The 115343-nt window shown below is 31.8% G+C and carries 107 protein-coding genes, 2 tRNA genes, 1 other RNA gene and 1 pseudogene (2 of these 111 cut by a window edge); 51 read left to right on the top strand and 60 right to left on the bottom strand.

What is annotated here, in order from left to right; all coding sequences use genetic code 11:
- Positions 1-562 carry the 3' portion of a MarC family NAAT transporter gene (locus RG22_RS15130; protein ID WP_034044776.1) on the top strand. 74 nt of this gene lie to the left of the window's left edge, so only the last 562 of its 636 coding nucleotides appear in the window; the start codon falls outside the window, past its left edge; the stop codon is at positions 560-562.
- A gap of 1 nt (position 563) precedes the next feature.
- Here RG22_RS15130 and RG22_RS15135 read toward each other — a convergent pair whose 3' ends face one another.
- From RG22_RS15135 to RG22_RS15180, 10 genes are all read right to left on the bottom strand, one after another.
- Entirely contained in the window at positions 564-2114 is a 1551-nt protein-coding gene (locus RG22_RS15135; RefSeq protein WP_034044779.1) for an acyl-CoA carboxylase subunit beta, read from the bottom strand.
- 71 nt (positions 2115-2185) lie between these two features.
- Positions 2186-3625, bottom strand: coding sequence for an acetyl-CoA carboxylase biotin carboxylase subunit (accC, locus tag RG22_RS15140; RefSeq protein ID WP_034044781.1), 1440 nt, complete (start codon positions 3623-3625; stop codon positions 2186-2188).
- A 100-nt stretch (positions 3626-3725) separates the two neighbouring features.
- Positions 3726-4211, bottom strand: a complete 486-nt coding sequence (locus RG22_RS15145; protein ID WP_034044783.1) for an acyl-CoA carboxylase biotin carboxyl carrier protein subunit — start codon at positions 4209-4211, stop codon at positions 3726-3728.
- 146 nt (positions 4212-4357) lie between these two features.
- Positions 4358-5032, bottom strand: coding sequence for a PrsW family intramembrane metalloprotease (locus RG22_RS15150; RefSeq protein ID WP_034044785.1), 675 nt, complete (start codon positions 5030-5032; stop codon positions 4358-4360).
- A gap of 23 nt (positions 5033-5055) precedes the next feature.
- On the bottom strand, positions 5056-5610 hold the full coding sequence (locus RG22_RS15155; protein WP_034044788.1) for an NUDIX hydrolase: 555 nt from the start codon (positions 5608-5610) through the stop codon (positions 5056-5058).
- Positions 5611-5619: 9 nt separating this feature from the next.
- Positions 5620-6771, bottom strand: coding sequence for an aminotransferase class V-fold PLP-dependent enzyme (locus RG22_RS15160; protein WP_034044791.1), 1152 nt, complete (start codon positions 6769-6771; stop codon positions 5620-5622).
- Positions 6772-6844: 73 nt separating this feature from the next.
- Positions 6845-7933 carry a M42 family metallopeptidase gene (locus tag RG22_RS15165; RefSeq protein ID WP_034044793.1) on the bottom strand — a complete coding sequence of 363 codons (1089 nt, stop codon included), beginning with the start codon at positions 7931-7933 and terminating at the stop codon, positions 6845-6847.
- Positions 7934-8428: 495 nt separating this feature from the next.
- Positions 8429-8977 carry a porin family protein gene (locus tag RG22_RS15170; protein ID WP_081997746.1) on the bottom strand — a complete coding sequence of 183 codons (549 nt, stop codon included), beginning with the start codon at positions 8975-8977 and terminating at the stop codon, positions 8429-8431.
- Between the two features lie 44 nt (positions 8978-9021).
- Positions 9022-10026, bottom strand: coding sequence for an NAD(P)-dependent alcohol dehydrogenase (locus tag RG22_RS15175; RefSeq protein ID WP_052143771.1), 1005 nt, complete (start codon positions 10024-10026; stop codon positions 9022-9024).
- 62 nt (positions 10027-10088) lie between these two features.
- A complete protein-coding gene (locus RG22_RS15180) occupies positions 10089-10934 on the bottom strand; it encodes a helix-turn-helix domain-containing protein (RefSeq protein ID WP_081997747.1) in 846 nt (281 codons plus the stop codon).
- 272 nt (positions 10935-11206) lie between these two features.
- Between RG22_RS15180 and RG22_RS15185 the strand changes: the two genes are divergently transcribed.
- The 3 genes from RG22_RS15185 to RG22_RS15195 are packed head-to-tail and all read left to right on the top strand — an operon-like array spanning position 11207 to position 13058.
- Complete coding sequence (locus tag RG22_RS15185) at positions 11207-11911, top strand: DUF4294 domain-containing protein (protein ID WP_034044799.1); 705 nt, start codon at positions 11207-11209, stop codon at positions 11909-11911.
- 3 nt (positions 11912-11914) lie between these two features.
- Positions 11915-12541, top strand: coding sequence for a PAQR family membrane homeostasis protein TrhA (gene trhA / locus RG22_RS15190; RefSeq protein ID WP_034044802.1), 627 nt, complete (start codon positions 11915-11917; stop codon positions 12539-12541).
- Positions 12542-12545: 4 nt separating this feature from the next.
- The gene (locus RG22_RS15195) at positions 12546-13058 is read left to right on the top strand and encodes a GNAT family N-acetyltransferase (RefSeq protein ID WP_081997748.1); all 513 of its coding nucleotides are present in this window, start codon (positions 12546-12548) and stop codon (positions 13056-13058) included.
- A 102-nt stretch (positions 13059-13160) separates the two neighbouring features.
- On the opposite strand, the gene RG22_RS15200 is transcribed toward RG22_RS15195, so the two are convergent.
- From RG22_RS15200 to RG22_RS15210, 3 genes are all read right to left on the bottom strand, one after another.
- Positions 13161-13589 (bottom strand): DUF4268 domain-containing protein, encoded by a 429-nt coding sequence (locus RG22_RS15200; protein ID WP_034044803.1) that lies wholly within the window; start codon positions 13587-13589, stop codon positions 13161-13163.
- Between the two features lie 85 nt (positions 13590-13674).
- The gene (locus RG22_RS15205) at positions 13675-14349 is read right to left on the bottom strand and encodes a ZIP family metal transporter (RefSeq protein WP_034044806.1); all 675 of its coding nucleotides are present in this window, start codon (positions 14347-14349) and stop codon (positions 13675-13677) included.
- Between the two features lie 97 nt (positions 14350-14446).
- Positions 14447-15178: a class I SAM-dependent methyltransferase gene (locus RG22_RS15210; RefSeq protein WP_034044808.1), complete on the bottom strand. Its 732-nt coding sequence runs from the start codon at positions 15176-15178 to the stop codon at positions 14447-14449.
- Positions 15179-15410: 232 nt separating this feature from the next.
- Between RG22_RS15210 and RG22_RS15215 the strand changes: the two genes are divergently transcribed.
- Positions 15411-16568, top strand: coding sequence for a THUMP domain-containing class I SAM-dependent RNA methyltransferase (locus RG22_RS15215; RefSeq protein ID WP_034044810.1), 1158 nt, complete (start codon positions 15411-15413; stop codon positions 16566-16568).
- Positions 16569-16816: 248 nt separating this feature from the next.
- Here the strand turns inward: RG22_RS15215 and RG22_RS15220 are convergent, their stop codons facing one another.
- From RG22_RS15220 to rlmD, 3 genes are read right to left on the bottom strand one after another with little or no spacing between them, the layout of a single operon-like run.
- Positions 16817-17545: a DUF6048 family protein gene (locus RG22_RS15220; protein ID WP_034044812.1), complete on the bottom strand. Its 729-nt coding sequence runs from the start codon at positions 17543-17545 to the stop codon at positions 16817-16819.
- Entirely contained in the window at positions 17511-18056 is a 546-nt protein-coding gene (locus RG22_RS15225) for a DUF6452 family protein (protein WP_156113398.1), read from the bottom strand. Before RG22_RS15225 ends, RG22_RS15220 begins: the two co-directional genes overlap by 35 nt.
- A 48-nt stretch (positions 18057-18104) precedes the next feature.
- Positions 18105-19517 (bottom strand): 23S rRNA (uracil(1939)-C(5))-methyltransferase RlmD, encoded by a 1413-nt coding sequence (gene rlmD / locus RG22_RS15230; RefSeq protein ID WP_034044815.1) that lies wholly within the window; start codon positions 19515-19517, stop codon positions 18105-18107.
- Positions 19518-19634: 117 nt separating this feature from the next.
- On the opposite strand from rlmD, the gene RG22_RS15235 reads away from it, so the two are divergent.
- The 5 genes from RG22_RS15235 (at position 19635) to RG22_RS15255 (ending at position 23008) form a co-directional block, all read left to right on the top strand.
- The gene (locus RG22_RS15235; protein WP_034044817.1) at positions 19635-20153 is read left to right on the top strand and encodes a hypothetical protein; all 519 of its coding nucleotides are present in this window, start codon (positions 19635-19637) and stop codon (positions 20151-20153) included.
- Entirely contained in the window at positions 20143-20694 is a 552-nt protein-coding gene (locus tag RG22_RS15240) for an RNA polymerase sigma factor (protein ID WP_034044819.1), read from the top strand. Before RG22_RS15235 ends, RG22_RS15240 begins: the two co-directional genes overlap by 11 nt.
- 63 nt (positions 20695-20757) lie before the next feature.
- A complete protein-coding gene (locus tag RG22_RS15245) occupies positions 20758-21141 on the top strand; it encodes a DUF6768 family protein (RefSeq protein ID WP_034044821.1) in 384 nt (127 codons plus the stop codon).
- Positions 21142-21299: 158 nt separating this feature from the next.
- The gene (rocD, locus tag RG22_RS15250; RefSeq protein WP_034044823.1) at positions 21300-22544 is read left to right on the top strand and encodes an ornithine--oxo-acid transaminase; all 1245 of its coding nucleotides are present in this window, start codon (positions 21300-21302) and stop codon (positions 22542-22544) included.
- A gap of 164 nt (positions 22545-22708) precedes the next feature.
- On the top strand, positions 22709-23008 hold the full coding sequence (locus RG22_RS15255; protein ID WP_162183657.1) for a DUF5362 family protein: 300 nt from the start codon (positions 22709-22711) through the stop codon (positions 23006-23008).
- Between the two features lie 90 nt (positions 23009-23098).
- Here RG22_RS15255 and RG22_RS15260 read toward each other — a convergent pair whose 3' ends face one another.
- The 3 genes from RG22_RS15260 to RG22_RS15270 form a co-directional block, all read right to left on the bottom strand.
- Positions 23099-23431: a CCC motif membrane protein gene (locus tag RG22_RS15260; RefSeq protein ID WP_034044825.1), complete on the bottom strand. Its 333-nt coding sequence runs from the start codon at positions 23429-23431 to the stop codon at positions 23099-23101.
- 9 nt (positions 23432-23440) lie between these two features.
- A complete protein-coding gene (locus tag RG22_RS15265; protein ID WP_034044827.1) occupies positions 23441-23731 on the bottom strand; it encodes a DUF2752 domain-containing protein in 291 nt (96 codons plus the stop codon).
- A gap of 73 nt (positions 23732-23804) precedes the next feature.
- The gene (locus RG22_RS15270; RefSeq protein WP_034044828.1) at positions 23805-25676 is read right to left on the bottom strand and encodes a T9SS type A sorting domain-containing protein; all 1872 of its coding nucleotides are present in this window, start codon (positions 25674-25676) and stop codon (positions 23805-23807) included.
- 166 nt (positions 25677-25842) lie between these two features.
- Between RG22_RS15270 and RG22_RS15275 the strand changes: the two genes are divergently transcribed.
- Both RG22_RS15275 and RG22_RS15280 read left to right on the top strand, forming a co-directional pair.
- Positions 25843-26043, top strand: coding sequence for a hypothetical protein (locus RG22_RS15275; protein WP_034044830.1), 201 nt, complete (start codon positions 25843-25845; stop codon positions 26041-26043).
- Positions 26040-26603: a Smr/MutS family protein gene (locus tag RG22_RS15280; RefSeq protein ID WP_034044832.1), complete on the top strand. Its 564-nt coding sequence runs from the start codon at positions 26040-26042 to the stop codon at positions 26601-26603. Before RG22_RS15275 ends, RG22_RS15280 begins: the two co-directional genes overlap by 4 nt.
- Here RG22_RS15280 and RG22_RS15285 read toward each other — a convergent pair.
- Entirely contained in the window at positions 26596-27501 is a 906-nt protein-coding gene (locus RG22_RS15285) for a hypothetical protein (RefSeq protein ID WP_034044834.1), read from the bottom strand. The two genes, RG22_RS15280 and RG22_RS15285, sit on opposite strands and share 8 nt — an antisense overlap.
- 249 nt (positions 27502-27750) lie before the next feature.
- Here RG22_RS15285 and RG22_RS15290 point away from each other — a divergent pair, with 249 nt between their 5' ends.
- Together RG22_RS15290 and RG22_RS15295 are read left to right on the top strand one after the other, a co-directional pair.
- Positions 27751-28890 (top strand): cysteine desulfurase family protein, encoded by a 1140-nt coding sequence (locus RG22_RS15290; RefSeq protein ID WP_034044836.1) that lies wholly within the window; start codon positions 27751-27753, stop codon positions 28888-28890.
- Between the two features lie 127 nt (positions 28891-29017).
- The gene (locus tag RG22_RS15295; RefSeq protein ID WP_034044838.1) at positions 29018-30457 is read left to right on the top strand and encodes a hypothetical protein; all 1440 of its coding nucleotides are present in this window, start codon (positions 29018-29020) and stop codon (positions 30455-30457) included.
- A 5-nt stretch (positions 30458-30462) separates the two neighbouring features.
- On the opposite strand, the gene RG22_RS15300 is transcribed toward RG22_RS15295, so the two are convergent.
- Genes RG22_RS15300 through RG22_RS15315 form a run of 4 tightly spaced genes read right to left on the bottom strand, consistent with a single transcriptional unit; the run spans position 30463 to position 35228 of the window.
- The gene (locus RG22_RS15300; RefSeq protein ID WP_034044840.1) at positions 30463-30783 is read right to left on the bottom strand and encodes a PH domain-containing protein; all 321 of its coding nucleotides are present in this window, start codon (positions 30781-30783) and stop codon (positions 30463-30465) included.
- Positions 30776-31003, bottom strand: a complete 228-nt coding sequence (locus RG22_RS15305) for a hypothetical protein (protein ID WP_034044842.1) — start codon at positions 31001-31003, stop codon at positions 30776-30778. Before RG22_RS15305 ends, RG22_RS15300 begins: the two co-directional genes overlap by 8 nt.
- 46 nt (positions 31004-31049) lie before the next feature.
- Positions 31050-33530 carry a TonB-dependent receptor gene (locus tag RG22_RS15310; RefSeq protein WP_052143773.1) on the bottom strand — a complete coding sequence of 827 codons (2481 nt, stop codon included), beginning with the start codon at positions 33528-33530 and terminating at the stop codon, positions 31050-31052.
- A 12-nt stretch (positions 33531-33542) separates the two neighbouring features.
- Positions 33543-35228, bottom strand: coding sequence for a M23 family metallopeptidase (locus RG22_RS15315; RefSeq protein WP_034044844.1), 1686 nt, complete (start codon positions 35226-35228; stop codon positions 33543-33545).
- Between the two features lie 232 nt (positions 35229-35460).
- Between RG22_RS15315 and RG22_RS15320 the strand changes: the two genes are divergently transcribed.
- The 4 genes from RG22_RS15320 to rny all read left to right on the top strand — a co-directional run bounded on the left by RG22_RS15320 (position 35461) and on the right by rny (position 37858).
- Positions 35461-35751: a hypothetical protein gene (locus RG22_RS15320; protein WP_034044846.1), complete on the top strand. Its 291-nt coding sequence runs from the start codon at positions 35461-35463 to the stop codon at positions 35749-35751.
- A 15-nt stretch (positions 35752-35766) separates the two neighbouring features.
- A complete protein-coding gene (locus RG22_RS15325; RefSeq protein WP_034044849.1) occupies positions 35767-36060 on the top strand; it encodes a cell division protein ZapA in 294 nt (97 codons plus the stop codon).
- Positions 36061-36116: 56 nt separating this feature from the next.
- Positions 36117-36225, top strand: a non-coding RNA gene (ssrS, locus tag RG22_RS17715) — 6S RNA.
- A 55-nt stretch (positions 36226-36280) separates the two neighbouring features.
- A complete protein-coding gene (gene rny / locus RG22_RS15330) occupies positions 36281-37858 on the top strand; it encodes a ribonuclease Y (RefSeq protein WP_034044852.1) in 1578 nt (525 codons plus the stop codon).
- 75 nt (positions 37859-37933) lie between these two features.
- On the opposite strand, the gene xerD is transcribed toward rny, so the two are convergent.
- Entirely contained in the window at positions 37934-38830 is an 897-nt protein-coding gene (gene xerD / locus RG22_RS15335; protein WP_034044855.1) for a site-specific tyrosine recombinase XerD, read from the bottom strand.
- Between the two features lie 175 nt (positions 38831-39005).
- Between xerD and RG22_RS15340 the strand changes: the two genes are divergently transcribed.
- Complete coding sequence (locus RG22_RS15340; protein ID WP_034044858.1) at positions 39006-39506, top strand: DUF3575 domain-containing protein; 501 nt, start codon at positions 39006-39008, stop codon at positions 39504-39506.
- 75 nt (positions 39507-39581) lie between these two features.
- Positions 39582-39995: a type II 3-dehydroquinate dehydratase gene (gene aroQ, locus RG22_RS15345; protein ID WP_034044860.1), complete on the top strand. Its 414-nt coding sequence runs from the start codon at positions 39582-39584 to the stop codon at positions 39993-39995.
- 150 nt (positions 39996-40145) lie between these two features.
- On the opposite strand, the gene lpdA is transcribed toward aroQ, so the two are convergent.
- Positions 40146-41522, bottom strand: coding sequence for a dihydrolipoyl dehydrogenase (gene lpdA, locus RG22_RS15350; protein WP_034044862.1), 1377 nt, complete (start codon positions 41520-41522; stop codon positions 40146-40148).
- A 121-nt stretch (positions 41523-41643) separates the two neighbouring features.
- On the opposite strand from lpdA, the gene RG22_RS15355 reads away from it, so the two are divergent.
- The gene (locus RG22_RS15355) at positions 41644-42921 is read left to right on the top strand and encodes an NAD(P)/FAD-dependent oxidoreductase (RefSeq protein ID WP_034044864.1); all 1278 of its coding nucleotides are present in this window, start codon (positions 41644-41646) and stop codon (positions 42919-42921) included.
- 106 nt (positions 42922-43027) lie between these two features.
- On the top strand, positions 43028-43969 hold the full coding sequence (locus RG22_RS15360) for a nuclear transport factor 2 family protein (protein ID WP_034044866.1): 942 nt from the start codon (positions 43028-43030) through the stop codon (positions 43967-43969).
- Between the two features lie 66 nt (positions 43970-44035).
- On the opposite strand, the gene RG22_RS15365 is transcribed toward RG22_RS15360, so the two are convergent.
- Together RG22_RS15365 and msrB are read right to left on the bottom strand one after the other, a co-directional pair.
- Positions 44036-44590: a DUF1572 family protein gene (locus RG22_RS15365; protein ID WP_034044868.1), complete on the bottom strand. Its 555-nt coding sequence runs from the start codon at positions 44588-44590 to the stop codon at positions 44036-44038.
- A gap of 108 nt (positions 44591-44698) precedes the next feature.
- The gene (gene msrB / locus RG22_RS15370) at positions 44699-45181 is read right to left on the bottom strand and encodes a peptide-methionine (R)-S-oxide reductase MsrB (protein WP_034046178.1); all 483 of its coding nucleotides are present in this window, start codon (positions 45179-45181) and stop codon (positions 44699-44701) included.
- Positions 45182-45408: 227 nt separating this feature from the next.
- Here msrB and RG22_RS15375 point away from each other — a divergent pair, with 227 nt between their 5' ends.
- Positions 45409-46224 (top strand): M48 family metallopeptidase, encoded by an 816-nt coding sequence (locus RG22_RS15375; protein WP_034044870.1) that lies wholly within the window; start codon positions 45409-45411, stop codon positions 46222-46224.
- 65 nt (positions 46225-46289) lie between these two features.
- Positions 46290-47648, top strand: a complete 1359-nt coding sequence (locus RG22_RS15380) for an MFS transporter (protein WP_034046180.1) — start codon at positions 46290-46292, stop codon at positions 47646-47648.
- A 52-nt stretch (positions 47649-47700) separates the two neighbouring features.
- Here RG22_RS15380 and RG22_RS15385 read toward each other — a convergent pair whose 3' ends face one another.
- From RG22_RS15385 to RG22_RS15405, 5 genes are all read right to left on the bottom strand, one after another.
- Positions 47701-48432 carry a head GIN domain-containing protein gene (locus RG22_RS15385; RefSeq protein WP_052143774.1) on the bottom strand — a complete coding sequence of 244 codons (732 nt, stop codon included), beginning with the start codon at positions 48430-48432 and terminating at the stop codon, positions 47701-47703.
- 18 nt (positions 48433-48450) lie between these two features.
- Positions 48451-49539, bottom strand: a complete 1089-nt coding sequence (locus tag RG22_RS15390; protein ID WP_034044873.1) for a DUF4097 family beta strand repeat-containing protein — start codon at positions 49537-49539, stop codon at positions 48451-48453.
- Positions 49517-50083: a hypothetical protein gene (locus RG22_RS15395; protein WP_034044876.1), complete on the bottom strand. Its 567-nt coding sequence runs from the start codon at positions 50081-50083 to the stop codon at positions 49517-49519. Before RG22_RS15395 ends, RG22_RS15390 begins: the two co-directional genes overlap by 23 nt.
- A 16-nt stretch (positions 50084-50099) precedes the next feature.
- Positions 50100-50657 (bottom strand): RNA polymerase sigma factor, encoded by a 558-nt coding sequence (locus RG22_RS15400; RefSeq protein WP_034044879.1) that lies wholly within the window; start codon positions 50655-50657, stop codon positions 50100-50102.
- A 116-nt stretch (positions 50658-50773) separates the two neighbouring features.
- Positions 50774-53323 (bottom strand): ATP-dependent Clp protease ATP-binding subunit, encoded by a 2550-nt coding sequence (locus RG22_RS15405; protein WP_034044881.1) that lies wholly within the window; start codon positions 53321-53323, stop codon positions 50774-50776.
- 250 nt (positions 53324-53573) lie between these two features.
- Between RG22_RS15405 and gyrA the strand changes: the two genes are divergently transcribed.
- Positions 53574-56114: a DNA gyrase subunit A gene (gyrA, locus tag RG22_RS15410; RefSeq protein WP_034044883.1), complete on the top strand. Its 2541-nt coding sequence runs from the start codon at positions 53574-53576 to the stop codon at positions 56112-56114.
- Positions 56115-56129: 15 nt separating this feature from the next.
- Positions 56130-57380, top strand: coding sequence for a tetratricopeptide repeat protein (locus tag RG22_RS15415; RefSeq protein ID WP_034044884.1), 1251 nt, complete (start codon positions 56130-56132; stop codon positions 57378-57380).
- Positions 57381-57426: 46 nt separating this feature from the next.
- On the opposite strand, the gene RG22_RS15420 is transcribed toward RG22_RS15415, so the two are convergent.
- Both RG22_RS15420 and RG22_RS15425 read right to left on the bottom strand, forming a co-directional pair.
- On the bottom strand, positions 57427-58176 hold the full coding sequence (locus RG22_RS15420; protein WP_034044885.1) for a C40 family peptidase: 750 nt from the start codon (positions 58174-58176) through the stop codon (positions 57427-57429).
- Between the two features lie 6 nt (positions 58177-58182).
- Positions 58183-59361 carry an acetyl-CoA C-acyltransferase gene (locus RG22_RS15425; RefSeq protein WP_034044886.1) on the bottom strand — a complete coding sequence of 393 codons (1179 nt, stop codon included), beginning with the start codon at positions 59359-59361 and terminating at the stop codon, positions 58183-58185.
- Positions 59362-59491: 130 nt separating this feature from the next.
- On the opposite strand from RG22_RS15425, the gene RG22_RS15430 reads away from it, so the two are divergent.
- From RG22_RS15430 to RG22_RS15445, 4 genes are all read left to right on the top strand, one after another.
- Positions 59492-61540 carry an HD family phosphohydrolase gene (locus tag RG22_RS15430; protein WP_034044888.1) on the top strand — a complete coding sequence of 683 codons (2049 nt, stop codon included), beginning with the start codon at positions 59492-59494 and terminating at the stop codon, positions 61538-61540.
- Between the two features lie 90 nt (positions 61541-61630).
- Positions 61631-61718: transfer RNA gene (locus tag RG22_RS15435), tRNA-Ser, on the top strand.
- A gap of 19 nt (positions 61719-61737) precedes the next feature.
- Positions 61738-61812: transfer RNA gene (locus RG22_RS15440), tRNA-Pro, on the top strand.
- 225 nt (positions 61813-62037) lie between these two features.
- Positions 62038-63282: a site-specific integrase gene (locus RG22_RS15445; protein WP_034044890.1), complete on the top strand. Its 1245-nt coding sequence runs from the start codon at positions 62038-62040 to the stop codon at positions 63280-63282.
- 236 nt (positions 63283-63518) lie between these two features.
- Here RG22_RS15445 and RG22_RS15450 read toward each other — a convergent pair whose 3' ends face one another.
- Complete coding sequence (locus tag RG22_RS15450; protein ID WP_034044892.1) at positions 63519-64616, bottom strand: hypothetical protein; 1098 nt, start codon at positions 64614-64616, stop codon at positions 63519-63521.
- A 1-nt stretch (position 64617) separates the two neighbouring features.
- A complete protein-coding gene (locus RG22_RS15455) occupies positions 64618-65403 on the bottom strand; it encodes an RNA polymerase sigma factor (RefSeq protein WP_034044895.1) in 786 nt (261 codons plus the stop codon).
- A 403-nt stretch (positions 65404-65806) separates the two neighbouring features.
- On the opposite strand from RG22_RS15455, the gene RG22_RS15460 reads away from it, so the two are divergent.
- From RG22_RS15460 to RG22_RS18025, 3 genes are all read left to right on the top strand, one after another.
- On the top strand, positions 65807-66076 hold the full coding sequence (locus RG22_RS15460; RefSeq protein ID WP_034044898.1) for a helix-turn-helix domain-containing protein: 270 nt from the start codon (positions 65807-65809) through the stop codon (positions 66074-66076).
- A 479-nt stretch (positions 66077-66555) separates the two neighbouring features.
- Positions 66556-66954: a hypothetical protein gene (locus tag RG22_RS15465; RefSeq protein WP_034044901.1), complete on the top strand. Its 399-nt coding sequence runs from the start codon at positions 66556-66558 to the stop codon at positions 66952-66954.
- Between the two features lie 573 nt (positions 66955-67527).
- Positions 67528-68082 (top strand): BfmA/BtgA family mobilization protein, encoded by a 555-nt coding sequence (locus RG22_RS18025; RefSeq protein WP_204244193.1) that lies wholly within the window; start codon positions 67528-67530, stop codon positions 68080-68082.
- Positions 68083-68373: 291 nt separating this feature from the next.
- On the opposite strand, the gene RG22_RS15475 is transcribed toward RG22_RS18025, so the two are convergent.
- Positions 68374-68583, bottom strand: a complete 210-nt coding sequence (locus RG22_RS15475) for a heavy-metal-associated domain-containing protein (RefSeq protein ID WP_034044903.1) — start codon at positions 68581-68583, stop codon at positions 68374-68376.
- Between the two features lie 113 nt (positions 68584-68696).
- Between RG22_RS15475 and RG22_RS15480 the strand changes: the two genes are divergently transcribed.
- Positions 68697-69575 (top strand): IS982 family transposase, encoded by an 879-nt coding sequence (locus RG22_RS15480; RefSeq protein WP_034044905.1) that lies wholly within the window; start codon positions 68697-68699, stop codon positions 69573-69575.
- A gap of 24 nt (positions 69576-69599) precedes the next feature.
- Here RG22_RS15480 and RG22_RS15485 read toward each other — a convergent pair whose 3' ends face one another.
- The 19 genes and pseudogenes from RG22_RS15485 to RG22_RS15575 form a co-directional block, all read right to left on the bottom strand.
- Entirely contained in the window at positions 69600-69980 is a 381-nt protein-coding gene (locus RG22_RS15485) for a hypothetical protein (RefSeq protein ID WP_052143775.1), read from the bottom strand.
- A 94-nt stretch (positions 69981-70074) separates the two neighbouring features.
- On the bottom strand, positions 70075-72312 hold the full coding sequence (locus tag RG22_RS15490; RefSeq protein WP_034044908.1) for a heavy metal translocating P-type ATPase: 2238 nt from the start codon (positions 72310-72312) through the stop codon (positions 70075-70077).
- Positions 72313-72404: 92 nt separating this feature from the next.
- Positions 72405-72974 carry a helix-turn-helix domain-containing protein gene (locus RG22_RS15495; RefSeq protein WP_034044911.1) on the bottom strand — a complete coding sequence of 190 codons (570 nt, stop codon included), beginning with the start codon at positions 72972-72974 and terminating at the stop codon, positions 72405-72407.
- A gap of 637 nt (positions 72975-73611) precedes the next feature.
- The gene (locus RG22_RS15500) at positions 73612-74103 is read right to left on the bottom strand and encodes a hypothetical protein (protein WP_052143776.1); all 492 of its coding nucleotides are present in this window, start codon (positions 74101-74103) and stop codon (positions 73612-73614) included.
- 59 nt (positions 74104-74162) lie between these two features.
- Complete coding sequence (locus RG22_RS15505; protein ID WP_034044914.1) at positions 74163-75077, bottom strand: leucine-rich repeat domain-containing protein; 915 nt, start codon at positions 75075-75077, stop codon at positions 74163-74165.
- A 218-nt stretch (positions 75078-75295) separates the two neighbouring features.
- Positions 75296-75520 (bottom strand): hypothetical protein, encoded by a 225-nt coding sequence (locus tag RG22_RS15510; RefSeq protein ID WP_156113400.1) that lies wholly within the window; start codon positions 75518-75520, stop codon positions 75296-75298.
- Positions 75521-75750: 230 nt separating this feature from the next.
- A pseudogene (locus RG22_RS18300) lies at positions 75751-75807 on the bottom strand (hypothetical protein); the annotation flags it as partial.
- Between the two features lie 386 nt (positions 75808-76193).
- Positions 76194-76937 carry a GNAT family N-acetyltransferase gene (locus RG22_RS15515; RefSeq protein WP_034044917.1) on the bottom strand — a complete coding sequence of 248 codons (744 nt, stop codon included), beginning with the start codon at positions 76935-76937 and terminating at the stop codon, positions 76194-76196.
- The gene (locus tag RG22_RS15520; RefSeq protein WP_034044918.1) at positions 76934-77383 is read right to left on the bottom strand and encodes a DMT family transporter; all 450 of its coding nucleotides are present in this window, start codon (positions 77381-77383) and stop codon (positions 76934-76936) included. Before RG22_RS15520 ends, RG22_RS15515 begins: the two co-directional genes overlap by 4 nt.
- Positions 77384-77397: 14 nt before the next feature.
- Positions 77398-77862, bottom strand: coding sequence for a DUF1097 domain-containing protein (locus RG22_RS15525; RefSeq protein WP_034044920.1), 465 nt, complete (start codon positions 77860-77862; stop codon positions 77398-77400).
- The gene (locus RG22_RS15530) at positions 77862-78485 is read right to left on the bottom strand and encodes an NAD(P)H-dependent oxidoreductase (RefSeq protein ID WP_034044923.1); all 624 of its coding nucleotides are present in this window, start codon (positions 78483-78485) and stop codon (positions 77862-77864) included. The genes RG22_RS15525 and RG22_RS15530 overlap by 1 nt, the downstream gene beginning before the upstream one ends.
- 73 nt (positions 78486-78558) lie before the next feature.
- Positions 78559-79158, bottom strand: a complete 600-nt coding sequence (locus RG22_RS15535) for a Crp/Fnr family transcriptional regulator (protein ID WP_034044925.1) — start codon at positions 79156-79158, stop codon at positions 78559-78561.
- Positions 79159-79495: 337 nt separating this feature from the next.
- Positions 79496-80971: a serine hydrolase domain-containing protein gene (locus tag RG22_RS15540; protein ID WP_052143777.1), complete on the bottom strand. Its 1476-nt coding sequence runs from the start codon at positions 80969-80971 to the stop codon at positions 79496-79498.
- Between the two features lie 96 nt (positions 80972-81067).
- Entirely contained in the window at positions 81068-82054 is a 987-nt protein-coding gene (locus RG22_RS15545) for an NAD(P)-dependent alcohol dehydrogenase (RefSeq protein WP_034044927.1), read from the bottom strand.
- 132 nt (positions 82055-82186) lie between these two features.
- Complete coding sequence (locus RG22_RS15550) at positions 82187-82828, bottom strand: hypothetical protein (RefSeq protein ID WP_156113401.1); 642 nt, start codon at positions 82826-82828, stop codon at positions 82187-82189.
- 276 nt (positions 82829-83104) lie between these two features.
- Positions 83105-83605 carry a VOC family protein gene (locus RG22_RS15555; RefSeq protein ID WP_034044929.1) on the bottom strand — a complete coding sequence of 167 codons (501 nt, stop codon included), beginning with the start codon at positions 83603-83605 and terminating at the stop codon, positions 83105-83107.
- An 11-nt stretch (positions 83606-83616) separates the two neighbouring features.
- Positions 83617-84213: a hypothetical protein gene (locus RG22_RS15560; RefSeq protein WP_034044932.1), complete on the bottom strand. Its 597-nt coding sequence runs from the start codon at positions 84211-84213 to the stop codon at positions 83617-83619.
- A 54-nt stretch (positions 84214-84267) separates the two neighbouring features.
- On the bottom strand, positions 84268-84696 hold the full coding sequence (locus tag RG22_RS15565) for an RrF2 family transcriptional regulator (protein ID WP_034044935.1): 429 nt from the start codon (positions 84694-84696) through the stop codon (positions 84268-84270).
- 209 nt (positions 84697-84905) lie between these two features.
- Positions 84906-86351, bottom strand: coding sequence for a serine hydrolase (locus RG22_RS15575; protein WP_052143778.1), 1446 nt, complete (start codon positions 86349-86351; stop codon positions 84906-84908).
- 266 nt (positions 86352-86617) lie between these two features.
- On the opposite strand from RG22_RS15575, the gene RG22_RS15580 reads away from it, so the two are divergent.
- Both RG22_RS15580 and RG22_RS15585 read left to right on the top strand, forming a co-directional pair.
- Positions 86618-87577 (top strand): sensor histidine kinase, encoded by a 960-nt coding sequence (locus RG22_RS15580; protein ID WP_081997750.1) that lies wholly within the window; start codon positions 86618-86620, stop codon positions 87575-87577.
- Positions 87570-88271 carry a LytR/AlgR family response regulator transcription factor gene (locus RG22_RS15585; protein ID WP_034044941.1) on the top strand — a complete coding sequence of 234 codons (702 nt, stop codon included), beginning with the start codon at positions 87570-87572 and terminating at the stop codon, positions 88269-88271. Before RG22_RS15580 ends, RG22_RS15585 begins: the two co-directional genes overlap by 8 nt.
- Positions 88272-88487: 216 nt before the next feature.
- Here the strand turns inward: RG22_RS15585 and RG22_RS15590 are convergent, their stop codons facing one another.
- Positions 88488-89426 (bottom strand): NAD-dependent epimerase/dehydratase family protein, encoded by a 939-nt coding sequence (locus RG22_RS15590; protein ID WP_034044943.1) that lies wholly within the window; start codon positions 89424-89426, stop codon positions 88488-88490.
- Between the two features lie 994 nt (positions 89427-90420).
- Here RG22_RS15590 and RG22_RS18305 point away from each other — a divergent pair.
- Complete coding sequence (locus RG22_RS18305) at positions 90421-90663, top strand: CBU_0592 family membrane protein (protein ID WP_052143779.1); 243 nt, start codon at positions 90421-90423, stop codon at positions 90661-90663.
- Between the two features lie 5 nt (positions 90664-90668).
- Here RG22_RS18305 and RG22_RS15600 read toward each other — a convergent pair whose 3' ends face one another.
- Positions 90669-91265 (bottom strand): TetR family transcriptional regulator, encoded by a 597-nt coding sequence (locus RG22_RS15600; RefSeq protein ID WP_034044946.1) that lies wholly within the window; start codon positions 91263-91265, stop codon positions 90669-90671.
- A gap of 136 nt (positions 91266-91401) precedes the next feature.
- On the opposite strand from RG22_RS15600, the gene RG22_RS15605 reads away from it, so the two are divergent.
- The 12 genes from RG22_RS15605 (at position 91402) to RG22_RS15655 (ending at position 110512) form a co-directional block, all read left to right on the top strand.
- Entirely contained in the window at positions 91402-94686 is a 3285-nt protein-coding gene (locus RG22_RS15605; RefSeq protein WP_081997751.1) for a SusC/RagA family TonB-linked outer membrane protein, read from the top strand.
- 18 nt (positions 94687-94704) lie between these two features.
- Entirely contained in the window at positions 94705-96492 is a 1788-nt protein-coding gene (locus RG22_RS15610) for a RagB/SusD family nutrient uptake outer membrane protein (protein WP_034044949.1), read from the top strand.
- A 44-nt stretch (positions 96493-96536) separates the two neighbouring features.
- Complete coding sequence (locus tag RG22_RS15615) at positions 96537-97367, top strand: Calx-beta domain-containing protein (RefSeq protein ID WP_034044952.1); 831 nt, start codon at positions 96537-96539, stop codon at positions 97365-97367.
- Between the two features lie 86 nt (positions 97368-97453).
- Positions 97454-98527, top strand: coding sequence for an endonuclease/exonuclease/phosphatase family protein (locus RG22_RS15620; RefSeq protein ID WP_034044955.1), 1074 nt, complete (start codon positions 97454-97456; stop codon positions 98525-98527).
- Between the two features lie 2 nt (positions 98528-98529).
- Positions 98530-99762, top strand: a complete 1233-nt coding sequence (locus RG22_RS15625) for an alkaline phosphatase family protein (RefSeq protein WP_034044957.1) — start codon at positions 98530-98532, stop codon at positions 99760-99762.
- Between the two features lie 41 nt (positions 99763-99803).
- Positions 99804-100733: a metallophosphoesterase family protein gene (locus RG22_RS15630; protein ID WP_034044959.1), complete on the top strand. Its 930-nt coding sequence runs from the start codon at positions 99804-99806 to the stop codon at positions 100731-100733.
- A gap of 59 nt (positions 100734-100792) precedes the next feature.
- Positions 100793-101602, top strand: a complete 810-nt coding sequence (locus RG22_RS15635) for a 5'-nucleotidase, lipoprotein e(P4) family (protein ID WP_034046205.1) — start codon at positions 100793-100795, stop codon at positions 101600-101602.
- Between the two features lie 92 nt (positions 101603-101694).
- Positions 101695-102621 (top strand): endonuclease/exonuclease/phosphatase family protein, encoded by a 927-nt coding sequence (locus RG22_RS15640; protein WP_034044962.1) that lies wholly within the window; start codon positions 101695-101697, stop codon positions 102619-102621.
- Between the two features lie 457 nt (positions 102622-103078).
- Positions 103079-104509 (top strand): helix-turn-helix domain-containing protein, encoded by a 1431-nt coding sequence (locus tag RG22_RS15645; RefSeq protein ID WP_034044965.1) that lies wholly within the window; start codon positions 103079-103081, stop codon positions 104507-104509.
- Positions 104510-104705: 196 nt separating this feature from the next.
- On the top strand, positions 104706-107555 hold the full coding sequence (locus RG22_RS17375; RefSeq protein WP_052143780.1) for a GH116 family glycosyl-hydrolase: 2850 nt from the start codon (positions 104706-104708) through the stop codon (positions 107553-107555).
- A 130-nt stretch (positions 107556-107685) separates the two neighbouring features.
- Positions 107686-107850 (top strand): GH116 family glycosyl-hydrolase, encoded by a 165-nt coding sequence (locus RG22_RS17905; RefSeq protein ID WP_156113403.1) that lies wholly within the window; start codon positions 107686-107688, stop codon positions 107848-107850.
- 34 nt (positions 107851-107884) lie between these two features.
- Positions 107885-110512: a GH116 family glycosyl-hydrolase gene (locus RG22_RS15655; RefSeq protein ID WP_081997752.1), complete on the top strand. Its 2628-nt coding sequence runs from the start codon at positions 107885-107887 to the stop codon at positions 110510-110512.
- 442 nt (positions 110513-110954) lie between these two features.
- On the opposite strand, the gene RG22_RS15660 is transcribed toward RG22_RS15655, so the two are convergent.
- The gene (locus RG22_RS15660; protein ID WP_034044969.1) at positions 110955-111551 is read right to left on the bottom strand and encodes an RNA polymerase sigma factor; all 597 of its coding nucleotides are present in this window, start codon (positions 111549-111551) and stop codon (positions 110955-110957) included.
- 105 nt (positions 111552-111656) lie between these two features.
- Between RG22_RS15660 and RG22_RS15665 the strand changes: the two genes are divergently transcribed.
- Together RG22_RS15665 and RG22_RS15670 are read left to right on the top strand one after the other, a co-directional pair.
- Positions 111657-112829 carry a FecR family protein gene (locus tag RG22_RS15665; RefSeq protein ID WP_034044971.1) on the top strand — a complete coding sequence of 391 codons (1173 nt, stop codon included), beginning with the start codon at positions 111657-111659 and terminating at the stop codon, positions 112827-112829.
- Positions 112830-113105: 276 nt separating this feature from the next.
- Positions 113106-115343: the 5' portion of a SusC/RagA family TonB-linked outer membrane protein gene (locus RG22_RS15670; RefSeq protein WP_052143781.1), read on the top strand. The gene runs 1041 nt beyond the window's last position; only the first 2238 of its 3279 coding nucleotides appear in the window; it begins with the start codon at positions 113106-113108; the stop codon falls past the right edge of the window.

The raw sequence follows: 115343 nt of genomic DNA on the forward strand, positions 1-115343 counted from the left end.
GGGGTTAACAAAGTATAACACAAAAAAAGAACGTGCAATAACTGCTTTTTGGACAGCTATTGATGTTCTTGCCATTCTACTATTATCTTTTCATGCGGGAAAATATATTCTATCTTTTTTTGGAATAAGTTTAAATGCCTTAAAAATAGCAGGGGGTCTAATTATTGCTTCTTCAGGTTTTGCTTTACTAACAGGTAAATTTAGCGAGCATAAAGGAATGAAACGAGATAGGGTGCAGAAAGATATTCATAGCAGGGAATCTATTTCGTTAACACCATTAGCTATTCCAATGCTTGCTGGCCCAGGTACTATTTCATTATTAATAGCTTACAATCAAGAGTTTCAACTTATAAACGAAATTACTATTATAGTTGCTGCTATGGTATCAGTATCAGTAGTTATCTATTTTATTTTGAAAAGTTCACATTTTATTGTTCGAGTTTTAGGGGCATCTGGTATTAATGCACTTTCAAGAATTATTGGATTCATCATTATAGCTATAGGTATAGAATATATTATATCATCACTAGTAGATATCATCTCAAAATTAAATATAAATTAAGCTATAAAGGGATATTTCCATGTTTACGTTTCGGTGTTTCTACTTTTTTATCCTCTAACATACTAAAAGCTTTAATTAATTTCCGTCTGGTATCTTTTGGTAATATAACTTCATCAATAAAACCGCGTTGAGCAGCTCTATAGGGGTTAGCAAATTTTTCAGCATATTCGGCTTCTTTTTCTGCAAGTTTTTCAATGGGATTATCAGCATGAGCAATTTCTTTTTTAAAGATGATTTCACTGGCACCTTTAGCACCCATAACTGCTATTTCTGCTCCTGGCCATGCAAAATTTAAATCTGCGCCTATATGTTTAGAATTCATTACATCATATGCACCACCATAGGCTTTTCTGGTAATTACTGTTACTCGTGGCACGGTAGCTTCACTTAAAGCATATAACAATTTTGCTCCATGTACAATTATGCCATTCCACTCTTGGTCGGTTCCTGGTAAAAACCCTGGTACATCTACCAAAACAAGTAGTGGAATATTGAAACAGTCACAAAATCGCGTAAAACGTGCTGCTTTCTTTGAGCTTTTAACACCTAAAACACCGGCTAAAAATTGAGGTTGATTAGCTATTATTCCTATGCTTCGTCCAGCTAAACGTGCAAAACCAACAATAATGTTTTCAGCATAATCCTTATGAATTTCATAAAAAGAGTCATTATCAATAATACCAGAAATCACGGCATGCATATCGTAAGGCTTATTTGGATTGTCTGGGACGATATCTGATAATACATCTCTAATCTCATCATTAAATTTAAACTCTAGCTTAGCAGCTGTTTCCGTATTATTTTGAGGTAAATAACTTAACAGCGTTTTTAAATCTTCTAAACATTCAATATCGTTAGCTGAGGTTTTATGAGCTACTCCAGATTTCGATGCATGTGTGTAAGCACCGCCTAACTCTTCACTAGTTACCTCTTCATTAGTTACCGTTTTTACAACATTTGGTCCCGTAACAAACATGTAGCTGGTATTTTCAACCATAATTGTAAAATCTGTCATGGCTGGGGAATACACTGCACCTCCAGCACATGGTCCCATAATAGCAGAGATCTGTGGAATAACGCCTGAGGCTTGTACATTTCTATAAAAAATATCGGCATAACCACCTAAAGAACGCACACCTTCTTGAATACGCGCACCACCAGAATCGTTAAGTCCAATAATAGGCGCGCCAACTTTAACGGCTAAATCCATGATTTTACAAATCTTTTCTGCGTGTGTTTCAGATAAAGCGCCACCAAACACCGTGAAATCTTGGGCATAAACATATACTAATCGCTCATTAACAGTTCCGTAACCTGTAATTACACCATCACCATAATAGATTTCGTTTTCCATCCCAAAATCGGTAGTTCTATGCGTTACTAAAGCTCCGATTTCTTCAAAAGAGCCTTCGTCCATTAAGTAATTCACACGTTCTCTAGCGGTTAGTTTCTTCTTAGCGTGTTGTTTGTCAATACGTTTTTGTCCGCCACCTAAGTGTGCTAACGCGATACGTTCGTTTAACTTATCTATTTTGTTTTGTTTTGAATCCATATTTTATCTTTTGTTGTTGAGTCGTTTGTTGTTGAGCGCGTAGCTCTGAAAACTGCGACTGAAAACTGTGACTAATTTGGCAATCGTAATTGTTTTTGGTCTTTCAAATATTGCTTTAAAGCTATTAGTGCAGCAATTTTTGCTTCATTTTCTGTTTCTTTATGTAAAGCTTCTGGGGAGTAATAATCTTTTACAAAATGCGTATCAAAATTTCCAGAACGAAATGCTTCGTGTTCACAAACATATTTACCAAAAGGTAAGGTGGTTTCTACACCTTCAACATGATAATTCTCAATGGCTTTTATCATGAGTTGAATGGCTTCATCCCTAGTGTTTCCATAGGTAATTAATTTTGAAAGCATCGGGTCGTAATAAATAGGAATATCCATGCCTTCTTCAAAACCATTATCTACTCGAATATTGTCGCCAATTGGGAGTTTGTATACATCTAAATGTCCAACACTTGGTAAGAAATTATTTAAAGGGTCTTCGGCATATACTCGTAATTCTAAAGCATGTCCGCTAATTTTTAAATCGTCTTGTTTTATTTGAAGTGCTTCCCCGCGAGCAACACGAATTTGAAGTTCAACCAAATCAACACCAGAAATTAATTCGGTTACAGGATGTTCTACTTGCAATCTGGTATTCATTTCTAAAAAATAGAAATTGTGGTCTGCATCTAATAAAAATTCAACAGTTCCAGCACCTAAATAATCACAAGATTTTGCTACTTTAATAGCAGCTTCTCCCATTTCATTTCTCAATTTTTGACTTAAAACTGATGATGGTGCTTCTTCAACCACTTTTTGATGGCGACGTTGAATACTGCATTCACGCTCAAAAAAATGTAAAATATTACCATGGCTATCAGCCATAATTTGTATTTCGATATGACGTGGCGAAGTCACATATTTTTCGATAAAAACAGAACCATCACCAAAAGCTGAAGTGGCTTCACTAATAGCACGATTCATTTGCGATTCTAAATCATTTTCTTTTTCAACCACACGCATCCCTTTTCCACCGCCGCCGGCAGATGCTTTTATTAATATTGGGAACCCTATGTCTTTTGCAATAATTTTAGCTTTTTTAATATCCGTAATGGCTTCGTCAATCCCAGGAACCATAGGAATGTTATAGCGTTTTACGGCTTCTTTGGCGGCTAATTTATCGCCCATCATTTGTATGGCTTTTGAACGTGGACCAATAAAAATAATATTGTTTATCTCGCATAATTCAGCAAATTCAGCATTTTCACTTAAAAAACCATACCCAGGGTGAATAGCGTCAACGTTGAGTTGTTTTGCAACTTTAATAATTTTATCGCCTCTTAAATAGGATTTGCTAGATTGAGGCTCGCCAATACAAACCGCTTCGTCTGCAAATTTTACATGTGGTGCATTTCTATCTGCAGTAGAAAAAACGGCAACTGTTTTTATGCCCATTTTTTGAGCCGTTTTCATAACTCGAATGGCTATTTCGCCTCTGTTTGCAATTAGTATTTTTTTCATTCCTCTCCCTAACCCTCTCCAAAGGAGAGGGGATTTTTATTATAATAATTTTAATGCGTAAATAAGTCTTTACTCTTTATTCTATTTTCTTTCATCTTGCTTATTGGAATTCGATTAATAACTGATTTTTTTCTACAGCGTCACCTTTGTTTACCGAAATAGATTTGATAACACCATCTCTAGGAGACGTAATTATGTTTTCCATTTTCATGGCTTCAAGAATAAGCAAGGTGTCATTTTCTTTTACTTCTTGATTTATTTCAACATGTATTTCTAAAATTAAACCAGGCATTGGTGCTTTAACAAAATTCACATGTTTTGTTGAACCTATGGTAAACCCCATGTCTTTTATTAAAATATCTAAATCATTAGAAATAATTATGTTATATGAATTATTGTTAACTTTTACTTGATATGATTTTGAGTTAAAATCTGTTTCAACAATTTCAGAGTTATAAGATTTATTATGCTGAAGAATATGAAATTTAGATTCAGAAACTGGCAAAACATCAAGACTTAAAATATCTTCTTCTTTAATTTCAAAATTAAAAGTATTATTTACATTGGTTTTGAAAATCTTATTCATGAGTATGGAAATTGGTTCATTGTAAATATAATTATAATGAGCTAGAAATCATTTTTTAAAAGTATGAGTTTAGCATATTTTGGCTATGTAAATATATATTATCATAATATATAAATATATGATTTACATCATGTTTGTAATACCAATTACGTTTTGAAATTTGAGTTTATTTGATGACGTTTTATTGCTTTTCTAGATAAAATAATACCAATGAAAAGCGATATAAATGCACTAACCCAAATACCTGGAACAAAATCTATAAATAAGAAGAAATCGTATGCACCATGAAAAATTATAGCCAATAATAAACCTGATAAGTTTAGTATTATTCTATTATTTGAAAATTTGGCTTTTCCCATACAATACCCCATTAAAATACCAAATGTAGCATGAGCAGGTACAGCAGTAAGCGCTCTAAGTAACGCTGTTTGGTAACCTCCTTCTAGTACATAAAAAATATTTTCTGTTGCTGCAAAACCCATAGATACCATAACGGCGTAAATAATGCCATCAAAAGGTTCATTAAATTTCTTATTAGTTTGTGAATAATAGCGAATTATAATGTATTTACTAAACTCTTCAGTAAAACCAACTACAAAAAAAGCTTTTACAAATTGTTCAAACACACTTGTATTATCTGTTAACGGTAATATATAGTCGAACAGATAGTAAATAATAGTAGTAATAAAAACACTTATAATAGCTCCTAATAAAAAATTATAAAAAAGGAAGCGTTTTGGCTCTTTTTCATATTTATCTTTAAAATAGATGTATAGAATGATAATAAAAATGGGAGCAACAGCTAAGAGTAATAAATTCATTTATGAAAGATAATTAAAAGAATTTAGGTAATAGTTTTAATTATATGATGAAAAACAGTTTCGTAGTATGATTTATTTGATGGGACTAAGTGATTGTTATTAGCGTCAATGTTATCAATAAGTTCGTCAAAATCATAAGCTGAAACTAATTTTAAAGCTTCAACTTCTTCTATTTGAGGTGTTAATTCGGAAAGTGAAACTTTTAATTCTGAGATGAATGTGTGATGAAATTCGTTATCAATAATACCACTTTCATAAGTTTGAAAGCACTCAAAAACACCAATTCTATTTAGGTCCTTTTCAGAGACGGACAACCCGATTTCTTCTTTAGTTTCTCTAATAGCAGCTTGTTCTATGGACTCACCAGCATCAATATGCCCAGCTACAGAAACATCCCAAAGTAACGGACAAATTAGCTTTTTTGCTGAACGTTGCGACAGCAAAATTTCACCATTTTTTGTGTAAAACCAAATATGTGCTGTATTATGGTAATAGCCTTTTTGATGGATGATTGATTTTAGTGCAGATTTTCCTGTTGGTTTGCCTTGCTTAGTAACTATATCAATAAATTCATCCATATTAAGCTTTTATAAATGCGAAGCTATACATGCAATTAGTGGTTTGAAATCTTCTGATGTATTGAATAAATGACAAGAAATTCTAATATAATTCCCTCTAAAAGAAACAAAAATATTTTTGTTAAAAAAGTCCTTTTTTAAGGCTTCAATATCTAATTGACTTGGTAATTTAATGCCAAATAAATGATGAGACCTGTAGTTGTCATCTTCAATTTGACAACCTAAAGCTTTTAATGCTTTTACAGCTTCCGCAGAAATATTTTTACAATAATTTTGTATGGATTTTGGCGTCCATTCTAAAACTTGTTTTAAGGCTTCAATTTGCATTTTTACATAAATAAAATTTCCGCTTTCGCCAACCGAATAGCGATTCGCTAAAGGTTTGTATTCTGGTTGATAATTGGTAAGTTCAGTAAAATTTTCACTATGTAATCTGTTAGACCAATTTTCTTCAATAGGGTTTCCGTTATCAAAGTATTCTCCAAAATAGCCATAAGCACAACCATAAGGACCAAAAAGCCATTTGTAACCAGCACAGATAAGCGCATCTGGTTGGATGTCTTTTACAGAAAAGGGTAGGGCACCAACCGATTGCGATCCATCAATAATTAAAAGTGCATGGTGTTGCTTTGCTTTTTTACTAATCGCTTTTAAATCAAATAAACTTCCATTAGACCAATGGATATTTCCCATAGCAATTACAGCAGTATTTTCTGTTATAGCTTCGAGTATATTTTGATTCCAATTTTTTACTCGATCCATTTCATAATTAGGAGCACTTATAGTATTAATTTTAGCATTGTATTTTTTGGCTAACTTTTGCCATGAATAGACATTGCTAGGAAATTGCTCATCAATAATTAAAATTTCATCATTTTCTTTTAAAACAATATTATTTGTAACAGTTGCTATTCCATAAGATACCGAAGGCATCGTTGCAATGCGATTAAAATCATCTGCATCAATTAATTGTGCAAATAATTTTTTAAGCTCAATAACGGGTTCAAAATAATCTGAAATCTTAATTTTATAAGGGTGATTTTTTTGTTTTAAACCTTCTAATCCAGCCTCATAAATAGATTTAAAAGCAGGCGATTGACTCGCAATATTCAAATAAGTTACAGCCTCTGGAATATCAAATAAATGTTTCTGATTTTGCATCAAATAGAGTTTATGTCATATTGAGTGCAGTCGAAACGTTTTTGTAGTTCTCGACTGCTCTCGAACAGACAAATTATTCAAAATAACTAAAAGTCTCGCCGTCTTTTATGTTAAGAAGCGTTTCATAAATTAATTTAATTACGTTTTCAACATCATCTCTATGTACCATTTCTACAGTGGTATGCATGTAGCGTAGTGGTAAAGAAATTAAAGCAGAAGCTACGCCACCATTACTGTAAGCAAAGGCATCAGTATCGGTTCCTGTCGCTCTTGATAATGCAGAACGCTGGAAAGGTATCTTTTTAGCTTCGGCAGTTTCTGTAATTAAATCGCGTAACTTTTGTTGTACAGCAGGCGCATAAGCTACAACAGGTCCTTTACCCAATTCTAAATGACCTTCTTTTTTCTTTTCAATCATTGGTGTTGTGGTATCGTGCGTTACATCGGTAACAATGGCAACGTTCGGTTTAATGGTGTGGGTAATCATTTCTGCACCACGTAAGCCAATTTCTTCTTGAACAGAATTGGTTATATATAAGCCAAAAGGTAAAGTTTTTTTATTTTCCTTAAGTAATCGTGCTACTTCGGCAATCATAAAACCCCCCATGCGATTATCTAAAGCGCGACAAACAAAATTGTCCTTGTTTAGAATATGAAACTCGTCTGGATACGTAATTACACAACCAACATGAATGCCTAGTTTCTCAATTTCTTCTTTTGTTTTACAACCACAATCAATAAAAATGTTATCTGGTTTTGGAGCTTCTTCTTTAGCTTTACTTCTTGTGTGTATTGCAGGCCAGCCAAAAACACCTTTTACAATGCCCTTTTTGGTGTGAATATTTACAATTTTACTCGGTGCTATTTGGTGATCGCTACCACCATTTCTAATCACATAAATTAATCCGTTATCAGAAATATAATTAACATACCACGAAATTTCATCGGCATGCCCTTCAATAACCACCTTGTATTTTGCTTTTGGGTTAATTACACCAACTGCTGTACCGTAAGTATCGGTAATAAATTCATCAACATAAGGTTTTAGGTAATCCATCCAAAGTTTTTGTCCGATCCATTCGTAACCTGTCGGAGCTGCATTGTTTAAATATTTTTCTAAAAAGTCTATCGATTTTTTGTTAAGAATGCTCTTTTTTGCCATGTTTAAAAGTTTTGCACTAAAATAATAATATAAAATGTAAATGATTGATTAAAACTAACTCTTATTATGAAAAGTTTTTGGGCGTTACCCCGAAAAGGAGTTGGGTTTTCCACTATATCTTTTTTCGTCATAGTGAGGAGTTAACGACGTGGCTATCTGTTAAATTTTAGTTATAAAGAAAGTTGTGTTTGTTCTTTTCAAAAAAAGTATGCCGTTGCAATGTCTAACGCACTTATTTGCTAGCTTATGTTTTAAACTAATTACGTTGTTTTGTTTTTGGAATGGTTCGTTTAACGGTTTGCATAAGAACAGTGTGGGATTTGGAAGTTAGTAACTTTCGAATCATGGACTGAGCTTAAACTTATTTATGTTTTGTTTCTTGTCGATTACAAAATAAGAAATAAGTTTGAGCGGATACGGTAAATAAGAAAAACCTTTGGAGTTAAACACAAAGCCCATATTGTTTTATGTGGTGTTGTATGCAGTTATTTTTGTTTAAAATTTATAACCAACACCAATACTTATTCTGTTATCCCGAAAGTTGTTAATAGATCTTTGTCCCTCAAATCCGTGTCTAAAGCGTACGTCAAAAAATATTTTTTTTATTGTTTTATATTCTATACCAATAATTCCATTCCCTTTCTTAATACCAAAAATATCATTTCTTAAAGAAGTTGATAAAACTTGTGTACCAGTATATATTTTAAACTTTTTGTTAAGGTGAAATTTTAACAATACCGGACCTGTTAAATAAAGCTCATTAATAGATTCTCTAAAACCATTATTAAAAAATCTTTCTCTTTTTTCAGACCTTAAGTTTAATTCTAACTGTAAACTCCAATTATCACTAAACTTAAAATCTGACCAAATACCTATATAAGGTAAATTAAGTTTGTAATTTAAACTACTATTGTTAGCTTGAAATTCATAACCAGTACGTAAACCTAATGTCACTTTTTTATCTTTTAATTGTTCAGCATCTGTTTGTGCTTGTAAAGAAAGCATACAAATGAGACATGTAAATAGTAAAATAGTTTTTCTCATAATTTGTTGATTAATTTAATTTTGATTCAAAAATGGGCAAAGACTTACTTATTTATATCAACCACTATTTTACCAACTACAGTACGCTGCTCGAGACTATGAAGAGCTTCTGGTACGTCTTTTAGTGAAATAACTTTTTGTATAGAGGGCTTTATCTTTTTATCAGCAATCATTTCAAGTACTTTTTTTATATTTGTTGTAACCTCAACCTTTTGAGTTAAAGCCATAAATTTCTGACTACCACGACCAAATCGGCCAAGAAATTTTACTTTGAGCATATTGTAAAAATCACCGCCGACTAATACATATTTACCATCTTTCTTTAAAACCTGTTTGTATCGACCTGGACATTCAAAAGATGCAGTATCAAATACCGCATCAAACTCTTTTCCAATTAAGGCTTTGATTGAATCCTTTTTTATATAGTCAATAATCTCATCTGCTCCCCAACTTTTTACTGCCTCAATTTTTTTGGTAGAACAGATAGCTGCTACATATGCGCCCTGAGCTTTTGCTATCTGAATGCCAAAAGATCCCACACCACCTGAAGCACCGTTCACCAGAACTTTATCACCTGGATTGATTGAACAAAGAATCATTCCCATCATTGCAGCTTGGCCAGATATAGGCACTGTACAGGCTTGTTCAAAAGATGCTTCCTCAGGCTTTTTTACCAAGTATTTTGTATTTACAGTGGCATATTCTGCATAGCCTCCTCCAAAGGATTTTCGAATATCGGCTACCACTGCATCATTTACTTGAAAACCCTTAACATTTTGCCCAATGCTTTGAATAGTTCCTGCTATATCCATTCCTAAGATTCTCTTGTTCTTGGAAGGTCTGAACAATCCAAAAACCAACCGAATAATAAAGTAATTAGCTCGCACAATATATCTATCAGCCGCATTAACTGAGGCACATTCAACTTTCACTAAAACTTCATTCTTATTGGGTATAGGGATTTTACAATCTTTTACAAGTTTCACTACTTCTTGAGGGTTGCCATAGTCTCGAAAAATGATAGCACGCATCAATTTTGAATGTTTCATATTCTTTTTGATGCAAACATATTAGCTAATTATGATTCGGTCTTTGCCAGTGGGTTCAATTATCATTCATTGAGGTTCTTTCTGAACTCAGTAGGAGAACAGCCATATTCATTTTTGAACATTCGAGAAAAACTGGATGAATTAATGAATCCACAATCATAGCATATCTCTTGTATAGAGTTCTGAGAAAAAGCTAAATTACTACATGCCTTTTCCAACTTTTTTTGAGTGATGTATTTAGCTGGTGTGCTGTCGTACATTTTGTTGAATTTTCTTTTAAAAGAAGCCATACTATTGTTTGTCGTAGCTGCCAAACGTTGAAGGTTCAATGGTTCATACAAATTAGCCTCAATTACTTTCCTAAATGAAAAAGTTTTATCAGAAAATAGGCGTCTTATAATTAAATTCAAGTGCGAAGACTCTTTAGTTTGCAGGAGGAGCAGAATAATTTCTTTTAACTTGATCGCCAAAATTTCCTCGCTTAGTGCTGTTTTATGTTCAAAAAACTTGGCAACACTCATAAAATAGGCTTTTACTAAGGCCGAAGCGTCTTCTTGAAAACTGTCTTTTTTTAAAGGATAATCCAATTCCTTCCAAAACTTTGGCTTTTCACCATCAAAAACTTTTTGCAGTACGTCTTGATTAAAATGAACAACAATAGTACTTATGTATCCAGTTTCAATTGTTGAGAAACTACGTCCAACTGTTTTACCGCATAACGAAAGAATAATTGTTCCTTTAGTAGCTGAAAATCCTGATCTTGTTACATCTTGATTATCACCTTCTAAAATATAAGCAAAACAAGATTCGGAAGGTAAACTTAATTCTTTCTCAGTGGGAGTAGATAATTCATACCAAGAGAATAGTGGTTTTTCATACAACGTGATTTGATTAAGTTTTTGAGCCATAAAGTTTACGCCTTGTTCTCTGTGATTTTTTTATTTTCTTTCTGTATTATAATGATATAGATTGGCCTATTTCAGTAAAGTCTTGGATTCATCGTTTTAATGTGTGGTAATGTTTTTAAGTATATGAATTCGTTTTAATAATTTATATACTACGTTAAACGAAGTTATCATTTTTTTCTCACAAAATCAAGCGCTTATATAATTTCAAATCTAAGTATTCAGTTTTCAGAAATTCAGTATTTTTGGCATAATAAATGCCCCATTTTTTATAGATGAATTATTTAAAATACATATTCACACTTTTTCCGATTTTGGCTATGGCTCAAATAAGTGATACTGAGCAAGATTCTACTGCTGTGGAGTATATTATTATTGAGGGCGATTCCATACCTCGGACAGCTATAGATTTGGATGAAGTGATGCTTTTGCACAAACTTAAATTTGACAGTAAAAAAGACCGCATTCGATATTTAATTTTACGACGAAAAACCATAAAAGTGTACCCGTATGCAAAAATGGCTGCCGAACGTTTAGATTCTATGAATAAACGTTTGGCAAGTATAGAAAAGAAACGGCATAAAAAAAAGTATGCAAAACGCGTTCAGAAATATATTGAAGGTGAGTTTTCAGACGAATTAAAAAAGCTAACACGCACCGAAGGACAAATATTAGTCAAATTAATCCACCGACAAACCGGTGAAACTGCTTTTAATTTGGTTAAAGAATTACGCAACGGATGGCGGGCATTTTGGTATAATACCACCGCAAGTATGTTCGATATTTCTTTAAAGCGGGAGTTCGATCCGCTTAACGAAAAAGAGGATTATTTAATTGAAGATATTTTACAACGCAACTTTCAAAGTGGTCGTTTAGAAAGGCAAAAATCAAAAATTGAATTCGATTTTTACGATTTAACCAATAAATGGCTAAAACCAACCAAGGCTCAAATTCCTCCACCAGCACAAAACAAGCAATAGTTTATGCGCATCCAAACGCCTTTTGAGGAAAAATTAAACACCATTACGCATGCTATTGGTGCTTTATTTGGCATTGCAGCATTGGTGTTGCTTATTGCTTTTAATACCGAAAAAACGACCTGGAGTTTATTTAGTGTTATTGTTTACGGTATTTCTATTATTGTTTTATTTATGGCGTCAACATTTTATCATGCCGTAAAAGGGGAGAAGCGCAAGCATTATTTTAGAATTGTAGATCATATTAGTATTTATATTTTAATTGCAGGAACCTATACACCTGTTTGTTTAATTGCGTTAGCTGAAACTTTAGGATGGACACTATTTTGGATAGTTTGGGGCATTGCTGCTTTTGGTGTTATTATAAAACTGTTTTTCACAGGACGTTTTGAGGTGTTTTCAACATTACTGTATTTGGTAATGGGCTGGCTTATTGTGTTTGATTTTACAAACCTATCCAACACTATTGGTAGCGATGGTATTTTATTTCTCTTTGCTGGCGGATTATCGTATACGGTTGGTATTGTTTTTTATGCGATTCAAAAAATACCGTACAATCATGTTATTTGGCATTTGTTTGTTTTAGCCGGAGCCATTTGTCATTTTTTTATGATTTTCTTTTATGTAATTTAAAAAGATGCTTAATTTAGATTCTATGATAGAAATTACTCCAGCCAATAAAGCATCCGATTATATTTTAATTGAAGACTTAGCCGATACAATTTGGCGCGAACATTACATACCTATTGTTGGAAAACCACAGATTGATTATATGCTTGACAAATTTCAATCTGCCAAAGCCATCAGCGAACAAATTGAAGAAGAAGGATTTGAATACTTTATATTATTTTTTGATAAAATACCAGCTGGTTACATAGCGGTTAAAAAAGAAAAAGAGCACTTATTTTTAAGTAAAATATATGTACTAAGTTCTTATAGAGGTAAAAAAATTGGGAAAGCCGCCATGTTAAAAACTGAAGAAATGGCTAAAGCCTATCATTTAAAAACCATAAGACTTGGTGTAAATATTAACAATACAAATTCTATTAAAGCTTATGAGAAATTAGGTTTTAAGAAAGTAAAAACGTTTATAACCGATATTGGTAATGGCTTTGTTATGGATGATTTTATTATGGAGAAAAAGGTTTAAATCGAAACCGTCATTACGAGAGGCAAAGCGACATGGTAATTTTTTTAAAATGAAATAGAAATAAAAACTAAATAAATTGCTTCACTACGTTCGCAATGACGATTACCCATCAATAACATCTTTATATTCCTCAAAAAAAGCTTCAAATAAATTCATTTTTTCATTAAAGAATTCCATAACATCACGCCATGTGTTTTTATTATGAATAGAAACTTTTTCATTTAAAGGCACATAAATTCTTGAAATTTCTTTTTGATTTTCTAACAAGTACTCCTCTTCAAAAATAGCATCTGACAAATATTCATCTAATAAAATCGATTTTAAAGCTTGGAGTTTTTCCCAGTATTTAATGCGGTTTTCTAAATCATCTTCAAGATCTAAAGCCACCAAAGCGAATTTAGTATCAAAATGAAATTTAAAAGAGAATCCTTTCAATTTGGTATCATACAAAACCCATTTCCGTGGAAACGATTTCCCGAAACTTGTCCAGAACTCTTGTCGTAATAATCGCGATTCTTCTTTTGAAAACACTACTTCAGTTAAAAGTTAAATTCTTCACTTTGTTCAGAATGACATATTATAATATATTTTTTTTCCAATAGCTAATAGCCAATAGCTAAATTAAGTAAGCCACAACAATACCCAAAATAATGGCAATAAATTTCGATAAATTAAACTTATGCCCTTCGCCACTTTCAAACAAAATGGTAGTAGAAATATGAAAAAATATTCCAATTACAATCGCATTAATTATGTGTGCATAATCTGCAATGGCTTCCCAAGTATTCGAAATAAAAGTTCCCAACGGAGTCATAGCTGCAAAAACGACTAAAAAGCCAGTAATTTGTAATTTGCTAAAATTCGACTGAAATAAAAACATACTAATTAAAGCAGCAATAGGGATTTTATGCACTAAAACGCCATAAAGCATGTCGTTGTGCTCGTGTATAGGGAAACCTTCTAAAAAGCTGTGAATACACAAACTCACAAATAACAACCACGGAAAATTGGTTTCGTCTTTATGAATATGCACATGCCCATGTTCGGCACCTTTAGAGAAGAGTTCTAAAACAATTTGCAACACAATACCACACATAATATACAAACCAGTAAGTTTGGTATCTAAATGGTTGTAAACTTCTGGGAGCAATTCAAAAAGGGTTAGCGCTAATAAAAAAGCACCACTAAAAGAGAGTAGGAGCTTGGTATTCCATGTTTTTTTATACTTGCTAAGACTAGCAATAAGCACCCCTAAAACAACAGCTAATACAGGAAATAAAAATTTATTCATTCTAAAAAATAATAACCCACAACAGTGAGCATAATTAAATATCGATTATTAACAAAAAATCAGCAACAGTGATAATAATTAAATGTCGATTATCGACCTATTTGAAAATCATTATTAAACGCTCCGATGCTTTGGTATTAAATTTATGCAATTTATAATCACCAAAAACATCCAATAAATGTACATTGGCAGCCTCAAACATCACTTCAAAATCATTTAAAGAAAAGGCTTTAACACGCTCCTGAAAATTATAATCGTTGCCATCTGCAATAAACGAAATATCTTTTATAACATATCCGTCTTCCACATAACGCTTTAAATTAAAGGTAATCCCATCAACCGTTTTAACCTCTTCGGGCACTAAATTATCAATAACAAATTCGCTATTCATAAAATCAATTACCCCAAAACCAAAGTCGTTTAAATTGGCAACAATAGCTTTAATCGTGTTTAAATTATCTTCATCTTTTTCAAAATACCCAAAACTAGTAAACAAATTAAAAACCGCATCAAACTGTTTATGGTAAGGTTTACACATGTTGTGTACCTCAAAACGGAGACTATTATTTTCAAACTGTTTCGCAAAATTAATGCTGTTTTCACTCAAATCAACACCCGTAACATCGTAACCAATTTTGTTTAAATACCGTGCGTGTCTGCCTTTGCCGCAAGCCAAATCTAAAATAGTACCACGTTCGGGGATATTCAAATAATTCGTCAACGTATCCATAAACGCATGCGCCTCGGTATCATCCCTATCCTTATATAAAATGTGGTAAAATGGCGTATCAAACCATGACGTAAACCATTTTGTAGTGTTATTATTCATCTGTTTTTTTTGGGGTTACCGCGCTTTGGCGCGGTCAGGCTTTCCGCTATATCTTTTTAAAACGTCATTGCGAGGACGAAGGACGTGGCAATCTGCCAAATTTTAGTTCTCAACAAAATTACTCCAAGTCCGTATTAAAAAGGATGCCGCATCAATCCTTAACCCATTATCTGCAATTGCTAGTTAATTTGTGCAAAATTACGTTATTTTTGCAATCTATTCGACGTAAAAAATGGAAGAAAATTTCAACATGGTTGCCAAAACCTTATTTGGTTTTGAAGAACTACTATCAAAAGAACTCACACAACTCGGTGCACGAGATGTGAAAATAGGGGTGCGTAATGTGGCTTTTTCCGGTGATAAAGGCTTTATGTACAAAGCTAATTTAGCATTGCGTACCGCTGTTAAAATTTTAAAGCCTATACATTCGTTTACCGTAAATAGCGAAAAAGATTTATACGATAAAATCTATGCGATAGATTGGTCGCAATACCTTAAACCTACAGGAACATTGGCAGTCGATGCTACTATACATTCCGATTTGTTTTCGCATTCATTGTACATTGCGCAAAAAACAAAAGATGCGATAGTCGATAAATTTAGAGATACTACTGGCGAGCGACCAAACGTCGATTTAAAATTTCCAGACCTAAAAATAAATGTGCATATCGATAGACGACAATGCACCATTTCGTTAGATTCTTCTGGAGATTCTCTGCATAAACGTGGTTATAAAATGGCGACTAATATCGCACCCATAAACGAGGTTTTAGCAGCAGGATTAATTATGTTATCTGGTTGGGACGGGCAATCCGATTTCATGGACCCTATGTGTGGTTCGGGCACTATGCTTATTGAAGCGGCGATGATAGCCTGTAATATTCCACCAAACCTCATGCGAAAAGAATTTGCCTTTGAGCGTTGGCAAGATTGGGATGTTGAATTATTTGAGAAAATTGAAGAATCATTATTGGGTAAAACACGCGATTTTCATCATAAAATAATAGGTTATGATAAAGCACCAAGTGCGGTAAGTAAAGCTAAAGACAATGTTAAAAACGCTCAATTAGAAGATTTTATAGAAGTTAAGCACGAAGACTTTTTTAAAACCCAAAAAGCTGGCGACGACAAATTACACATGGTATTTAACCCACCGTACGGCGAGCGTTTAAATTTGGATATGGAATCTTTTTATGCAAATATTGGCGATACCCTAAAACAAAATTACCCAGGCACCGATGCTTGGTTTATTACCTCAAACCTTGATGCACTTAAATATGTAGGTTTACGACCATCACGTAAAATACACTTGTTTAACGCCAAACTCGAAGCGCGTTTAGTTAAATATGTGATGTATGAAGGTAGTAAAAAGGGGAAGTATATGAAGTAACACGTCATTGTGAAGGAGGAACGACGTGGCAATTTTTTATATTGAACCGTCATTGCGAACGAAGTGAAGCAATCTCTTAAATTGAAACCTTTAACATTTAAAATAGTTTTGCATTGTGTATTATAGTCAATTATTGGCAGATTGCCACGTCGTGCCTACTCGAAATGACGAACATAATTAGCAAATCACTATACTTCGCCTTCGCTCAGTGCAAGCTAGGAACTCCTTATCAATGACGTAAAAAAAAACTATTTATCCTTTTTATAAAGCGGAATACGATAAGAAATGGTATAACTATAACCCACACCAATACGACTGCTATCGTACGTTTTATTAAATCCAGGGATGTAGATGTTTTGAAAGTTTTCTGGTTCTGTTTCGCTAACTAAACCTTTGAGTTGTACGTTTAAACCCATGTACAAATTATTAAAAATTTCGGCTTTTATACCAAGTATTAGTTCTATCCAAATAGCGGTTAAACCATCAAATTCTTTTGGTGTTGTTGATGCGAATTGTTCGCCCCAATATTGGTTAGTATTATAAACATTAAAACTATTTAATGTTTGAGTAAACGAACTGGCACCAACGCGAAACCCAGTGTAAATCATATTATCCATATCTAACCAATTTTGATATAGATTATAGTCAATTCCACCTTTTAAATAACTTCCTTTAGTTGTTATATTTAAATAATCGGTTACATTGGTTTTTTCTTCAATACCAATTTCACCTGCGATGTATAATTTTTTTTTGATTCTGTAATCGGCTATAATTTCAAAACCTGTATAATCGTCTTCAAGAGCCGTTCTAGCAAGTTTACCAATATCGCCACCTATACGAAGTCCGTACTTTTCTTTAACTTTTAGTGAGTCGTTTAAAGTACTAGGAATGCTATCGTTTTGCGCATTTACAGACACACAAAAAAGTAGCGTAAATATACTACTAATGAAATAAGTTAAAATGTGTTTCTGTTTCATCTTCTACAGATTGAGGGTTATTTACAGGTTGTATTAATTGTATCCAGTTATCGGTATCATTATCAATAGAAACGGTAACATCTTTAAAAATGGTTTTATAACCACAAGCACGCGATACGTAAACTTCTTCTCTGGTGTAGTTTATGGTTATTATATCTTGGTTGCCTTCAGCAAAATCGTCTGAAGTATCATCCGGTGTTCCATTATCGTTTATTGAATAGTCTTGTATAAGTTGATATTGTGTAGTGTCTTCAGTTGTTTTTAAAGGCAAAATAATATTATTGGTTGTAACTACTGCATATCCCGGTAAAACATTTTCATTTTCAACACCAGCAATTAGTAAGCCAAATACATTTTTACTATCATCTTGATTAGTAATATCAAAAGCATCAATAATCAAACTTGGTGTAGTTGGTGTGCTTTCGGGACACAAATCGTCGCGTTCGCAACTTACTGTAATTCCAATTACTAATGCAATAATTGGTAAAAAAAGATATTTAAGATATTTCATTTTCATTTTTTACAAATAAACGAATTAACAAATAAACGTATAAACACGTTAACGTTTTTCAAGCAACACTACATTTTCAACATGAAACGTTTGCGGAAACATATCTACTGCTTGTGTTTTTGTAACTTTATATATATCATCCATTAACGCTAAATCTCTAGCTTGTGTTGCACTATTACAGCTTACATAAACAATTTTTTTAGGCGCGATATTTAATATTTGTTGCACCACGTCTTTATGCATGCCGTCTCGTGGCGGATCGGTGATTATAACATCTGGTTGTCCGTGTGCATTGATAAACTCGGTATTAAAAACGCGTTTCATATCGCCAACAAAGAAATCAACGTTATTAATGTTATTTAATTGTGCATTCTCTTTGGCTGCTGTAATAGCATCTGGTACAGACTCAACACCAATTACTTTGCTCGCTTTTTTGGCGACAAATTGAGCAATGGTTCCTGTACCTGTATATAAATCGTAAACCAGTTCATTTCCTGTTAATCCAGCAAAATTGCGTGTTATTTTGTATAATTCGTATGCTTGGGCGGAATTGGTTTGGTAAAACGATTTGGCATTTATTTTAAAACGCAAACTTTCCATTTCTTCAAAAATATGGTCAGTTCCTCTATAACAAATAACGTCTTGATCGTAAATAGTATCGTTTGCTTTTTCGTTTATAACATACTGTAACGAAGTTATTTGCGGAAAGGTTTCTACAAGAAAATCCAATAATAATTCACGTTTAGTTTTATCTTCTTTAAAAAACTGAATCATAACCATAATATCTCCAGTACTTGAGGTACGAATCATCATTGTTCGCAATAATCCCGTTTGATTTCGGGTGTTGAAAAATTCTAATTTATTATCAATAGCAAATTGCTTTACAGCATTACGAATTGCATTTGATGGATCAGCTTGTAAGTGACATTTTTTAATATCTAAAATTTTATCCCACATGCCTGGGATATGAAATCCTAAAGCATTTTTATCGCCTAAATCTGCATCCGATTGTACTTCTTCAATAGTTAACCAACGCGAATCGCTAAACGAAAACTCCATTTTATTTCTGTAGAAATACTGATTTTTAGTACCTAAAATTGGTGTAACTTCTGGCAACTCAATATGTCCAATACGTGTTAAGTTATTAGTAACTTCTTTTTGTTTATAAAACAGTTGGTGTTCGTAGCCCATATCTTGCCATTTACAGCCGCCACAGGTTCCAAAATGCTCGCAAGCAGGTTCGGTTCTTTTATCAGATAATTTATGAAAAACCGTTGCTTTGCCCTCGTAATAGGCTTTTCGCTTTTTAAAGGTTTGCACATCAACCACATCGCCAGGTACGGCGTTTGGTAAAAAAACCACTTTCCCATCGGGTGCTTTGGCTATGGTTTTTCCTTTTGCACCAGCATCTATTACTTCTACGTTTTCAAAAACTTGTTTTCTTGCTTTTCTTCTAGACATGCTGCAAAAATAATAATAGCAATAAATAAATATGGCTTTATTTCGATTAACTTTAACCGGTTATTAAAATAAGTTGAAAATAAATGAACCTTTTGTAATGTTTACTGTCTTTATAGTATGCAGGTTACAAATGTTCACAAACGAAAAATTAATCAGTCTAAAGTAGAAGTGATTAAGTTATTAAACACATTGTCAACTAAATACGATAAAATTTGGCCTTATGAAAAATGGCCAGCTATTCGTTTTAAAAACGGATTAAAAGTAGGTTCAGAAGGAGGTCATGGCCCAATAAAATATACGGTTGCTAGTATTGATTATAATGGTTGTATCGTCTTCAGTTTTACTAATACAGGGTTTAATGGAAATCATACACTTAAAGTTGAAGAGCTTAGTAATTCTGAAGTTGAGATATCGCATACTATTAAAATGAAAACTTCTGGGGCTGTTATTTTTTATTGGTTATTTATAGTTAAATGGTTACACGATGCCTTAATTGAAGATGCTTTTGATAAATTAGAAAATCAGTTTTCATTAGAAAAAAAAGAAACAAAATATAATTTTTGGGTAAAATTCCTTAGGATGATTAAAAGCAAAAAAAGTAAAACGCATTATAAATTAAATGTGATTGAAAAATGATAAAACCATAGATGCGATGTTGGTAACCCAATACCTTTCTGGAGATGCTAATGCACTTACAGAGTTGGTTAAACGCTGGCACAAACTGTTTTGCGAAAAGGCGTATTGGTTGGTTAAAGATGCCGATGTTGCCAAAGATATTGCTCAGGAAAGTTGGAAAACCATTATAGTCAAGATTGATAAATTGCAAGACCCTAAAAGCTTCGGCGCTTGGGCGTTACGAATTGTTTACACTAAGGCTCTAGATCATATAAATTCGAATAAAAGAACACATAATAATTTAGAACATTACAAATACGAACAAGATATTATGGTTGTTGAAAATGAGACTGATGAATCTTTAAAAAAAGCACTTTTAAAAGCGATTAAAAACTTGGTTGAACACCAACAAACCGTCATTAAATTGTTTTATGTTGAGGACTATTCATTAAAAGAAATTAGCGATATTTTAAATATATCTGTCGGAACTGCTAAATCAAGATTATTTCATGCCAGAGAAAAATTGAAAGACACATTACAAGAAAAACGAAACGATTATTAACATATTTTTGCTAAAGTTTACGTTAAGCGTAGTCTAAATGCGAAAATAAAAAATAAATTAATTATGAAAAATAATATGGAAGACATCGATAAATTAATAAAAGAAACATTAACCCAAGAGGAAGCTAAGTTTTATGACGATTTAGATGAGCAAAATGCACTGCAAATGGTAGGCGGATTATTTAAAGGAAAAAACAAATGGTTGCTAGTTATGATGAATATTATGACTTTAGTTTTTTTTGGATTATTTATTTACTGTTTAATACAATTTTTTAATGTAGAAGAAACTAAAGATTTATTAAAATGGGGGTTAGGAAGCCTTGTATTCTTGCTTGGTGTAAGCATGTTAAAGGTGTTTGCATGGATGCAAATGGACAAGAATGCTATTTTAAGAGAAATGAAACGATTAGAACTACAAGTATCATCTTTATATCATAAAATCAGATAGAATTTTAAAACGCCATAAATATTTATTAATATTGCAATTCCTAGGGATGATTTCTCTCCCACGCTGCTTTTTCGGATTCTTCGAAAGAATAAAGGTACAGAAGGAATGGTTATTTTAGATATCCATTTGTTTGGGTATTAACTTTAAAATTTATTAAAATGGCTGTTTTAGACCACATTTCGTCGCAAGAAGCGATGGCATTAGAAAACAAGTATGGCGCTCAAAATTATCATCCACTTCCTGTAGTATTAAGTAGAGGAGAAGGTGTTTATGTTTGGGACGTAGAAGGTAAGCAATACTACGATTTTTTGTCGGCTTATTCATCTGTAAATCAAGGGCATTGTCACCCAAAAATTGTTGAGGCTTTAACAAAGCAATCGCAAACACTTACATTAACTTCGCGCGCATTTTACAACGATATGCTTGGGAAATACGAAAAGTATGTGACTGAGTATTTTGGTTTCGATAAAGTATTACCAATAAATACAGGAGCAGAAGCTGTTGAAACCGCATTAAAAGTATGCCGAAAATGGGCTTACGAGGTTAAAGGCATTGATACAAATAAAGCAAAAATTATTGTTTGTAAAAACAACTTTCATGGGCGAACAACGACTATTATTTCGTTTTCTAACGATCCTGTAGCTCGTAAAAATTTTGGACCGTTTACTGATGGATTTATTAAAATTGAATACGATAATCTTCAAGCTCTAGAAGATACTTTAGAAAGTAGTTCTGATATTGCTGGATTTTTAGTTGAACCCATTCAAGGTGAAGCGGGAGTTTATGTTCCAAGCGAAGGTTATTTAGCAAAGGCAAAGGCTTTATGCGAAAAATATAACGTGTTATTTATCGCAGACGAAGTACAAACTGGTATTGCCAGAACAGGAAGAATGCTTGCTGTTGATCATGAAAATGTTAAACCAGACATTTTAGTTTTAGGTAAGGCGTTAAGCGGTGGCATTTATCCTGTATCTGCGGTGTTAGCCAATAATGAGATTATGAGTGTTATCAGACCTGGAAATCACGGTAGTACTTATGGCGGAAATCCTGTTGCAGCAGCAGTTGCAATGGCGGCATTAGATGTAGTAAAAGATGAACAACTTACTGAAAATGCTGAACGTTTAGGAATACTATTTAGAGCTGAAATAAATAAATATATCGAGGAAAGTAATATTGTTAATTTAGTTAGAGGAAAAGGGCTTTTAAATGCCATTGTAATTAATGATGATGAAGACAGTGATACCGCTTGGAATATTTGTTTAGCATTACGCGATAACGGTTTGCTTGCAAAACCAACACACGGAAACATTATCCGTTTTGCACCACCTTTAGTAATGACTGAAGCCCAATTATTAGATTGCGTAAGCATCATTACAGAGACCTTAAAAAAGTTTGAAAACTAAATAATATGGAACAAAAATCGGCTTTTGAAAGTTTTGAGCTAGAAGTAAATGATGAGATTAAAGGCTTGTTAAAATAAACATCATCATGGACTTATTTCCTGTCTATACTCGGTTTTATAGGTATAGGACTTATGGTTATTTTTGGAATATTTTTTGGTGCCATAATGAGTTCAAGTGCATTGGGAGATAATAATCCGTATGCAGCTATGGGCTTTTCAATGGGTTATTTTGGACTTATATATGTAGTTATGGCACTCATTTATTTTTTTCCAATTTATTATTTATTCAATTTTTCGAGAAAGATGAAAAGCGCTTTAAGCACCGCTAATAAAGATGATTTTAAATCGGCTTTCACTAATTTAAAATCGCATTATAAATACATGGGTATTTTTACTATTGTAATTATTAGTATTTATGTTTTAATAATTGTTGGCAGTATGTTGTTTGCAGCATCTTCATTTTAAAAAAAATAATATTTATTGTATAAAAAAAGCGACCAAGGTTGTTGAGGAAACTCAAAACATGGTCGCTTTTTTTTTGTTATAGTGAAAATTTTATTGTCCCATCATTTCTTGTATTCTTTCTTGTAAAAGCTCTTGGTCTTGCATAGTGTCCCAACCAAAAGTTGTTACAGCCCATAAAACAAAAAGTAAATATAATGCGCTTAATACAATTCCTATAATAGCTAAAATTTTACCAGTTTTTACATTCTGAAATCCAGTATAGCCTTCTGGATTTTCAGCATAAACTTTAGTGGCTTTGTTTGCTAATACTATAGCTACAATACCAAGTATTAAGCCTATTATACCGTAGCAACAGCATGTTACAATTGATAAGATTCCGAATACTAAAATAAGCGTTGCATTTGGTAGTTTTTGTTGTTCCATGTTTTTGATTTATTTGATTATAAAAGTTTTAATTATAAAATTCCCAATGATAATTGTAACATTAAGAATAGCCAAAATAATAATAATTTTATTAGCGTACTTAAAATTTTTAAATGTATTTATGGCAACTATCACAAAAAGCAGTATTAACGTATATATTGCTGGATACATATAAAAGGCATCAACAAAATTTCCATGACCTATTAAAGATATTGAGCGTTGCATACCGCAACCCATACAATCCACCCCAAAAAGTTTTTTGTTTAAACAGGGCAGCATATAGTCTTCTAAAGCTTGCATTAAAAGTTTAAGTTTTTTCCAAATTTAGACAAAAGTGTGAGTAAATAACAGTTTTTAAAAACTAAATTGATGTTTAATTTTTATTAGAAATTATTACTTTTTTAGTGAAATTTTGATTGTTAGACGAGCTAATTCTAGCGATATAAACACCATCACTCAAAGATTTTGTAGAAAATGTATAGCTGTTTTTTGTTTCTAAAATGTTTTGATTCAATACTTGCTTTCCAGAAACATCAAATAAGTTAAACGATTTTATATTTAAAGCGTTAGGGTTTATAATTTTTAATTCTGAAATGGTATTGTTTTGAAAGATGTTGAAATCATTAAAAATAGTAGTATCAACAGTTAATGATTGACTATTAAAAGTAATCTCAAAACGATTGTTGTATGTGCCTTTTTCTAAAATAATTTCAAAAGCTCCATTTTTAACATCTGTGTAGGTATTATTAACGTTATCATAAACATAAATGTCTACATCTGTTGGTACATCTTTTAATTGGTTAACTTTAATGCTAAAAGGTGTATTGTCATTCTCAGCTTTTAAGCCAAAGGGAATTCTTGTTGTTTCATCATAATTAATAGACTTAATAGTCAGTTCTTGATTTTCTGAAATTAAATAAGCATCAGAATTTAACGAATGAATATTTATACCGTCATAAAATCGATTGTAGGTTATATTATTTGGTGTAGAATTTCGAAAAGCAATTACATTTTCTTTATAAAAAGTATTGTTTACTTTGGTGTGTATCCTAATTTCTGGAATAACTGTTGGGTTTTCTAAAACAGATTTGTAGTCTACTTTATTATGAGACATAATAATAGTTTCTTTTTTTGAATCCTTTTTTTCTTTATTAGATTTTGCAAAGATAGAGCCATCACCTCCAGTAGTAGAATCTTCAATTCTATAAATGCGCATACTGTTTGTAAACTCGAAATTCCCTCCAGAACCATTACTACTTACAACAAAACCTTGACCTACTGCAGCAAAACGCCTTGAGTTGTTAGCGCTATAATCGGTAGTGTTGCCGGTAGTTGTTGTGTTTGTACTACCATCTCCATTATAGCTTTCAAAAGCAGCAGTAGCATAAGTTCCATTATCTGCTAAATTACCAGGTGCACCAGGTGTGTAAATACTATATCCTCCTTCATAACTAGCCAATGTATGAGAATTTTTAGGTTTTTGTTCCCAAAAAAATATTTCTCCACTTAAAACTGTTTGATTTGTGGCGTTAATTAAAAATAATTTTAAGTCTAATGCTGAAGGGTATGGGTTTCCTGTTAAGGTTTCTGCTCTATTTGGTATTCCAGAATTTGGTTCATCGTCGGTACCATCATAAGCACAACTAACCGTAATAGTACCGTTATTTGGTCTGCCTCTAAAATCTAAAACATTATTAGAGTTTGGGCTTCCTTTTAGTGTAAACCCATAGCCAGTAGTAATTGGATTGTTATCGAAAACTTGATTCCAACCAAAATAACCTTCACCATCTATTAGAGTGTATATCCAATAATTTGAAAGTTGAGTAGCTGTACCATTATAAGAAGATGTAAATAAATATGCTGATGATGCAACGTTGGTTAAATCTGTATAATCTGCTGGATCATGCAAACTATTATCACCCTGAAAAGACACGTTTGCTTGCGTTGTACCATCTACACTTATGCCAACTGGAGAACACCAAAAATTATATTCATAAATGCCAGTGGTTTGATTTTGATAAATAGATAACTCACCAGCATCAGAATTTTTAGTATCTGCATTCTGTAAAAGTTGAGCATTACCTCTAAAATAAAGGTTAGATGTAGGAGTTTCAAGTCTAATATCATCATTTACAAATACAACTACGTCTCTTGAGTACAAATAAGTGTCATTTGCAACATATAAATCTTGAGCAAAAGATAGATTTGCAGTTAATAATAATATAATAGTAAATCTTAGGGGCATAAAAATATACTTAGTGTTTAAATAACAAATATAGTTTTTTTTAGTTAAATAGCAATATATCGTCTAAAAGTGTATTTAAACGATATATTGCTATTTAACCAAGAATTATTTATACAAAATCTATTTTTTAGCGTAATTTGGTTGTTTAATTTTAAGTGATTTATTAATGAAATATTTTAATTATATATTGATAGTTTTAGGTGCTATTATAGCTATATATTCAAAAACAGGAACTGATCAAAATCAGTATATTTTAATTGGAGGTATTGTGGTGCTAATGATTGGAATTTATAGAATTTCTAGAAATATTCCCAGTAAAAATATAAATGATGATTCTGTTGATACTAATAAAGAAGATATAATATGATTTTTAAAACTGGAGATGCCGTATTAGTTTTAGATGAAGATTTATCTGGTGTTATAAAAAAAATAAGCGGCGATTCTATTTCAATTGAAACTGAAGATGGTTTTTTGTTAGATTTTAAAGCAGATGAATTGGTTAAAAGTAAGTCTGATAAAGGCATGAAAGATGAATTGTTTTCGCATTCAAGTATTAATGCCGTTATTTCTGAAAAAGAACAACCAAAAAGGAAAGTCACAAAAAAAGTAAAAGCGAAAGATCGTTACGAGCCTACTATGGAGGTAGATTTGCATATTAATCAATTAGTAAGATCTCCAAAAGGGATGAGTAATCATGATATGCTAACCTTACAATTAGATACAGCTAGAAGACAGTTAGAATTCGCCATAAAAAACCGCATTCAAAAAATGGTATTTATCCATGGTGTTGGAGAAGGTGTTTTAAAAATAGAATTAGATTATCTTTTTGGGCGTTACAACAATGTAAAATTCTACGATGCCAATTACCAAAAATATGGTTTAGGAGCTACCGAAGTTTATATTTATCAAAATGTAGCTACTAATTAAAAGCTGGAGTTACAGTTCTTGTTCCTTTTGTTTTGCTATTAGATAACTCACCAAAATCAAGTTCGTCTTGAGATAAAATTTCTATATCAATTCCTTTTAAGTTTAAAATAACAATGTATGTTTGGCTTATCGTATGTTTTCTGTAAACAGTTGCAGGTGGTGTATCTGTATTTGCAACGTCTTTATTTAAATAATCTGCTCCAATATCGTTATTTGTAACATCGTTTATTGGGTTTTGGTCTTGTGTATTTGTTTCTTCATCTCTAGTATCAATACCATCACCATCATCATCTTTATCTAAATAATTTGGTACTCCATCACCATCAGTATCATCATTAGTAAAATCTCCATCCTTATTTAAATCTTCATCTTTAGTAGGCACATTATCACCATCGTCGTCTTCATCAATATAGTTTGGTAAACCATCACCATCTGTATCATCATTCTCTAAATTATCATCACCATTAACATCTTCTAATGCAGCAGGAACGCCATCATTATCATCTTCAGTTAAAGTTGTATTAATTACAGCTTCACAACTGCTATCATAATCATTTATAATATTAATATCTGAAGAGGGAATATCTTTACAAAATAAGTCGGTACCCGTAATTTTAGTATTACTATAAGTTCTGTAATTAAGTGTTCCTGTTTTTGCGGTGGTAAATGTGTTATCATCACCAACTGCTAAAAGATCATCAATTGTTAATGAAGTAATAATAACTGAAAGGGATTCAGATGGGTCACTTTTTGTTTTGTACAGCACTAAACCTTTAACACCTTGGCATGCACTATAATTACCTTCAAAATCTAATTCCACATCGATAATATCACCATCACTACAAGAAGAAAGACAAACAAAACTAAAAGTTAATAAAGTGAAAAATAATTTACGCATGTGTTTGGGTTTTAAAGCAAAAATATAGAATTGTTATTTATAACGTATCATATTGATAATAATTTTATTTCAAGTATTTTTGGCACTTAAAAGTGCATTGAATTATTTTATGCCGTTTTAAGTTGAAAAATAGATTAAACATCCATGACTAAATAATATAGTCACACAGTTAAATTATTATTATGGATGTTACATTCATGCACTTAGCAAAGCCGAAGTGTGACCATAGAGAAATAATAAATATAACACATGAAACCCATATATTTTGATAATGCTGCAACTACCCAAATTCGTGACGAAGTTATTGATAAAATGATTGAAGTAATGAGGGGGAATTACGGAAATGCTTCATCTTCACATAGTTTTGGTAGGTCTTCTAAATCATTAATTGAGAAATCAAGAAAAACAATTGCGAGTTATTTGAATGTATCTGCAGGAGAAATCGTGTTTACTTCTGGAGGAACAGAAGCCGATAATTTGGTACTACAAAGCGCTGTAAGAGACTTAAAAGTGGAGCATATTATTACCTCTAAGATTGAGCATCATGCCATTTTACATACCATTGAACAACTTGAAAAAGAGTACGATTTAACTGTTAGCTATGTAAATATAGATACTAACGGCACCGTAGATTATAACAATTTAGAAATATTGCTTAGCGCTTCAAAAAAAACTTTAGTTAGTTTAATGCATGTTAATAATGAAATAGGAAATATTTTAGATATTAAAAAAGTTGCCGATTTATGTAAAGTTAAAAACGCTTTATTTCATAGCGATACTGTACAATCTGTTGGACATTATAAATTGGATTTACAAGAGATTCAAGTCGATTTTTTAGCTGCAGCAGCACATAAATTCCATGGGCCAAAAGGTGTTGGTTTTGCTTTTATTAGAAGAAACTCAGGTTTAAAACCTTTAATTTTTGGTGGTGAGCAGGAGCGTGGTTTTCGTGCCGGAACCGAAAGTGTTCATAATATTGTTGGTATAGAAGAAGCTTTAAAATTAGCTTATGATAAATTAGATGAAGAATCGGAATATGTAAAATCTTTAAAAACATATTTTATTAAACGGCTAAAATTAAAAATACCTTTAGCAAAATTTAATGGTTATTCTGGTGATATGGAAAAGGGAACTTATACATTGGTAAATGTATGTTTGCCTGTATCTCTAGAAAAAGCAAGTATGTTGTTATTTCAGTTAGATTTAAAAGGAATTGCTTGTTCTAAGGGTAGTGCTTGCCAAAGCGGAAGCACCAAAGGGTCTCATGTGTTATCAGAAATTTTAAATGATGAGGCTATGCAAAAACCATCTATTCGGTTTTCTTTTAGCATTTATAATACTAAACAAGAAATTGATTATGTGGTTGACGTTTTAAGTGAGTTTATTTAAGTGTAAACAAGATAAAATACAATTTTTATAGACCAAAAGTGTTTTTTGTAGGATTAAGTTTTGTTTTGTGGGTATTATTTGTTATTTTGTAAAAAAAACAGCCCGCTAAGCTAAATAATCTACAGTTATGAAAAATAGAATTCTCTTTATTTTAACATCATTATTTTTTCTTATATCCATAGTTTCATTTTCTCAAGTTGGCATTGGAACAACATCTCCAGATGCTTCTTCAGTTTTAGATATTGCATCAACTACGCAAGGTATATTGACACCAAGAATGACAACAGTTCAACGTACTGCAATAACTACTCCAGCTGATGGTTTGTTGGTTTATGATACAGATGAAGGTGCTTTTTATTATTATGAAAGTAGTACATGGAACAAGCTAAAGAAGGAACGAAATAATTATAAACTTATAAAAAATGTTACAGATTTAGCCTCAGAGCTTGCCGCAGGTGGAGGTAGTTCATATTTATTAGATACAGATACCTATTACGAAATTAACGGCACCATAACTCTAGCGGCACCAATAGATTTAAATGACGCTTATATCTCTGGCTTAGATGCAAACGAGGATATTTTAGTTCGTGTAGGGGGTGTTATGTTTTCTGGCAGTAATGGTGGAAGCATAAGAAGCTTAACCTTAACAGCACCTGGAGGAAGTATATTTGCATTAACAGGAAGCGGCACAGAGACACTGGTGTTTCAAAATTGTATTGTGGCTAATTCTGGAAGCGTTGGGTCTATTTCAACCTTTGGTGTAGTTTTTAAGAGTATTATTCAATTGGTTAATAATACAACTGGTGTTACCTACACCAGTATAGGTAATGTATTACTGAGCAATGTGGCTTGGTTTGATACTAATGCTGGTACTTTCGAAACTTATGTGGGTACATTTGATTTAATTGAAAAGGTAACAGGTTTTTGTAAAGTGCCAGCAGGGGCTACTGGTATTGATGTTAGTGCAAACCCTACTGTGGCTCAAGGGTCTTTATTAAACACGCCGTTTTCTGGAGCAGGAATTTATATTGATGGTTATACGGTTGGATCTTACACAGGGTTTAGCTTTAACAACAATTGGTTTGTAAATTGCCCAGGACTCCCGTTAGAAGCCGATTGGAATACTACAGGGTATTATTATATGACCGGAAATACCACGGTTACAAATTTTGTAACTGCAAATACTCCTGTTAAAATTGCAGGAACAACTACTGCAAGTGATTTGTTTAGGACAACATCACCAATTGATAATAGATTGGTATATGATGGTAAAGAAACTCGTGAGTTTGAAGTAATTTGTACAGGGACTGTAGATAATGACGCAAATGCTCCAAATGCAAGAATCTATGAGTTTTCTCTAAGAAAAATACCAAGCGTAGGTGCACCTGTTATCTTGCCTGGGATATCTTCAGAAAGACGATTTTCTAATAATGATATTGGTAATTTTACCTTAATTGGTATTGTGAGTTTAGGTCCTGGAGACGCTATAGAAGTATATGCGTCTGTTAATAATGTTGGAGGTACTCTTAATACTATTGTTACACGATTAAGCGTGGTTTTAAAATAATTTATTTAATTTTTATTTTGAATTTTTATTTCATTCAATAAATCTCTTATTTCCTCTAATAAAACATTTGTTTTTTCATTTGAAGAAATAGATTGAGAGTTGTTTTTTGTGTTACATTGAATGGCTTCGCGTTGCTTTAACACCTGCTCTTTAAAGCCTGAAGAATCAATAATACCAATAAGTTTCATGTCGCTACCTTTGGGATTGCTTTGTCCTGAAGTTTCAATTTTAAGAATACGTAGATCGAGATATTTTAATAACGGATTTTCTATAAACGTTAAATCTTGAATATTTTCTAAAGGAATTGTTTTTTCAACCTTAAACAAGTACACCTTTTTTAAATTCTAAGTGTCGGTTTGTTAATTGGCATTCTAAATTCTCATAAAAACGTCTGCTCATATATTGACCAAGACCCAGAAACCAAACAATTAAAATAGGGATTCCAGCAATAGAAATTAATAAGAAAAAAGAAACGACAAAAAGGATGTACGATTTAATTTTTGGATTAAATTCTGCTTTTTTTATAATATTAGTTTCTGCAGTCATTTTGCTTTAAGATTTTAAATTATAAAAATTAAAGCCCGCTAATGGCTTAAAATTTCATCGTAGTTCGCACATTAAAAACGCGTGGCGTTAAATAATTAGGAATAGCATATTGGCGTTTGCTATATACATCTCTCACCCAAGTATTTGTAATGGAGTTTTGCACATCAAAAATATTAAAAATCTCGACTCCAAAAGATAGTTCTTTAAAAGGTTTTTTCCAACCGCTGTTAAATTGCTTTTTGTCGTCAACGATAACAAATTGAAAACCAACATCTGCACGTTTGTAAGATGGTAATCTGTTTTGGTACTCGTAGGGATTGGCATAACTTGGTGAGCCACCAGGTAAACCTGTATTAAATACCAAATTCAAATACATTTTCATACTCGGAATGTTGGGTACATAATCTTGAAATAAGGCTGCAAACTTTAAACGTTGGTCTGTAGGTCGTGCTATATAACCTCTATTATTTATGTTTTCTTCTGTTTTTAAATACCCAAAGCTAAACCACGATTCGGTTCCAGGAACAAACTCGCCATTCAATCGCATATCCAACCCATAAGCATACGCTTTCGCGGAATTATTGGCGCGATAACGTATACGAACATTCTCTAAAGTATATGGGTTTACATCACTCAAATTTTTATAATAGGCTTCTGTAGTTAACTTAAAAGGTCTATTCCACATTTTAAAACTGTAATCATTACCTAAAACTAAATGAAACGATTTTTGCGCTTTAACGTTGGGTTGAACAACACCATTAGCATTCCGTAATTCTCTGTAAAATGGAGGTTGATAATATAAACCTCCAGCAATTCTAAAGAGCATATCTTTTTCCCAATACGGTTTTATAGCGAATTGCACACGCGGACTAAATACCGTTTGATTTGACTTCTCGACTGTGCTCGAAATGACAGTATTATTATCACTAACCGACCAATTATGAACGCGAATTCCAGCATTATACCAAACATCGCTTGTACCTAAAACGGAACGTTTGCTCCATTGCGCATAAGCTTGCAATCTACTTATTTTGGTGTTATTTGTAGTACGAACATTTTGAAATGGTTCAATAGGATCTTCAAATGGTGTGTAAGGTTGCTCGTTAAAGGCATCAACATGTGGTGGACGAATTGAAAATCCAGCAGAATCGATAACTTCCCATTCTACCAAACGATCACGAATATCTTCATTAGTATATTTTACAGACCATTCAATTCGATTGTCATCAATTTTTAAATCACCTTTATGTTCAATCGTTGTAATTAAAGCGTCTAAATCGTTTCGTCCATGATTTAATTGCCCGCCAATGCCTTCACTAAATTCTACTTCACCCAAATTTTCATCCCCAATATTTGTATTTACTTCACCCAATCGGTATTGCGCTAAAATATCGAAATACTCTTCTTCGGTGGTGTGATAAGTTGATGCAATGGCATGAAGTGTTAAATCATCGTTCGCAAAATATGTGCCTTTAAAAGCGCCAAAAACTGTTTGATACTGGTCTTTTTCTTGGCCTTCGTAAAACACCAATAAAGCTAAAGGATCTGCTAGTGTACCAAAATTGGTTTGTCGCGTTTGCGGTTGGTAACTGTATTTATTTAGTGATGCATTTCCTAGAAAACTTAACTGAAATTTATCAGTAAATTTATAAGTTAAATAGGCTTGTGCATCGGCAAAAGCTGCATCGTAATTAGTTTCAGTTTCTTTAGCGTTTACTAATAAGCCGTTATCTCGATAGCGTAAACCAATAATACTTGAGAATTTGGAATCTTTACTGATATTTTCAACAGAGATACTACCACCTAATAAACTTAAATCGGCATTAATTTCGAATTGATATGGATTTTTATAAGTAATATCTAAAACCGAAGAAAGCTTATCGCCATATTTAGCTTGAAAACCACCAGAAGAAAAATCGATATTCTGAACCAAATCGGTATTTACAAAACTTAAACCTTCCTGTTGCCCCGAGCGAATTAAAAAAGGGCGATAAACTTCTATACCGTTAACATACACTAAGTTTTCATCGTAATTACCGCCACGAACAGAATATTGTGTACTTAATTCATTGTTATTACTAACTCCAGGGAGTGTTAATAGTAAGTTTTCTACACCAGCATTGGCTCCTGGTATTTTTCTAATAGTTTCTGGTTTTAAGGTCGTTATGCCTTCAACGTCTTTTCTGCGTTTTCCAGAAACTACAACAGTAGCAATTTGCTCAATAGTCGTATTCATTACCGGGTTAAACTCATGAGTTTCCCCGTTTTTAAGATTGAAAGTGATGGTGATTTTTTTATATACAAGATGAGAGAACTCTAAGGGAATATCTTGATTTGCAGGAATTTTTAAAGAATAAAATCCGTTTTCATTTGTTTCTGTGCCAACTGAACCAGCCTTAATGTTTACTTTAGAAATAGGTGTATTTTCATCATTTAAAATAACACCTTTTATAGTTGCCGTTTGCGAATACCCTAAAGAAATAAGTAATAAGAATAGAATGCCTGTAAGTGAAAATTTTGAATTCAAAAGCGAGAAAATTTATTTTCTATAAAAGACTGTTTCAAAAGTAGAATTATTTCCAACATTATCGGTAACAATTAGCTTTAAATTATTTTTTGTTTCTGTAATTAATCCGTCATTAAAATCGTGAATTAGCGTTTTTGTTTTATAATCATACTCCATTAAAATCCATATTCCATTTACAGTAGCTCTATAATTTGAAATTCCAGAACCTTTATCATCAATTTTAATTTTTAAATATCTAAAATTACTTAACCACTGTCCTTTTTTAAAATTAATGGGTGTAATGGTTGGTTTGATAGTGTCTGTTGCTAGAGCGAATTCACCTAATGTTCTTGTATAAGTTGTTAATAGATTGCCTTTTCTTTTTGTTGAAGAATACGCAGGGAATTTTTTGTAACCTAATAATCTAGCTATATATAATTTGCTTTTATCTTTATCTGAATAGGCGCTAACATCATAACTAATCGTGAAGCTTTTTTTAGTTGGAATAATGTCTTTGTGCAATAATAAAGTGTCGTTTTTTACATCAAAATCTATGTAAAAATTATCATAAAAGGTGTCTTTGTAAAAATCAACCGAAACTTTTCCTTTTTTTAAATTGGTCGTTTCATTGGTATTAATAAAATAAGGTGTCGTTTTTTTTGGTTCACTTTTAATGGAGTCTATTTTACTTCCTTTAATAGTTACAGTTGCCCAAGTATTATTGTTTTCAAAATCACCAACTTTTATTTTGTAAACCGAATACGTGCTATCTTTTATATGTAAAATACCATCATTTAAAACATCTTTATATAAGCTCAAAGGGTTGTTTTGGTTGAATAGTTTTTGAATACGAGATTTTTTAGTTTTATAATGCTCGTAATCTATAAGTCTATTTAGGTGTTTGGTTTCACTAAAGGAAAAACGCCTAAAATCAAGTTCGAAATTTTTATTACCATTAACAAAGGTTTGAATATTATAAACTCCATTTTTATTGGCTGTTAAATTTTGTCTATCGATGGTTTCAATGCCGAAACCAATTTTACCGAAGGCTTCTATGTTTTCAACAGCATAATCGCCATTTTTTAAAGGGATTAATCGTAGTTCCCTTTTTGAATTTGATTTGTTTATAAAAGAGTTTTCATTTATTGGATAGGCATAAATAGATGATATTATTGGGTTTACAGAATCTTTTATATCAATACCGAACAGCATAGGATTTATGGGGCGTTCAGCTTTATCACGAATTTCAAAATGTAAATGTGGTCCGCCAGAGCCACCAGTGTTTCCGCTTAAAGCAACAATAGCACCTTTTTTAATTTTTAAATCTCCAGCATTAGGAAATAATTCAATTTCGAAAGATTCTTTTTCGTATTGATGCTTTTTTACATAAGCCTCAATATCTGGAGAAAATTTATTCAAATGTGCGTAAACAGTAGTATAACCATTTGGGTGTGTAATGTATAATGCTTTTCCGTAACCGAAATGCGATATTTTAATTCTGCTCACAAAACCACTAGCCGATGCATATACATTTAAGCCCACACGTTGCTGCGTTTTTATATCCAATCCAGAATGAAAATGATTTGAACGTAACTCTGCAAATGTACCAGAGAGCATTAATGTAATATCTAACGGACTTCTAAAATAATCTTGCGGATAGTTATTTTGAGCAATAGAAAAGGATGAGATGAATAAAAAAAGAATGGGGATTAATCGCATAATTTATATGTTACCAATTAAATTTTAAAAATTAGATTTAAGGGTTGTTCTCAATTGTGATTGGTATTAGGCTAAAATATCAATTTGATGTGAATAAGCAAAGCTTTAAACAAAAATCAAGCCAATTGGTCTTGTTACAAGCAATAAGGAAGAATTTGAAATTTTATGAAAAAACAATTGTAATTTAACCTTAGGTATGTTAACTTTGTGAGGTAAGTATTGAAATTTGTAAATGAGTAATATTGAAGATATTGTAGATTCTTTAGAAAACAAAATTAGCAAAGTATTACACAAAGTAGAGCTTTTAAAGCAAGCTAATTTGAAATTGAATGAAGAATTAGAAGCTTCAAAGCAAGAACTTCAAAACCAAAAATTGCATATAGCAACCTGGGAAGAAAAGTACGAAGCTCTTAAAATGGCAAACTCAATACTTGGTAGTGACGATAATAAAAGAGAAACAAAGCTTAAAATAAACGCATTAATTAGAGATATTGACCATTGTATTGCTCAACTTTCAGATTAGTGTAACATAGATTAAATGTCAGAAAAGCTTAAAATAAAGCTCTCAATAGCTAATCGAGTATACCCTTTAACTATTGAAGCTAATCAAGAAGAAGGGTTGCGCAAAGCCGCTAAAAATATTGAGGCTATGATTAAGCAATTTGAACAAAGCTATTCTGTAAGAGATAAGCAAGATGTATTAGCCATGTGTGCTTTACAGTTTGCCTCTCAAGTAGAACAAAAATCTATTGATAAAGCAAATGTAAGTGAACATGTAGAGGAGAAGCTAAAGGCTTTAAATGATTTGCTACAATCGCATTTAATCTCTTAAACGTTCTTTAAAATAAACTAAAAGTTACTGCCTACATTGGTTATTTTTTTTGATAAACTCAACGTTAATTCTTTAAAAAGGGTGAGTTTAAGTTGTAAAAGCATGCTGCCTTAGTCGCAGATCCTTGATCAGCTTGTTAGCCCTAAACTTGTTTTTAAGGAGTTTATACAAAACTTTATACCGGTGTAGGCTTTTTTATATATACTAACCAACAAATACAATGGAAATTAATTCGATAATATTAACAGCAGGAGGCATACTATTAGGGCTTATATTAGGGTTTATTATAGCAAAAATGCTTGAAAAAAACAAAGCCTCTAAGCTAATAAGAGATGCTAAGCGAAGCGCATCTAACATATTAAAAGAAGCCAATACAGAAGGAGAGTCTATTAAAAAAGATAAAATCCTTCAAGCTAAAGAAAAGTTTATAGAACTTAAATCTGAACACGAAAAAGTCATTTTATCTCGTGATAAAAAAATGGCCGAAACCGAAAAACGTATTCGTGATAAAGAGTCTCAAATATCTAGCGAACTTTCAAAAAACAAAAAGCTTAACGAGAATGTTGAAGCTAAACAAAAAGATTACAATCATAGACTTGATGTTTTAGAAAAGAAACAAGTAGAGTTAGATAAACTTCATAAAAGCCAGGTGCAGCAATTAGAAGTTATTTCTAGTTTATCGGCTGAAGAAGCTAAGGAGCAATTAGTAGAATCTTTAAAAGGGGAAGCTAAAAATGATGCTATGGCATACATTCAAAGCTCACTTGAAGAAGCTAAATTAACTGCTGAACAAGATGCTAAGAAAATTATTATAAATACAATACAGCGTATTGGAACTGAAGAGGCTGTAGATAACTGTGTATCCGTATTTAATATAGAGTCAGACGATGTTAAAGGGCGCATCATTGGACGTGAAGGGCGAAATATTCGTGCTATTGAAGCAGCAACAGGTGTAGAAATTATTGTTGATGATACGCCAGAAGCCATCATTTTATCATGTTTCGATTCTGTTCGTAGAGAAATTGCAAGATTATCGCTTCATAAATTAGTAACCGACGGTAGAATTCACCCAGCAAGAATTGAAGAGGTTGTTAAGAAAACACAAAAGCAAATTGAGCAAGAAATTATTGAAGTGGGTAAACGTACGGTTATCGATTTAGGTATTCACAATCTACATCCAGAACTCATAAAAATGGTTGGTAGAATGAAATATCGTTCTTCTTATGGACAAAATCTTTTACAGCACTCGCGAGAAGTGGCTAAACTTTGTGGTGTAATGGCTGCAGAATTAGGTTTAAATCCTAAGTTAGCAAAACGTGCAGGATTGTTACACGATATTGGTAAAGTGCCAGATGCCGAAGCAGATATGGAAACGCCACATGCTATACTTGGTATGCAATGGGCAGAAAAATATGGCGAGAAAGATGAGGTTTGTAATGCTATTGGTGCTCACCATGATGAGGTAGAAATGAAATCATTAATATCTCCCATTATTCAAGTGTGTGATGCTATTTCTGGTGCACGTCCAGGAGCACGTCGTCAAGTTTTAGATAGTTATATACAACGTTTAAAAGATTTGGAAGATATCGCCTTTGGTTTTACGGGTGTTAAAAAAGCTTACGCAATACAAGCAGGTAGAGAACTACGTGTAATTGTTGAAAGTGAAAAAGTAGATGACCAAAAAGCGGCAGATTTATCGTTTAGTATTTCTCAAAAAGTACAGACCGACATGACGTATCCAGGTCAGGTTAAAGTAACCGTTATTAGAGAAACTAGAGCGGTTAATATTGCTAAGTAGCTAATTCCTGTGAAAAACATAGTATTAAAAAGTCCAGCAATAGCTGGATTTTTTAGTTTTACCAACAATCAACGGTTATTTTCGTGGATGATATTTTTCTACAACTTTAGTTAAATGACTTTTATCTAAATGGACATAGATCTCGGTAGTTGTAATGCTTTCGTGACCTAGCATTAATTGAATTGAACGTAAATCGGCGTTATTTTGTAATAAATGTGTCGCAAAAGAATGTCTAAATGTATGTGGAGAAACACTTTTTTTTAATCCAATTTTTTCAGCTAATTGCTTTATGATGGTAAAAATCATAGCTCGTGTTAATTGTTTTCCTCGTCTATTTAAAAACAAGGTGTCTTCAAAACCTGCTTGAATATTAATATGATTACGAACCTCTTTTCTATATAGATTAATATATTTTTGAGTTATAGGAACAATAGGGACAAACCTTTGTTTATCGCCTTTACCAGTGACTTTAATAAAACCTTCATCAAAAAACAAATCAGATAATTTAAGGTTAACCAACTCACTAACGCGCAAACCGCAACCGTATAAAGTTTCTAAAATCGCTCGATTACGTTCGCCTTGTGGTTTGCTTAAATCGATAGCATTTATAAGTTTGTCTATCTCCTCTTCAGATAAAGTATCGGGTAGTTTTCTTCCAATTTTTGGAGATTCAATAAGTTCTAAAGGATTTGTTTCTCTATAATCCTCAAAAATCAAATAGTTAAAAAAACTGCGTAATCCTGAAATTATACGCGATTGAGATCTAGCATTAACAAGTTTTGCTGTTTCATAAATAAACTGCTGAACAACTTCTGAAGTGACAGAAATAGGGGAGAAGCTTATATTGTTTTCTTCTAAAAAACTAATCAACTTTTGGATATCAAGTGAATAGCTATTTATTGAATTTTGAGATAACCCGCGTTCAATCTTTAAATATAGTTGGTAATCTTTAAGTGCGTGTTGCCATTTCATTTGAGGTAAAAATAAGTATAAATATTTATGATAACTTTAAATTAATATTTTTTAATCATTTAATAATCATATCCCTATATGATTATTCTGTTGTTTTTGTAGTTTTTTTCTTGTTTAAAAGATATAGTTATAATATGTTTGTTGATTATTAATCAATTTAAAACTTAAATCTATTATGAAAAAATTATTATTATGTGCTGCTATTATAGTTTTTGGATTTTCCAAAATTAATGCTCAAGAAAATGTTGTAAAGTTTAATCCACTTGCTTTAATTGTTGGCTCGTTTGAAGTCGGTTATGAGAGAGTTTTAAGTGACAATCAGTCTATTCAATTGGATTTAGCTTATGCATCTTTTGATTCTGGTGCTTTTGACTATACAGGTTTTGGAGCTGGCGTACAATATAGGTTTTATCTTCAAAAAGCAAAAGAAGCACCAGTAGGTTGGTTTGCGGGTCCTGTAGCTAGTTATACATCTACTAGTGCTGATAATGATTTTAAAACATCTGTATTTTCAGCTGGAGGAGTAGTTGGGTATCAATGGAATTGGAATCCAATAACATTAGATATTTATGGAGGGCCAGCTTATTATAGTGTTAATGCCGATGATCCAACATTTGATTTTGGATTTGACGGCATAGGAGCAAGAATAGGGCTTTCTCTAGGTTTTGCTTTCTAAAAATAAAATATTGTAAAAAGAACCGAAGTGAAAAGCTTCGGTTTTTTTATGTCTAATTTTTAATATATTTACCTTATGAAAAAACTAATCATCATTAACGGCCCAAACCTTAATCTTTTAGGAAAAAGAGAACCTAATATTTATGGAAGTTTATCTTTTACTGAATTTTTAGATGAGGTTAAAACAAAATACACTAACGTTGAAATTGATTACTTTCAATCGAATATTGAAGGTGAAATAATTGATAAGTTGCACGAAGTAGGTTTTAGTTATAATGGTATTATTTTAAATGCTGCTGCTTATACACATACCTCTGTAGGTATTGGTGATGCTGTTAAAGCTATTGAAACAGCGGTAGTAGAGGTTCATATTTCTAATACATTTAATAGAGAAGAATTTAGGCATCAATCGTTTATATCACCAAATGCTAGAGGTGTAATTCTTGGGTTTGGTTTGCAAAGTTATGAATTGGCTATTCAGAGTTTTTAGAGCTCCGCCTAGCCTCCCCAAATGGGAGAAATGCTTACTTGAATAAATAAAAAATGCGATTCTTAAATATTTAAGAATCGCATTTTTTATAAGAATACTTTTTCAACAGAGTGAAAGTTCCTCCCCTTTGGGGAGGCTAGAAGGTGCTTTTTACAAATGTATCACTTCATCATAGGCATCAGCAACAGCTTCCATAACCGCCTCACTCATTGTTGGATGCGGGTGTACTGTTTTTAATACTTCATGTCCTGTAGTTTCAAGTTTTCTACCTAAAACAGCTTCGGCAATCATATCAGTAACACCAGCGCCAATCATATGGCAACCTAACCATTCGCCATATTTAGCATCAAAAATAACTTTTACAAAACCATCTTTTGCCCCAGAAGCACTTGCTTTTCCAGATGCCGAGAAAGGAAATTTACCAACTTTAATATCTAAGCCTTTGTCTTTAGCTTGCTTTTCGGTTAAACCAACCGATGCAATTTCTGGAGAGCAATAGGTACAACCTGGAATATTTCCGTAATCTAAAGCTTCAACATGTTGCCCTGCAAGTTTTTCAACACATAAAATCCCTTCCGCAGAAGCGACATGTGCTAATGCTTGACCTGGAGTAACATCGCCAATAGCATAATACCCTGGAATGTTAGTTTGGTAAAAATCATTCACTAAAATTTTATCTCTATCAACTACAATACCAACATCTTCTAATCCTATATTTTCAATATTCGATTTAATTCCTACAGCAGAAAGAATAATATCTGCTTCCAGGATGATTTCTTCTCCTTTTTTAGTTTTTACTGTAGCTTTAACGCCATTACCAGATGTGTCTACTTTTGTAACTTCAGATGAAGTCATAATTTTTATACCGCTCTTTTTAAATGAACGCTCTAATTGTTTCGATACATCTTCGTCTTCAACAGGTACTATGTTTGGTAAATATTCAACAATAATTACCTCGGTTCCCATAGAGTTGTAGAAATAAGCAAACTCAACGCCAATAGCACCAGATCCTACTACAATCATTTTTTTAGGTTGCTTAGCTAAGGTCATCGCTTCTCTATATCCAATTACTTTTTTACCATCTTGAGGCAAACTAGGTAATTCGCGAGAGCGTGCTCCAGTAGCTATAATAATATTATCTGCGCTATATTCTTTTCCATCAACATCAATCTTTTTTCCAGGTTTTAATTTTCCAAAACCTTCAATAACATCAATTTTATTTTTCTTCATTAAAAACTGTACGCCTTTACTCATGCCATCTGCTACACCACGGCTTCGTTTTACTACAGCGTCAAAATCTTTATCGTAATCCTTAACAGATAATCCGTAATCGCCAGCATGTTTAAGATATTCAAATACCTGAGCAGATTTTAGTAAGGCTTTAGTAGGGATACAACCCCAATTTAAGCATACACCACCTAAATTTTCTTTTTCAACAATAGCAGTTTTAAAACCCAATTGAGAGGCTCTAATGGCAGTAACATAACCACCAGGACCACTTCCAAGTACAATAATATCGTATTTCATCTGTAAAATTTTAAGTCGTTTTTTTGAAGCTACGAATTTACGAAATCGAATTTGAATAAAGAATTTAGAATCCTATAAATTTACATCTTTAATAGTACCTTTACGCTGCAAGTTTTATTATATGAATATACCTAGAACAAGTTTTCCGAGAATTATTATAATTGGTGGAGGTTTTGCAGGCATTGCATTAGCTAAAAAATTATCAAAACAAGAGGTTCAAGTGGTGTTATTAGATAAGAATAATTATCACAATTTTCAGCCTTTATTATATCAAGTTTCTACTGGTGGATTAGAGCCAGATTCTATTGCATACCCCATTAGAAAGGTGTTAAAGGACTTTCCTAATTTTCATTTTAGATTAGCTAATGTTGACGAGATTGATGCTAAAAATAACACAGTTATTACGAATATTGGTAACTTAAAATTTGATTATTTAGTGGTGGCATCAGGTTCTAAAACTAATTATTTTGGAAATGCCGAAGTTGAAAAGCATAGTATGGCAATGAAAACCATACCACAATCTTTAAACTTAAGAAGTTTAATACTTGAAAATTTTGAAGATGCTCTGTTAACCTCTAATCTTCACGAACGAAATGCGCTAATGAATTTTGTAATTGTTGGTGGTGGACCAACCGGTGTTGAGCTAGCTGGAGCTTTGGCTGAAATAAAAAAAGGCATTCTGCCAAAAGATTACCCAGATTTAGATACGCGTTCGGTGCAAATAAATATCATTCAATCAAGTGATTGTATTTTAAAAGGTATGAGCGATAAAGCGTCTCAAAAGGCTGAAGATTTCTTAGAAAAATTAGGCGTTAATGTATGGAAAAATATAAGAGTTACTAATTATGATGGAAAAACAGTAACTACAAATACCGATTTAATTTTTGAAACGGCAACTGTTATTTGGGCAGCAGGAGTAAAAGGTGCACTTATAAAAGGGTTGGATGCTGCGGATTTTATAACTAGAAGCAACCGACTTTTAGTAAACGAATTTAACCAAGTAAAAGACTATAATCACATTTTTGCAATCGGAGATATTGCCTGTATGGTAACTAATGATTTTCCTGACGGATTACCAATGATGGCACAACCAGCTATTCAACAAGGTAAACAATTGGGTGATAATATGTTGCAATTACTTGAGGGTAAACCCATGAAATCTTTTGTATATAAAGACAAGGGTGTTATGGCAACAATTGGTAGAAATAAAGCGGTTGTAGATTTAAAACGATTTAAATTTCAAGGTATTTTTGCATGGTATGTTTGGATGTTTGTGCATTTGTTTTTTCTTATAGGTTTTAGAAACCGAATGGTTGTATTTATAAATTGGGTATATAATTATGTGCGTTTTGATAGAGAAGCACGTTTAATTATAAGACCTTTTAAAAGAAAGAATTAATTGTATGTAATTAATTTATTAATTTAAATACTATGAAGTAAAGCATTAATTTTCAGTAATTTTAGTTAACTTGTTGAGGTATTAACCAACTAAAATTTTATTAAAAATGAAAAAACATGCGATTATCTTCGTGATGATGTTCTCTGTCATCATGTACTCTCAAAAGAAAAAAAACGGAAAAATTTACAATGAACATCCAGCAATTCAAACCGTAGAAGCAATGCAACAAGCTTTTATAAAAGGTGATACTATTGGTCTTAAAAGTTATTTACATGATGATTTTAAGGCTTTTAATGGGATGAATTCAAACCCTGATGCTAAAGGTACTTCTAAGTCAGTTTTATTGAGGCAATCCATTTTTTGGGTGAATAACGCATCTTATTTGAGTATTGAACGAACAAATGGTGCTTATCCTGATGCTTTGGAGTATGAGGATAATGATAACAAAGATATAATGTGGGTTCAAACATGGGATCAATTAAAAGGGGTACACAACGAAACAGGTGTTAAGTTAAATATGCCTATTCACAGATTGTTTCGAGTTGATAAGGACAACAAAATTTTAACCATGATAACTTATGATGATGGAACTGTTTTTGATGAATTGAGAAGTAGTTTTGTTACCAGAAGTAATGGAACTATATACAATCATCATGACAATATTAACAAGGTAAGGAGGATGATGGCAGCGTTAGAACATAGTGATGTTGATAAGGCTTTTAGTTATTTTACCGAAAAGGCTAGATTTACGAATTTAGACATGAAAGATGATGAATTTAATACTTTAGAACAAGAAATTGAAGGATTTAAGAAGATGCTTGAAAATTGGACTATTGAAAGTATTGATGTAAATGGATATCCTGATTACTTAGAGTATGAATTAGGAGGAGGAAAGCTTGTGCAATCATGGTGGACAGCTAGAATGACTAGAAAATCTGATGGTAAAAAAATTAAACTGCCCCTTATGTTTATTCATGATTTTAATGATGAAGGTGAAATAATAAGCGAAGCTGGATATTATACATTGCAAGCGTTGTCTGCAAAATAAATTTTTAAGTTTAATAAAACTAACTCTTCAAATTAAATTTTGGAGGGTTTTTACTTTTATAAGAATTTATAAATCATCAGTAAAATGACGTTTTCCTTTTTCTTTAGCAAATTTATCTTCATTATATTTTAAAGAATTTCCTTTTGGAATAGATAAAGATTGCCAATCATCACCTTTAATGAGTTTACCTAAAAACACCATTTGCCCAATGTGATAGGAGTAGTGTGCCAATTGTCTATTAATAGCTTCAGTAATGGTGTGTCCTTGGTTTCTAATATAAATAATGCGTTCCAAGTCATCATTTTTTAAAGGGCTAATTGCGTTAAATAAACAAGCCCAACCACTTTCCCATGCAGCTATTAAATCTTCACTGGTTTTAAAAGAATCGATAAATTCTTTATCCCGTTGTCGCCATTCTTTTTCACCATCTTCACTTAAAAAATTGGTCCATCTGCTCAACATATTGCCTGCAACATGCTTTACAATTATAGCAATACTGTTAGAACCTTCGTTACTCTGCCATTGTATATCTTCAAACGTAAGTTGATTTAAAGTTTTATCACCAAGACTTTTATAATATTCAAATTGTTTGATGATGCTTGCTAAATAAGAAGTTTCCATATTGTAAATGTAAATTAGAAAAGAAGAAATTCCAAAACAGCAAATCCTAAATTCAAAAAAACTCGAATAACTTTGGAATTTAGTTTTTTGAATAATGATTTTTAAAGCTTAATTATCAGCAACAAACTTTAAAGCAACTCCATTAATACAGTGTCTTTTTCCAGTTGTGTTTTTTGGGCCATCATTAAAAACATGCCCTAAATGTCCGCCGCAAGTCGCACAATGTGCTTCGGTTCGTGTGTATCCTAAATCATTATCAGTAGAAAAAGCAACATTACCTTTTATTTCTCTATCAAAACTAGGCCAACCTGTACCGGAATCGAATTTATGTTTACTTTTAAATAAAGGCGTATTACATGCTGCGCAATGGTATGTACCTTCTGAATAATTTTTATTTAAATGACTTGAAAATGCACGCTCGGTACCCGCTTCTCGTAAAACATAATATTCCATTTCAGATAATTCAGCTTTCCATTCGCTTTCAGTTTTAGAGACTTTATAAATTTTGGATGCTTCTTCTTTTTGCTTTTGAGCAGAAGAATTACAATTGAAAAATAATATTAAAGTAAATAATGGTATTAATTTATTAATGATCATAGTAAAAAATTTATATGATATGTGTCGGTATCAAACGTTAAACATAACAAATAAAAATAGATTAAAAAGTATAGTATTTAAGGTAAACTTAAAATCAAATGCGTTAATTTTAAATTTCATTATAATTTACTTTTACAATAATGTGACATATAATTAAATTCTGTGTCAAAAATTAAAGGTACAATTTTTGTATTTTTATAGAATATTAAAACCCTATTAAAATGAAACTAAAAAATACTATTATAATATTTGGGATGGCGCTACTAAGTTTTTCATGTGCAGAAAACCCATTTACAGGAAAAAAGACCATGGCTTTAGTGCCAAATTCTCAATTATTCCCAACAGCTTTTGCACAATACGACCAGTTTTTAACAGAAAATAAAGTTGTTACAGGAACAAAAGATGCAGAAATGATAACTCGTGTAGGGCAGCGTATTGCCGTGGCTGCCGAACGTTGGTTAAATGCAAATGGACATCAAGGTTATTTAAAAGATTATAAATGGGAATATAATTTAGTTGATGATAAAACAGTAAATGCTTGGTGTATGCCTGGTGGTAAGATTGTGTTTTATACAGGAATATTACCAATTGCTAAAGGTGAAACAGGAGTCGCTGCTATTATGGGTCATGAAGTTGCACATGCATTAGCAAACCACGGACAACAACGTATGAGTGCTGCTTATTTACAGCAAGGTGTTGCATTAGCCGGAAATATAGCGATTAAAGACGAACAATCTAGAAATGCTTTTAATCAATACTATGGTATTGGTTCTCAGGTTGGTGTTATGCTTCCTTTTAGTAGAGCACATGAAACTGAAGCTGATAAAATCGGATTATATTTAATGGCAGTTGCTGGTTATAATCCAGATGAAGCTGCTGAATTATGGAAACGTATGAAAGCTAATAGTGGCGGACAAGCACCACCAGAGATTTTAAGTACGCACCCATCAAACGATTCTCGTATTGCAAATTTAAAAGCATTAGCACCACAAGCTAAAGCGGAAGCTAAAAAGTTTGGTGTTACCTCGTTTAGATAAAAAATTTATCTTTTTTAAAATATTTGACTATTTTAGGAGCTGCTCATAAAAGGGCAGCTTTTTTTATGAATCAACTAAAAAAAGGAAGTAAAAAACTTCTTAACGCTTGGGCATTTTACGATTGGGCAAATTCTGTCTATACACTTACAATAGCATCATCCATATTTCCTATTTTTTATTCGGCATTATTTCTTTCCGAAATAAAGAATGTGCAAGCTTTCGGGATGGAGTTTAAAAGCACAGCATTAATAACTTTTGTTACAGCATTTACTTTTTTAGTGGTAGCTTTTATGTCTCCGATACTATCTGGTATTGCTGATTATGTAGGGAATAAAAAGAGTTTTTTAAAGTTTTTTTGCTACGTAGGAAGTGCTGGTTGTATAGGTTTATATTGGTTTGATATTTCTCCAGATAGGATTCATTTAAGCTTACTATTCTATTTTATGGGACTTATAGGGTACTGGGGAAGTTTGGTGTTTTATAATTCGTATTTGCCAGATATTGCTTTTGAAGAGCAGCAAGATGCTATCAGTGCGAAAGGATTTTCAATGGGATATATTGGTAGTGTGTTATTACTAATTTTAAATTTAGCTATGACTATGTATCCTGATGTTTTTTCATTAAAGGATAGGCTTGCTGAAAATGGAGAAGTTATAGAGACAGCGGCTCAAGTAGCTATGAGATATTCATTTGTAACTGTTGGTATTTGGTGGGCTTTATTTAGTCAATATTCATTTTATTATTTACCTAAAGGCACTTCTTCTGGTCATAAAGTAACGCGAGCTGTTATTTTTAATGGATTGAAAGAATTGAGATTAGTTTGGAAACAGCTTAAACAAGACTTAAGGTTAAAACGTTATTTGTATGCTTTTTTTGTATTTAGCATGGCTGTACAAACAATCATGTTAATTGCTGTGTATTTTGGCGAAGAGGAAATAGCATGGGGAGGCGATAGTGAAAAAACAATGGGATTAATTGTAAGCATTTTGGTCATACAAATTGTTGCGGTTTTTGGGGCGATATTAACCTCAAGAGCTTCAAAGAAATATGGAAATATTAAAACGCTTATAGCTGTAAATGGTATTTGGATGTGCCTATGTTTTTATGCTTATTTTATGAAAACACCTATACAGTTTTATATAGCAGCCTCAGTAGTTGGTTTGGTAATGGGAGGTATTCAAGCATTAGCAAGATCAACCTATTCTAAGTTTTTGCCAGAAACCGACGATACAACTTCATATTTTAGTTTTTATGATGTTGCTGAAAAAATTGGAATTGTTATTGGTATGATTATTTTCGCAACTATTGACCAGATTACAGGTAGCATGCGAAATGCTATTTTGTTTCTATTTATTTTCTTTTTATTTGGAATCGTTTTATTGTTTAGAGTTCCAAAAGAAGAAACTACTAAAACTGAATCATAACAAAAAAACCACTCATTGAGTGGCTTTTTTGTTTTAAATAAATTACTGAACATTAATTAGTAATACTTCCAGAACCAGCAACCTTAGTATCATTTTTTTCTGGGTTTCCTTTATAGACAATACCACCAGAACCAGCAACTCTAGCTTTTATGCTTTGGTTACTAACTACTTCAGCATCTCCAGAACCAGCTATAGAAACTTCTGTATTGTTTGCTTGTAAATCAAATCCATGAAAATCTCCAGAGCCAGCAACTTTGGCTTCTAAATTATTGGTACTGCCTTTTAATGTAAAATCTCCAGAACCTGCTACAGATCCTTCAATGGATGAAGTTTTAACATTTAACACGATATCACCAGAACCAGCTAAAGCCACATTTAAGTTAGTTGCATTTATTACATCTTTATTCCATAAATCACCAGAACCAGAAAGCGAAACTTTATTAATATCTTCAAACGGAATCGTGATTTTTATGGTTTTGTTTTTACTAAATTTTAAGTTTTTTCCTTTTTTTACCCTTACTTTTAAAACGTTATCTTTTACTTCGGTAACAATATATTCAAGTAAATTTTCTTCACCTTCAATGGTAATGTTTCCTTCGGTGCCGCTTACTAAAATAAAATCCATAGAGCCAGCGCATTTTATAGCGTCGTAACTATCTGTGGCTCTTATAATGGTGGTCATGTTACCATTACCTTTAACGGCCTTCCATTGTCCGTAAGACGTTGTTGCGAAAAGTAAGCTTACAAAAACTAGTAGAGTTTGCTTTTTAATTAATGTTTTCATCTGTTTGATTTTTGATTGTTAATTTTCAGATAATGATACGCTTCCGTAGTCAGATTTAATTTTAATAGTGTTGCCAGAATTGGTACTTCCGTAATGTCCACTATAATATTTACTTGTGCTATTTTCTTTTTTTGTTGAAAATTCTAAACCTTCACTACTTTTTAAAGACGCATAGTCTAAATCAATATCAAAATTAAAATTGTAAGTGGGAGCAAATCCAATTTTAATCCCGGTATAATCTGAATCAATACTTACATTTCCAGCATTTTGAGTCACGTTATTTATTTTGATAGCTCCGTAATCTGCTTTAAGTGTTACGTTTTTAAAGACATCTCCAATTATGGTGGTTAAATAGTCACCGTTTCCAGTAATGTTATTTGCTTTATCTATTTTCATGTTACCGTAATCGCAGTTATAATTTACATCTTCAGCAGTTTCAATTTTTGAATTTGTATAGTCTGCATTTATATTTATGCTATTGGTTTTTGATACTGTAAATTCGCTATAATCCGCATTTATTTTTCCGCTCTTTATGTATTCAAAATAGCAGCCTTTACTGTAGTCAAAATTTATAGAATTGTTATCTGCAAGTAATTCTTTGGTTGTTATTTTACCATAATCACAGTTTAATTTTGCGTGACCTTTAAGTTTATCAACATTAATATTTCCGTAGTCATTATTTAATGAAACACTATTAGTAATAGGAATTTTTATAATGTAATTTATTTTCATGCTTACGTTGTTTTTTCCATTCCAATTCCACCACGATTTAGATTTATTTTTACTGAATTTAGTTTTTGCCGAAACATTTGTTGATGATGCTTCAAAATCTACAGTTATACCATCAAGTTTTTCTTGTACTTTTTCTTCGTTGTTACCAGTGGTAGTAATTGTTATTTCGAATACTACTCTGTTTTCATTCCATGTAATAACATCAATGTTTCCATAGCTGTTATCTACACTTAACAATGCATTTGATGAAACGGAGTATTTTTTATTAATTGTTTTTTTCTTGGTGTATTTACCATCTTTTTCTGTTGCTGCGGTTATAAAAAGTGGCAACATGAATAACACAATTAGTGTTTTAAATTGTAGTACTAGTTTCATTATTTAAGTTTTTAAATTGTTTAATTGTATTAATTTGTTGTAATGCGTTCTGTAATAAATCTATTCTATTTTGAAAATTAGAAATCATAGCGTATATAACACGATTATCATCACCGCTTTCTGCCAAATCAATTTTTAACGATTTATATTCGGTTTCTAAAGCTTTCATTCTTTGCATAGTATCTTCAATTAATGCCCGAGTTTCAGGTGAAGATTCTTTTTCTATTTTGCTTAATTCTTCTGCTATCGTTGTGGCAAAGAAATCTTGAGTTTCTGCCATTTTTGGTGATACACTGGCTAAATCATTAGACATCTCATTTTGTTGATAACCAATAAAAAGCGTGATTAATAAAGCAAAAGAAGCGGCTACACCAATTAGCGGTTTTAATAAACGACGCCTTTGTTTACTATCTTTAGTCAGTTGTAGCGCGCCATTTTTATTCAATTTATTAAGAAACTGTTGCTTGTGATTTGCTGAAGGTTCTTCAACATCAAAATTGTTTTCTAGTCTTTTAAATAATTGATCTAAGCTATCTTTATTCATCTTATTTATTTTAGTCCTAAATCGCTACTTGCAATTTTTGTCTTAAACTTGCTTTAGCTCTCGATATAGTTGTGCGACAGTTGGTATTAGAGATACTCATAATTTCACTTATTTCCTCATAATCATAACCTTCAATAAGGTTTAAGGTTAAAGCAATTCTGTAATTATCTTTTAATGTTTTCATGGTATTTAAAATATCTTGTGCTTTTATGGTTGTAAACTCATAATTACTATCAATACCATCATTACTATCTTCAACTTTATACAAAATATCATCTAAAGGAACTTCGTGTACTTTGTTATTCTTTTTATAATGATAAATGCTATTATTTATTACAATTCGTTTTAACCACGATCCAAATATTTTCACATCTTTAAGACTCTCTAATTTTGTAAACGCCAACAAAAAAGAGTCTTGCATAATATCTTCTGCTTCAAAATTGTTTTTTACAATTCGTAGTGCTGTGTTATACATAGCTTTGTAGTAGCGGTTATAAATTTCCAATTGTGCGGATTGGTTTTTAGCTATACAAAGCTTTACAAGCTGTTCAGTATTTAAATTAGTTGGCGTCAAAAAAACAAATTGTTATAGTATAGATATAATTGTTTTTAGTTTGTTACAGTTTTTATCAAAAAAAATCCCACACTCATAAGATTGTAGGATTTAATTATGTTAATTCTATTTTGAAACTACGATTCTGTAGGCTTTTCAGCCTTATCAATAGTAATTTTAAGTTCTTGTGATTTTTTATCTAAATCGATACTAATTTTATCGCCTTCTTGAACTTGAGAGGATATAATTTCTTCTGCTAAAGCATCTTCAATATATTTTTGAATGGCTCTTTTTAAAGGTCTAGCACCATATTGCTTATCGAAACCTTTATCTGCTATATAATCTTTAGCGCTTTTACTAAGTTTTAAGATATATCCTAAATCTTTAATTCTTAATAGCAGTTTATCTAATTCAATATCAATGATTTTATTGATATCTTCTTTTTCTAAGGCGTTAAAAACTACTACATCGTCAATTCTATTTAAAAATTCAGGAGCGAATGATTTTTTAAGCGCATTTTCAATAATTTTAACTGCATTAGCATCTTCTTGTGCTTTTTGCGAAGCGGTTCCAAAGCCAATACCAGTACCAAAATCTTTAAGTTTACGAGCTCCAATATTAGAAGTCATTATAATAATGGTGTTTCTAAAATCAATTTTTCTGCCTAAGCTATCGGTTAAATAACCATCGTCAAGTACTTGAAGTAGCATGTTAAATACATCTGGATGCGCCTTTTCAATTTCATCTAAAAGAATAACAGCATACGGCTTGCGTCTTACTTTTTCAGTTAATTGTCCACCTTCTTCGTAACCAACGTATCCTGGAGGCGCTCCAATTAATCTCGAAATAGCAAATTTTTCCATGTATTCACTCATGTCTATTCTAACAAGTGAATCTTCACTATCGAATAACTCACGCGACAACACTTTGGCTAACTGTGTTTTACCAACACCAGTTTGACCTAAAAATATAAATGAACCAATTGGTTTATTAGGGTCTTTAAGTCCAGCACGATTACGCTGTATGGCTTTAACCACTTTGGCAACCGCTTCATCTTGACCGATAACCTTACCTTTTATTAGGTTAGGTAGTTCGGCAAGTTTATTAATTTCGGTTTGCGCAATTCTATTTACTGGAATGCCTGTCATCATTGAAACCACATCGGCTACATTGTCTTCTGTAACAATTTCACGGTTTTGCTTGGTTTCTTCTTCCCACTTTTCTTGCGCAACAGCCAATTCTTTTTCTATGCGTTTTTCGTCATCCCTAAGTTTAGCTGCTTCCTCATATTTTTGTTTTTTAACAACAGAATTTTTAGTCTCTTTAACAGTCTCAAGTTGTTTTTCTAGCTCTATGATTTGTTTGGGAACATCAATATTAGTAATATGTACACGCGATCCAGCTTCGTCAAGGGCATCAATAGCTTTGTCTGGTAAGAAACGTTCTGTCATATACCTGTTAGTTAATTTCACACAAGCTTCTATAGCTTCTGGAGTATAATCAACATTATGGTGTTCTTCGTATTTTCCTTTAATATTATTTAAAATTTCTATAGTTTCTTCAACCGTAGTTGGCTCCACTATAACCTTTTGAAAACGACGTTCTAAAGCACCATCTTTTTCGATATACTGTCTGTATTCATCTAAAGTTGTTGCACCAATACACTGAATTTCGCCACGTGCCAACGCTGGTTTAAACATGTTTGAAGCATCTAAGCTACCCGTGGCGCCACCTGCACCAACAATGGTATGAATTTCGTCAATAAAAAGAATGACATCGTCATTTTTTTCAAGCTCGTTCATTACGGCTTTCATACGCTCTTCAAACTGTCCACGATATTTTGTGCCAGCAACCAAGCTTGCTAAATCTAAAGTAACGACGCGTTTATTAAATAAAATACGCGATACTTTTCGTTTTACAATTCTAAGAGCTAGACCTTCTGCAATAGCCGATTTACCAACTCCAGGTTCACCAATTAAAAGCGGATTGTTTTTCTTTCTTCTACTTAATACTTGAGATACGCGTTGTATTTCTTTTTCACGTCCAACAACTGGGTCTAATTTACCCTCGTCTGCCATGGCTGTTAAATCGCGACCAAAATTATCTAGAACAGGTGTTTTAGATTTTTTGTTTGCTTTTCCAGATGGTGCATTAAAAATATTATCCTTTGATGTGTCCTCTGGTGAACCTGTATCATCATCTTGAAAAGATTCAGATTTTGGTTCTATATAATCATTATCGTTAGTAATCATAAGTTTAAATTGTTCTTTAACATTATCGTAATCGACTTTAAGCTTATTTAAAAGCTTAGTAGTAGGGTCGTTCTCATTTCTTAAGATACATAAAAGTAAATGAGCAGTATTTATTGAGGTGCTTTGAAATAGTTTAGCTTCTAAAAACGTGGTCTTTAAAGCACGTTCTGCTTGCCTTGTAAGGTGTAAGTTCTTTTTTTGATTAGAAGCAATATTAATATTGGGGTTTGCAGGACTTAAAATTTCTACTTTACGCCTCAAATGATTCAAATCAACTTCTAAGGCATTTAAAATGTTGATGGCTTTACCATCTCCATCACGCAAAAGCCCAAGCATTAAGTGTTCGGTACCAATAAAATCGTGCCCTAACCTTAGCGCTTCTTCTTTGCTATATGCAATTACATCTTTTACTCTTGGTGAAAAATTATCATCCATAAATAGTTTCCTTTCTGCATTAAAAATACTAAAACATTTTACTTAAGGCAAAAACTGTACCTTAAAATGCTAATTGACGAAAAAAACTTTATAAAATCAAAATTTTAACCCGCATAGTTATTAACTAAAAAAGGATGTGAAATTGTTAATAAAAAACACGAAAAAACATGATTGAAAGCCCTACTATGACTATTGAAAGTTTTATATTAGCATGTTTTGAAAAACTCATAAAAACTTAATTAAAATATTTATGGCAGAAGGAGAAAAGTTGATCCCTATTAATATTGAAGATGAGATGAAATCGGCTTACATTGATTATTCAATGTCGGTCATTGTGTCACGTGCTTTACCAGATGTAAGAGATGGTTTAAAGCCAGTTCACAGACGTGTACTTTATGGTATGCATGAACTAGGTGTTAGAGCAAATACAGCGCATAAAAAATCAGCAAGAATAGTTGGAGAAGTTTTAGGTAAATATCATCCGCATGGAGATACATCTGTTTATGATGCCATGGTACGTATGGCTCAAGAATGGAGTTTGCGTTACATGCTTGTAGATGGACAGGGTAACTTTGGTTCAATTGATGGGGACAGTCCTGCAGCAATGCGTTATACAGAAGCACGTATGCGTAAAATATCTGAGGATATGTTGGCAGATATTGACAAGGAAACTGTAGACCATAAATTGAATTTTGATGATACTCTTCAAGAACCAACAGTTTTACCAACACGTATTCCAGGGCTTTTGGTAAACGGAGCTTCGGGTATTGCAGTAGGAATGGCAACTAATATGCCGCCACATAATTTAACTGAAGTTGTAAACGGAACGATTGCTTATATTGAAAATACCGATATTGAGATTGACGAATTAATACAACATGTTAAAGCTCCAGATTTTCCAACAGGTGGAACTATTTATGGTTACGACGGTGTAAAAGAAGCATTTCATACAGGTCGCGGACGTATTGTAATGCGTGCAAAAGCCATTATTGAAGAAGTACAGGGTAGAGAATGTATCATTGTAACTGAGATTCCGTACCAAGTAAATAAGGCAGACATGATTAAAAAAACTGCCGATTTAGTTAACGAAAAGAAAATGGATGGCATAGCAACCATTCGTGACGAATCTGATAGAAACGGCATGCGCATTGTTTACGTTTTAAAACGTGATGCAATTCCAAATATCGTTCTAAATAAATTATATAAATACACCGCATTACAATCATCTTTTAGTGTCAATAATATTGCATTAGTAAATGGTCGTCCACAATTATTAAACTTAAAAGAACTAATTCATTATTTCGTTGAACATAGACACGAAGTAGTGGTGCGTCGTACAACTTATGAATTACGCAAAGCGGAAGAACGTGCACATATTTTAGAAGGATTAATTATTGCCTCGGATAATATAGACGAAGTTATTGCAATTATTAGAGCATCTTCGAATGCCGATGAAGCTCGCGAAAACTTAATAAAACGTTTCAAACTTTCTGAAATTCAAGCCAAAGCCATAGTTGAAATGCGTTTGCGTCAATTAACAGGTTTAGAGCAAGATAAATTACGTTCTGAGTATGAAGAAATAATGAAAACCATTATCGACTTAAAAGATATTTTAGACAAGAAAGAGCGTCGTATGAATATCATTAAAGGCGAATTGGAAGTGGTTCGAGATAAATATGGTGATGAGCGTCGTTCAATTATTGAATATGCTGGTGGTGATTTAAGTATAGAAGATATGATTCCTAATGAAAAAGTAGTTATTACTATTTCTCATGCAGGATATATTAAACGTACGTCTTTAACAGAATATAAAACACAAAATAGAGGCGGTGTTGGTCAAAAAGCATCAACCACTCGTAACGAAGATTTCTTAGAGCATTTATTTGTTGGTACAAACCACCAATACATGTTATTCTTTACTCAAAAAGGAAAATGTTTCTGGATGCGTGTGTACGAAATACCAGAAGGTAGTAAAACTTCGAAAGGTAGAGCCATTCAAAATCTAATAAATATTGAGCAAGATGATAAAGTGATGGCTTTTATTTGTACTCAAGATTTAAAAGATGAAGATTATATAAATAGTCACTACGTGATTATGGCTACTAAAAAAGGGCAAGTTAAAAAAACGGCTTTAGAGCAATACTCTCGTCCTAGAACAAACGGAATTAATGCTATTACCATTAAAGAAGATGATGTTTTACTAGAAGCCAAGTTAACTACAGGCGAAAGTCAAGTTATGTTGGCATTAAAATCTGGTAAAGCTATCCGTTTTGAAGAAGCTAAAACAAGACCAATGGGTCGTGGAGCATCTGGTGTTCGTGGCATTCGTTTACAAGATGAAAAAACTGATGAAGTTATTGGTATGATAGCAGTTGATGATATGGAAAGCGATATCCTTGTAGTTTCAGAAAATGGTTATGGTAAACGCTCAAGTTTAGAAGATTACAGAATTACCAACAGAGGAGGGAAAGGTGTAAAAACAATTTCTATTACAGAAAAAACTGGTAACTTAGTATCTATAAAAAATGTAACGGATGAAGACGATTTAATGATTATTAACAAATCTGGAATAGCTATTCGTATGGCAGTTCAAGATTTAAGAGTTATGGGAAGAGCTACTCAAGGTGTTAAGTTAATTAACCTAAAAGGAAGTGATTCTATTGCTGCTGTAGCAAAAGTGATGCATGATGATGAAGAGGTAGAAGATGTTGAAACTATTGAAAACATTGGTGATTCTGAAGATGGCACAACTCTTGATAATAATCTAAACGAAAACAATATTGACAATTAACTAAATATTATTAAAATGAAAAAACAATTAATTATAGCTTTGGCTTTTTCAATAAGTGCATTTTCATTTGCACAAAAGAAAGAATTGAAATCTGCAGAGAAAGCTATTAAAGGAAACAACTTTGCAGAAGCAAAAGCGTCTCTAAATCAAGCTAAAGCTTTAATGGCTTCTATGGATGAAAAAAACAAAGCCAAATATTATTATTTATTAGGTCAAGCATTATATGCAAATGGTGCTGGAACTAATCAAGATATTGATAAGGCTTTAGAAAGCTTAGAGAATGTTAAAGGAGCTTATGGGGCAGAAGTTACAGAGTTAAAGCAAACCATGACTAATGATATTTTAACCAAGGGAAATAAAGCCTATGAGGATAAAGATTATTCTTCAGCTTCAAAATATTTTGAACATGCTTACAGAACTTCTACTCAAGACACGTTATTCCTTTATTATGCAGCTGCTACAGCTGTAAATGTTCAAGAATTTGATAGAGCTTTAAAATTATATGAAGAGCTTAAGCAATTAGGGTATACAGGAATACAAAAAGAGTATTTTGCTACTAATGTGGAAACTGGAGAAGAAGAGGTTTTAGACGAAAGTACACGTAATTTATATGTAAAAGCTAAAAGCCATATTAAACCAGGAGAACGATTAACAGAATCTAAGAAAGCTGAAATTGTTAAAAATGTAGCACTTATTTATGTAAGTAATGGTGATAATGAAAAAGCACTAGCCGCTATGAAAGATGCCAGAGCAGAAAGTCCAGACGATATTAATTTATTGCTTTCTGAGGCTAATGTGCATTTTAAAATGGGTAATAAAGATGAGTTTAAAAGGCTATTAGAATTGGCAACTCAAAAGGATCCAAATAATGCTGAATTACAATATAACTTAGGAGTAATTGCTTCTGAATCTGATGATATTGAAGCAGCAAAAAAATATTATGATAAAGCTATAGAATTAGATCCTAGTTATATAAATGCATACATAAATATGGCAGCTTTAATCTTAAACGGAGAACAAGCACTTATTGAAGAAATGAATGGTTTAGGAAGTTCTAAAAAAGATGATTTGCGTTATGATGAATTAAGAGAGCAACGTCAAAATATTTATAGAAGTGCGATACCGTATTTAGATAAAGCACTTGATATTAACTCGAAAAATATTAATGCAGCCAAAACATTAATGAATATTTATAGTGTTTTAGGTGAAACAGATAAATTTAAAGCTATAAAAGAAAAAGTTGACGCTATTGAAGCAGGAAACTAAATTCTATTAGTTAAGAGTATAAAAAAGTCGCTTATAGCGGCTTTTTTTATATCACTTTTTTAATAACTCTTAGTTTATGCGTATGCACTTTTTTATCTACATTATAAATGCCAGAATGATCTAATCTATCAATTCGTACTTTACCATACGCATGTATTATATAATTATCTTTCATTATAATTCCAACATGAGTAATTATACCTTCATTATTATCAAAAAATGCTAAATCTCCTGGTTCACTTTCTTCAATAAAACTTAAAGCTTCACCTTGTGTGGCTTGTTGCGATGCTTCTCTTAATAATTTATAACCATTTAATTTATAAACCATTTGCGTAAATCCAGAGCAATCAATTCCAAATGGTGTTTTTCCTCCCCATAAAAATGGAGCATTTAAATATAAAAATGCGATTTTTATAATGTTGCTTTTTGATAAAATATCTGTAATGAAGTTGCCATCAAACCGATGATTCAAAATTGATAAGCCATTGAGTGAAGACCCTAATGAAATTGAATGTAATTGCTCGTCTTTATCTTGAATAAATTCAACTAAATCTACTAAAAATTTTGGAGTTTCTTGGTTTAAAACTTTGTATTGTTCTTCTGTAATTTCAATGTATTGTTTATTATCTAACCAACCTTCATAATTATCAAATGCAAGTCGAATTTTACTCCAAGATTTGCGCTGTTCTATAATCTTAAAATAATCGCCATATAAAACTTGAGAAGTAAGTTCACTTTTATCAGACGGTTCAAACCTTAAGGAGACAATGCTTAAATTACAAATTCCGTATTGCATTCAAAATTAATTACGTTCAATAACAACAGCAGATGCGCCACCACCACCATTACATATAGCTGCAGCACCAATTTTAGCATTATTTTGTTCTAATACGTTTAATAATGTAATAAGGATTCTAACGCCAGAACAACCAAGCGGATGACCAAGAGAAACTGCGCCACCATTAACATTTACATTGCTATCGTTTAGTCCGAGAATTTTCATATTAGCTAGACCAACAACCGAAAAAGCTTCGTTAAATTCAAAATAATCTACATCATCAATTGTAATTCCAGCTTTATTTAATGCCTTAGGTAAAGCTTTGGCAGGAGCAGTTGTAAACCACTCAGGTTCGTGTGCTGCATCAGCATAACCTGTTATAGTAGCTAAAGGTTTTAATCCTAATTCTTCAGCTTTTTCTTTACTCATTAAAACCATCGCACCAGCACCATCATTTATGGTTGAAGCATTGGCAGCGGTTACTGTGCCTTCTTTTGTAAAAGCAGGTCGTAGCTGTGGTATTTTTTCCATTTTTACATTAGTAAATTCTTCATCTTTACTAACTATTATAGGTTCACCTCTGCGCTGTGGCACTTCAACAGGTATAATTTCATTATCAAACTTCCCAGCTTCCCAAGCTGCTGCAGATCTTGTGTAAGATTGTATGGCAAAAGCATCTTGGTCTTCTCTAGTAAATTTATATTCATTAGCACAAGCATCTGCACAAACACCCATGGCATTTTGGTCGTAAGCATCAACTAATCCATCTTTTTGCATACCATCTATTAGAGAGGTTGGTCCAAATTTTGTACCCGTCCTTGCATATAAATAATGAGGAATTAAACTCATGTTTTCCATTCCGCCAGCAACAATAATATTAGCATCACCAAGGGCAATAGATTGAGCAGCTTGTATAACGGTTTTCATACCAGAAGCACATACTTTATTTATGGTTGTACATGGTACGGTATTAGGTATGCCTGCGTGAATTGCAGCTTGTCTAGCCGGTGCTTGTCCTGTCCCAGCTTGAATCACGTTACCCATTAAAACTTCTTCTACTAGCTCAGGTTTAAGGTTTATTTTGTTTAACGCACCTTTAATGGCAATAGCTCCTAGTTTGGTTGCAGGAATTGTAGATAAAGAACCTAAAAAACTGCCTATTGGTGTTCTAGCAGCCGATACAATAACAACTTCTTTACTCATTTTTTTTATGCTTAAATTTTAATGCAACGAAAATAATCAATTTTTAGTAGAACTTAACAATGATTACTATATTATAAAAAGCAGAAAAAGGCATATAATTTTGTTACATTTGAAAATATTAAAGTGCTAAATGAAAGATTTTATAAATAAGTTTTACCGAAACCATTCTTTAATTTACAAAGGACTATTGTTTATATGCACTACGGTTTTAATCGTGTATTTATTCCCAAAAAGCGGAAAATTTAAATATAATTTTGAAAAAGGGAAACCCTGGCAATCCGAAAATTTATATGCGCCTTTTAATTTTGCCATTAAAAAAACTGATGAAGAAATTGCTACTGAAAAGAAATTAGTTAGAGACAATTCGATATTATATTTTAACCTAGATAATGCTATTGAATCTGAAGTTAAGGATCAATTTGAAACTCAATTTAAAAACTCTTTTTCTGATTCTATTCCAGAATTTGATTTAGATAACTTGTTTAAAACTGGAAATTTAATCATCAAAGAATTATATCGATTTGGTATTTTGAATGAAGATTATAATTTTTCTGATAATAAGGTTATAGCTTTGCTTGATGACCGTGTAGAGAAAGAAAAGGTGTTATTCTCTAATTTAATTAAGCAAGATGAGGTTGTATTGGTTATTGAAAAAGTGCTTTCAAATCAAAATTTGTCTAACTATAAAAACAGCTTCATATCACTTTTTTTCGATTTAGTTGAGCCAAATCTTGTTTTCGATAAATCTACAACCGATAAGGTTTTACAAGAGGAATTTGATAAAATAGCCTATGTAAGAGGTAGTGTTGAAAAAGGAACTTTAATTATTTCTAAAGGAGAAGTTATTGAAGGTGATAAATATCAAAAATTAAAATCGTTACAATCTGAATACGAATCGCAGGTTTGGAATAAATCAAACTATAATTGGATATTGTTTGCTTACACATTGTTGGTTGCTTTAGCCTTATTAATGTTGTTATTATTTCTTCGAAAATATAGACCTGATGTGTTTGAAAACAATACTAAAGTCACCTTTATTTTTTTCAATATTTTTTTAATGGTTTTTATAACAACGTTGGTTGTAAATTACAATTCTAAATATATTTACGTGGTGCCAATTTGTATTCTACCATTAGTTTTTAAAGCCTTTTTCGATGCTCGTTTAGGACTATTTGCACATGTAATTACGGTGTTGTTATTAGGATTTATAGTGCCTAATAGTTATGAGTATATGTTTCTTCAAATAATTGCAGGAATTGTAACTATTTTAACGGTTTCAGAATTGTATAAAAGGGCGAATTTATTTATTTCTGTAGGTCAAATTACTCTAATTTATATCGTGGCATATTTTGCTTTTTTTGTAATACATGAGGGTACTGTTGAAACGATTAAATGGGAAACCTTTATTTGGTTTATACTTTGCGGACTTGCCACTTTATTTGTACAACCATTAATTTATGCTTACGAAAAACTTTTTGGATTAGTATCAGACGTGTCGCTTTTAGAATTGTCTGATACCAATTCAAAATTGCTTAAAGAACTTTCTAATAAAGCACCAGGAACATTTCATCATTCATTAAATGTTGCTAATCTTGCTGAAGCATCTGCTAATGAAATAGGAGCAAATGCCATGTTAATTAGAGTAGGTGCTTTATATCATGATATTGGTAAAATGAAAAACCCGACGTATTTTACCGAAAATCAATCTACAGGAATTAATCCACACGATGAATTATCAGCAAAAGAAAGCGCGAAAATTATAACTGATCACGTTATAAATGGAATTGAAATTGCTAGAAAAAATAATTTACCAGATCGTGTAATAGATTTTATTAGAACACATCATGGGACAAGCGTAGTCTACTATTTTTATAGGAAAGAAAAAGAACTACAAAAAGAAGTCGATAAGTTGGGTTTTAGCTATTCTGGGCCAAAGCCTTTTAGTAAAGAAACGGCTATTTTAATGATGTGTGATAGTGTAGAAGCGGCATCTAAAAGTTTAAAAGAACCAACATCTACAAAGATTGATGCTTTTGTTGAAAATATTATAAACAAACAAATAGAAGAAGAGCAATTTTTAAATGCCAATATTACATTTAAAGAAATTCAGTCGATAAAAAAAGTGCTAAAACACAAGCTTGCAAATATTTACCATTTGCGAATTGAATACCCTGAATAAATTTTACAAAATATTAAATAAAATAGTTGCGTTCTTACAGATGATATGTTACATTTGCATCCGCAATTTTATTGCAAAGTTCATAAAAAAGGAGAGGTGCCTGAGTGGCCGAAAGGAGCGGTTTGCTAAATCGTCGTACCCCAAAAGGGTACCCGGGGTTCGAATCCCCGTCTCTCCGCAATAATAGATAACCAAATCGGGGTGTAGCGTAGCCCGGTTATCGCGCCGCGTTTGGGACGCGGAGGTCGCAGGTTCGAATCCTGCCACCCCGACGAACCTAGTAATAGGTAGCATCAAAACACTGTTAATCGTATGATTATCAGTGTTTTTTGTTTTTACACATTTTATTTGATATTAAATAAAAGCATCTAATCTCAATAAAAAGGTGTGCAAATCGGTGTGCAATTGTTCACTGAAAATGTAGTAACTTTAAAGAACTTTAAGACATAATTTGACTTTCGTATTTACAAATTAATGTTTAATTAAAGTCATTTAAAATGAAAACAAAAAGCACCTTCACGATTATTTTCTTTACAAGAAAATCAAGAAGTAATCCCAATCAAATTTCCATCTATATCCGTATTACCGTAAACGGCAAACGTTCAGAAATGAGTTTAAAACGAAGTATTGAACAAAACCAGTGGGACAATACTAAAAATAGGGGCAGAGGCAATTCAGAAAACGCTAGAATACTAAATGCCTATTTAGATGGGGTTTATAACAAACTACTTCAATGCCATAAAGAACTTATAGAAGAAGATAAGGTGTTGTCCTCCGATGCCATCAAATCCCGATATTTGGGAGAAGATGACAATAGTAAAACCTTAAAAGAACTCATCGCTTATCACAATGGCAATATGGTTCATGTCCTGAAAGCGGGAACAATGAAGAACTATTATACAACGGAGCGCTATTTACAGAAGTTTTTAAGGAAGAAAAAAAGATTAAAAGACATCTATTTGAAACAATTGAACTTTAGGTTCATTACAGACTTTGAACACTACCTAAGAACCTACAAGAACAAGAAAAAGCAATTGATGCTATCCAATAATGGGGTGATGAAACATTTGGAGCGATTCAAAAAAATGATAAACCTAGCCATAAAACTGGAATGGATGCATAAAAATCCATTCAGTCAATTTCAACTAAAATATGATAAATACGATAGAGCGTATTTAAACGAAAGAGAACTGGAATTGTTAGAAAACACAGAATTTAAAATCGAACGCTTACAGAAAATAAAAGATTGCTTTGTGTTTTCGTGTTATACAGGACTATCCTACATTGATGTAAAAGAACTGGCCGAAAGCCATATCATAAAAGGCATAGACAATAATAATTGGATTTACACAAAACGAGAAAAAACAAATGAACAGGTAAAAGTGCCCATACTCCCAAAAGCTTGGGCAATATTAGAAAAGTATAGGGTCGACACAGAACAGAATATTACAATGAATTTGTTGCCCATAAGTTCCAACCAAAAGACTAATGCTTATTTAAAGGAAATTACAAAAGCTTGTGGTATTTATAAAAATATTTCTTTTCATGTCGCTAGGCATACGTTTGCAACAACTGTGATGCTGTCCAATGGCGTGCCTATAGAGACCGTGTCTAAATTGTTAGGACATGCTAAATTATCCACTACACAAATTTACGCTAGGGTAGTGGAAACTAAAATTAGTGAAGATATCAGCAATCTTCTAGAACGCTTTAAACAAAAAGAAGAAAATAAAAGTGCTTAAAAAAACAATTTTAAAGCCTAAAAAGAATTTCCTTTCCATACGCTCCTCAAAAATGACAGGAGTGTATGGAAAGGAAATTTTAAAATTAAAAAACCATGAATACCAATTTTATAGGAATAATTTAGAGCAATCAAAAAAATAAGAGAGCCCACGCGTTGTATATGCTGTTCACATTCAGTGAGTGTTATTATCAACCTCACCTTGCGGGTGTACAAGCACCCTCGTAACCAAATTGGTTAATCTATAATAATTTCAATGCCTGCTTTCTCGGCTTTGTATTTTATTTTGGTCATTAACTCATAATAGCCCCAGTTCCTTAATACAAACGCCTCTTCTTTGGCTATCCCAATCTTGTCTTCCTGATTTAATAGAATGAGTGTTCCTGCCTGATGTTTAATGCAAAAATCGATTAATCTTCTGCTATATACATGAATACGATGGGATACATAATTATTTTCGACTTTGCTGAGTTTGTTCACTGCCTTTAATTTTCTTTTGACTCCTTTGCCCGATTTGGAATAGGTAGCCCCTACCTGTGCTCTTTTAAGGGCTGCCTGTATAGCTAATCTTCTGTGGAGAAACTCTTCCCTGGTGCCGATAGTGAGTCTGGCATTAACGGTTTTAACTACGATGGGATATTCAATAGACAGGGATGCCTCTGCAATCACTTCTGGTCTTAAGGATTGCTTTTCTTTTTCAATTTCAAATATCGGTAGCCAGAATATTTTGCCGTCCTTTAATTTAATATGGGAGGTACATAGCCTGGTTTCTCCCTTTATTACGCGCTCCAATAGTATTCTTTTGTCGGTATAGTCCTTTCCTAAATACGTCTTAAAAGGAATTTGAAATAAACGAAAGCAAAAAGCCCTTTTCTCGTCATTATAAGATAATCCGCTTATGCCCTCCAAACCAAATGGAAAAGCCATATCTCTCCTGAAGTTTTTAAGGGAACGTTCACCTTTCCAGTATTCTGGGCTGTTTTTCTTAAAAGAAGTGATTAAGGTATTATTCAAACTGGACAATATGTTTGTAGGGATTTCACCTTTAAAGCGATTTGATACCACGCGATAAGTGGTATTGATACGGGAGCGCTGCAATATTCCGTGCTCATCTTTTTTTTCATCAGCTAATTTATACTTTATCCCCTCTGACAGATAAAAGAATTCCTTGATCATTTCCTGTACGTAGAGATGGGAAACGATAAGATTGGCAGCTCTAAAACATCGGTTTTGCCACTGATAAAGTTTGTCCAAGGCTTCCTTGCGTTCTTCTTGGGTAGGAAGGTCGACCAATAGCTGAACCTTTCGGGTTAGTTTGAGTGTTGGCTTTTCCATATCAAGCGGATTCTAATTGCTGCCCATGTTTCTGCTGTATGAGTTTATGGGCTATCATAAATTCTTTGTGAACTTCCTTTTCGGAGAGGTTAAGTGCTTTGGCGATGGACGTAAAGGAATATTTCTTTTCACATCGGAGCTTTAATACTCTTGCTTGTTCCTTGGTCATAACATCTTGAACCTTAATTTTAATAGCGGGCGTTTGTTCAGTTTCAAGCGCACTTCCTTGATTAATAATTGTTTTAATATCCTCAATAGCTCGTTTCACTTCATTACTGGTTTCATTAATACTTGTTCCCATAACCTCGGCAATAGCCTTATATTGAAAACCATATTTTAAACAGAGATCAATTAAATGCCTTCTTTCAGCGTTCAATAGAGGTAATACACTTTTGATTCGATTGAAGGTTTTTTGTTCCGATTCCTGATCTTTTAGAGTTTCAGACGCATTTACGGGATCATACCCCACCATATAGTCTTGGTAATTGTCGTAATCTTCTAACGAATGGACATGCCTAAAGAACTTATTTTTAGGTTTACTATAGTATGAAATACACTCTCTTTTCATCACAAACCTTAAAAAATAGAAAATATGCTTAGGTGATTCTACCCTGTCCCTATGAATCCATAATTTTAAAAAAGTATCTTGAACCAAGGATTCAATTACAAAAGGATCTTTGATAAGTTGCTTACCAACCCAAAAGATACGTCTGCTGTATTCAGAATGAATCTGTTCTAAAGCAGAGGGGTCACCATTTTTTAATAATTTAAAGTTACTGTGTGGCATAACAGACCTCGTTTAAATTGATGATAGTTTTCACCATAATGATATTAAATAGCTGATACGAGTTCTTACAGTTTATAAAGAGAAGCTAGCTTTGAAACAGGTTGAGAAGAATGCCTTTTTCTACAAAAAAAGGCGTGGAACTCAACTTACTGCATCAGAGGTACTGGTATACCGAGGAACAATAAGAGAGCCCACACCCATAGGCGTGAGCATCTTACTTATCATCTCGTTCCTTTAAATTACCAGTTTTCTGATACGAGATTCAAAGCGAATGCTTCAAATATTTTATATGAAGAATCGCAAAAATATGTAATCTAAATCAAATATAGTAAAAAGCATTCAATTGGAAATATATTTCCAAAGAATATTCTTGAATAAATGCAACCTTGTCCAAAACAAGTAAATGAATCCAAAGAAAATAAATATCACTTTAAAAGAAATATTGTTAACCATAGGTAGTAAAATTAAAGAAGAAAGAGAAAGACAAGGATATATATTGGAAGATATGGATGCCTTATGTGATATTGATCCAAGTGCGTTTAGCAAAATTGAAAGAGGAGTTTATGATAACATGACTCTAAAGACACTGATTAGAATATCTATTGCATTAAAATTGAAATCTTTTGATGTATTTGGTTTTGAATTTTCTTTAGAACAATTTATTGAAGACTAATATTTCTAATCAAATATTTTATGAGCTTCTGCGGTACTATCTAGAAATTATCCTGTTTTTCTGTTAAAATCATTTTTTATTTTTTATCTCAAACACAAATATCAAATAAATTCCATTCCAGCCCATTCCCACTACATTCCGTAAGCACTACATTTCGGGAAAAGCGCTTCATTAAAAAGGTCTTGAACATGAGTCCAAAATGCAAAAAAACATTTTAGACTAAAGTTCGCTTGATGCAGAATTTCAGTTCCAAATTTTTTGTAATTTCATATTAGACGTTCAAATTCTACTTACTTAAAAAAGCAATACAATAATATATTCATCAATATTCCCGAAATATAAACGTCGCAAAATATTTCTCGAAAAAGGGACGGCATAAAGCCGTTCGTGCCTCACTTTTTATACGTTTCCTTTTCACTCCAAAATTTTGTCTTCCGTTTGGTGTGTGCTCAAATATTGTTTAACTAAAAATTTTAATTATGGAAACAAAATCCAACGGAACAGCAAAAAAAGAAACAGCAACCGTTAAAAAAGACGTTCAAAAGCAATTAACGAAAGAAGCGATTGGACAAACGCAACAAGTCAAACAAGCCATTGTAAGCAAAGCGACCATTGATTTGGTAGAACGCATGCAAAGGTTTGAGAAGTTACGAGGACTGGCAACCCAACGGGAACGTTTGGTGCAGACCTTAAACGAACTCACCAAGTTCAATTACAACCAAGGTGATTCGGCTTCGTTTTACATTCGGGATTCTCATAATTTAGAGTTTAAAACGACCAATACCAATTTGATTAAGTTGGTAACCACGCATTTACAATCGACTTTAGAAGCTCGTAAGCAAGAAATTGAAAATGCTATTATACAGTTTGAACTGTAACCAGATTTTTCAATGAATCATCAAAACCTATTCGAAAGAGTAGGTTTTTTTATGTTTTAATTTTATTGTTGAAATAGAACAACTCTCCAGATGTCGAGTTGTTTCCAGTTCAACAATCCATCATGTCTTTTTTTAATCAATTTTTAAAAAAAACAAAAATGATTAAGCCAAAAAATCAACAATAAAAAATTTATGAATTATTGTATCGGTATATTTCGAATCTGACGCTTCTTTTTTCAATATTTCCAAAAACTATGATTTTTAGCATCAAATTACATCATTTGATACCAAAGGATATTTTTGATTTACTCATAAAATTCATACATTAATAGGACTAGTAATCTAGTAAATAAGCAACTGATTTTTTATCAGTTGTTGGAGGATTTTGTCAGCCTTTTGCTGACAAGATTTGATAAGCAAGAGGGTAACACGCAGAGCGATGTTACGTAATTCATTTGCTCCGCAAGGCCCTGTATTTAAAGGGTTTTGGAAGTTTTAAGATTTGGAGCGTTTTTAAGTTTTTACTAAAAAATGCAGCTAGCCCAGTAAAACCAATAAAATTTTTACTAAAAAATGGATAAAGGACATGAAAAAGAAGCGTTTGTAACTGTAAAAATTAAAGCTGCAACAGCTCAGAAATTTAGAATATTTTGCAAGAACAATGCAGCATCTCAATCTATGAGCTTGCATCAAATGATCCAGTTCTTTGAGATTAATGGGATTGCGCCCGCAGATAATTTGGGAGATTCCATTGCCAAATTGGAGGGTAAAATAAATAAAAGGACCAATGCTATAATTGCAATTATCAAGGACATTGAAAAAAATCAGACCAAACCAACTACTGCCATGTTGTTATCCCTATTCGAAGAAAAAGTAAAACAGGAAAAACCCACATTGGTGGAAAAGAAATTTGCAAAGGTGCAAACTGATAAAGAATTTATAGAGGTCACCGTACCTAAAATTAGATATGAACGATTAGAGTACAACATGAAATCGGTTAAAAAAGATTTTATTTATGTGCTGGATAATGTCAAGGTTGTAAAGAGCAGTTTCGGGAAGGGATATCTAAAATTGGAACTTACTGAGAGTGAACTTGTAAAATTTAGAAGAAGCATAAATAATTATTAAATAAAAAACACCATTTTAATAAGTAGACTGATATTATATGATTCTCAAAATTAAAAGTTAAAGTTGCTCAAGGATAGGTATAGTTACTCCACTACACTTTCGAATATCTTGAAAAGGCACATATTAATTTGCTATTACTTTTCATACAGCATATATGTAATAAAAAAGCACAAGTTAGATAACTTATGCTTAAAACTGCTATTTTTTAATTCAGTTCTTTTTAAGGCAAAAGCGGCTCAAGTTAGTACTTATACCGCTATTACTTATATAGTATGCTACATTCGGTGATTATCACACTTTTTCAATTTTAAACCCCATTTTTTTTACGGCATTAACAATGTCTTCTTCTGAAGTAGACCTAGATTTAACTGAAAGAAATTTTTCAGTACTCTCCAAATCCACATTCCATTTTTCAATTCCTTTTTCATTGTTTAGTTGTGGGCTAACCTTTGACAAGCATCCTGTACAATTAATGTTTGTTTTAAATTTTAAATTTTCCATATGACGTGATTTCTATTTTAATTAATTAACCCGTTGTGCATTATGATTTAAAAGAAAAAAGTTGTCCATCTTACTGATAATCAGTAACTTGTTTTAGCGATAAAACATTAATTATGAACAACTTAAATGCAAATTACGAAAGAATATTGGAAGTATTAAGAAAAATATCAAAAGAGCAGCTTTTAGCTTATCAAAGACGACAACCCAAACTGAGTGATTTGGAGTTGGTAAGCCTAAGCCTTACATCAGAATATATGGGTATAGATAGCGAGAGTAACCTATTTAGACAACTTCCTGATATCATTTCATCAAAAATTAACCGCAGTGTTTATAATCGTAGAAGAAGAAAGTTAGCAAATCATATTGATGCAATACGTTTAAAATTGGCTACTCATTTTAATGAATTTGAAGACTATTTCATTGTAGATAGTATGCCTTTAGAGGTTTGTAAGCTATCAAGAAGTTCTCGTTCAAGAATATGTAAAGAAGCTACTTATGTCTTTCCAGACAAAGGTTATTGTGCTTCTCAAAGTGCTAATTATTATGGGTATAAATTACATGCTATTTGTTCTGTTAGCGGTATTTTTCAGAGTATAGATTTGAGTCCGGCATCTGTTCATGATGTGAATTATCTTAAAGATATTAAAGCACAAATTAGCAATTGCACTTTAATTGGTGATAGAGGTTATTTATCCGCAGAAATTCAACTTAACTTGTTTGATACTTGTAACATAAAGCTAAATACACCGATGAGAAATAATCAAAACAATTACAAAAAACAACCGTACATTTTTAGAAAATCGAGAAAGAGGATAGAAACTTTATTTTCTCAACTGTGTGACCAATTCATGATAAGACGCAACTACGCTAAGTCTTTTGAAGGCTTTAAGACCAGAATAATATCTAAAATAACTTCGCTAACTGTAATTCAATACATTAACAAATTTGTCTTTGATAGAAAAATAAACAATATAAAAATCAGCATTATTTAAAATGCACAACGGGTTAAATGAAGATTATTGTATAACTAAGTTTGTTAGAGCTTTCCTTTTTGATGAAAGCAAATAAATATGCATTAAAGCCACTAAAAGGCCCGGTACAATACCTGCGAGATCAACTGCTAAATGAAATGCGATTATGCCATAGGTAACAGGAACCATCAGTAATAATCCTATAAGACTATACTTTCGAGTTAGTAACAACAGACCTGAAATTACTTCTACAACTCCAACAGTTGGTAATATGAACTTATTTGCCATCAAACCGGTAAAGGCAGCTATTAAATCTTCATCCATGACATGGTTATGAGGAACAAATTCAAAAAATTTATCCAAGCCAAATATTAAGAGACCAATGCCTAATATTAATCTTATTGTGGTATTAATTTTTGTTTTCATGAGTAAAATGTTTTAAGAATTAATAAGCGCAAAGATATTTTGAGATAAAGATGTATCTCTTATGCTTTTTTGTAAATCTTTTGTGATATTTCGCTTAAAGTTTGCTTGATTTTAATCTTAAACTATTTGCGACAACAGAAACAGAACTAAATGCCATAGCGGCACCTGCAATCATAGGATCCAATAGAAATCCGTTAAAAGGATAGAGTATTCCAGCAGCTATTGGAATACCAATTAAATTATAAATAAATGCCCAAAACAGATTCTGACGAATACCTTTAACTGTTTGGGAAGATAGGTTGAACGCTTTTGGAATAGATTCTAAATCTGATGTCATAAGTGTAATTTTGGCAACATCCATTGCAATATCAGATCCGTGCCCCATTGCTATGCTAATATCGGCTTGCGCCAATGCTTGGGAATCATTTATACCATCTCCAACCATAGCGACAATTTGACCTTGGTTCTGTAGGTTTTTAACAAAATTAGCTTTATCAGAAGGTAAAACTTCTCCTTTGTAATCTGTTAACCCAACTTCTTTTGCAATCGATTTAGCAGTTTGGTTGTTATCACCTGTGAGCATATAAACTTTAATGCCTCTATTTAATAATTTGCTGATTGCAGATTTTGATGAAGCTTTTACTTTATCACCAATGGCAATAACAGCGAGAAATTGTTTGTCAGAAGCAAAAAATATAACTGTCTTTGATTTTTCTTGCCATAATTTTGATTTTGCAATTAAAGTCTTGTTAAGTGCTATATTTTTTTCCTGCATTAATTTGAAGTTTCCCACATAGAATTTTTGTTTTTTAAAATCAGTAGCTTCAACCCCCTTTCCTGTAATACTTTCAAAATTATAAAGTTCAATAGGTGAAGTCCCCTTTTCTTTAAATTTTTTCACTACAGCATTTGCTAAAGGGTGTTCAGATTTGGCTTCAATAGACATTAAAATACTGGATAGTTCGTTATGATTTGTATTGTTAGCCCAAGAGAAGTTCGTAATAGTAGGTTTGCCTTCAGTAATAGTTCCTGTTTTGTCTAAAACAAGAGCATTAACCTTATGTCCCAATTCTAAACTTTCTGCATCTTTAATTAAAATATTGTTCTCAGCTCCTTTACCAACTCCAACCATAATTGCAGTTGGTGTAGCTAGTCCAAGGGCACAGGGGCATGCAATTACTAATACCGCAACCGATGTTAGTAAAGCATGTGTAAATGCATCTTCACCGCCATTTATCATCCAAACTGTAAATGTTAAAATGGAGATGCTAATAACTATAGGTACAAAAATTCCAGCTATTTTATCTACTAATTTTTGAACAGGAGCTTTACTGCTTTGCGCTTCTTGTACCATTTTGATAATTTGGGACAGTAAGGTTTCACTACCCACTTTTAGAGCTTCAAATTGAAAATTTCCTTTTTGATTAAGAGTTCCGGCAAATACTTTTTCTCCTTCATTTTTAGCAACAGCAACTGGTTCACCAGTAATCATACTTTCATCTACATACGAATGGCCTGATGTAACTATCCCATCAACCGGAATTTTTTCACCAGGACGAACAACAATAATGTTACCTTTTTGCACAGATGTAATGCGTATTTCTTGCTCTTTGCCATTAACAATAACCTTTAGTGTTTTAGGTTGAAGTCCCATAAGTTTTTTAATAGCTGAAGACGTGTTGGACTTGGCCTTTTCTTCCATTAATTTTCCTAAAGAAATGAAAGTAATAATTACTGTAGCTGCTTCATAATAAACATGAGGATAAATACCTCTAGCATACCAAAAGTCAGAAAAAAGTGTGTTAAATAAACTAAATAAAAAAGCAATACCAGTACTTAAAGCCACTAAGGTATCCATATTAGCTTTTTTATGTTTAGCCTGCTTCCATGCATTTACATAAAAACCTTGACCAAAATAAAATAGAATTGGTAATGATAAGCCTAATGAAATCCATTTACCAGGTATCCATTCCATAAAAAACATTCCAATGATGAATATGGGAAGTGTTAAAATTGCTGACCAAATTGTCCTCAACTTTATATCTTGATAGTGTTTCTGTTGTAATTCAGCTTGTACATGTAGCGGATCATCTACATCTAATATAAGATCATAACCAACACTTTGTAAACTGCTCTGTAAATCTGTCTTTTTTATTGAATTATCATATTCTACTAAAACAGAATTTGATGCAAAATTCACACTTGCTTTTGTAACTCCATTTGTATTTGTCAAAATAGACTCTACACTAGACGCACAGGTAGCACAAGTCATTCCAGTTACAGGATAGGTTTCTATATGTACTTTTTTGCTTTCAGAGACTACTGTATTCATAATTATTATACTATTTAAATTATGATACAAAAGTCGGTAGGTAAGATTAATTATCTGTTATGATTTTCTGTATTGATTTTATAAGATTATGACTAAAGATTGTCCAAATGGTTATGACCTGGTTTTTTTTGTTTCTTAAATTGGGTTGGAGTCATTCCTGTTTCTTTTTTGAATTGAGAAGAAAGATATGCTACACTACTGTAATCCATTTGGAATGCTATTCCTGATAAAGTAAGTTCATCATAAAATATTAACTCCTTTACCTTCTCAATCTTCTGGGATAACACGAATTTTTCAATAGTGACTCCCACTACAGATGAAAATAAACGACTCAAGGAACCATAGTCTTGATGTAATTGGTCACTTAAATAAGATGAATAGTTAATATTTATAGGTTCTTTAGAATAGTGAATGGAATTAATAATTAGGGTTTTTATTTTACCAATTAACTTAGATTTATTGTCCTCTAACAACTCGAATCCTTTTTTAGAAAGTCTTTTATTAAGTTCAACTTTTTGCTCTTTGTTAACTTCTTTTTCAGTAATTACTTCGCCTAATCTAATTGAGCTAATATCTAGATTTAATTTTGTAAAAATATCTTCAACCGACTCAATGCAACGAGGGCAAACCATGTTTTTTATATTGATTGTCTTATTTTTCATTTTCTTTTTATACTTATGTACAAAACTTTTTATTTTGCTTTAAAGATTATTAATATTTTTTAACTCACAAAGGCTCTTTTTGTATTTGTTTTTACTGAGGTGAGTTTTTTAATTTTATAAAATTAGATTTTACGCTCATCCGTCAATAAAATTGAACGATATTAATAACGATTCTAATCCTAAAAGCATTAAAAACACAAGCTAAACATCCTTGGTATTTATCAAATTTAGTCGCCTTTATTAGACTTAATCTTTTTGTTAAAGTATATCTACACAAATGGCTCGATAATCCTTTTGCAAAGGAACAACCACTACCAAATAAAAATACACAAGGGGTTCTTTTTTAAAATTCGAAAATCTAACCACGCCTTATTGTAAACTATATGATCCTATTTTTTTCGACGACGCACCCTGTGTATAGTGAAGTAAGTTGCGCTGAAAGTAAGCGATGAGTTCTTGGTTATCATCATTGTTTATATTATTAAATGCGCTATGGTATTCTTTAGTTAAGGGGGGGTGAAAATATTCTCTTGTTTTCCCTAGCTCATCATAAGTAATCATTTCTACAATTGCAGGAACATCGTTTTTTTTTTTGCTTTTCTAAATTCCATATATCATATTTCTAGGTTAAACTCTGCTAATTATGGTGCCTTCTTAAATGTTTTATTAATCCATTTTGGTCGTACTCAATTGACATTATTTGACTTGAGGTGTTTTCAATAACTTTATCCATGTGAAACGGCTTAACTTTGGCTTTAATGGTAATCTTTATAAAAGCTACATTTTTTCCTAGCATAATGTCATCAATAGATACTATATGATAATATACCTTATTTTGAAGTTTGTCGATCATTCCCTTTCTAAATATTTCTTTATCGGTTATGATTACATTATACTTAATATGCTCATCAATAAAATCATCTGCAAAAAAGGATAAGAAGTAATCTATATCTTTTAAGCCACTGTGTGGTTGTTGCTTTGCACTATAAGCTTTAATAAAAGACTCGGTTTTTTTATGTAAATGAGGGTCTGTGCCATCTTGTGAGGATATACTATTAAGTTCTTTTTTTTGTCCAATTGCATGAAAGCTTATAATTAATGCAGAAACGAGTATTAATGTGTTTTTCATTTAGTTTTTTTATATATGGTGTTAGCAATATGTTTGGTTTCTATAAAACGGATCTTATACTAATTACAAATTGTATTTAATTCCTGATAATCAGATATTGACACGGTTGGGATTTCCTGACTACTTAAAATTTTAATACAGGTTAAATCTGGATTTCTATCCACCCTTAAATCTATTAATTCTTGATTGTTACTTACATCGAGACTGGTAAGCAAATTACTTGAACTATATAGATGTGTTAAACTAGTATTATTTTCAAGATTTATGTTTTGAAGCTTGTTGCCAGAGATTACCAAGGTCTCTAACAATGTATTAGAGCTGAAGTCTACTGTTGTAAGTTGATTAAGTATTATTAGTACATTCTTTAGGTTTAAAGCATCTTTAGTGTTAATAGATTTCAAAAGGTTATGACTAATGAGTAACTCTTCAATAGATTCATTTTTAATACTAATTTCTTCAAAGTTATTAAAGGATAAATTCACCTTTTTCAAATTTGTCGATTTTGATAGCCCATTAATTGAACTAAGTTCATTTGACTGAATATCCAATAAAATCAGGTTTGGGTTGTTGTTAATGTCAATATTGGTAAGATGATTTCCATTAAGAAATAAAGTATCTAACTTAGTGTTAAAGCTTAAATCAACATTTTTAATTTCCTGTCTAGCCGCGGACAATAATGTTATGTTTACAAAGCCCTCAATTCCTGTCAAATCGCTTATTTCACCAAAATTGGCAGAAAGGTTTAAATCCAATAGGCTTACTGCCTCAGCATCTGACTTTAACATTTGTTGGTTAACGATACCGTCTGAATCTATGCCTTGCTCTATTAATTTTGCTTCAAAATGAATATCTGGAATACTCAAATAAATATCATTTATTGGGTTTGGAGTTTCATCGTCACTTGAACATGATACAATGTGAAACAATGCTAGAATAAAAATTGTGTAGGCTTTGTTATTATAGGTAATTTTCATTTTAATGTTTTAATAAGAATATATAAGACGATTTTATAGTTAGAATGTTACAGAAGAATATTAGATTCAATGTTTTCTTTAAAATTATTACTAACGTTTGGTATGTGGAATTCAAAATTATCAGTTTATTACTAAATTTTATGCGAGCTATAATGCTCATGTTTACTACTAATTTGGCTATTTTTTTATACAGTGCTATGCCTTTTTTTAGTTTTTATTTATTCAATTTCTTTAGAATTTATTTCCGCAGAGGAAAAATCTTCCCGTTCAATTGGATTACCGTTTAGCCTTGACATCATTGATATTTGACCAATATGTGTTAAAAAATCTGATAAAGGACCTTGTAATAATTTTTTTGAATAATTCATACTTAATTCATTTTCTAAAAGCACTTTATCCAAGCTTTTTAATTCCGCATTTAATCTGTCAACTTCTAAATTCAAATTTAGTTTTTCAGGCAACCCTTTTTGTGCTCTTTACTCCAAAATAAAAATTGTTGTAGAGCTTAGAACGAAATATTTATAATTTCATTAATACTTCTACTTCCTTTCCCAAGATTAAAATATCCAAAGTAGTCTTTGCATTTTTTATAGATTTTTGAAATCTATAATCTATTGTGGCTATTGTATGTCTTAAATATTCGTTTTTCATTTTTTAAATTTTCACAGCTTTTTCAAAATGGTCTAAGTTGATGCGCCATTATCCAACATTTAGTTATTTCCATTAATAATTCTGGATTGTCGTTTTTATTAGCAAAAAAAGCATAAAATTATAATCCAACGTACTATCTTTTTTTCTCTATTTTGCTTTGACAGACTTCAATAATTTTTTGTTCCATAATCGTTGTGTCTTTCCAAGGCATAGCAATCTGAATTTGGTTCAAATTGCAAGTTAAAAAAGTGTAAACGATGTATCTATAACTCTGTAAAGGATGTTTGTATAACGTACCTAATTAGGCATAACGGCTTGTGGATGAGGCGTAGCGCATTTAAATACGTTGTAGTTTTGGAATATGTACTTAGCCAAATATAAATATTTTGTTTTTTTTTATTTTAAACCCCAAACTTTATATTTGGAGAAACTTTGTAAATGAGCTATAATTTTATTTAGCACTTATTAGCTATGTTCTATACACGTATGTAAGGCGTAATTTTTTATCGTGAATTGTTCTTCAAACCCCAATTTTAAATATAATCCTTTTCCCATATCAGATGATTGTAAGGTAATATAATCACTATTGATTTTAATTGATTTATTTATTAAAAGTTTCATTATTTGTTCAGCATAACCTTTTCTCCTTTGTTCAGGCACAATACCAACAGAGTGAATGCCAGTAACATTATTTGTCGTGTGTAAAATACCTGTTCCAACAGCTTCATTTTGATGATAAGCAATATAATAGTCAGTATTTTTTTGAGATTTGGTTAGCAATACTGGATTGGTGAAATACCCAAAAGATTTAGAAAAAAGGATAGACCATAGTTTTGCGTCCTTTTCAGTAGACACTTTTTTTAAACTTAAAGTTTTTATTTCAGTAAATATGTGAGGTGCTTTTAATGACATTCCTATTTGTTCAAACTTAAGGTTAAATCCATTTTCATCTAACATTTCAAAAGAATTACTATTGTAAATATCCCAATATGGTATAGTTAGGTTTGTAGAAATAGATAATAATTTTTCTTTAGCTAATGCTATTCCGTCTTTGTTAATTTCTTGATTAAACCACAATCTATTGGGCCATTCTGAATGTTCAATTAAACTAAAACTAAAATCCGTTTCAATAAAATATGAATTGAGTGGTTCACTTACTGTTTGCCAAAGAGATGTCAAATTTTGGATATTTGATTTTATACTGTTCATTTTATATTGATTAATACGATTCCTAGAATCATTGATGCTATTCCTATTGTTTTTTTTAACGTTATAGGTTCTAAAGGTAAATTTAACCAACCATAACTTCCTGCAATCACAGCAAAAATTAATTGACCACAAAGCCCAATTGAAATCATCGTAGAAATCCCTAATTTAGGAATGGTATAGTAGTATAAACTTATTCCTATTACACTAAAAAAACCACCCGTAAACCAGAGATAAAAAGGTATCGTTTTTATTTGAAAATTTGTTGGTAGCGATTTGAAATTAAATAGTATAAAAATTAAAGCAAATATAGTACTGCTAAAAAATGCAACCAAACTTGCCAATAAAGGGTTTCTTAATAAAACGCCTAACTGTGCGTTTAACCCTCCCTGCAAAGCTAAAAATACACCACCAATAAAAGCTAAAATTAATAAGCCATAATTATTCATATGTTCACAATTATTTAGGTTTTTGATTCTATTTGTTCATTTATGGTTACGTTTATCCAAGCAAAAGTATAGCCAGTAAATAAGGTAATTCCTAATAATGAAAGTATATTTATATCTATCTTTGAATTTGAACCAAACCAAATAATCATTCCTAAAAAGTAAGCTGGAATATTATTCAAATATTTTAACTTTGAGATATAAAATACACCAATCATAACAAGAAAAACTATGATAGGAAACCCGAATGAAGCTGAAATTTCTGAAAGATAGGTGCCTAGATATTGAATGACCATAGCTATTAAAATTCCAAATATTTGCTGAATAAGGATTATAAATGCAGTTTTAGTTTTTGTGCCAAATAAATAATAGCTTACCCAAGCCATAAATAAAACCCAAGTTGGTAGTCCAAAGTAAGAGGCTATAAAAACGGCTATAGCACCAGTCAAACCCATTGTGAATGCTTGTTTTAATGATTTCATTACGCAAATAGGTTATTGGTGGACTTTCTGACTTTTTTTGTGTTTTGAGAAGAGTCATCATCTGAACGATAACCAATAGTTGCAATTACAGAAGCATTTAGTCCTTGTTTATCGAGGTTTAATATTTTGTTGTATTCTTTAGTTTCAAAACCTTCCATTGGACAAGCATCTATTTTGAGTTCTGCACAAGCGTTCAATAAATTTCCTAAAGCTAGATAGGTTTGATTAGAAGTCCATTTATCTTTTTCAATTTGAGATTTATTTCTAACATCTGCTTTAATAAAATCTGAATAACCTTTTAAGTCAAGAATATTAACTTGTTCTGTTTGAGATTTTAAGACGAAGTATTCGTCTATATGATTTTCTGTAACGACTGAATAATTACAAAAGACAATTAAATGAGAAGCCTCTGTTATTTGATTTTGGCCATAAGAAACTGATTTTAATTTTTCTCTTAATTCTTTATTATCAAGAATAATTACTTTATACAATTGAAGACCATAAGATGATGCCGATAATTGAATAGCCTTCTTTATTTGTTCTAGGTTTTCTAGGGAAACTTTTTTAGAAGGGTTAAATTTTTTAGTAGCGTATCTCCACTCTAAGTTTTCTATTAAATTCATAATATCTTTTTTATATTAATTAATAGTACAAAGATAAATTGAGAAATAGAGTTATGCCTTTACATATGTTGATTTAGGGATTTTTCTTTAGGAGTTTCCTTATTCTACTCAATTGAGTCGGTGTAATTCCTAAATGAGATGCTATATGTAGCTTTTGTATACGTTGGTCAATATTTGGATGTTTTTGAAGTAATTTCAGATATCTTTCCGTAGCGTTTTCCATTACTAAAGAAACTTCTCTTTGTTCTTTTTCAACAATCCAATTATTTTCTAAATAGGCGATATAGAAGTTTTTTAAATCAATATTTTGTTCAATAAACTGTCTGTATTTTTTATAATCAAGGTTTATTAGAGTAGTTTCTTCAAGAGCTTCTAGTGTGAAATTTGAAGAAATATCTAATAGGTATGAAACTGTTGAACCAGCAAAATCTGTTTCGAGGAAAATATTTTTATTGTAGATATTACCATCATAATCAGTTACAAATGCTCTTAAAGCACCTTTACAAACAAAATGTATGCTTTTTGCAATTTGTCCATTTCTTAGTAATATTTCATCTTTTTCTAATTTCTGAAACGTTACTATAGATTCAATTAATGCCCAAGATTCGTTTGAAATTGGAGCATAACTTTCAAATTTTAACTTTAATTCTGAAATGTATTTTTCTTTTGTCAATTGTGAGTTTTTATGCCTTACAACGCTCCCTGTGTATGGCGTAGTGAGGTGCGCCTCACGAAGAGCCATGTTCGCACCTCATTCGCTATACATTATGTTGTGTGTAGTTGCGTGAGGAGTTCACAAAGAACCCTATAAATATACTATAAATTAGCGAGGTGCAATCAACAGGGAGCGTTGAGGGTAATTAGTAGGAAAAGGAGCGTTTGCAAAACGCGGTTTCTACGTACCGCAGGCAATTTCCCTCAACGGTTTGTATATGGTTTGTTGCGAGGATTTTCGTAAGTTGGCTAGAATTAGCAATAAATTATATACGGCTTGGCAACAGTTTTTTACTCTAGTCTTTTTTTAACAGCTCATTCAATGTTTTCTTTGAGTCTTCACTACCTAATTCCACTGCTTTTGTGTAACTCATTAAGGCTTCTTCTTTTTTGTCATATTTTAAGTAAGCTTCACCCAGTGAATCCCATAAATTGCCGTCTTCAGGGAATAACTTTACATTAAGTTTAAATAATTCTAACGCCCAATCAGGTTTGTCCTCTTTTTTTAATCTGCTATATCCTAGTTGGTTAAGAATTGTATTATTACTAAAATCGTAATTAAGATTCATGTTTAAATAAGCTGGTAATTTTTCTGCATTTGAAGATGGATTCGTTTTCATAAATTCATGAATTAATTCATAAATGTTCTTGGAAATTGGTGTTGTGTTATAATTTGAATCAAAAGTCATTTTACCTATTTCTCGGGCAACGTTTTCTGATTCACTTCCTAAAAACGCATTTGTTATATATATAACAACCACATCATCATCTATAAATCTAACAAAATCTGCAAAATACAGCCCATTACTACCATTATGAGCAACGATTTTAGTGTCTCTATTACTTTGAGATATTGCCCAACCATATCCATAAAAAGATGTCATTTTATCATTTTCGGCTACATACGGTGTTTCTTGAACTAGTCTTGTTTTTAATGCTAAAACTACATTGTTTTTTAAAGCAATATGCCATTTATATAAATCTTCAATTGTAGAATGAATGTCACCTTTACCTATGCTATACCAATGTTTATCATTGTAAGGTAGGTGTTGTTGGGTTGTTCCCCAATCTTCCCATTTCTCATCATTTCTATTATAGTAATAGCCATGTGCAATTCTTTCTGTGTTAAAGTTGATGCTTTTATATCCTGTACTTTTCATTTGAGAAGGCACAAACAAATAATCATTTAGAAAAGAACTATACGTTTGTCCTGAAACAGATTCTATTATTGCGGTGAGTATAATATAGTTAGCATTTGCATATTGGTACTTTGTTCCTGGTTTAGATTGTAATTCTGATTCAAAAAATTCTTTTAAAAACTGTTCTTTACTTGCTTCATTGTATCTAAATCCTCCAGTCCTATTAGAAATTCCTGACGTATGCGTTAATAATTGATGAATAGTTATATCCCTTTTGTCAATAGATGCTTGAACAAAATATGAGCCTATTTTATCTGATGTGTTAATTTTTCCTTGTTCTACCAGTTTTAAAATAGCTGATGCTGTAAATTGTTTAGTTACAGAACCAATATTAAAAACTGTTGATGGCGAGTTGGGTATTTTATTTTCCCTATCTGCCCATCCATATCCTTTAGATAAAATAATTTCTCCCTTTTTAGAAACTAAAACAGCTCCAGAAAAGCCATTTGTTACGCTTGACTCCAAATATGAATCAATTTTATTGAAGAGCTCATTATTAGTATTTTGAGAAAAAGAGCTTAATGTTGTAAAAGTTATGCAAGTGAAAAATAATGCTTTAATAGATAAATTCATTTTATGATTGTTTGATTGATGATGAATAAGTCAACTTATTTGCTATAATGTTACAATTTTTTTCAAATTGTTGCCATCTACCTGCTAAACTGCGTTTTAATGCAGTTTAGGTGATGTTGTACTCTCGTTCTTTAAATTAATTAAAACGTTTCCTGTTTTCTGTCCTTTAATTACATATTCGTATGCTTTGGATATATCGTCTAAGAAATATTCTCGGTCAATTACTGGCCTGAATATTTCTGTCCTCAAATGATTACTGATATAAGGTATTGTTTTCTGCTTGTTATAAGGTATAGGAAATATTACTTTCTTACTTAAAATTGAAGTCAATAGTGGATAAAAAATATTTTGGGAATAAGGCCCTAACTCAGAAGAAATATAAATACCTTTTTCTTTCAATATTAATTTACACTTTCCAAATGTGCTTTTCCCAACCGTATCAAACACAAAATCATATTTATCATTGCTATCTGTAAAGTCTTCTTTGGTATAGTCATAAATCTTGTCAGCGCCTAAAGATTGCATTAGTTTTGTGTTTTTAGTATTACAGGTCACTGTTATTTTGACATCATATTGTCTTGCAAATTGTAGGAGAGCAGAACCAATCCCCCCAGTAGCACCATTTATTAGAATACTCTGTCCTGATTCGATATTTACTTTATGAATGAAAGAGTATGCGTAATGTGCCCCTTCCAAACTTGCAGCTGCTTGTTTATAATCAATGTTTTCTGGAATAGGGAACACGTTTTCTACTGTTGTTGTTAAATATTCGGCTTGGGAATCGGCTCCTGTGTCGATAAAACCAAATACCTTATCTCCAACATTAAATGATTTTACATTCTTTCCTGTTGTTATCACTTCTCCTGCAAAATCTGTCCCCAGTATAGTTTTTCTTGGTCTTAATAACCCTAAGACAAAACGCATAATAAATGGTTTGGCTGTAAGGTTTGCACAATCTGTCCTGTTGACAGTAGTAGCATAAACTCTAATTAATACTTCATCGCCTTTAGGAATTGGCTCTTTAATCTGCTCAATTTTGATTTGACTAGGTGAACCATATTTTATTCGTATTGAGGCTTTCATTTTTTAATGTTCATTTTACAATGGAGTACAATGTTCGCGTATGATTTGTGCGACCTAGAATCCGCAGGATTTTTGATTGCTGCAAATCAGATGATTAAAGATATAAATTTTAATTTAAGTAGGAGGTTAGCATTAATTATACACGTCTTGTTGTAGGTAGTTTTTTCTTTTCTTCTTTCGATATAATCCAATTATTAATCCAATGAGTCCAATTAAAAGACACGATACACCCCAAAATATAATATCATATTTGTCAATTAATAATCTGTAAGTAAATGTGAAAAGGAATAGAATTAACCCAATTATTTGCCAAAAGCAATCTTTTTCTAACCTAATACTTTTATCAATATTTGGTGTTAAATTGAATAGGATTTTAATTTCGTTCCATTCCCAAATAATGAGCATTAAATTTGCTATTAACATAAGCCCAGTTACAACTGGTGTATAAGCAAAATAATAGGACAAAGTTATTATGAAAATATTTATAATAATTGGAAGGTTCATTAATGCTCCAAGTTTAGAAAACTTTTGAGTCATTAAGAAAAAGCCTGCTATTAATTGACCTATTCCAATGAATTCCCAATACAATCCAGATTGGTACATAGTTTCAAAAAAATGCAAAGCACTATTTATTGGGCTTAATTCACCACTTTCAGATGTAAAACGTTTTCCTTTTATTTTTATTAAACTAGCAAATACAAATGCTCCTCCAATTAAATATCTTGTGTAAATGATGAAAATTTGAGGTAAGACTTTTTCTTTAATTCTATTCATTAGGGTTGTTCTTTTAGTTTTACAAAAAGATAGACATAATTAAAGATTTATAATATCTCGTGTAATTCTATTTTATGTAGACGAATAGAACTGAATTTTGTTACTTAAAATTACCTACAACATGTGTTCGTGTATGATTATGTTGCGGGAAATCGGCTACGATTTCCAGAAGAAATACTAAATTAATTAATTCCGAGGGATTTCCGATGAGGAAATTCAGAAGTAATTAATTATACACGTCTTTGTTGTACTTAGTTATTCTATAGAACCGAGAGCTTATTTCTTATGTCTACTAATAATTTCAACAATATTTCCTTCGGGATCTATAACTTGTAATAAATCAACTCCAAGATTATCATCTTTAAATATTCTGCCTGCATTTATATTTTTACTCTTTAAACAAGCTTTTAATGTTACTAGGTTTGCATCTGTATAGAATCCAAATTTCATGAAACCACTCCATTGTTCAGAGTTAGAACCTTGCTTAAGTTCACTTTTTGTAAGTACATCATTTCTGAAAAATATTTCAACAACAAATTCACCTTTTTTCATCAAAACACCTGTTGCACTTCCGTCAGAGAATGCAAATTCTTTAACAATTTCTAACCCAAAAGTATTTTTATACCAATTTCCAAGTTCGCTATTTTTATGTGTGGTAAAAGCGATAAAGCTTGGTTCAAGGTGAACTTTGTCCAAGCAATTATTGAGCTCCTTTTTTTGTCCAGTTACATTAAAACTAATAATTAATGCAGAAATGAGTATTAGTGTGTTTTTCATTTTTTTTTTAATTAAAAAGTATAACCTATATGAAATGTTGCGAACATTGTAATGGGAGCAATATCATACTCAAAGGTTCCCAAAATATTATTGCCTGATATTTTTGAGTAATAGCCTATTCCTGCCCAAGGTTTAATATATAGGCTGTTCTTAAATGGCTTTATGGTATAACCAAAATATCCCATAGCAAGAATATTGGTGAATTTTTCGCTCCCAACAAGGTTGTCGTTCTGAATTTTAAATTCTTGAATTCCAATTTGAGTTCCTATAAACCATTTATGATTAACTTCCGTGAAATGGTGTTCTCCAAACAAACTATATCCTTTATTTATTCTAACATCCCATCCCTTATTTTTGTTATTGTTGTTAAAATTTACAAGAGCATCTGGCATATTCATAGCGTATGTTCCAAAACCGACTAAAAGATGTTCACAACCCTTTGGTTGTAATCGAAAGTGTACACCATATCCATTAAATGCAAAAGTAGCTGGGTCAATTTCGATACTAAATTGTGTTTTATCATTTGTACTTACATCTTGTGCTGATGATTGAAGGTTAAAGGCAATAGCCAAAATAGTTGTTAAGATTATTGTTTTTAAATGTTTCATTTTTTTTTAATTGCTATACAGTATATTTATTATATTTAGTTTCGATAAAAAAAATTAATTGTCCATTTCAATTAACACTTCATTTATCGTTTTTTGATTCAATATGTTTTTCATTTGTTTTTCTGCATTATCTAATAAATTTGAAATTGATTTTTGCGCATTGTTAGGTCTTTTCCCTTCTGCCATAATGTTAAATGAAGTTTGAAATAAAGGTTTTCCTGTTTCCATCGCATTTAGAACATCCAGTATGGTTATTTGTGAAGGTTTTTTCATTAACCTAATGCCACCTTGTTTTCCTTCTTTGGTTTCAATGATTCCAACAATTGAAAGGTTCTGTAAAATTTTTACTAATGTTGGTTTTGGAATATTAAGTATTTCTGATATGGATTTTGTTGAAAGAAATTCATATTGCCCTTGTCTAATTTTATCAGATATAAAAATAACAACTAGAACTGCTTTAGAAAATGACAATGAATAACTCATACTTGATATACTTTATATTTCGTATACAAATGTATGGAAGTTTTTTCATTACTGCAATTATTTTAAAAAAAAATCGAAATGTAGGTTATGTTTTTTTCATAAATTTTAATGGTTTTGAGAATAAAAAAGTTCAAATGTATGTTAAAACTTTGAATTACAACTTTATACATTTGAACTTTTTCACTATCTATTCAACAATGCATCCTGTATTATTCTTTCTTCAGTTTAGATAAAACTTCTTCTGCATTTTTATTCTTATAATCTAATTCCAAGGCTTTTTTATATGCTTTTATTGCCTGTTCTTTAAAGCTCATTTTCAATAAACATTCTCCAAGACTATCAAACGCATTAGTGCTTTTAGGGTAGGACATTGTAATATATTTGAAGACCTTTAGTGCATCCTCATTTTTATCTTGTTTTAAGAGCTGATATCCGAATGTTGTTATGCTATTTTCATAAAAATCATCTATCAAATATTTTGAAGTAGGATTCTCGAGTAGCGCAATTATTTCATCAACGTTTTTGCCTTCGATATATAGTTGTTTCATTGTTTTTGGTAGAGGCATTCCATAAAGTATGTTTCTAATTTCTTGTTTTGGCATTGTTCTGTTATAATGATTTTGTAATATGATTACGGTTTTATCATTATCTAAATTTCTTTCAATGTAAGAGACGTAACCAGGCCAACCACCACTATGTCTTGCGATTTTACCAAAAGGCTCTGTTTCTAATACACGCCAACCAAAAGCGTGTTTTGTTAAAGTTCCATCATTTAAAGTTCCGTTATTAAAAATGTCTTCCATGCTTTTTTTAGATACTAATGTATTGGAATATAGTGCTCTATCCCATTTTAATAAGTCAATTGTTGTAGAATTTATACTTCCGTCACCTACAATACCATCTAACCATATTACAAATTTCGTTCTATCAAAATCATTTGGTAATATATATTTACCATCTACATAAATATAACCCGAAGCATAATTGTTGATTTTTCGAGGCGAAAGAATTCGGTTATACACAAAAGTTCTAGTCATTTTGAGTGGTTTAAAAATAGTAGCGTCCAAAAAGTTGGCATAAGTTTGTCCCGATGCTCTTTCAATAATTGTAGCGAGTAATACATAACCTGTATTACTATATTCTACCTTTGTGTTTGGCTCAAAAAGACCATTTGGATTTAGTTCTTTTAGTGTTTTGATTACATCCTTGTTAGTAGCAATTTTGTTTTTATTCCAAGTAGTATTCATTAACGACATATAATCCGGAAGACCTCCTGTATGGTTTATTAAATTCCTAATTGTTATATTATCATAATTGGATAATTCAGGGAGGTGTTTTGTTATTTTATCATCAATCTTCAATTTTCCTTGTTCCTTCAATATCATTATTGCCATTGCTGTAAAAGGTTTGGTACTAGATGCTAATTCAAATATTGAATTCTCATTCAGTTTTTCTTTGCTATCTTCATTGGCAAGCCCGAATGATTTCTTGTAAATGATATTACCTTTTTCTGCTATGAGTATATTTCCATTAAATTTATTTGTACTATATAGATTTGAAAAGATGCTATCTATTTTTTGAATTCTATCTTGGCTGAAAACTGCTAAGGAAAGCATTAATAGAAGTAAGGTCGTTGTTGATTTAATTGATTTCATAATATTTATTTTTTTAAGTTTTTGATTTAATTATAATTTGTGTATTGTTTAATGTACTCATTGCTTTTAATTTTATATTCGATGCAAACATATAGTTACTCTTTCTGCTACTCAATTAAAGATGACAAAGGGGGTGAAAATGATGTTACATTATCAAATAATTGTACTCAACTGTGTTTGTCCAAAAAAAGAGTTTGTTTGTGTGAATTTTCATAGTGTATATCCAATTAGTTGCGAATACCAGATAACATATATATTTTTGAAGTATGATTCAGGTTTTAAAAAAAAGAAAGAAAATAGCATTTAGAGTATTAATCTTAATGGTGTTTTTTTATGTTACGTTATTAGTAGACGGTTTAATGAATCTTCTAGATAACCCAATAACATTGATTCTTTTAATGATATTTTGGATTGGTCTTATCTTTGTCTTGATTCCTTCTTTTATTAAAAAGTATTGGAAATTAGTTGTATTTATTTATGGTCCAATTCTTTTATATTTTCTTTATTTAAGGCTGTTTTCAGGGGGATTAGAAGCTTATTTGAAGATTAGAGGAGACTTTCCTTTTTATTTATTCCTTTTACCAATTCCTCCATTGTTTTTGGTTTGGGCTTTTGAGCAATGGAAATGGCTTCAAAACTTAAAAGCCGAAAAGTCTAAAACAGAATTGTCATTATTAAAATCTCAGATAAATCCACATTTTTTCTTTAACACATTAAATAATCTATACGCGCTGACAATTAAAAATTCTAAGCATGCGCCAGAAGTTATTTTAAAACTGTCCGATATGATGCGCTATGCTATTTATGAAGGAAAAAAAGAGTTCGTTCTATTAAAAGATGAAGTTACTTATTTAGAAAGTTATATAGAATTGCACAGAATAAGGTATCATAAAAGCGTATCCATAAAATTTGATTATTGCATTGAGGATGGAGATACAATTGCACCTTTATTATTTATAATTTTATTAGAAAATGCTTTAAAACATGGTGTTGAAAAACTGACTGAAGATGCTTTTGTAAAGATGAATTTGAAAAGTTCAGAATCCGAAATACATTTTTCAATTGAAAATAATTTTGATCCAAAAGAAATAAGCTTGGAAAAAGGAATTGGATTAACTAATTTGAAGCAGCGTTTGTCTTTAACTTATCCAAAGAGACACCAATTAGTTATAAATGAAAATACTAACACCTATAGAGTTGATTTAAAAATCACGAGATATGTTTAAATATATTATTATTGATGATGAGCCTTTAGCACATGATATTATTCAAGAATTTTGTAGTTTGTTGCCTCATTTACAGCTAGAAAAAAGTTGCTACAACGCCATGGAGGCTCTGCAGTTTTTAAATGAAAACACAATAGATTTCATGTTTTTAGATATTAATATGCCTAAACTTAAAGGTTTAGATTTTCTAAAAACATTAACAAATCCACCCAAAACTATTATTACAACTGCTTATAGAGAACATGCATTAGAAGGTTATGAATTAAGCGTTTCTGACTATTTATTAAAACCATTCAGTTTTGATCGTTTGGTTAAAGCAGTGAATAAAGTTACAGAAACAACAGCTATTCAAAACAATAAAATCGAAACAGCTCCTAATTCAAATTCAGTTTCAAAGCGTTTTTTTTTAAAAGGAGATAAAAAATACCATCAAATAGATACTGAAGGTATTTTATTTATTGAGGCTTATGGCAACTATGCAAAAGTGTATTTAAAAGGTGAGATGATTTTAAGTCATGAAAAAATCTCATTTTTTGAAGAGTTCCTTCCACAAATTAATTTTTTAAGAGTGCACAAATCATTTATAGTTGCTAAAAACAAAATCAAACAAATTGAGGGTAATCGAATTTTAATTAACGAGCATAAAATACCGATTGGTCAAACCTATAAAGGAAATGTAAACAAACTGTTCTAGTATTGAATCATCCGTTTTTATAAAATTCTGATTTCTCGAACTATAAATTATATAGGTTTTTTTGTTCAAAATGTTTTAGAACGTGTTTGTATGATTTATGTGGTTAAAAGTGCTATTCACTCTCCACCGTTGCGGAAAGGTAATTAGTTCGCGTGAATTTCCGTGGGGAAATTCCGCAAGCAATTTTATACACGTCTTTGTTAGCCTTTGTTTTTTCTATTTACTAAATTCAGTCAGCGGAATAATAGCAGGATTAAATTCAATTCCTAAATCTCTTATTGCAGCATCGTTTTTATAGGTTATACGAGCATTTCCATTTGGTTTTTCGTTATTCAGCATTCTGGAAATATCAGAGACTTTCCAACTTTCGCTACTTAATAAATAATTTTTTCCGTGTAAGCCTTTTTTGGTACAAGCACTATAAATTCCATTAGCTACGTCTTTAACATCCACCATAGCAAATTCAATGTCATTGTCATAAAACATTTGTATAAATGGATTGGGAGCTATTTTATTCTTAAATAAGAACTGTAAACCTGAAGAAGTTGAATCTTCTCTATTGGATAAGGATTTTCCCATTACTCCAGTAGGTGAAACAGTTGTTATTTCAAAATCTATATTCGGATATTCGTTTATAAACTTTTCTACTGTCTGGTTTGCAATAAATTTGGCTTGTGCATAAGGATGACTTTCTTCACTCATAAATGGAGCATCATTTTCATCTATTGAATCTTTAGGACTCTTATTGCCAGGAGGTAATGGAAAATTTGTATTGAATGCAGCAACAGATGCAATAAAAACTACTTTTTCAATCGTTGGTATTTCATTAATTACTTCAATAAAGTTCTCTGTTCCTTTAATCGTTGGGTCAAATAATTCAGTTTTTGGGTCTTTAACATCTAATTGAAAAGGTGTTCCACCATGAACAACTATATCACATCCTTTAATGAATTCTTTTAGTTGATTTTTGTTTTCTACTTTTAGAGGAAGAATTTCTAGATTTTGAGAATTCTGTAATTCTTTCAAATGGTTATATTTCTCTGTCTTGGAAATATCAGTAGCAGATACTTTAACCTTAAATCCTTCTTGTAAAAATTTCTTTGTGGTATGACTTCCAATGAAGCCTGAGCCACCAATAATTCCAACTGTTTTCATATTTTCTATTTTTTGATTAGTTATGTTTTTCTAAATAAAGGCTAACTTAGTTATATGGATTATTGAATAATCTATAATGTTCTAAAATAGATGAATAACAATACTTTTTACCATGCATTACATTCTTATTATTTCGATTGTAAGGTACATGAGCTAATATACTTAACTTTCCTATAAACTGCCAAAAGGATTTTTAATATCTATTAAATTAGCAGATAAGACATGAGTGTAAGTTATACTTGTTTTTGGGCTGATATGCACTAATAGGAGTTTAAACGGAGAATGTTAGTAAAACACAATTATTCTAGAACAATGCATAATGTAATTTTCATTAATATTTATATAATTTGTATCTTTATAATATCAAAGAAGAGCAAATTATATCTTTGAAGTTCTTATAATGATTTTAGTGTGCAAATAGGTGTGCATAATTATAGAAATAGCTTAATCGACTGTTTATCAGTGTTATAAAAAAAGGTAGTTAAGTCTGCCACCCCGACAAAAATTAATACAAAAGAAAACTAAAACCTTGTAAATTGTATGATTTATAAGGTTTTATGGTTTTTTGACTATCATAATGATTGAATTAATATAGTTTAATTCGGTTTACAGTTTTAAAACACAAAAAGTGTGAACTAATATTTCAGTTTTTGCCAGAGTGACCGTAAACGGCAAATGCTCAGAAATGAATTTAAAATGAGTTGTCCATAATAAGAAAATAGGAAGAACATGGACTTTCATATAAAACTAGCCTAAACGTTTTTATACCTTTTTGATTACACAGAGGAAATGGAGTAACTATATTTGATTGGACAGAATTTTAAGATTATAAATTTTGATTGTATATTTCTAATTCAACAATTATTTTGAATAATAACTTGAAATTATCCAATAATTATTGATATTTACCATATGTTCTATTCTATAATATAAGAATATAAAAACTGACTTTGCATAATAAACAAATTATAATAGTTGTAAAACATATAATTCATTGAACATTTTTCAAATTATCGGGTGGTTTGGTGCTGCGTCATATTTAATATCATATTTTTTATTAAGTATTAATAAGCTTAAGGCAAACAGTATCACATATCAACTTATGAATGTAATAGGAGGAATATGTCTTGTTATTAGTGCATATGATACGAAAGATAAACCTAATTTATTTACCAATTTTGTTTGGATGTGTATTGGTTTAGCAACAATAATTTCAATTTTAAAAAGAAGAAGATAATTTTTTTAGATTTTAAAATTCAGCATATTTATAGCTGCTTTTTTATAGTGTGTTATTTTATTAGTATATTCAATATCAGTAACATCAAAAAGGGATAAATAGTAATAAGCGCCTTCAACCAACACAAAAATAAGTTCTGCTGTTTCTTTTGGGTCTTTTACATCTACAACGTTGTCTCTTTTCGCATTTGCTATTACTTCTGTTAAAAAGAACCTTAAAGAGTCATGTAAATCTTTAAAGGCTTTTTTTATTTTTTCATCTCTAAAAATTAGTGTGAAACTACTATAAAAAACACCATCGTCAATTAAATTATTCCAATCTCTTGAAAATAAATTATCTATTGTTTTTTTAAGTTTAATTTCACTATTATTAATATCGTTAGTTATGTATAGAGATTTATAATTCTCTAGAATATAGTTTATAAGACCAAATATTAATTCATCTTTAGATTCAAAATAGTGTAGTATTAAGCTAGTGTTAATACTCATGTGTTTTGCTACTTTTGCTATAGAGGTATTCTCTAAACCTTCTTGTTTTGCTACCACATAAAAGGCTTCTATAATTTCTTTTTGTCTAACTGTTTTTAAACTTTTTCTACCCATAATGCAAACATAGTTAATAATTATTTAACAAAAATAAGACATTAATTTTAAATTGACTGCTTGTTCAATCAAAATATTTTTATACTTTAGCACCAACTAATTAACTCAGTCTAAAATTAATTTTAAAAGAAAGCGAATGAAAACATTAAACTTTTTGACTTTTGTGTGTAAAAGAACAAAGGGTTACATCGTAAAGAGAGAACAGTATTCTGGTAATTTTTTACTATTACTGCTGATATTTATGATTAATCAAAGTGTATTTGCACAAGAAAGTATTGTAACAGGAACTGTTGTTGATACGGAAACACAACAACCACTTCCGGGAGCAACAGTATTATTAAAAGGAACATCAAATGGGGTATCTACCGATTTTGATGGAAAATTCTCTTTAAAAATTACATCACCTGATGCCGTATTAGTGGTATCATATGTTGGTTATCAAACTAAAGAGGTTCAAGTTGGAAATCAAGAAAAAATTGTTATCAATTTAGAGATTGATTCAAGCACATTAGATGAAGTTGTTGTTATAGGCTATGGTACTCAAAAAAAAGTAAACTTAAGTGGGGCTGTAGAAGTTGTTGATATGGATATTATAGAAGATAGGCCTATAGCTAATGTTTCACAAGGTCTTCAAGGTGCAGTTTCTAACTTAAACATCACATTTGGAAATGGAGCTCCTGGCGGCACTGCAAATGTTAATATTCGAGGGATAACATCTTTAAACGGAGGGTCTCCTTTAATATTAATAGACGGTGTTCCTTCATCTTCTAGTGATCTTACGCGTATGAATCCTAATGATATAGCCTCCATATCTATATTAAAAGATGCGTCTTCTGCAGCTATTTATGGAGCAAGAGCTGCTTTTGGTGTGGTATTGGTAACCACAAAAGAAGGTGGTAGAAATAAAATTCAATATTCGAATACTTTTATTTGGGGGACACCTACAGTCACTCCAAAACCTATTACTGATCCCTATATTTTTTCAAGATTATTAGATATTTCAACAAGTAATACACCATGGAATTATGTAAGCTATAATGACGATTGGTATGCTTGGGCAAAAGCAAGATCAGAAGATTCTTCTGTACCAAGTGTTCGACTAGATCCTAATAACCCAAATAGGTATCAATATATGGGTAATACTAACTGGAATGACTATTTTTTTAATAAATATTCGTTTTCACAAAATCACAATATATCTATTAGCGGAAAAAGAGCGTTTGGAACCACTAATGCTGGTGATGAAACCTTAATTGATCAAGGCATTAGTTATTATCTTTCAGCTAGTCATACTTTAGAAAATGGATTAAATAGGTTAGTGACTGATAATTGGGAACGTAATACTTTAAGATCAAAGATTACAGTGGAGCCTTATGCTTGGATGGATTTTGAGAACAACACCTTCTTAACATTATCAAATAGAAAGAATCCACGATATAGCTTGACTAATGTATACAATTTGAGACCAACTGAGGTTGTGAAAAATCCAGACGGTTCTTGGGCCGATAACCCTGCAGGTAGAGCAGCTGCAGAAATGATAGATGGGGGTAAACAGCGTTTTAAACAAACGGGAATACAAACCACAAATAGATTACATTTTTATCTTTTAGATAAAGATTTAACAATTACTGCAGAACACACCTTTAAAAAAGATTTTAATAGGTATCATTCAGATCGTACTAATTATAGAGTTAGCGATGGTCCTAATTCTTTTAGAGATATAAATGTTACTGACTGGGCTTATGAAACTCAAGCTATAAACACCTATAATGTATTTAATATTTATGGAACCTATGCAAAAACAATAGGCAAACATTATATTAGCGCAACTACAGGTTTTAATAAAGAAACGAGTGAATACAACTGGTTTTCAGCACAAAGAAATGGATTAATATCTAGAGATTTACCATACTTAACTTTAGCTACTGGAGATCAGGAAGTAGGGTATAATTTTTCTGATTGGGCTGTAACAGGACTTTTTAATAGAGTTAATTATATCTATAATGAACGCTATATTTTTGAGGTAAATACAAGGTATGACGGATCGTCTAGATTTCCAAAACAAAATCGTTATGGGTTTTTTCCAGGAATGTCTGCAGCATGGTTAGTAAGTAAAGAATTAGGAGAAAATGTTACCGATGTAATGAATCACTTAAAGATTAGGTATTCTTATGGTTCTTTAGGTAATCAAAGTGTTAGTAATTATGGGTATATAAATTCGTTAGGGCAAGGTGAATCCAGCTATTTGATTGATGGGGATTATCCAAAAATAGTAAGAGGTCCTGGTTTAGGTGTAGACCCAAATAATTATACATGGGAACGCGTTACTTCTTCAAACTTTGGTGTTGATGCTAGCTTTTTTAATAATATGCTCTCCTTTACTTTTGAAATGTTTACCAGAGATACTAAAGATATGCTGGTTCCAAGTAAAGAACTTCCTGCTGTATTAGGAACTTCTCCTCCAGTTCAAAATGCAGCCGATTTACAGACTAAAGGATGGGAGCTTTCTTTTGGATATAAAGATGAATTTAAAGTAGGAGGAAGCCCTTTTAATTTAGAATTAGCAGCAAGGTTATGGGATAATAAAACAAAGATTACTCGATTTGACAATGAAGGACAACTTTTCTCGCAATGGAGAGAAGGACAAGATGTAGGAGAAATATGGGGGCTAGAAAATGATGGATTTTTTAAAGATGAAGATGAAATTGCAACATTAGATCAATCTGCTATTGTGCCTTGGGGAGCTATAGCTGTGGTTCCTGGATGGCCAAAATATGTCGATCAAGATGGAGATGGGAAAATAGAGCGAGGGCAGTCTGCAATTGATCCTAAAGATTTAAAATTAATTGGTAATAGCCAACCTAGATATCAGTTTGGGTTTAATATGTATGCTGCATGGAAAGGTTTTGATGTTAGCTGTTTTGTTCAAGGTATTGGAAAAAAAGATTATTACCCAAGGCATTATTTGTATTGGGGGCCATACCAGCAACCCTATGCCAATGTGTATCCACACTTATTAGATTTTTATCGAGCGACTGGAGATAGTGATGCATTAAGAGCTCAACATTCACAATCATATATTGATGCTGGATTAGCCGATGCTAATACCGATGCTGAGTTCCCTGTGTTACAATCTTGGTTAGCGGACAATAACTTTGGTGCTGGATTAGATATTTCTCAAACCAAATACATGAAAAGTGCAGCCTATTTAAGATTAAAGAATATTTCAATAGGTTATTCTTTACCACACAAAATACTTGATAAAATGAAGATTTCTAATTTACGCGTTTTCGTTACGGGTGAAAATATTGCTGAATGGTCTTCTATCAAAAAAATTGTAGATCCAGAAGCTACTGGAAATAGTGGTTATGCATACCCTTTTCATCGTAAATTATCAGTTGGTATGAATGTTACATTCTAAATTAATAAAAAATACACAATGAAAACAATAAATAAAATACTAGTATTATTATCAATTACTATGCTTCTTATAGCTTGTAATGATGATTTTTTAGATACAGTTCCTCAAGATGAAATTTCTACAGAAAACTTTTTTAATACGGCGAGTGATTTACAACTGTATATAGATGGGCTTCATTCATTAGCTGGATACGGTACATTTTTAGGAGACCAGGGTACAGATGATGTAGCAACTACAGGAGCTGTAGAATTAAAAAATATTATGATTGGTTCTCCAAGTGCGGAAAATATCAATTCTGGGTGGAACTGGAGTCGACTTAGACAAATTAACTTTTTCTTAGAAAATTTTGGAAAGGCAGATATAGATGACGCTACTAAAAAGCATTTTGAGGGTGTAGCCAAATTCCATAGAGCAGATTTTTATTATGCAAAAGTAAGACGATTTTCAGATGTACCATATTATTCGAAAACCCTTGGTGCAAACGATGAAGATTTGTATAAACCAAGAGATCCCCGTGCTATGGTTGTGGATAGTATTTTTAAAGATATACAATTTGCTGCACAATATATAAAAGAAGAAGCTGCGGGTACAGAAAAAATAAGTAAATGGGCAGCATTACATTTACTTTCTAGAATGGCTTTGCATGAAGGAACTTACAGAAAGTACCACCCAGAGTTAGGCTTAGAAAGTACAGCTAATACTTTTCTACAGATGTCTGCTGATGCTGCTAAACAACTGATGGATTCTGGAAAGTTTAATATATACAATACGGGTAGCCCAAATTCAGATTATGGTTCGTTATTTAATTCTGATAATCAAACAAGTAACCCTGAAGCTATTTTAGTAAATATTTACGATGTAGAAAAAGAAAAAACTAGTGGTAATAGTACTGTTTTTGGTGATTACGAGCAAAGTGCTACCAAGTCATTATTAAATAATTATTTAATGCAAGATGGTACTAGGTTTAGTGATCAGCCAGGATCTGATACATTTACTTATATACAGGAATTTCAGAATAGAGACCCAAGAATGTCACAAACTTTTGTTTACCCAGGTTGGATTAGAAGAAACGAACCTGCGCCTTATATTCCAGAATTTAATAGAAACTTTACAGGGTATTTTCAAACTAAAGGTTATAATAACTCTAGTACTAATGAAAATCAAGGTAACGATTTAATCGTAATGCGATATGCAGAAACCCTATTAATTTACGCTGAAGCAAAAGCTGAACTTGGCATATTAACACAAGAAGATCTTGATAATAGTATTAACAAGTTGAGATCAAGAGTTGGTTTGCCTAATTTAAATATGGCTACAGCAAACGCAGATATTGATCCCTTATTTGAAACTGATTATCCAAATGTTTCTGGAGCAAACAAAGGTGTGATTTATGAAATAAGAAGAGAGCGAAGAGCAGAACTGGCATTAGAATCATTTAGGCTTTATGACTTACACAGGTGGTACGCAGGTAAAGTATTAGAGAAAAACCCTATTGGTATGTATTTCCCTGGCTTGGGTAAATATGATATGACTGGAGATGGCGTAGAAGATATTAGTATTATTGATAGTGGAGATGATATTCCTTCTCCTAAAGAACAAAATTCGTTAGGGGTAAATCTTATATATTATAAGGCTGGAGTTTTTGGAGACCCAGCAGCAAGCATTTATTTATCTAATGGAACATCAGGTTATATGGTTGCAAATACAGACATAAGAACCTTTGAAGAACCTAAGTATTATTATCGTCCAATACCAGCACATCAGGTAGCTTTGAATCCTCAATTGTCTCAAATAATGGGTTGGTAAAACTTGTTTAAGTTCAAAAATTTAAACACAAAAACAGATATACAATGAAAATTTTAAAATCAATATTATACATAACCATAGTCTTGTTAAGCTTAGGCTGTGAAGAAGAACCACAACTTTACGATTTTGAGAGATATAAGTTTGTTTCTTTCATTAGTGAAGAAATTTCGACTTTAGAAAATGCGGGTACACAAGAGATATTTTTAAGATACGATGGCAGTGTCTTAAAAGAGGATTTTTCGGTTACCCTTAGTATAACAGGAACTGCTCAAGAAGGCGTTGATTATAATGTCGATTCGAAAACAGTTTTATTTAAAGCGGGTGAAATAAAATCAGAACCGTTTAGCATTGAGATTATTGACAATCTGTTAGATGGTACTGAAGATTTAAATCTAGAAATTTCGATTGAAAGTGTGAGTAATCCAAATATCGATATTGGTGTTGGGGTTGTAAACCAGTCTAATAAATCTATTGTCCTTACATTAGTTGATGATGAATGTCCAGAGGATATAGATATTTTTGCAACAGATTTAATTAATGAAAAGGATAAAACTATTAGTGCTTCAATTAACGGAAATGTCTTATCGCTTACAGGCAATTTAATAAATTATGGAGCATTTCCAAATGCCAATTTAGAAATTACTTTAACACCCGTTGTTGCTGGAGCTAAAATAGGCAGTGTAACTTTTGATGACTTCGATGCTGGTTTAGCTAATGATGGTTACCAATATCAATTCAGACTAGCAGAGGAAGGTGTCTACGAGGTTTGTACTGGTAAAATAAATGTAAAATTTTGGGTATATTATCTATCTGGTGGAACTACTGGTAACTGGGTATATTGGTATGCAGTAAATACAGAACTTACAATACCATAAAATAGTAATTAGTTTAAGTTAGTTTTAGTTTTTAAGGGAGATAAAAGTTCGTCTCCCTTTTTTTATAACGAGAAATGAAAAAGGAGATGAGATCATTAATTTTTACTACTATATTAATAGCAACAAGCTATTGTTGTAATTCTAAAATAACTCAGGAAAAAGAAACAGAACAGCAGATAATTCCTGAGATTACTTTTAATGGAACTTTAAAAGTCCTAACACTTAATACGTGGCAAGAAGGGACTTCTGTTAATGGAGGCTTTGAAGCAATTGTAGAAGTGATTCTACTATCTGAAGCCGATGTTGTTACGCTTAGTGAAATCCGAAATTATAATGATACTGTATTCAGTAATCGATTGGTAAATGCGTTAGAGCTCAAGGGAGAAGCATATTATTCTTTCAACTCTGGAAAGTCACCTATTATTTTATCAAAATTCCCTATTACATCTAAACCAGCAATTAATTCGTCTTCCTTTACAAAAGCCATTATAAAATTAGACGAAAAAACTAAGGTAGCAGTATATGCGGCACACTTAGATTATACCCATTATGCGTGTTATTTACCTAGAGGCTACGACGGTATAACATGGGAAAAGCTACCTGAACCAATACTAGATGTTCATAAAATATTAGAACAAAACAAAGCTTCAAGGCGTGATGAGGCTATTAATCTTTTTGTAAATGATGCTGCCAAAGAACAGCAAAATGGTAATATAGTGCTGTTGGCGGGTGATTTTAATGAGCCCTCACATTTAGACTGGATTGAAGCAACCAAAGATTTGTTTGACCATAACGGTACCATTGTACCATGGCATAGTAGTGTGACTTTGCAACAAAATAAGTATTTGGATGCGTATCGAGTAAAATACCCTAATCCAGTTACACATCCTGGGTTTACTTGGGCTGCTTATAATATTAATGTAGAATTGTCTAAATTAGTATGGACTCCCGAGGCAGATGATAGAGATCGTATTGATTTTATATATTATCACAAAAACGAACGTTTAGCTTTGAAAGATATCATTATTGTTGGCCCATCTGAAAGTATTGTTAGAGGAAATGGAGTTCAAGACAATACATTGTTTGATACATTTTTAAAACCTCAAGGGATATGGCCTACGGATCATAAAGGCGTATTGGCTACATTTAAGATTAAATAAACATGATAAAAAAAAACATTTATCTATTAGTTGTATTCATAGCTTGCTTTAGCTATGCTCAAAAAAAAGACACCAAAGTTCTTTTTGTAATTGTAGATGGTATTCCAGCAGATGTCATTGAAAAGGTATATACCCCTAATTTAGATAAGATAGCAAGGGAGGGAGGTTATACACGAGCCTATGTAGGAGGAGAAAAAGACAAATACTCTCAAACCCCTACTATCTCCGCAGTGGGATATAATAGTTTGCTTACTGGTACTTGGGCCAATAAACATAACGTTTGGGGGAATAGTATTAAAAAACCAAATTATAATTATTGGACTATTTTTAGAATGGCAAAAGCGTATCGTCCTGAGCTAAAAACGGCTATATTTTCTACTTGGCTGGATAACAGAACAAAACTTGTTGGAGATGGTCTTTCTGAAACAGGCCATATTAAATTGGATTATGTTTTCGATGGGTATGAGCATGATACTATTAACTTTCCGCATGATAAAAAGGCTATGTATATTCATAAAATTGATGAGCATGTAGTAGAAAAAGCCTCAGATTGTATAAAAGAAAATGCACCAGATTTATCTTGGATATATTTAGAATATACAGATGATATGGGACATCGGTTTGGTGATAGTGATCAATTCCATGATGCCGTTAAAATAGCAGACAAGCAGATAGGTAAAGTTTGGAAAGCCATTAACTACAGGCGTAAACAGTTTAATGAAAGTTGGGAAATATTTATTACTACAGATCATGGACGTGATAAGGAAACAGGACAGGGACATGGCGGACAAAGTGAAAGAGAGCGTCTTACTTGGATTGTTACAAACGCTAAAAATTTGAATGGTTATTTTAAAACAAAAGAACCAGGAATTGTTGATATTATGCCAACCATGATGCGCACTTTAAATATTGAACCTAAAAAAGAACAACTTTGGGAAATTGATGGTGTGCCATTAACCGGCAAGATTTCCTTGTCCAATGCAAAGGCTACTAATAGTGAGTCTAAATTATATATCACTTGGGATGTAATAGATTCAAAAGGAAAAGTGAAAATTTGGGTGTCAACAGAAAATGACTTTAATACAGGAGGAACTGATGCTTATAAATTATTAAAAAAGGCAGACATAAAAAAAGGGCAAGCTACTATTGATGTATCAAAATTACCATCAAATTTTTATAAAATAGTTTTAGAAGCCAATCATAATACAATAAATACTTGGGTAGTTATAAAATAATTTAGCATAAAACTTAATGTCTATTTTTAAAAACTAAAAATATGAAAGAGAAAAAAGAATTTAACGAAAAAAGAAGATTAGCTCTTAAAAAAATTGGTGCTACTGTGGGAGCATTAGCAATATCACCTATAGTACTTTCTCAAGAAAATGGTGTAAATAAGAAGCGTAAACCGCTTTTAAAAGTTGCCCATATCACAGATATTCATATTTCTCATGAAAACGATGCTCCTAATCGTTTTAAAAAGTGTTTAGCTGAAATAAAAAAGCACAAAGTAGATTTTTTTCTAAATGGGGGAGATACTATTATGGCAGCCGATTATAATAATATTACAAGAGAAAGTGTTATTAATCAGTGGCGTATTTGGGAGAAACTCCGTTCAGAGTTTGATGAATATAAAATATATAGTTGTCTAGGAAATCATGACATGTGGTGGGCTGCACCAGATAAAAATGATGCTATGTACGGTAAAAATTATGTAATCGAAAAGCTAGGCATGCCAAAGAGATATTATAGCTTCAAAAAAGAGGATTGGTATTTTATTGTTTTAGATAGTAATAATAAAAATGCAGGTGCATTGGATGATGAACAGCGTGTATGGTTAGAAAAAGAATTAACAGACATGCCTAAGGGTGCTTCAGTGTTGGTTATGACTCATTACCCAATTTTAGGAGTTAGCACAATCCCGTATGGTGGTAGTCATACAGATAGCAAATACATCACTAAATTGTTTTATAAACATCAAGACAAGCATATACATTGCATTAGCGGGCATATGCATCTATTAGATAATGCGGTTTATAACCATGTAAATTATTATTGCAATGGTTCCATGAGTGGTTTTTGGTGGGGTGAAGGCGATCAGGATTCTGCTGAAAAATGTTGGTATCATGAAACACCTCCAGGATATACAATTATTGAGTTATTTGATGATGGTAGTATGAAAAATACATATTATCCGCATTCATATTAAGAAAATAGTTGCATTGTTTCAATAAATAAAGGCTTTAAAAATAAACTAGCAATATGTTAATGATTAAAAAAATAACTTACTACAGTGTAGTTACTTGTTTTATTCTTTTTGCGATTTCTTGTAAAGTACAATCGGTAAACGCTGAGGATAATGCGCCAATGGTTTTACAAGGGCCCGCTTGGGCAGCAGCTTGGCAACAGAAAGCAGGTGAATATAAAGCTTTATGTTATCAAGCATATAATTTAGCACATATGCAATTGGACTTTTTAATGAGAGAACCATCGGAAAAACCATATGCTATTATTACAGATATTGATGAAACTGTATTGGACAACAGTCCGTATCAAGTACATCTAGCTTTACAGAATGCTGAGTATAGCGATGCTTCTTGGATAGAATGGACGGCTAAAGTAGATTGTGATACGATTCCTGGAGCATTGTCTTTTCTTCGTTATGCAAAAAGTAAAGGGGTTTCTGTTTTTTACATCACCAATCGTTTAGAAGAAGAAAGAAATCAGACTTTAAAAGATTTAAAACGCTGGGGATTCCCTGATACCATAGATAATCATTTGACCATGAAAACAGATTCCTCAAGCAAGGAATTACGCAGAAAAAAAGTGTCTGATGAATATAATGTTCTTTTATTAATGGGAGATAACTTAGGTGACTTTAGTACTGTTTTTGATAAAAAATCTGTGAAAGAGCGTAATCATCAAGTTCAAGATCATGCAGCAATGTTTGGAACTAAATTTATTGTATTTCCAAACGTAATGTATGGACATTGGGACGGAGCTATATATGATTACAAATATGACTTGTCACCAAATGAGAAGGAGAAAATGATCATGCAGTCATTAAAAAAATATTAAAGCCCCACAAATAGTCAAGCTATTCCACAATAGATATGTATAATAACTGATAAATACAAATGATGTATTTTCACCATTTAATTTAATTAATTATGAGACAACTCATGCTCCTTTTTGCTTTAACTTTTGTTTATACTAGCTGTAAAGCACAAGAGCAACCATTTACATTTAAAGTAATGGCGTGGAATATTTTACATGGAGGTAATGATATTCCGAATGGTCAAGAAAATGTAATTGCCATTATAAAAGAAATAGATCCAGATATCATATTAATGGTAGAGACTTATGGCTCTGGTAAAGTAATAGCTAATGCTTTGGGTTATAATTTTCATTTAATTGCACCAGAAGGCACTGCTTTAGATAATAAGGGCACTAACCTATCTATTTTTTCAAAGTTTTCGTTCGGTGATCGAATAGATACAAATTACCCCTTCTATCTTGGAGGTAGAGAAGTTATACTAAATAATAAAAAAATACGTGTTTTTTCCAATTGGTTCCACTATTTACCATGGGAAGACGCACCAGAAAAGATGGGCAAAACAGTAGAAGAGCTTCTAATATGGGAAAAAACAGAGACGAAATATGAGATGATACAAAAGGTATTGCCATATATAGAAAAATATGCCGCAGAAACAGAGTCGACACCTATGATTTTTGGAGGGGATATGAATAGTATGTCACATCTAGATTGGGGCGAAAACACTAAATCTATACACAATAATTTAGTTGTGCCTTGGTACTCAACGAAAGTATTGGAAGATATGGGCTTGATAGATACCTATAGAACATTAAACTCTAACCCCAGTACGCATTCAGGTATTACGTGGCATACAAAAGGCAAAAATGATGCACATAGAATTGATTATATATATTATAAAGGGCCAGTCATAGAAGCAATTAAATCAGACTTTTATAAGGTGTTTTTTAATGAGCCCTTTCATATTAATGATAAAGAAATAATGTATCCTTCAGACCATGGTATTGTAGTCACTACATTTAAGTTTTCTGAAAGGGAATAAGATAAATACCTTATAGAATTAAGTAAGCAATACAATAATTAATAGAAACAAAAAGCATGAAACAGATTAAATTGTTTTACAATGGCATAGCATTATTTCTATTTATAGGAATACAATTTTTACAGGCACAAACTCTGGATACCGTTATAGAGAATCTAAGTTATAGAAATAAATAAACTTCCTGCAAGAGCTTCATTTTATGCTTTTTAAACTAAAAAATAGTACTTGGGAATAATATTTATTAAGCTTCAAGCTATTTGTTTTTAAATGGTATTTGGAAACTTAATTGGGTAAAAGGTTCAAAATTAAGAGCTCAGGATTTTTGAACTTGTAACAAAAAGTGGGACAAATTTTCTAAGACCTATGCCACATTTTTAATTTGAGATAAAAATGGATTGTGATTTCCTGTTTAGAATGTATATTTGTTCTAACCAATATTAATTACAATTAATTAGGAGTGCTTTTTAGAGTCATTGTTTTTATTTATTTATTTATTCTTTCATGTGCTTCACCTGATAGAAATGATATTGTTTTTGAAGATTTTGAAAAGGGAACTTTTGAAAATTGGAATACGCAAGGAAATTCATTTCAAACGCCTGTACACATAGACTCTATTGATAAATCTTTCAAAAATGCACATGGCAAATTTATTGCGTTTTCAAATTCAGTAGGTGTTGGTGAAAGCATTTCTCAAGGAAAATTGGTTTCAGAAAAGTTTACAATCCAAAGGAAGTATATTAATTTTTTAATTTCTGGAGGTAACCATACTGTTAGAGAGTGTGTAAACTTAATAATAGATAATAAAATTGTAAAAACAGCCACAGGTAAAAATGATTTTACATTTAGAAGAATTTCATGGGATGTAAGTGAGTATGAAGGTAAAGAATGCGTGATTGAAATTGTAGATGCAATAACACCAAATTTTAATAAAAACACAGTTGAATATATTTGTGCAGATTATTTTGTATTTAGTGATAATACACACAAAAGAGAAGTTGTTTTTGAAGATTTTGAAAGTGGCACTTATAATAATTGGATAGTAAAAGGGGATGCTTTTGAAGTGCCAAGGAATAGAACCAATGTATATTATCCAATCTCAGCTAATGGTTTTAATGGACAATATTTTGCATTTTCATTCGGTAGAAAGCATGATAAAAAAAAGGGTAAATTAATATCCAATGAGTTTACAATAAATCACGATTTTATCAGGCTATTAGTTGGTGGGGGCAATCATAAGTATAAAACCTGTATTAATTTAGTGGTGAATGATAGAATTGTGCATTCTGCTACTGGTGAAAATGACGGTGTATTAAGAACAAAAACCTGGGATGTTAAAACGTACATAGGGCAACAAGCAACTATTAAAATTATAGATGATTACTCTGAAAGTTGGGGGCATATTATGGTAGATGATATTGTGTTTTATGATGAAGATAAAACGTTTGTATACCTTCTTTTTATAGTGGGGATTTGCTTGTTGTTTTTTATAGCATATCGATTTTTTAAATACAGAAATCGAGCCACTATAAAAAATGATATTAATTCTGAAGAACAAATAAGACTTGATCAAATTAAACTTCAAATTAAAACTTCTGAAGGCTATTTGAATCCTGACTATTCAATTAAAAGATTTATAAAAGAATTTCAGTATAGCGAAAAAGAAATCGATGAATTGTTTGAGAAATCAGAGAACATTTCTTTTTTAAACTACATCAATTACTTACGAGTAGAAGCTTTTAAAAAACAGTTGAAAAATCCAAAAAATGATGCGTTTACCATGATTTCAATTGCTGAACAATGTGGCTTTAAATCTAAAACATCTTTCTACCGCATCTTTAAATCGGTTACTAATATTACACCTTCAGAGTATAAAAAGCAGCTTAAATAATTACTTCGTTTTTTGTCTACTTAAGTATTATTCCCTAAAACAAGGCTTTGGGATATCCCAAACCAATGTTTGGGATAAGTTAGTTGTATAAAAAAAATATTTTTTAAATCGAGTTTGTAGATTTATACAAATAAAATATTGAGTATATAGTTTTATTTGTAGCTATACTTTTTAGAAAATTTAAATTTTTAGTTTTATGAACAACAATATGGAAGACCAAAATTGTGATCCAAGCACGGGGTGTTGCGATTCAGAAAAAAAAGAAATTATTGAAGTTAAAGTAGAAAATACAGAAGCGTGTAATATTAACTCGGGATGTTGCAGCCCAACTTCAGGAATTGAGAATGAGAATAAATCTGAAGATGGCGTGCAAAGACGAGATTTCATGAAAGTAATGGGACTCGGTTTAGGAAGTTTAACCCTTATGGGATTAAGTCATCCATTAAGTGCAACAGGAATTCTCCAAGATGGTTATCAAATACCTGTCAATAAAAATTTAGATTCAGCTTGGGTACAATCATTATTTGAACGCGGAACCCCAGAAATCTATACAGGAAAAGATTTAGTTTATATTGGGATGCCTGTTGGAGGAATTTGCGCTGGTCAAGTGTATTTGGGAGGTGACGGTAAATTGTGGTTGTGGGATATTTTCAATGAACAGAAAGAAGGTGTTATTGATGCTACATATCATTTGAATGGACGAAAAGTAAGAGCTCGTGATGGTAGTAATTATATAGTGCCAATAACACAAGAATATCCTTTCGATCAAGGTTTTGCTATAAAAATTGAACAAGGAAATACTAAATGGAAAAAACGATTAGATTATAAAGGTTTTAAAGATATTACCTTTAAAGGACAATACCCTGTAGGTGAAGTAATATATAAAGACAAAGGCTGTCCTGTAAAAGTAGTATTAAAAGCATATTCCCCTTTTATTCCGTTGGAAGTAGATGCTTCAAATTACCCTGCAACAGTAATGCATTACACCATTTGCAATACTGGTGATGCCACTGTAAATTGTGAGTTGTCAGGCTGGTTAGAAAATGCAGCATTTAATCATTCAGGAGTAGAAACAGAAATACAATTAAAAAATAGTATTGTAGACAGTAAGAAAAGTAAGTCTTTATTTTGTGAAGCTGTTTTAGATCAAGATGCTTCAGAACTAGATTTTCAATTTGAAAAGAAAAGAGATAATGGAAATATGTGTTTAACGTTGTTAGGAGAAGATACAACCGCAACAGCACAAGAAGAATACTATTCAGAAACTTTCTTTCCAAGTGAACATCAGCAAAATAAGTTGGCTACTGAGCCTTTCGGAGTGAGTTTACGTGGTGGTATAAGTAAATCAGTGACTTTAAAACCGGGAGAAAGTAAAGAAGTATCATTTGTAATTAGTTGGTATTTTCCAAATTTAAGTGCCGATGGTGATCGTTTTAAAGGGCGCTCATACAGTAAACGTTTTAAAAATGCTTTTGAAGTTTCAGAGGATATAGCTCAAAAATTTGATAGACTTCATACAAAAACACTCGCATTTACCGATGTGTTCTATAATAAATCAAGCTTACCTTATTGGTTTCTAAACCGAACTTTTGCTAACACTTCAATTTTAGCAACCGAAACCTGTTACCTATTAGAAGATGGTCGTTTTTGGGCTTGGGAAGGCATTGGTTGTTGCGGAGGAACCTGTACCCACGTTTGGCATTATGCACAAGCTATGGGACGCGTGTTTCCTGAATTAGAGCGGAACCTTAGAGAACAAACAGATTTTAAGGTTATAGAAGCGAATGGGAAAATAGACTTTAGAGGAGGTAGGGCTAATCGTGATGCTGCCGATGGACAGGCAGGCATTGTTTTAAGATCGTATCGCGAGCATCAAATGACAGCAGATAATACCTTTTTAAAGACCAATTGGAAGCATATTAAATTGACATTACAATACCTAATTGATATGGATGCTGAAGATGGTGATGCGAATGGGATGATTTTTGGCGAACAGCACAATACTTTAGATGCCGAATGGTATGGTAACATTCCTGTTATTATATCGCTATATCTTGCCGCATTAAAAGCAGGTTATCAAATGGCAATTGAAATGGGAGATACAAACTTTTCTAAAAGGTGTAAAACCATTTTGAAAAAAGGAGAAAAAAATATTGAAACCTTATTTAATGGTGAGTATTTTGTTCAAAATGAAGACCCTAAACATAAAGATGCTATCGGTATTGGTTCAGGTTGCTATATAGATCAAGTATTTGGTCAGAGTTGGGCGTTTCAATTAGGATTGGGACGACTTTATAACGAAGAAATGATTCAAAATTCTTTAGATGCTCTTTGGAAATATAATTTTGTACCTAATATGGGTGAATTTAGAAAATCGTTACCAGAAAAATTGGCAGGTCGCCCGTATGCCATTGATGATGATGCAGGATTGGTTATGTGCACTTGGCCAAAAGGAGGAAAAAAAGATGATTGGGAAAAACACTGGCAATTTGGATACTTTAACGAATGTATGACTGGATTTGAATACGAAGCTGCAGGACATATGGTTTGGGAAGGTAAAATTGAAGAGGGGTTAGTCATTACAAGAGCCATTCACGACCGCTACCACGCAGGAAAACGAAATCCATATAATGAGGTAGAATGCAGTGATCATTATGCCAGAGCTATGGCAAGTTATGGTGTGTATTTAGCTGCTTGTGGTTTTGAATATCACGGACCTAAAAAGCAATTAGCATTTGCACCTAAATTACAACCTGAAAATTTTGAAGCTGGTTTTATAGCTGCCGAAGGTTGGGGAACGTATACACAAACGCAAAGCGAAAGTAAACAATATGCATCTATTGAATTAGCCTCAGGAAGTTTAGCGCTTAAAGAATTAAGTTTAGAAATTCCTAAAGGAAAAAAACTTAAAAAAGCTGCGCTATATTTAAATGGAAAACGAGTAAAAAATACTTATGTAACAAATGCTTCTAAAGTAATAATTAAATTCAAAACAATAGAAATTATTGAAAGAGAAAGATTTAGTATTGAAATTAAATATGTTTAAATCAAAATCAATTTTTTTCAAAAGTTGTACGCTCATTGTGGTATTTGCCTTTTATAGTATGGTCTTTTCACAAACTGACCATTGACCAGTTTTAAAAATCTATGACCAAGCTCATTTAAGAGAGTTAAAAATGCCTGTTGGAGGTATTGGAACTGGAACGGTGTCTATAACTGGTACTGGAGCATTTAGTGATTGGGAAATTATGAATAGCCCTGCAAAAGGGGGTAATCCAAGTGTAGGTGATCGATTAAAAAGAGCACGTTTTTTTCAATATATGTTCAATTTAAAATTTTAATAAAACGTTAAAATAAATAGAAAATCATAAAACAATGATGAAGATAGTTATAGTGTTTGCTTTAGGAGTTTTAGCATCCCAAATGAATGCACAAAATGGAAATGCTGAAATTTATTCAGGAGAGCAATTGAAGTATATTGGTATGCCAGTTGGAGGTATTAATACTGGGCAAGTATATTTAGGTGGTGATGGTCAATTATGGTATTGGGATATTTTTAATATACAACGAATTCAACCTGGAGGTCCTGGAGATAAGTTTTATATCAACCCGATGACTCAAGACAAACAGTTTGATCAGGGTTTTGCGGTTCGTATTAAAAAATTATTGCCAACAACGATTACACCTATTGCTAAACCATTAAACAGTGATGGTTTTTCTAACATCACATTTAGAGGAGAGTATCCAATGGGAAAAGTGACTTATAAAGATTCAGGTTTTCCAGTTTCAGTAGTTTTAAATTCATATTCACCATTTATTCCAACTGCTCATGAATCGTCTGATTTCCCAGCTGTAGTAATGGAATATACTCTGACTAATGATTCAGATACTAAAGTAGCCGTTGAACTATTTGGATGGCTTCAAAATATGGCGAATTTTAAAATGGCTAGTTCAGCTAGTGGAAAAGCTGTAAATAAAATTATAAAATCGGGTAATGCACTTCAATTGTTTGCTTCATCGAATGTAACTAATGATGCAAGTAAAGATTTACCAGATTATGGAAATATGTCTTTAACGCTTTTAGAAGGAGAAAATGCTTGGGGGGTACCAACCTCGCCTAGAGATATTAACTATAATTTAGTTGAAGTATATAAGTCAAATAAAGATTTGGCTGAAGTAAAATTAGGAAATAAATTGACTGGCGTTATTGGAAAAGAAGTTATATTAGAATCAGGAGAAAGTAAAACGCTAACTTTTGTACTGTCTTGGTATTTTCCAAACGTTCATCGTAAAGAAAGTGGTTTTCACAATTTAAAAAACAAGGAGAATTTAAGGCATTATTACAGTAAAAAGTTTACATCATCCGCAGATGTTACAAATAAAATTGCAGCAAATACAACTAAATATTTAGAAACTACAAAACAGTGGAATAAAACATGGTATGATGCATCATTACCTGCTTGGTTTTTAGATAGGGTCTTTATAAATACGAGCATTTTAGCAACGACGTCCTGTTACCGTTTAGATGATTTAACCGATGATCCAGATAATGAAAATCGTTTTTATACTATGGAAGGTGTGTATTTAGGAGAAGGAACGTGTACTCATGTATTTCATTATGAGCAAGCAATGGGTAGGGTATTTCCAAATTTGGCAAGACAATTAAGAACACAAATAGATTACGGTTTGTCTTTTAAAGAAAATGGAATTATTGGTTATAGAGGAGAATTTAGTAGTTTGGGAAGACAGTTTGGTCAGAAAGCTAGTGGATATGCTGTAGATGGACAAGCAGGAACCATTTTAAGAGCCTATAGAGAACACACAACTTCTTCTGATAAGAATTATCTAAAGGCATATTGGTCAAGAATTAAGAAAAGTATAGAGTATATGATTGCTCATGATGCAGAAAAATCAGTAAAGCCAGATGGTGTTTTAGAAGGTATTCAGTACAATACCTTAGATAAAGAGTGGTATGGTAAAAATGCATGGCATAGTAGCTTGTACAATGCTGCTTTACAAGCAGGTGCTGCTATGGCAATAGAAATGGGAGATAAAAAGTTCGCAAAAAAATGTGAAGCTATTACTAAATTGGGTAAGCTAAACATTACCAATCAACTATTTAATGGTGAATACTTTATTAATATCCCAGATCCTAATAATTCGGAAAATCCTAATACAGGTATTGGTTGTCACATAGATCAAGTACTAGGGCAATCTTGGACAATTCAAGCAGGATTACCACGAATATTACCTAAAAGAGAAACAGTTAGTGCTTTAAAATCAATTTACAAATATAATTTTCAAAAGGATATTGGGAAGTATTTGGATACAGCTACTATTAAAAATTTTCGTTTTTATGCGTTACCAGGAGAAGCAGGAACCATTATGTGTACCTTTCCTAAAGGTTTAGCATTAGAATCTAAAGGCACAAAAGCTGCTGAATGGGATAATTTAGTAGTAGGGTATTTTAGTGAGTGTATGACTGGGTTTACCTATCAAGCAGCGGGTCATATGATTGCTGAAGGATTGGTGGATGAGGGGATGACTATGATAAAAGCTATTCATAATCGTTATCAGCCTCAAAAAAGAAACCCATATAATGAAATAGAGTATGGTAATCATTACACCAGAGCGATGTCTAGTTATGGCACTTTTATTGCTGTTTCTGGGTTTACACTAAACGAACCTAACGGAAAAATTGGGTTTTCGCCAAAAATTAACCCAGAAGATTTTAAATCGGCATTTATTACTGGAAATAGCTGGGGAACTTTTAGTCAAAAAATTAAAAAGAGTAGAGTAGAAGCTAGTTTAGAAATAGCTTATGGTAAATTAATACTGCAAGAGATTAGTTTAGATGAATTGTTGAGTGCTAAACATTCAATAGCAACCGTAAATGGTGAAAAAGTAAACTCAAGACTAAAAAAAAATAGCAATAAAGTAATTGTGTCTTTTAAATCTATTACGCTTTCAAAAGGTGATAAAGTAAAGATTGAAATTAAATAATAATATAGATATAGTGTAACTATGTATATTCAGACAGAATTTTAAGACTTGTAATAAAAAATAAAAATTTTAGGATAATGTAACGAGTATATAGTACTTAAAGCTTTTATAGAAGAAAAATTTCCAAATTTTGCATTAAAATGGATACCTGCTTTAAATGAAGAGGGTATTTCTGATTGGTTATATACGCTTAATAAAGATACAAATACAGGAACTCGAATTACCGAAGTAGATTACGGTATTTATGCTAAGGGAGAAGCACTTATGGGATGGTATAATACAACCTTTGTAGTATCTCATAAAGATTATTATTACATCTATTGTACAAACTCAAGTGAGATTAACCAACTCAAGCTTCCAAGAAAAATAAGAGTATAATAGATAGGTTTAGTATTTTAGATTAAAGTTATAAGTCCACTTTGCATGGAGCATTAATCAAAAATTAAACTATAACTTTTTTGTTAAATTTAAACAATAAAAACAAAAAAGGAATTATTTTTTCTTTTGCTTTTTTTCGAAGAATAGAAAAAGCCTTAACCATTTGTTTTTCAACAGTATTAACAGAAACGTTTTGGTATTCTGCTATTTCAATATATGTAAGTCCGTCTTTTTTACTTAATAAAAAGGTCTCTTTACATTTAGTTGGTAATTGTTCTATTTCTTTTTCTATAAGAGATATTAGTCGTTTTGTTTCATCTTCATTTTGTATTTCAATAAATGAATCTATATTTTCAATATATTTTTTTTCTAATGAGCTAACAGCAATTTCTTTTCTATACTGGTCTATAAATTCATTATAAACAGATTTATATAAATAATTTTTAATTGATAAATTGATATTTAATTTTTCACGTTGCTGCCACATTTTAACAATAACATTTTGTACAATGTCTTCAGATTTAAAGTCATTTCTCGCTAGGTTACTAGCATAATCACATAGCTTATCATAATAAAGTTCTACCAAATATTTATACGAGTTTGGATTTCCCCTTTTGAGATGTTTAATAAGCTTTTTCTGATCAGAAAACTTTTTTTTCATTTAGAATAAAGAATAAAATATTAAGCAAATTTAATTTTTTTTTAGAATAAATGGTGGTATAGCAATTTTAGTTTCGTTATAGTAATATAAATGTCCTGAAAAAAAATGAATTCTAAGATTGAAAAGTCAATTATAAAGTTTTTAGCAAAAGAAGCTAATCTTGCAGAACTTCGAGAATTGGAGTTGTGGATTAATAACCCAAAAAATGAAGATTTATTTTATGAATTTATAAAGACAAATGTTTTTATAAATAAGATTATGAGCAAGTATGACAAAAAACGTGCGAAAGAAAATATAGTACGTCGTATAAAACAAGAGAGAAGCTTTTTTAATAAAAAGGCTAAATCTAATAGTTTAATTAAATATGTTGCTGCGGCTATATTGGTTGGAGTTTTAGCAACAAGTTACATTTTTAAAGATAATTTGTTTAATGGTCAACAGGAAAGCATGCCAGTTATTACAGCAAACCATAACATTAAAGTAGGAACAGACAAGGCAACCTTAACATTAGGAGATGGTACAACTGTAACATTAGAAAAAGGAAAAATGTTTCAAAGCAACAATATAAGAAGTACAGGAGACCAATTAGTTTATAATAAGGTTTCCAACAATAAAAAGGAAGATATAAAATATAACTACTTAACGATTCCAAGAGGGGGACAATACTTTGTAAAACTATCTGATGGAACTCAAGTATGGCTAAACTCTCAATCACAACTTAAATTCCCTGAAGTTTTTATTGAAGGAGAGCCACGTAAGGTAGAACTAGTTTATGGGGAAGCTTATTTTGATGTAAGTCCAAGTACAGAACATAAGGGGGATAATTTTTTAGTACTAAACCAGAATCAAGAAATAGAAGTATTAGGTACAGAGTTTAATATTAAGGCTTATAAAGATGAAACTAATATCTATACAACTTTAGTTGAAGGTAAAGTAGTTGTGAATTTTAATGGAATGAAACAAAATTTAACTCCTAGTCAACAATCAAATATTAATACTATAAATAATAATATTTCAATCTATAATGTTGATGTTGAAAGTGTTGTTTCATGGAAAAATGGACTTTTTACTTTTAAAGGAAAGGCATTAAAAGATATTATGAAAGTTATATCTAGATGGTATGATGTCGATATAATTTTCTTAGATAAGAATTTAGAGTCACTAAAGTTTAAAGGTGTTTTGAGTAAAAGCCAAACAATTGAAGAAATTTTATCTATTATGAAATCAAGTACTATTAGCGATTACGAAATTAAGAATAAAACCATAATATTAAAATAAACAGATCATTCATTTTATTAGTTAAGTAATAAAATTTGGATAGCCATAAAAAAGTGGCTAAAATTAATCATTAAAACTATATATGCCTATGAGATAAAATAAACATACAAAAATAAAAGGAGGATAAAGTTTAACTGGCAAAAGTATCACTCTATCCCCTTTATTGTCATTATCAATTAATTAAAAAGTTTTAACTAACTAATAACTAACAAATTTATGAAAATTAAACTAATTAATATCTGTTTTCTAATTAAAAACAGACTTTTAATGATCATTATGAGAACACTCATTTTCTTATTCTGTACAACGATTTTTGCTTTAAATTCTAATAATATAATATCTCAAAATTCAAAAATTAAAATAAAAGAAGATAAAATATTAACAGTTGATGAGGTTTTTGACCTTATTATGGAGCAAACAGACTATAAATTCTTTTATGAAGAAGGTATATTTAAAGGTTACCCCAAGGTAGAAGTAAGTAAAGGGACAATTAAGATCAATAAATTACTAGACCAAAGTTTATCATTAAGTAATCTTAAAATTACTGTAACTGATAATAATAACATAGTTATAAAGGAGAAACCTAGAAGTATTATTGCTAACCAGCAAAAACACAGTGTTACAGGTGTAATAAATGATATATCTGGTCAGCCACTTATAGGGGCTAACATTCTTGAAAAGGGAACAACCAATGGAACACAAACAGATTTTGATGGAAGATTTTCGATTGAAGTTGAAAATGCTAATGTTACACTTATTGTTTCTTATTTAGGATATTCAACACAGGAAATTGAATTAAATAGTCAAACATCTCTTGAAATTATACTTCAAGAAGATGCATCGTCATTAGACGAAGTAGTGATTGTTGGTTATGGTACTCAGAAAAAAGTAAACCTTACTGGGGCTGTAGGAACAATTAAAGGTGAAGCATTAGAAAACAAACCTGTTGTTAACGTACAAGAACTATTAATAGGGAAAGTTCCAGGATTAAACATTAGTAATAACTCTGGTCAACCAGGAAGTGGAGCTACTTTAAATGTTCGTGGTACTTCTACTATTGGAGGTAGCTCAGGAGTTCTTGTTATAGTTGACGGTGTACCTGGTAATATATTTACTATAAACCCTAATGATATTGAAAATATCTCGGTGCTTAAAGATGCCGCATCTGCTGCCATTTATGGTGCTAGAGCTGCTAACGGAGTGATTTTAGTTACTACTAAAAAGGCTAAGGGTAATCAAGCATTAAGAGTAGATCTTACTACAAGTATAGGGGTGCAAAACCCGCAACACCGAATAGATTTTGTAGGAGCAAAAGATTTTATGAATCTCTATAATCTTGCTAGAAGAAACGATGGAGCAACTGATGATTTCTACGGATCTGACGATTTTGCTGCTTTAGAAAATGGATTACTGCCTAATCATCAATGGAACAGGGAGTTATTTAAGAGAGGAGAACTTATACAAAATAATTATTTAGCTTTTTCAGGAAATAGTGATCGTTTTTCATATAGAACAGCCATTGGATATGACAAGCAGTCAGGTTCATTACCTAGGGATAAATACAAACGTTTGGTAGTACACCCAAAATTTACATATAAGATAACAGATTGGATTTCCCTTGATGCTAATATACAATACACCAAAACTAATATAGAAAGACCAGAAGATGCTGGTACTCAAATTTCAAATTCACAGCGTATTTCGCCTATTACTCCTATTTTTACACCAGCTGGCAATTATTGGGGTCCTGGAGGTGTTCCTGGAGCTAATCCAATAGCGCGAATTAATCAAGGAGGCCTAGATACTCAAGAGTTTAAAGAGTTGTCGACTATCTTAACGGCAACGATAACTCCAGTAAAAAACTGGAATATCATTCCTTTGTATTCACATTATAACACACAGAGATATACTCATAACTATGATAAGCCCATTACTTTGTATAATGATGATGAAACTATTTTTAGTCAAGGGGTATTGAATAATGTAAATCTTCAAAACGCCTTCAGTAATAGTAGTACTGAAATATTGCAACTGTCAACTGATTATTCTCTTACACTAGGTGACGATCATGAGTTTAAATTTTTTGGTGTAGTATCTCAAGAAGTAAAGAAGGGGAACGATTTTTCTGCCTCTCGATTGAATCCTGCATTTGAAAATATATATGTATTAGATGTTGGGTTGGGTGTCAAAGATAATTCAGGTTTTGCTTATAACGAATCCCTTGCTTCAGTTGCTGGAAGGCTTAATTATAATTATAAAGGAAAATACCTCTTCGAAGCCGTTGTAAGGCATGATGGTTCATCTCGTTTTTTAGACGGTCATCAGTGGGGTACATATCCTGGGTTTTCTGCAGGATGGAATGTAGCAGAAGAGAATTTTATGAAGGATAAACTTGATTTTATATCTCAATTTAAGATAAGAGGTTCTTGGGGTCAATTAGGAGATGCTCTAAAAATTAGTCGTTACGAGACTAGAAATATTCTCAATTTTAATGCTGGATTATATGGCTTTAAT

The sequence above is a fragment of the Wocania ichthyoenteri Th78 genome (assembly GCF_000789235.1).
Lineage (GTDB): Bacteria > Bacteroidota > Bacteroidia > Flavobacteriales > Flavobacteriaceae > Wocania_A > Wocania_A ichthyoenteri.

Coding starts and splice junctions, on each gene's coding strand:
- RG22_RS15135 (WP_034044779.1), bottom strand. CDS start 2,114: ATGGATTCAAAACAAAACAAAATAGATAAGTTAAACGAACGTATCGCG.
- accC (WP_034044781.1), bottom strand. CDS start 3,625: ATGAAAAAAATACTAATTGCAAACAGAGGCGAAATAGCCATTCGAGTT.
- RG22_RS15145 (WP_034044783.1), bottom strand. CDS start 4,211: ATGAATAAGATTTTCAAAACCAATGTAAATAATACTTTTAATTTTGAA.
- RG22_RS15150 (WP_034044785.1), bottom strand. CDS start 5,032: ATGAATTTATTACTCTTAGCTGTTGCTCCCATTTTTATTATCATTCTA.
- RG22_RS15155 (WP_034044788.1), bottom strand. CDS start 5,610: ATGGATGAATTTATTGATATAGTTACTAAGCAAGGCAAACCAACAGGA.
- RG22_RS15160 (WP_034044791.1), bottom strand. CDS start 6,771: ATGCAAAATCAGAAACATTTATTTGATATTCCAGAGGCTGTAACTTAT.
- RG22_RS15165 (WP_034044793.1), bottom strand. CDS start 7,933: ATGGCAAAAAAGAGCATTCTTAACAAAAAATCGATAGACTTTTTAGAA.
- RG22_RS15170 (WP_081997746.1), bottom strand. CDS start 8,977: ATGAGAAAAACTATTTTACTATTTACATGTCTCATTTGTATGCTTTCT.
- RG22_RS15175 (WP_052143771.1), bottom strand. CDS start 10,026: ATGAAACATTCAAAATTGATGCGTGCTATCATTTTTCGAGACTATGGC.
- RG22_RS15180 (WP_081997747.1), bottom strand. CDS start 10,934: ATGGCTCAAAAACTTAATCAAATCACGTTGTATGAAAAACCACTATTC.
- RG22_RS15185 (WP_034044799.1), top strand. CDS start 11,207: ATGAATTATTTAAAATACATATTCACACTTTTTCCGATTTTGGCTATG.
- trhA (WP_034044802.1), top strand. CDS start 11,915: ATGCGCATCCAAACGCCTTTTGAGGAAAAATTAAACACCATTACGCAT.
- RG22_RS15195 (WP_081997748.1), top strand. CDS start 12,546: ATGCTTAATTTAGATTCTATGATAGAAATTACTCCAGCCAATAAAGCA.
- RG22_RS15205 (WP_034044806.1), bottom strand. CDS start 14,349: ATGAATAAATTTTTATTTCCTGTATTAGCTGTTGTTTTAGGGGTGCTT.
- RG22_RS15210 (WP_034044808.1), bottom strand. CDS start 15,178: ATGAATAATAACACTACAAAATGGTTTACGTCATGGTTTGATACGCCA.
- RG22_RS15215 (WP_034044810.1), top strand. CDS start 15,411: ATGGAAGAAAATTTCAACATGGTTGCCAAAACCTTATTTGGTTTTGAA.
- RG22_RS15220 (WP_034044812.1), bottom strand. CDS start 17,545: ATGAAACAGAAACACATTTTAACTTATTTCATTAGTAGTATATTTACG.
- RG22_RS15225 (WP_156113398.1), bottom strand. CDS start 18,056: ATGAAATATCTTAAATATCTTTTTTTACCAATTATTGCATTAGTAATT.
- rlmD (WP_034044815.1), bottom strand. CDS start 19,517: ATGTCTAGAAGAAAAGCAAGAAAACAAGTTTTTGAAAACGTAGAAGTA.
- RG22_RS15235 (WP_034044817.1), top strand. CDS start 19,635: ATGCAGGTTACAAATGTTCACAAACGAAAAATTAATCAGTCTAAAGTA.
- RG22_RS15245 (WP_034044821.1), top strand. CDS start 20,758: ATGAAAAATAATATGGAAGACATCGATAAATTAATAAAAGAAACATTA.
- rocD (WP_034044823.1), top strand. CDS start 21,300: ATGGCTGTTTTAGACCACATTTCGTCGCAAGAAGCGATGGCATTAGAA.
- RG22_RS15255 (WP_162183657.1), top strand. CDS start 22,709: ATGAGTTCAAGTGCATTGGGAGATAATAATCCGTATGCAGCTATGGGC.
- RG22_RS15260 (WP_034044825.1), bottom strand. CDS start 23,431: ATGGAACAACAAAAACTACCAAATGCAACGCTTATTTTAGTATTCGGA.
- RG22_RS15265 (WP_034044827.1), bottom strand. CDS start 23,731: ATGCAAGCTTTAGAAGACTATATGCTGCCCTGTTTAAACAAAAAACTT.
- RG22_RS15270 (WP_034044828.1), bottom strand. CDS start 25,676: ATGCCCCTAAGATTTACTATTATATTATTATTAACTGCAAATCTATCT.
- RG22_RS15275 (WP_034044830.1), top strand. CDS start 25,843: ATGAAATATTTTAATTATATATTGATAGTTTTAGGTGCTATTATAGCT.
- RG22_RS15280 (WP_034044832.1), top strand. CDS start 26,040: ATGATTTTTAAAACTGGAGATGCCGTATTAGTTTTAGATGAAGATTTA.
- RG22_RS15285 (WP_034044834.1), bottom strand. CDS start 27,501: ATGCGTAAATTATTTTTCACTTTATTAACTTTTAGTTTTGTTTGTCTT.
- RG22_RS15290 (WP_034044836.1), top strand. CDS start 27,751: ATGAAACCCATATATTTTGATAATGCTGCAACTACCCAAATTCGTGAC.
- RG22_RS15295 (WP_034044838.1), top strand. CDS start 29,018: ATGAAAAATAGAATTCTCTTTATTTTAACATCATTATTTTTTCTTATA.
- RG22_RS15305 (WP_034044842.1), bottom strand. CDS start 31,003: ATGACTGCAGAAACTAATATTATAAAAAAAGCAGAATTTAATCCAAAA.
- RG22_RS15315 (WP_034044844.1), bottom strand. CDS start 35,228: ATGCGATTAATCCCCATTCTTTTTTTATTCATCTCATCCTTTTCTATT.
- RG22_RS15320 (WP_034044846.1), top strand. CDS start 35,461: ATGAGTAATATTGAAGATATTGTAGATTCTTTAGAAAACAAAATTAGC.
- RG22_RS15325 (WP_034044849.1), top strand. CDS start 35,767: ATGTCAGAAAAGCTTAAAATAAAGCTCTCAATAGCTAATCGAGTATAC.
- rny (WP_034044852.1), top strand. CDS start 36,281: ATGGAAATTAATTCGATAATATTAACAGCAGGAGGCATACTATTAGGG.
- xerD (WP_034044855.1), bottom strand. CDS start 38,830: ATGAAATGGCAACACGCACTTAAAGATTACCAACTATATTTAAAGATT.
- RG22_RS15340 (WP_034044858.1), top strand. CDS start 39,006: ATGAAAAAATTATTATTATGTGCTGCTATTATAGTTTTTGGATTTTCC.
- aroQ (WP_034044860.1), top strand. CDS start 39,582: ATGAAAAAACTAATCATCATTAACGGCCCAAACCTTAATCTTTTAGGA.
- lpdA (WP_034044862.1), bottom strand. CDS start 41,522: ATGAAATACGATATTATTGTACTTGGAAGTGGTCCTGGTGGTTATGTT.
- RG22_RS15355 (WP_034044864.1), top strand. CDS start 41,644: ATGAATATACCTAGAACAAGTTTTCCGAGAATTATTATAATTGGTGGA.
- RG22_RS15360 (WP_034044866.1), top strand. CDS start 43,028: ATGAAAAAACATGCGATTATCTTCGTGATGATGTTCTCTGTCATCATG.
- RG22_RS15365 (WP_034044868.1), bottom strand. CDS start 44,590: ATGGAAACTTCTTATTTAGCAAGCATCATCAAACAATTTGAATATTAT.
- RG22_RS15375 (WP_034044870.1), top strand. CDS start 45,409: ATGAAACTAAAAAATACTATTATAATATTTGGGATGGCGCTACTAAGT.
- RG22_RS15380 (WP_034046180.1), top strand. CDS start 46,290: ATGAATCAACTAAAAAAAGGAAGTAAAAAACTTCTTAACGCTTGGGCA.
- RG22_RS15385 (WP_052143774.1), bottom strand. CDS start 48,432: ATGAAAACATTAATTAAAAAGCAAACTCTACTAGTTTTTGTAAGCTTA.
- RG22_RS15390 (WP_034044873.1), bottom strand. CDS start 49,539: ATGAAACTAGTACTACAATTTAAAACACTAATTGTGTTATTCATGTTG.
- RG22_RS15395 (WP_034044876.1), bottom strand. CDS start 50,083: ATGAATAAAGATAGCTTAGATCAATTATTTAAAAGACTAGAAAACAAT.
- RG22_RS15405 (WP_034044881.1), bottom strand. CDS start 53,323: ATGGATGATAATTTTTCACCAAGAGTAAAAGATGTAATTGCATATAGC.
- gyrA (WP_034044883.1), top strand. CDS start 53,574: ATGGCAGAAGGAGAAAAGTTGATCCCTATTAATATTGAAGATGAGATG.
- RG22_RS15415 (WP_034044884.1), top strand. CDS start 56,130: ATGAAAAAACAATTAATTATAGCTTTGGCTTTTTCAATAAGTGCATTT.
- RG22_RS15420 (WP_034044885.1), bottom strand. CDS start 58,176: ATGCAATACGGAATTTGTAATTTAAGCATTGTCTCCTTAAGGTTTGAA.
- RG22_RS15425 (WP_034044886.1), bottom strand. CDS start 59,361: ATGAGTAAAGAAGTTGTTATTGTATCGGCTGCTAGAACACCAATAGGC.
- RG22_RS15430 (WP_034044888.1), top strand. CDS start 59,492: ATGAAAGATTTTATAAATAAGTTTTACCGAAACCATTCTTTAATTTAC.
- RG22_RS15445 (WP_034044890.1), top strand. CDS start 62,038: ATGAAAACAAAAAGCACCTTCACGATTATTTTCTTTACAAGAAAATCA.
- RG22_RS15450 (WP_034044892.1), bottom strand. CDS start 64,616: ATGGAAAAGCCAACACTCAAACTAACCCGAAAGGTTCAGCTATTGGTC.
- RG22_RS15455 (WP_034044895.1), bottom strand. CDS start 65,403: ATGCCACACAGTAACTTTAAATTATTAAAAAATGGTGACCCCTCTGCT.
- RG22_RS15460 (WP_034044898.1), top strand. CDS start 65,807: ATGAATCCAAAGAAAATAAATATCACTTTAAAAGAAATATTGTTAACC.
- RG22_RS15465 (WP_034044901.1), top strand. CDS start 66,556: ATGGAAACAAAATCCAACGGAACAGCAAAAAAAGAAACAGCAACCGTT.
- RG22_RS18025 (WP_204244193.1), top strand. CDS start 67,528: ATGGATAAAGGACATGAAAAAGAAGCGTTTGTAACTGTAAAAATTAAA.
- RG22_RS15475 (WP_034044903.1), bottom strand. CDS start 68,583: ATGGAAAATTTAAAATTTAAAACAAACATTAATTGTACAGGATGCTTG.
- RG22_RS15480 (WP_034044905.1), top strand. CDS start 68,697: ATGAACAACTTAAATGCAAATTACGAAAGAATATTGGAAGTATTAAGA.
- RG22_RS15485 (WP_052143775.1), bottom strand. CDS start 69,980: ATGAAAACAAAAATTAATACCACAATAAGATTAATATTAGGCATTGGT.
- RG22_RS15490 (WP_034044908.1), bottom strand. CDS start 72,312: ATGAATACAGTAGTCTCTGAAAGCAAAAAAGTACATATAGAAACCTAT.
- RG22_RS15495 (WP_034044911.1), bottom strand. CDS start 72,974: ATGAAAAATAAGACAATCAATATAAAAAACATGGTTTGCCCTCGTTGC.
- RG22_RS15500 (WP_052143776.1), bottom strand. CDS start 74,103: ATGAAAAACACATTAATACTCGTTTCTGCATTAATTATAAGCTTTCAT.
- RG22_RS15505 (WP_034044914.1), bottom strand. CDS start 75,077: ATGAAAATTACCTATAATAACAAAGCCTACACAATTTTTATTCTAGCA.
- RG22_RS15515 (WP_034044917.1), bottom strand. CDS start 76,937: ATGAACAGTATAAAATCAAATATCCAAAATTTGACATCTCTTTGGCAA.
- RG22_RS15520 (WP_034044918.1), bottom strand. CDS start 77,383: ATGAATAATTATGGCTTATTAATTTTAGCTTTTATTGGTGGTGTATTT.
- RG22_RS15525 (WP_034044920.1), bottom strand. CDS start 77,862: ATGAAATCATTAAAACAAGCATTCACAATGGGTTTGACTGGTGCTATA.
- RG22_RS15530 (WP_034044923.1), bottom strand. CDS start 78,485: ATGAATTTAATAGAAAACTTAGAGTGGAGATACGCTACTAAAAAATTT.
- RG22_RS15540 (WP_052143777.1), bottom strand. CDS start 80,971: ATGAATTTATCTATTAAAGCATTATTTTTCACTTGCATAACTTTTACA.
- RG22_RS15545 (WP_034044927.1), bottom strand. CDS start 82,054: ATGAAAGCCTCAATACGAATAAAATATGGTTCACCTAGTCAAATCAAA.
- RG22_RS15550 (WP_156113401.1), bottom strand. CDS start 82,828: ATGAATAGAATTAAAGAAAAAGTCTTACCTCAAATTTTCATCATTTAC.
- RG22_RS15555 (WP_034044929.1), bottom strand. CDS start 83,605: ATGAAAAACACACTAATACTCATTTCTGCATTAATTATTAGTTTTAAT.
- RG22_RS15560 (WP_034044932.1), bottom strand. CDS start 84,213: ATGAAACATTTAAAAACAATAATCTTAACAACTATTTTGGCTATTGCC.
- RG22_RS15565 (WP_034044935.1), bottom strand. CDS start 84,696: ATGAGTTATTCATTGTCATTTTCTAAAGCAGTTCTAGTTGTTATTTTT.
- RG22_RS15575 (WP_052143778.1), bottom strand. CDS start 86,351: ATGAAATCAATTAAATCAACAACGACCTTACTTCTATTAATGCTTTCC.
- RG22_RS15580 (WP_081997750.1), top strand. CDS start 86,618: ATGATTCAGGTTTTAAAAAAAAGAAAGAAAATAGCATTTAGAGTATTA.
- RG22_RS15585 (WP_034044941.1), top strand. CDS start 87,570: ATGTTTAAATATATTATTATTGATGATGAGCCTTTAGCACATGATATT.
- RG22_RS15590 (WP_034044943.1), bottom strand. CDS start 89,426: ATGAAAACAGTTGGAATTATTGGTGGCTCAGGCTTCATTGGAAGTCAT.
- RG22_RS15600 (WP_034044946.1), bottom strand. CDS start 91,265: ATGGGTAGAAAAAGTTTAAAAACAGTTAGACAAAAAGAAATTATAGAA.
- RG22_RS15605 (WP_081997751.1), top strand. CDS start 91,402: ATGAAAACATTAAACTTTTTGACTTTTGTGTGTAAAAGAACAAAGGGT.
- RG22_RS15610 (WP_034044949.1), top strand. CDS start 94,705: ATGAAAACAATAAATAAAATACTAGTATTATTATCAATTACTATGCTT.
- RG22_RS15615 (WP_034044952.1), top strand. CDS start 96,537: ATGAAAATTTTAAAATCAATATTATACATAACCATAGTCTTGTTAAGC.
- RG22_RS15620 (WP_034044955.1), top strand. CDS start 97,454: ATGAGATCATTAATTTTTACTACTATATTAATAGCAACAAGCTATTGT.
- RG22_RS15625 (WP_034044957.1), top strand. CDS start 98,530: ATGATAAAAAAAAACATTTATCTATTAGTTGTATTCATAGCTTGCTTT.
- RG22_RS15630 (WP_034044959.1), top strand. CDS start 99,804: ATGAAAGAGAAAAAAGAATTTAACGAAAAAAGAAGATTAGCTCTTAAA.
- RG22_RS15635 (WP_034046205.1), top strand. CDS start 100,793: ATGATTAAAAAAATAACTTACTACAGTGTAGTTACTTGTTTTATTCTT.
- RG22_RS15640 (WP_034044962.1), top strand. CDS start 101,695: ATGAGACAACTCATGCTCCTTTTTGCTTTAACTTTTGTTTATACTAGC.
- RG22_RS17375 (WP_052143780.1), top strand. CDS start 104,706: ATGAACAACAATATGGAAGACCAAAATTGTGATCCAAGCACGGGGTGT.
- RG22_RS17905 (WP_156113403.1), top strand. CDS start 107,686: ATGCCTGTTGGAGGTATTGGAACTGGAACGGTGTCTATAACTGGTACT.
- RG22_RS15655 (WP_081997752.1), top strand. CDS start 107,885: ATGATGAAGATAGTTATAGTGTTTGCTTTAGGAGTTTTAGCATCCCAA.
- RG22_RS15660 (WP_034044969.1), bottom strand. CDS start 111,551: ATGAAAAAAAAGTTTTCTGATCAGAAAAAGCTTATTAAACATCTCAAA.
- RG22_RS15665 (WP_034044971.1), top strand. CDS start 111,657: ATGAATTCTAAGATTGAAAAGTCAATTATAAAGTTTTTAGCAAAAGAA.